The 110167-nt window shown below is 59.4% G+C and carries 116 protein-coding genes, 11 tRNA genes, 2 pseudogenes and 2 riboswitches (2 of these 131 only partly in view); of the genes and pseudogenes, 28 read left to right on the top strand and 101 right to left on the bottom strand.

What is annotated here, in order from left to right; all coding sequences use genetic code 11:
- The 3 genes from FOI68_RS15505 to groES form a co-directional block, all read right to left on the bottom strand.
- Positions 1 to 693, bottom strand: the 5' portion of a protein-coding gene (locus FOI68_RS15505) for an ABC transporter substrate-binding protein (protein WP_143863686.1). 612 nt of this gene lie to the left of the window's left edge; 693 of the gene's 1305 nt are visible here — the first part of the coding sequence; its start codon is at positions 691 to 693; its stop codon lies off the left edge, out of view.
- Between the two features lie 224 nt (positions 694 to 917).
- Positions 918 to 2540 carry a chaperonin GroEL gene (gene groL, locus FOI68_RS15500; RefSeq protein ID WP_029101026.1) on the bottom strand — a complete coding sequence of 541 codons (1623 nt, stop codon included), beginning with the start codon at positions 2538 to 2540 and terminating at the stop codon, positions 918 to 920.
- Between the two features lie 56 nt (positions 2541 to 2596).
- A complete protein-coding gene (gene groES / locus FOI68_RS15495) occupies positions 2597 to 2881 on the bottom strand; it encodes a co-chaperone GroES (protein WP_029101025.1) in 285 nt (94 codons plus the stop codon).
- A 272-nt stretch (positions 2882 to 3153) separates the two neighbouring features.
- On the opposite strand from groES, the gene FOI68_RS15490 reads away from it, so the two are divergent.
- A complete protein-coding gene (locus tag FOI68_RS15490; RefSeq protein ID WP_143863685.1) occupies positions 3154 to 4482 on the top strand; it encodes a CAP domain-containing protein in 1329 nt (442 codons plus the stop codon).
- A gap of 66 nt (positions 4483 to 4548) precedes the next feature.
- Here the strand turns inward: FOI68_RS15490 and FOI68_RS15485 are convergent, their stop codons facing one another.
- The 6 genes from FOI68_RS15485 to FOI68_RS15460 form a co-directional block, all read right to left on the bottom strand.
- Entirely contained in the window at positions 4549 to 4977 is a 429-nt protein-coding gene (locus FOI68_RS15485; protein WP_143863684.1) for a hypothetical protein, read from the bottom strand.
- A gap of 105 nt (positions 4978 to 5082) precedes the next feature.
- Positions 5083 to 5859 carry a twin-arginine translocase subunit TatC gene (gene tatC, locus FOI68_RS15480; RefSeq protein WP_143863683.1) on the bottom strand — a complete coding sequence of 259 codons (777 nt, stop codon included), beginning with the start codon at positions 5857 to 5859 and terminating at the stop codon, positions 5083 to 5085.
- Between the two features lie 18 nt (positions 5860 to 5877).
- Positions 5878 to 6219: a twin-arginine translocase TatA/TatE family subunit gene (gene tatA, locus FOI68_RS15475; RefSeq protein WP_029101021.1), complete on the bottom strand. Its 342-nt coding sequence runs from the start codon at positions 6217 to 6219 to the stop codon at positions 5878 to 5880.
- Between the two features lie 43 nt (positions 6220 to 6262).
- The gene (locus FOI68_RS15470) at positions 6263 to 7264 is read right to left on the bottom strand and encodes a molybdopterin-binding protein (protein WP_143863682.1); all 1002 of its coding nucleotides are present in this window, start codon (positions 7262 to 7264) and stop codon (positions 6263 to 6265) included.
- Positions 7258 to 7773: a MogA/MoaB family molybdenum cofactor biosynthesis protein gene (locus tag FOI68_RS15465; RefSeq protein ID WP_029101019.1), complete on the bottom strand. Its 516-nt coding sequence runs from the start codon at positions 7771 to 7773 to the stop codon at positions 7258 to 7260. The genes FOI68_RS15470 and FOI68_RS15465 overlap by 7 nt, the downstream gene beginning before the upstream one ends.
- A 117-nt stretch (positions 7774 to 7890) precedes the next feature.
- Entirely contained in the window at positions 7891 to 8487 is a 597-nt protein-coding gene (locus FOI68_RS15460; protein WP_143863681.1) for a 5-formyltetrahydrofolate cyclo-ligase, read from the bottom strand.
- A 174-nt stretch (positions 8488 to 8661) separates the two neighbouring features.
- On the opposite strand from FOI68_RS15460, the gene FOI68_RS15455 reads away from it, so the two are divergent.
- Entirely contained in the window at positions 8662 to 10596 is a 1935-nt protein-coding gene (locus FOI68_RS15455) for an ABC-F family ATP-binding cassette domain-containing protein (RefSeq protein ID WP_143863680.1), read from the top strand.
- Positions 10597 to 10715: 119 nt separating this feature from the next.
- Here the strand turns inward: FOI68_RS15455 and FOI68_RS15450 are convergent, their stop codons facing one another.
- The 7 genes from FOI68_RS15450 to FOI68_RS15420 all read right to left on the bottom strand — a co-directional run bounded on the left by FOI68_RS15450 (position 10716) and on the right by FOI68_RS15420 (position 17816).
- A complete protein-coding gene (locus FOI68_RS15450; protein ID WP_143863679.1) occupies positions 10716 to 13022 on the bottom strand; it encodes a hypothetical protein in 2307 nt (768 codons plus the stop codon).
- Between the two features lie 457 nt (positions 13023 to 13479).
- Entirely contained in the window at positions 13480 to 14556 is a 1077-nt protein-coding gene (gene tsaD / locus FOI68_RS15445; protein WP_044899699.1) for a tRNA (adenosine(37)-N6)-threonylcarbamoyltransferase complex transferase subunit TsaD, read from the bottom strand.
- Positions 14553 to 15014: a ribosomal protein S18-alanine N-acetyltransferase gene (rimI, locus tag FOI68_RS15440; protein ID WP_143863678.1), complete on the bottom strand. Its 462-nt coding sequence runs from the start codon at positions 15012 to 15014 to the stop codon at positions 14553 to 14555. Before rimI ends, tsaD begins: the two co-directional genes overlap by 4 nt.
- Positions 15015 to 15018: 4 nt before the next feature.
- Positions 15019 to 15741, bottom strand: coding sequence for a tRNA (adenosine(37)-N6)-threonylcarbamoyltransferase complex dimerization subunit type 1 TsaB (gene tsaB, locus FOI68_RS15435; RefSeq protein WP_029101014.1), 723 nt, complete (start codon positions 15739 to 15741; stop codon positions 15019 to 15021).
- Complete coding sequence (tsaE, locus tag FOI68_RS15430; RefSeq protein WP_029101013.1) at positions 15722 to 16192, bottom strand: tRNA (adenosine(37)-N6)-threonylcarbamoyltransferase complex ATPase subunit type 1 TsaE; 471 nt, start codon at positions 16190 to 16192, stop codon at positions 15722 to 15724. Before tsaE ends, tsaB begins: the two co-directional genes overlap by 20 nt.
- Before the next feature lie 18 nt (positions 16193 to 16210).
- Positions 16211 to 17224, bottom strand: a complete 1014-nt coding sequence (thiL, locus tag FOI68_RS15425; RefSeq protein WP_029101012.1) for a thiamine-phosphate kinase — start codon at positions 17222 to 17224, stop codon at positions 16211 to 16213.
- 118 nt (positions 17225 to 17342) lie between these two features.
- The gene (locus tag FOI68_RS15420; RefSeq protein ID WP_029101011.1) at positions 17343 to 17816 is read right to left on the bottom strand and encodes a SprT family protein; all 474 of its coding nucleotides are present in this window, start codon (positions 17814 to 17816) and stop codon (positions 17343 to 17345) included.
- Between the two features lie 112 nt (positions 17817 to 17928).
- Between FOI68_RS15420 and FOI68_RS15415 the strand changes: the two genes are divergently transcribed.
- On the top strand, positions 17929 to 18264 hold the full coding sequence (locus FOI68_RS15415) for a hypothetical protein (RefSeq protein WP_035299237.1): 336 nt from the start codon (positions 17929 to 17931) through the stop codon (positions 18262 to 18264).
- Positions 18265 to 18343: 79 nt separating this feature from the next.
- Positions 18344 to 18466 (top strand): cortex morphogenetic protein CmpA, encoded by a 123-nt coding sequence (gene cmpA, locus FOI68_RS15410; RefSeq protein WP_141669808.1) that lies wholly within the window; start codon positions 18344 to 18346, stop codon positions 18464 to 18466.
- A gap of 64 nt (positions 18467 to 18530) precedes the next feature.
- Here cmpA and FOI68_RS15405 read toward each other — a convergent pair whose 3' ends face one another.
- The 17 genes from FOI68_RS15405 to FOI68_RS15325 form a co-directional block, all read right to left on the bottom strand.
- Positions 18531 to 20690 carry a Tex family protein gene (locus FOI68_RS15405; RefSeq protein WP_143863677.1) on the bottom strand — a complete coding sequence of 720 codons (2160 nt, stop codon included), beginning with the start codon at positions 20688 to 20690 and terminating at the stop codon, positions 18531 to 18533.
- Between the two features lie 108 nt (positions 20691 to 20798).
- Positions 20799 to 21587 carry an RNA polymerase sigma factor SigB gene (gene sigB / locus FOI68_RS15400; RefSeq protein WP_029101008.1) on the bottom strand — a complete coding sequence of 263 codons (789 nt, stop codon included), beginning with the start codon at positions 21585 to 21587 and terminating at the stop codon, positions 20799 to 20801.
- The gene (gene rsbW, locus FOI68_RS15395; protein WP_143863676.1) at positions 21556 to 22047 is read right to left on the bottom strand and encodes an anti-sigma B factor RsbW; all 492 of its coding nucleotides are present in this window, start codon (positions 22045 to 22047) and stop codon (positions 21556 to 21558) included. Before rsbW ends, sigB begins: the two co-directional genes overlap by 32 nt.
- Positions 22020 to 22373, bottom strand: coding sequence for an STAS domain-containing protein (locus tag FOI68_RS15390; protein WP_029101006.1), 354 nt, complete (start codon positions 22371 to 22373; stop codon positions 22020 to 22022). Before FOI68_RS15390 ends, rsbW begins: the two co-directional genes overlap by 28 nt.
- A gap of 26 nt (positions 22374 to 22399) precedes the next feature.
- Positions 22400 to 23401, bottom strand: coding sequence for a PP2C family protein-serine/threonine phosphatase (locus FOI68_RS15385; RefSeq protein WP_143863675.1), 1002 nt, complete (start codon positions 23399 to 23401; stop codon positions 22400 to 22402).
- Entirely contained in the window at positions 23398 to 23874 is a 477-nt protein-coding gene (locus FOI68_RS15380) for an anti-sigma regulatory factor (protein ID WP_082059668.1), read from the bottom strand. The genes FOI68_RS15385 and FOI68_RS15380 overlap by 4 nt, the downstream gene beginning before the upstream one ends.
- Before the next feature lie 126 nt (positions 23875 to 24000).
- Entirely contained in the window at positions 24001 to 24351 is a 351-nt protein-coding gene (locus FOI68_RS15375) for a type II toxin-antitoxin system PemK/MazF family toxin (protein WP_005830205.1), read from the bottom strand.
- Positions 24352 to 24354: 3 nt separating this feature from the next.
- Positions 24355 to 24654: a CopG family ribbon-helix-helix protein gene (locus FOI68_RS15370; protein ID WP_029101003.1), complete on the bottom strand. Its 300-nt coding sequence runs from the start codon at positions 24652 to 24654 to the stop codon at positions 24355 to 24357.
- Positions 24655 to 24824: 170 nt separating this feature from the next.
- Entirely contained in the window at positions 24825 to 26030 is a 1206-nt protein-coding gene (alr, locus tag FOI68_RS15365; RefSeq protein ID WP_035299232.1) for an alanine racemase, read from the bottom strand.
- A gap of 8 nt (positions 26031 to 26038) precedes the next feature.
- Positions 26039 to 26479, bottom strand: coding sequence for a hypothetical protein (locus FOI68_RS15360; RefSeq protein ID WP_143863674.1), 441 nt, complete (start codon positions 26477 to 26479; stop codon positions 26039 to 26041).
- A gap of 534 nt (positions 26480 to 27013) precedes the next feature.
- Positions 27014 to 27568, bottom strand: coding sequence for a hypothetical protein (locus tag FOI68_RS15355; protein WP_143863673.1), 555 nt, complete (start codon positions 27566 to 27568; stop codon positions 27014 to 27016).
- Between the two features lie 208 nt (positions 27569 to 27776).
- On the bottom strand, positions 27777 to 28826 hold the full coding sequence (locus FOI68_RS15350; protein WP_143863672.1) for an S-layer homology domain-containing protein: 1050 nt from the start codon (positions 28824 to 28826) through the stop codon (positions 27777 to 27779).
- Between the two features lie 240 nt (positions 28827 to 29066).
- Positions 29067 to 30689: a bacillithiol biosynthesis cysteine-adding enzyme BshC gene (bshC, locus tag FOI68_RS15345; RefSeq protein WP_029099938.1), complete on the bottom strand. Its 1623-nt coding sequence runs from the start codon at positions 30687 to 30689 to the stop codon at positions 29067 to 29069.
- Positions 30690 to 30801: 112 nt separating this feature from the next.
- Positions 30802 to 31359, bottom strand: coding sequence for a helix-turn-helix domain-containing protein (locus FOI68_RS15340; RefSeq protein ID WP_029099937.1), 558 nt, complete (start codon positions 31357 to 31359; stop codon positions 30802 to 30804).
- A gap of 51 nt (positions 31360 to 31410) precedes the next feature.
- Entirely contained in the window at positions 31411 to 31830 is a 420-nt protein-coding gene (locus FOI68_RS15335; RefSeq protein WP_035295258.1) for a DUF3397 domain-containing protein, read from the bottom strand.
- Positions 31814 to 32788, bottom strand: a complete 975-nt coding sequence (locus FOI68_RS15330; protein WP_143863671.1) for a ketopantoate reductase family protein — start codon at positions 32786 to 32788, stop codon at positions 31814 to 31816. The genes FOI68_RS15335 and FOI68_RS15330 overlap by 17 nt, the downstream gene beginning before the upstream one ends.
- Before the next feature lie 207 nt (positions 32789 to 32995).
- Positions 32996 to 33655: an MFS transporter gene (locus FOI68_RS15325; protein WP_255433571.1), complete on the bottom strand. Its 660-nt coding sequence runs from the start codon at positions 33653 to 33655 to the stop codon at positions 32996 to 32998.
- 80 nt (positions 33656 to 33735) lie between these two features.
- On the opposite strand from FOI68_RS15325, the pseudogene FOI68_RS15320 reads away from it, so the two are divergent.
- Positions 33736 to 34062 (top strand): annotated as a pseudogene (locus FOI68_RS15320) (LysR substrate-binding domain-containing protein); the annotation flags it as partial.
- Positions 34063 to 34178: 116 nt separating this feature from the next.
- Here FOI68_RS15320 and FOI68_RS15315 read toward each other — a convergent pair.
- From FOI68_RS15315 to FOI68_RS15295, 5 genes are read right to left on the bottom strand one after another with little or no spacing between them, the layout of a single operon-like run.
- Positions 34179 to 35717, bottom strand: coding sequence for an acyl-CoA carboxylase subunit beta (locus FOI68_RS15315; protein WP_044899535.1), 1539 nt, complete (start codon positions 35715 to 35717; stop codon positions 34179 to 34181).
- A 15-nt stretch (positions 35718 to 35732) separates the two neighbouring features.
- Complete coding sequence (locus FOI68_RS15310; protein WP_143863668.1) at positions 35733 to 36506, bottom strand: enoyl-CoA hydratase-related protein; 774 nt, start codon at positions 36504 to 36506, stop codon at positions 35733 to 35735.
- Positions 36503 to 37432 carry a hydroxymethylglutaryl-CoA lyase gene (locus tag FOI68_RS15305; RefSeq protein WP_044899533.1) on the bottom strand — a complete coding sequence of 310 codons (930 nt, stop codon included), beginning with the start codon at positions 37430 to 37432 and terminating at the stop codon, positions 36503 to 36505. The genes FOI68_RS15310 and FOI68_RS15305 overlap by 4 nt, the downstream gene beginning before the upstream one ends.
- 51 nt (positions 37433 to 37483) lie before the next feature.
- A complete protein-coding gene (locus tag FOI68_RS15300; protein WP_029099931.1) occupies positions 37484 to 37696 on the bottom strand; it encodes an acetyl-CoA carboxylase biotin carboxyl carrier protein subunit in 213 nt (70 codons plus the stop codon).
- A gap of 13 nt (positions 37697 to 37709) precedes the next feature.
- Complete coding sequence (locus tag FOI68_RS15295) at positions 37710 to 39053, bottom strand: acetyl-CoA carboxylase biotin carboxylase subunit (protein WP_143863667.1); 1344 nt, start codon at positions 39051 to 39053, stop codon at positions 37710 to 37712.
- A 273-nt stretch (positions 39054 to 39326) separates the two neighbouring features.
- Between FOI68_RS15295 and FOI68_RS15290 the strand changes: the two genes are divergently transcribed.
- On the top strand, positions 39327 to 39794 hold the full coding sequence (locus FOI68_RS15290; protein ID WP_029099929.1) for an N-acetyltransferase: 468 nt from the start codon (positions 39327 to 39329) through the stop codon (positions 39792 to 39794).
- 78 nt (positions 39795 to 39872) lie between these two features.
- On the opposite strand, the gene FOI68_RS15285 is transcribed toward FOI68_RS15290, so the two are convergent.
- The 3 genes from FOI68_RS15285 to FOI68_RS15275 all read right to left on the bottom strand — a co-directional run bounded on the left by FOI68_RS15285 (position 39873) and on the right by FOI68_RS15275 (position 41979).
- Positions 39873 to 40505, bottom strand: a complete 633-nt coding sequence (locus tag FOI68_RS15285) for an RsfA family transcriptional regulator (RefSeq protein ID WP_143863666.1) — start codon at positions 40503 to 40505, stop codon at positions 39873 to 39875.
- A gap of 147 nt (positions 40506 to 40652) precedes the next feature.
- Complete coding sequence (locus FOI68_RS15280; protein WP_029099927.1) at positions 40653 to 41411, bottom strand: enoyl-CoA hydratase/isomerase family protein; 759 nt, start codon at positions 41409 to 41411, stop codon at positions 40653 to 40655.
- Positions 41412 to 41601: 190 nt separating this feature from the next.
- On the bottom strand, positions 41602 to 41979 hold the full coding sequence (locus tag FOI68_RS15275; protein WP_035289925.1) for a Spx/MgsR family RNA polymerase-binding regulatory protein: 378 nt from the start codon (positions 41977 to 41979) through the stop codon (positions 41602 to 41604).
- A gap of 217 nt (positions 41980 to 42196) precedes the next feature.
- Here FOI68_RS15275 and FOI68_RS15270 point away from each other — a divergent pair, with 217 nt between their 5' ends.
- Together FOI68_RS15270 and FOI68_RS15265 are read left to right on the top strand one after the other, a co-directional pair.
- Entirely contained in the window at positions 42197 to 42901 is a 705-nt protein-coding gene (locus tag FOI68_RS15270) for a helix-turn-helix transcriptional regulator (protein WP_029099925.1), read from the top strand.
- Positions 42902 to 43109: 208 nt separating this feature from the next.
- On the top strand, positions 43110 to 43376 hold the full coding sequence (locus FOI68_RS15265) for a DUF2626 domain-containing protein (protein WP_143863665.1): 267 nt from the start codon (positions 43110 to 43112) through the stop codon (positions 43374 to 43376).
- A gap of 48 nt (positions 43377 to 43424) precedes the next feature.
- Here the strand turns inward: FOI68_RS15265 and FOI68_RS15260 are convergent, their stop codons facing one another.
- Positions 43425 to 44546 carry a class I SAM-dependent methyltransferase gene (locus FOI68_RS15260; RefSeq protein WP_143863664.1) on the bottom strand — a complete coding sequence of 374 codons (1122 nt, stop codon included), beginning with the start codon at positions 44544 to 44546 and terminating at the stop codon, positions 43425 to 43427.
- Positions 44547 to 44666: 120 nt separating this feature from the next.
- Here FOI68_RS15260 and FOI68_RS15255 point away from each other — a divergent pair, with 120 nt between their 5' ends.
- The gene (locus tag FOI68_RS15255) at positions 44667 to 45740 is read left to right on the top strand and encodes a coiled-coil domain-containing protein (RefSeq protein WP_143863663.1); all 1074 of its coding nucleotides are present in this window, start codon (positions 44667 to 44669) and stop codon (positions 45738 to 45740) included.
- Positions 45741 to 45900: 160 nt separating this feature from the next.
- Here FOI68_RS15255 and FOI68_RS15250 read toward each other — a convergent pair whose 3' ends face one another.
- On the bottom strand, positions 45901 to 46548 hold the full coding sequence (locus FOI68_RS15250) for an MBL fold metallo-hydrolase (protein ID WP_029099921.1): 648 nt from the start codon (positions 46546 to 46548) through the stop codon (positions 45901 to 45903).
- A 64-nt stretch (positions 46549 to 46612) separates the two neighbouring features.
- Between FOI68_RS15250 and FOI68_RS15245 the strand changes: the two genes are divergently transcribed.
- A complete protein-coding gene (locus tag FOI68_RS15245; RefSeq protein ID WP_143863662.1) occupies positions 46613 to 47110 on the top strand; it encodes a hypothetical protein in 498 nt (165 codons plus the stop codon).
- Positions 47111 to 47179: 69 nt separating this feature from the next.
- Here the strand turns inward: FOI68_RS15245 and FOI68_RS15240 are convergent, their stop codons facing one another.
- Complete coding sequence (locus FOI68_RS15240; RefSeq protein ID WP_029099919.1) at positions 47180 to 47626, bottom strand: hypothetical protein; 447 nt, start codon at positions 47624 to 47626, stop codon at positions 47180 to 47182.
- A 178-nt stretch (positions 47627 to 47804) separates the two neighbouring features.
- Between FOI68_RS15240 and FOI68_RS15235 the strand changes: the two genes are divergently transcribed.
- A complete protein-coding gene (locus tag FOI68_RS15235; RefSeq protein WP_143863661.1) occupies positions 47805 to 48284 on the top strand; it encodes a DinB family protein in 480 nt (159 codons plus the stop codon).
- A 353-nt stretch (positions 48285 to 48637) separates the two neighbouring features.
- Here FOI68_RS15235 and FOI68_RS15230 read toward each other — a convergent pair whose 3' ends face one another.
- On the bottom strand, positions 48638 to 49969 hold the full coding sequence (locus tag FOI68_RS15230) for a PhoH family protein (protein WP_029099917.1): 1332 nt from the start codon (positions 49967 to 49969) through the stop codon (positions 48638 to 48640).
- A gap of 196 nt (positions 49970 to 50165) precedes the next feature.
- Here FOI68_RS15230 and FOI68_RS15225 point away from each other — a divergent pair, with 196 nt between their 5' ends.
- Positions 50166 to 50774 carry a YhcN/YlaJ family sporulation lipoprotein gene (locus FOI68_RS15225; RefSeq protein ID WP_143863660.1) on the top strand — a complete coding sequence of 203 codons (609 nt, stop codon included), beginning with the start codon at positions 50166 to 50168 and terminating at the stop codon, positions 50772 to 50774.
- 34 nt (positions 50775 to 50808) lie between these two features.
- Here FOI68_RS15225 and FOI68_RS15220 read toward each other — a convergent pair whose 3' ends face one another.
- The 3 genes from FOI68_RS15220 to FOI68_RS15210 all read right to left on the bottom strand — a co-directional run bounded on the left by FOI68_RS15220 (position 50809) and on the right by FOI68_RS15210 (position 53934).
- Positions 50809 to 52011, bottom strand: a complete 1203-nt coding sequence (locus FOI68_RS15220) for a trans-sulfuration enzyme family protein (protein ID WP_143863659.1) — start codon at positions 52009 to 52011, stop codon at positions 50809 to 50811.
- The gene (locus FOI68_RS15215; protein WP_029099914.1) at positions 52008 to 53174 is read right to left on the bottom strand and encodes an aminotransferase class I/II-fold pyridoxal phosphate-dependent enzyme; all 1167 of its coding nucleotides are present in this window, start codon (positions 53172 to 53174) and stop codon (positions 52008 to 52010) included. Before FOI68_RS15215 ends, FOI68_RS15220 begins: the two co-directional genes overlap by 4 nt.
- A gap of 96 nt (positions 53175 to 53270) precedes the next feature.
- A riboswitch (SAM riboswitch) is annotated at positions 53271 to 53386 on the bottom strand.
- 89 nt (positions 53387 to 53475) lie between these two features.
- Positions 53476 to 53934 carry a pyridoxamine 5'-phosphate oxidase family protein gene (locus tag FOI68_RS15210; RefSeq protein ID WP_029099913.1) on the bottom strand — a complete coding sequence of 153 codons (459 nt, stop codon included), beginning with the start codon at positions 53932 to 53934 and terminating at the stop codon, positions 53476 to 53478.
- A gap of 150 nt (positions 53935 to 54084) precedes the next feature.
- Between FOI68_RS15210 and FOI68_RS15205 the strand changes: the two genes are divergently transcribed.
- Complete coding sequence (locus FOI68_RS15205; RefSeq protein WP_029099912.1) at positions 54085 to 54417, top strand: DUF5665 domain-containing protein; 333 nt, start codon at positions 54085 to 54087, stop codon at positions 54415 to 54417.
- A 3-nt stretch (positions 54418 to 54420) separates the two neighbouring features.
- On the opposite strand, the gene FOI68_RS15200 is transcribed toward FOI68_RS15205, so the two are convergent.
- From FOI68_RS15200 to FOI68_RS15185, 4 genes are all read right to left on the bottom strand, one after another.
- A complete protein-coding gene (locus tag FOI68_RS15200; RefSeq protein WP_143863658.1) occupies positions 54421 to 55797 on the bottom strand; it encodes a hypothetical protein in 1377 nt (458 codons plus the stop codon).
- Positions 55798 to 56005: 208 nt separating this feature from the next.
- Positions 56006 to 56278 carry a hypothetical protein gene (locus FOI68_RS15195; RefSeq protein WP_029099910.1) on the bottom strand — a complete coding sequence of 91 codons (273 nt, stop codon included), beginning with the start codon at positions 56276 to 56278 and terminating at the stop codon, positions 56006 to 56008.
- Positions 56279 to 56288: 10 nt separating this feature from the next.
- Positions 56289 to 56615, bottom strand: a complete 327-nt coding sequence (locus tag FOI68_RS15190) for a YlaH-like family protein (protein ID WP_029099909.1) — start codon at positions 56613 to 56615, stop codon at positions 56289 to 56291.
- A 3-nt stretch (positions 56616 to 56618) separates the two neighbouring features.
- The gene (locus FOI68_RS15185; protein ID WP_044899524.1) at positions 56619 to 57479 is read right to left on the bottom strand and encodes a deoxyribonuclease IV; all 861 of its coding nucleotides are present in this window, start codon (positions 57477 to 57479) and stop codon (positions 56619 to 56621) included.
- Between the two features lie 167 nt (positions 57480 to 57646).
- On the opposite strand from FOI68_RS15185, the gene FOI68_RS15180 reads away from it, so the two are divergent.
- A complete protein-coding gene (locus tag FOI68_RS15180) occupies positions 57647 to 57877 on the top strand; it encodes a hypothetical protein (RefSeq protein WP_029099908.1) in 231 nt (76 codons plus the stop codon).
- Between the two features lie 78 nt (positions 57878 to 57955).
- On the top strand, positions 57956 to 58435 hold the full coding sequence (locus FOI68_RS15175) for a glutathione peroxidase (protein ID WP_143863657.1): 480 nt from the start codon (positions 57956 to 57958) through the stop codon (positions 58433 to 58435).
- Positions 58436 to 58528: 93 nt separating this feature from the next.
- Here FOI68_RS15175 and typA read toward each other — a convergent pair whose 3' ends face one another.
- On the bottom strand, positions 58529 to 60370 hold the full coding sequence (typA, locus tag FOI68_RS15170; protein WP_143863656.1) for a translational GTPase TypA: 1842 nt from the start codon (positions 60368 to 60370) through the stop codon (positions 58529 to 58531).
- 134 nt (positions 60371 to 60504) lie between these two features.
- Here typA and FOI68_RS15165 point away from each other — a divergent pair, with 134 nt between their 5' ends.
- On the top strand, positions 60505 to 61089 hold the full coding sequence (locus FOI68_RS15165; RefSeq protein WP_143863655.1) for a YhcN/YlaJ family sporulation lipoprotein: 585 nt from the start codon (positions 60505 to 60507) through the stop codon (positions 61087 to 61089).
- 115 nt (positions 61090 to 61204) lie between these two features.
- Here FOI68_RS15165 and speD read toward each other — a convergent pair whose 3' ends face one another.
- The 5 genes and pseudogenes from speD to FOI68_RS15135 all read right to left on the bottom strand — a co-directional run.
- Entirely contained in the window at positions 61205 to 61609 is a 405-nt protein-coding gene (speD, locus tag FOI68_RS15160; protein WP_029099905.1) for an adenosylmethionine decarboxylase, read from the bottom strand.
- A gap of 236 nt (positions 61610 to 61845) precedes the next feature.
- Positions 61846 to 62442 carry a hypothetical protein gene (locus FOI68_RS15155; protein WP_143863654.1) on the bottom strand — a complete coding sequence of 199 codons (597 nt, stop codon included), beginning with the start codon at positions 62440 to 62442 and terminating at the stop codon, positions 61846 to 61848.
- A gap of 324 nt (positions 62443 to 62766) precedes the next feature.
- The gene (locus FOI68_RS15145; RefSeq protein ID WP_065066866.1) at positions 62767 to 63291 is read right to left on the bottom strand and encodes a DUF4446 family protein; all 525 of its coding nucleotides are present in this window, start codon (positions 63289 to 63291) and stop codon (positions 62767 to 62769) included.
- A 77-nt stretch (positions 63292 to 63368) separates the two neighbouring features.
- Positions 63369 to 64022 (bottom strand): endonuclease III domain-containing protein, encoded by a 654-nt coding sequence (locus tag FOI68_RS15140; protein ID WP_185973964.1) that lies wholly within the window; start codon positions 64020 to 64022, stop codon positions 63369 to 63371.
- Between the two features lie 204 nt (positions 64023 to 64226).
- Positions 64227 to 64508 (bottom strand): annotated as a pseudogene (locus tag FOI68_RS15135) (hypothetical protein); the annotation flags it as partial.
- Between the two features lie 405 nt (positions 64509 to 64913).
- Between FOI68_RS15135 and FOI68_RS15130 the strand changes: the two are divergent.
- Entirely contained in the window at positions 64914 to 65564 is a 651-nt protein-coding gene (locus FOI68_RS15130; RefSeq protein ID WP_029099900.1) for a YktB family protein, read from the top strand.
- Between the two features lie 118 nt (positions 65565 to 65682).
- On the opposite strand, the gene FOI68_RS15125 is transcribed toward FOI68_RS15130, so the two are convergent.
- Entirely contained in the window at positions 65683 to 66720 is a 1038-nt protein-coding gene (locus FOI68_RS15125) for an NAD(P)H-dependent flavin oxidoreductase (RefSeq protein WP_143863652.1), read from the bottom strand.
- Between the two features lie 111 nt (positions 66721 to 66831).
- On the opposite strand from FOI68_RS15125, the gene FOI68_RS15120 reads away from it, so the two are divergent.
- Complete coding sequence (locus tag FOI68_RS15120; protein ID WP_029099898.1) at positions 66832 to 68304, top strand: aminotransferase class I/II-fold pyridoxal phosphate-dependent enzyme; 1473 nt, start codon at positions 66832 to 66834, stop codon at positions 68302 to 68304.
- A 158-nt stretch (positions 68305 to 68462) separates the two neighbouring features.
- On the opposite strand, the gene FOI68_RS15115 is transcribed toward FOI68_RS15120, so the two are convergent.
- From FOI68_RS15115 to FOI68_RS15095, 5 genes are all read right to left on the bottom strand, one after another.
- Positions 68463 to 70571 carry a TolB-like translocation protein gene (locus FOI68_RS15115; protein WP_143863651.1) on the bottom strand — a complete coding sequence of 703 codons (2109 nt, stop codon included), beginning with the start codon at positions 70569 to 70571 and terminating at the stop codon, positions 68463 to 68465.
- A 116-nt stretch (positions 70572 to 70687) separates the two neighbouring features.
- Positions 70688 to 70813 carry a GapA-binding peptide SR1P gene (locus FOI68_RS15110; protein ID WP_081656563.1) on the bottom strand — a complete coding sequence of 42 codons (126 nt, stop codon included), beginning with the start codon at positions 70811 to 70813 and terminating at the stop codon, positions 70688 to 70690.
- 142 nt (positions 70814 to 70955) lie between these two features.
- Entirely contained in the window at positions 70956 to 71768 is an 813-nt protein-coding gene (locus tag FOI68_RS15105) for an alpha/beta hydrolase (RefSeq protein WP_143863650.1), read from the bottom strand.
- 52 nt (positions 71769 to 71820) lie between these two features.
- The gene (locus tag FOI68_RS15100; RefSeq protein ID WP_029099895.1) at positions 71821 to 72120 is read right to left on the bottom strand and encodes a DUF3055 domain-containing protein; all 300 of its coding nucleotides are present in this window, start codon (positions 72118 to 72120) and stop codon (positions 71821 to 71823) included.
- 183 nt (positions 72121 to 72303) lie between these two features.
- Positions 72304 to 72828: a MarR family winged helix-turn-helix transcriptional regulator gene (locus tag FOI68_RS15095; protein WP_029099894.1), complete on the bottom strand. Its 525-nt coding sequence runs from the start codon at positions 72826 to 72828 to the stop codon at positions 72304 to 72306.
- 182 nt (positions 72829 to 73010) lie between these two features.
- Here FOI68_RS15095 and FOI68_RS15090 point away from each other — a divergent pair, with 182 nt between their 5' ends.
- Positions 73011 to 73439: a DUF1885 family protein gene (locus FOI68_RS15090; protein WP_029099893.1), complete on the top strand. Its 429-nt coding sequence runs from the start codon at positions 73011 to 73013 to the stop codon at positions 73437 to 73439.
- 170 nt (positions 73440 to 73609) lie between these two features.
- Here FOI68_RS15090 and FOI68_RS15085 read toward each other — a convergent pair whose 3' ends face one another.
- The 7 genes from FOI68_RS15085 to dapD all read right to left on the bottom strand — a co-directional run bounded on the left by FOI68_RS15085 (position 73610) and on the right by dapD (position 82302).
- Entirely contained in the window at positions 73610 to 73972 is a 363-nt protein-coding gene (locus FOI68_RS15085; protein ID WP_029099892.1) for a DUF4912 domain-containing protein, read from the bottom strand.
- Between the two features lie 123 nt (positions 73973 to 74095).
- The gene (locus FOI68_RS15080) at positions 74096 to 74689 is read right to left on the bottom strand and encodes a hypothetical protein (protein WP_029099891.1); all 594 of its coding nucleotides are present in this window, start codon (positions 74687 to 74689) and stop codon (positions 74096 to 74098) included.
- A 175-nt stretch (positions 74690 to 74864) separates the two neighbouring features.
- Positions 74865 to 76871, bottom strand: coding sequence for a beta-propeller fold lactonase family protein (locus tag FOI68_RS15075; protein WP_143863649.1), 2007 nt, complete (start codon positions 76869 to 76871; stop codon positions 74865 to 74867).
- A 12-nt stretch (positions 76872 to 76883) separates the two neighbouring features.
- The gene (locus FOI68_RS15070) at positions 76884 to 78992 is read right to left on the bottom strand and encodes a hypothetical protein (RefSeq protein ID WP_143863648.1); all 2109 of its coding nucleotides are present in this window, start codon (positions 78990 to 78992) and stop codon (positions 76884 to 76886) included.
- A gap of 215 nt (positions 78993 to 79207) precedes the next feature.
- Positions 79208 to 80353 (bottom strand): N-acetyldiaminopimelate deacetylase, encoded by a 1146-nt coding sequence (locus tag FOI68_RS15065; protein ID WP_035295296.1) that lies wholly within the window; start codon positions 80351 to 80353, stop codon positions 79208 to 79210.
- A 4-nt stretch (positions 80354 to 80357) separates the two neighbouring features.
- Positions 80358 to 81575: an aspartate aminotransferase family protein gene (locus tag FOI68_RS15060; protein WP_143863647.1), complete on the bottom strand. Its 1218-nt coding sequence runs from the start codon at positions 81573 to 81575 to the stop codon at positions 80358 to 80360.
- Positions 81576 to 81591: 16 nt separating this feature from the next.
- Positions 81592 to 82302: a 2,3,4,5-tetrahydropyridine-2,6-dicarboxylate N-acetyltransferase gene (gene dapD, locus FOI68_RS15055; protein WP_029099887.1), complete on the bottom strand. Its 711-nt coding sequence runs from the start codon at positions 82300 to 82302 to the stop codon at positions 81592 to 81594.
- Positions 82303 to 82394: 92 nt separating this feature from the next.
- A riboswitch (Lysine riboswitch) is annotated at positions 82395 to 82580 on the bottom strand.
- 152 nt (positions 82581 to 82732) lie between these two features.
- Here dapD and FOI68_RS15050 point away from each other — a divergent pair.
- Both FOI68_RS15050 and FOI68_RS15045 read left to right on the top strand, forming a co-directional pair.
- Positions 82733 to 83176 (top strand): flavodoxin, encoded by a 444-nt coding sequence (locus FOI68_RS15050; protein WP_035295300.1) that lies wholly within the window; start codon positions 82733 to 82735, stop codon positions 83174 to 83176.
- A gap of 129 nt (positions 83177 to 83305) precedes the next feature.
- Positions 83306 to 83851 (top strand): GNAT family N-acetyltransferase, encoded by a 546-nt coding sequence (locus FOI68_RS15045; RefSeq protein ID WP_029099886.1) that lies wholly within the window; start codon positions 83306 to 83308, stop codon positions 83849 to 83851.
- 76 nt (positions 83852 to 83927) lie between these two features.
- Here the strand turns inward: FOI68_RS15045 and FOI68_RS15040 are convergent, their stop codons facing one another.
- From FOI68_RS15040 to FOI68_RS15030, 3 genes are read right to left on the bottom strand one after another with little or no spacing between them, the layout of a single operon-like run.
- Positions 83928 to 84737 (bottom strand): EcsC family protein, encoded by an 810-nt coding sequence (locus tag FOI68_RS15040; RefSeq protein WP_029099885.1) that lies wholly within the window; start codon positions 84735 to 84737, stop codon positions 83928 to 83930.
- An 11-nt stretch (positions 84738 to 84748) separates the two neighbouring features.
- Positions 84749 to 84979, bottom strand: a complete 231-nt coding sequence (locus FOI68_RS15035) for a hypothetical protein (protein ID WP_143863646.1) — start codon at positions 84977 to 84979, stop codon at positions 84749 to 84751.
- A gap of 20 nt (positions 84980 to 84999) precedes the next feature.
- The gene (locus tag FOI68_RS15030) at positions 85000 to 85455 is read right to left on the bottom strand and encodes a DUF1284 domain-containing protein (protein ID WP_044899510.1); all 456 of its coding nucleotides are present in this window, start codon (positions 85453 to 85455) and stop codon (positions 85000 to 85002) included.
- A gap of 151 nt (positions 85456 to 85606) precedes the next feature.
- On the opposite strand from FOI68_RS15030, the gene FOI68_RS23545 reads away from it, so the two are divergent.
- Both FOI68_RS23545 and FOI68_RS15025 read left to right on the top strand, forming a co-directional pair.
- Entirely contained in the window at positions 85607 to 85759 is a 153-nt protein-coding gene (locus tag FOI68_RS23545) for a hypothetical protein (RefSeq protein WP_162836744.1), read from the top strand.
- A gap of 95 nt (positions 85760 to 85854) precedes the next feature.
- Positions 85855 to 86640 carry a class I SAM-dependent methyltransferase gene (locus tag FOI68_RS15025; protein ID WP_143863645.1) on the top strand — a complete coding sequence of 262 codons (786 nt, stop codon included), beginning with the start codon at positions 85855 to 85857 and terminating at the stop codon, positions 86638 to 86640.
- A gap of 107 nt (positions 86641 to 86747) precedes the next feature.
- Here the strand turns inward: FOI68_RS15025 and FOI68_RS15020 are convergent, their stop codons facing one another.
- Genes FOI68_RS15020 through FOI68_RS15010 form a run of 3 tightly spaced genes read right to left on the bottom strand, consistent with a single transcriptional unit; the run spans position 86748 to position 90481 of the window.
- Positions 86748 to 88274, bottom strand: a complete 1527-nt coding sequence (locus FOI68_RS15020; RefSeq protein WP_143863644.1) for an efflux RND transporter periplasmic adaptor subunit — start codon at positions 88272 to 88274, stop codon at positions 86748 to 86750.
- A 20-nt stretch (positions 88275 to 88294) separates the two neighbouring features.
- Positions 88295 to 89755 (bottom strand): ABC transporter permease, encoded by a 1461-nt coding sequence (locus tag FOI68_RS15015; protein WP_029099882.1) that lies wholly within the window; start codon positions 89753 to 89755, stop codon positions 88295 to 88297.
- 24 nt (positions 89756 to 89779) lie between these two features.
- Complete coding sequence (locus tag FOI68_RS15010; protein WP_029099881.1) at positions 89780 to 90481, bottom strand: ABC transporter ATP-binding protein; 702 nt, start codon at positions 90479 to 90481, stop codon at positions 89780 to 89782.
- A gap of 216 nt (positions 90482 to 90697) precedes the next feature.
- Here FOI68_RS15010 and FOI68_RS23540 point away from each other — a divergent pair, with 216 nt between their 5' ends.
- A complete protein-coding gene (locus tag FOI68_RS23540; protein WP_185973963.1) occupies positions 90698 to 90868 on the top strand; it encodes a hypothetical protein in 171 nt (56 codons plus the stop codon).
- A 171-nt stretch (positions 90869 to 91039) separates the two neighbouring features.
- The gene (pdxK, locus tag FOI68_RS15005) at positions 91040 to 91855 is read left to right on the top strand and encodes a pyridoxine/pyridoxal/pyridoxamine kinase (RefSeq protein WP_044899507.1); all 816 of its coding nucleotides are present in this window, start codon (positions 91040 to 91042) and stop codon (positions 91853 to 91855) included.
- A gap of 54 nt (positions 91856 to 91909) precedes the next feature.
- Here pdxK and rarD read toward each other — a convergent pair whose 3' ends face one another.
- A complete protein-coding gene (rarD, locus tag FOI68_RS15000) occupies positions 91910 to 92818 on the bottom strand; it encodes an EamA family transporter RarD (protein WP_143863643.1) in 909 nt (302 codons plus the stop codon).
- Positions 92819 to 93083: 265 nt separating this feature from the next.
- Here rarD and FOI68_RS14995 point away from each other — a divergent pair, with 265 nt between their 5' ends.
- Positions 93084 to 93992, top strand: coding sequence for an EamA family transporter (locus FOI68_RS14995; protein WP_029099878.1), 909 nt, complete (start codon positions 93084 to 93086; stop codon positions 93990 to 93992).
- Between the two features lie 208 nt (positions 93993 to 94200).
- On the top strand, positions 94201 to 94659 hold the full coding sequence (locus FOI68_RS14990) for a DinB family protein (protein WP_029099877.1): 459 nt from the start codon (positions 94201 to 94203) through the stop codon (positions 94657 to 94659).
- An 81-nt stretch (positions 94660 to 94740) separates the two neighbouring features.
- Here FOI68_RS14990 and FOI68_RS14985 read toward each other — a convergent pair.
- The 13 genes from FOI68_RS14985 to FOI68_RS14925 form a co-directional block, all read right to left on the bottom strand.
- Positions 94741 to 94825 (bottom strand) — tRNA-Leu (locus tag FOI68_RS14985).
- 40 nt (positions 94826 to 94865) lie between these two features.
- A tRNA-His gene (locus FOI68_RS14980) sits at positions 94866 to 94941 on the bottom strand.
- A 10-nt stretch (positions 94942 to 94951) separates the two neighbouring features.
- Positions 94952 to 95028 (bottom strand) — tRNA-Met (locus FOI68_RS14975).
- A 9-nt stretch (positions 95029 to 95037) separates the two neighbouring features.
- A tRNA-Gly gene (locus FOI68_RS14970) sits at positions 95038 to 95111 on the bottom strand.
- Positions 95112 to 95180: 69 nt separating this feature from the next.
- A tRNA-Pro gene (locus FOI68_RS14965) sits at positions 95181 to 95257 on the bottom strand.
- Between the two features lie 47 nt (positions 95258 to 95304).
- Positions 95305 to 95381, bottom strand: a tRNA-Arg gene (locus FOI68_RS14960).
- Positions 95382 to 95403: 22 nt separating this feature from the next.
- Positions 95404 to 95479 (bottom strand) — tRNA-Gly (locus FOI68_RS14955).
- Positions 95480 to 95533: 54 nt separating this feature from the next.
- Positions 95534 to 95620 (bottom strand) — tRNA-Leu (locus FOI68_RS14950).
- Positions 95621 to 95642: 22 nt separating this feature from the next.
- Positions 95643 to 95718 (bottom strand) — tRNA-Val (locus FOI68_RS14945).
- Positions 95719 to 95808: 90 nt separating this feature from the next.
- A tRNA-Glu gene (locus tag FOI68_RS14940) sits at positions 95809 to 95885 on the bottom strand.
- A gap of 10 nt (positions 95886 to 95895) precedes the next feature.
- Positions 95896 to 95988: transfer RNA gene (locus FOI68_RS14935), tRNA-Ser, on the bottom strand.
- A gap of 244 nt (positions 95989 to 96232) precedes the next feature.
- A complete protein-coding gene (gene thiM / locus FOI68_RS14930) occupies positions 96233 to 97042 on the bottom strand; it encodes a hydroxyethylthiazole kinase (protein ID WP_143863642.1) in 810 nt (269 codons plus the stop codon).
- 208 nt (positions 97043 to 97250) lie between these two features.
- Complete coding sequence (locus FOI68_RS14925) at positions 97251 to 97913, bottom strand: YitT family protein (RefSeq protein WP_081904126.1); 663 nt, start codon at positions 97911 to 97913, stop codon at positions 97251 to 97253.
- 526 nt (positions 97914 to 98439) lie between these two features.
- Here FOI68_RS14925 and FOI68_RS14920 point away from each other — a divergent pair.
- A complete protein-coding gene (locus FOI68_RS14920; protein ID WP_143863641.1) occupies positions 98440 to 99579 on the top strand; it encodes an N-acetylmuramoyl-L-alanine amidase family protein in 1140 nt (379 codons plus the stop codon).
- Between the two features lie 728 nt (positions 99580 to 100307).
- Here FOI68_RS14920 and FOI68_RS14915 read toward each other — a convergent pair.
- The 10 genes from FOI68_RS14915 to FOI68_RS14870 all read right to left on the bottom strand — a co-directional run.
- Complete coding sequence (locus FOI68_RS14915; RefSeq protein WP_370512132.1) at positions 100308 to 101126, bottom strand: helix-turn-helix domain-containing protein; 819 nt, start codon at positions 101124 to 101126, stop codon at positions 100308 to 100310.
- A 338-nt stretch (positions 101127 to 101464) separates the two neighbouring features.
- The gene (pobA, locus tag FOI68_RS14910) at positions 101465 to 102649 is read right to left on the bottom strand and encodes a 4-hydroxybenzoate 3-monooxygenase (RefSeq protein ID WP_044897844.1); all 1185 of its coding nucleotides are present in this window, start codon (positions 102647 to 102649) and stop codon (positions 101465 to 101467) included.
- Positions 102650 to 102663: 14 nt separating this feature from the next.
- Positions 102664 to 103374, bottom strand: a complete 711-nt coding sequence (locus FOI68_RS14905) for an ABC transporter ATP-binding protein (RefSeq protein ID WP_029099873.1) — start codon at positions 103372 to 103374, stop codon at positions 102664 to 102666.
- The gene (locus FOI68_RS14900; RefSeq protein WP_143863640.1) at positions 103361 to 104122 is read right to left on the bottom strand and encodes an ABC transporter ATP-binding protein; all 762 of its coding nucleotides are present in this window, start codon (positions 104120 to 104122) and stop codon (positions 103361 to 103363) included. Before FOI68_RS14900 ends, FOI68_RS14905 begins: the two co-directional genes overlap by 14 nt.
- Positions 104103 to 105104, bottom strand: coding sequence for a branched-chain amino acid ABC transporter permease (locus FOI68_RS14895; RefSeq protein ID WP_044897846.1), 1002 nt, complete (start codon positions 105102 to 105104; stop codon positions 104103 to 104105). Before FOI68_RS14895 ends, FOI68_RS14900 begins: the two co-directional genes overlap by 20 nt.
- Entirely contained in the window at positions 105101 to 105970 is an 870-nt protein-coding gene (locus FOI68_RS14890) for a branched-chain amino acid ABC transporter permease (protein ID WP_143863639.1), read from the bottom strand. The genes FOI68_RS14895 and FOI68_RS14890 overlap by 4 nt, the downstream gene beginning before the upstream one ends.
- Positions 105971 to 106032: 62 nt before the next feature.
- Complete coding sequence (locus FOI68_RS14885) at positions 106033 to 107250, bottom strand: ABC transporter substrate-binding protein (protein ID WP_143863638.1); 1218 nt, start codon at positions 107248 to 107250, stop codon at positions 106033 to 106035.
- Between the two features lie 92 nt (positions 107251 to 107342).
- Entirely contained in the window at positions 107343 to 107855 is a 513-nt protein-coding gene (locus FOI68_RS14880; RefSeq protein ID WP_255433531.1) for a 3-phenylpropionate/cinnamic acid dioxygenase subunit beta, read from the bottom strand.
- Positions 107833 to 109200: an aromatic ring-hydroxylating oxygenase subunit alpha gene (locus FOI68_RS14875; protein ID WP_029099867.1), complete on the bottom strand. Its 1368-nt coding sequence runs from the start codon at positions 109198 to 109200 to the stop codon at positions 107833 to 107835. The genes FOI68_RS14880 and FOI68_RS14875 overlap by 23 nt, the downstream gene beginning before the upstream one ends.
- A gap of 41 nt (positions 109201 to 109241) precedes the next feature.
- A protein-coding gene (locus tag FOI68_RS14870) for an amidohydrolase family protein (RefSeq protein WP_143863636.1) crosses the window boundary here: on the bottom strand, positions 109242 to 110167 show its 3' portion. It continues 13 nt past the right edge of the window; the window shows 926 of its 939 coding nt (coding positions 14-939); the start codon falls outside the window, past its right edge; the stop codon is at positions 109242 to 109244.

Here is a 110167-nt window from a genome sequence, read left to right as displayed (position 1 = left end):
CTTCACCATCTTGTCCACGAAGTCGCCGCCGCCGTACGCGCTGATGCCAATGACGCTGTGCGTGATGGAGAGCAGATAGGCCGCTTTGCCGGACTGCGCGATCGGAATGATTCCCTTTTGCTGGAGTGCGCGACACACCTGGAGAAATTCGTCCCAGGTTTGCGGAGGCTGCAGGCCGTTGTCGGCAAACAGCTTTTTGTTGTAAAAGATGACAGCGGAGTTGATCGACAGCGGGACCCCGTACACCTTGTGGTCGCTGCCCCGGGCTGCGTCCAGGTACGGCTGCGGAATCTCCTGGATCCCTTTGAGGTCGTCCAGCGGCAGCAGATACCCGGCGTCGGCCATCGCGCGGGTGCCCGCATACGGACGAAGCTGCACGATGTCCGGTCCGGTTCCGGAGGTGAGGGAGTTGGTCAGGATGGTGTTGTACTCGGTCGATTTGAACGGTTTAAACTTCACCTTGATCCCAGGATGCCGCTTTTCAAACTCGGCAATGAACGCGGCGTACGCGTCCTTGTCTTCCGGCCGCCAACTGTACATGACCAGTTCCACCGTCTCCCCTTTTGCCGGTTCAGCTCCCGGCTGAGCGTTCCCGCTTGACTGATCGCCCGCAGTCGACGACGGACTGCCGCTGCAAGCAGCCAGGACGAACACCAGACATGCACAAAACAGCCAGACTCCTGCTCGTTTCATTGTGAATCGCCTCCTTGTCCATTTTTTCGCTTGTCTCTCTGTCAGCTTATTCCTGAAGTATTATTTTACATTTTATTTTGAAAATATGAAATATTTTTTCAGTAAAATATTTATACTATTCAGAAAAATAAACTGGTAAAACAACCAACCCAGGCATGCTTTCTCATAAAAAAAGAGAGACAGACCTACTGTCTGCCTCTCTTTCCGAATCGGTAATCCGATTCTTACATCATGCCCATGCCGCCCATGTCCGGCATGCCGTTGCCCGCTTTGGACTCTTCCGGTTTGTCAGCCACAACGGCTTCCGTAGTCAGGAACATAGCCGCTACGGATGCAGCGTTGGACAGAGCGGAACGGGTAACTTTCGCAGCGTCCACGATACCTGCTTCGATCATGTTTACCCATTCTTCGGTAGCAGCGTTGAAGCCGATGCCAACCGGTTCTTTTTTCAGGCGCTCCACGATGACGGAGCCTTCCAGACCTGCGTTCGCAGCGATTTGACGAACCGGCTCTTCCAGTGCGCGCAGCACGATTTGCACGCCCACTGCTTCTTCGCCCTCGGCAACCACTTTCTCAACCGCTTTGATCGCGTTGACGAGCGTGGTACCGCCGCCAGGAACGATACCCTCTTCCACTGCAGCGCGAGTGGAGTTGAGCGCGTCCTCGATGCGCAGTTTTTTCTCTTTCAGTTCGGTTTCGGTAGCCGCACCGACTTTGATCACTGCTACGCCGCCAGCCAGTTTTGCCAGGCGCTCTTGCAGTTTTTCACGGTCGAAGTCGGACGTGGTGTCTTCGATTTGTTGACGGATTTGAGCAACGCGGCTTTCGATTGCAGCCTTGTCGCCTGCACCTTCCACAATCGTGGTGGTTTCTTTGGTAACAACAACTTTACCAGCGCGGCCCAGTTGCTGCAGTTTGGTGGATTTCAGTTCCAGACCCAGTTCTTCGGTGATCACTTCACCGCCGGTCAGGATGGCGATGTCTTGCAGCATAGCTTTGCGGCGGTCGCCGAAGCCAGGTGCCTTAACGGCAACAGCAGTGAAGGTACCGCGCAGCTTGTTGACCACGAGGGTAGCCAGCGCTTCGCCTTCCACGTCTTCCGCGATGATCAGGAGCGGTTTGCCGCTTTGTACCACTTGCTCCAGCACCGGCAGGATCTCTTGGATGTTGGAGATCTTCTTGTCGGTGATCAGGATGTACGGCTCTTTCAGAACCGCTTCCATCTTGTCGGTGTCGGTGATCATGTACGGGGAAGCGTAGCCGCGGTCGAACTGCATACCTTCAACAACTTCCAGCTCGGTCGTGAAGCCTTTGGACTCTTCGACGGTGATAACGCCGTCTTTGCCCACTTTTTCCATTGCTTCAGCGATCAGTTCGCCCACTTCTTTGCTGTCAGCGGAAATGGACGCAACTTGCGCGATAGCCGCTTTGCTTTCCACCGGTTTCGCGATGGACTTGATTTCTTCCACGGCAGCGCGTACCGCTTTTTCCATACCGCGACGAACAACCATCGGGTTGGCGCCGGCGGTTACGTTTTTCAGACCTTCGCGGATCATCGCATAAGCCAGAACGGTAGCGGTGGTCGTACCGTCACCTGCGATGTCGTTGGTTTTGGTCGCAACTTCTTTTACGAGCTGCGCACCCATATTTTCATAAGCGTCTTCCAGCTCGATCTCCTTCGCGATGGTCACACCGTCGTTGGTGATCAGCGGAGAGCCGAATTTTTTCTCCAGAACCACGTTGCGGCCTTTCGGGCCGAGGGTTACTTTCACGGCGTTAGCCAGTGTTTCCACCCCGCGAAGCATCGCGCGGCGTGCGTCTTCAGAGAACTTGATTTGTTTTGCCATCTCAAACTCAACCTCCTGCGTTATGTGTTTTCCGTACGTTCCTTATGTGAAAAGCCTTAGCCGATGATCGCGAGGATATCGGATTCGCGGAGCACGAGGTATTCTTTGTTGTCCACTTTTACTTCGGTGCCGGCGTATTTGGAGAAGATCACCTTGTCGCCTTCCTTCACTTCCAGCGCGATGCGCTCGCCGTTGTCGGAAACACGACCGGAACCGACTGCGATAACGCGTCCTTCTTGCGGTTTCTCCTTCGCAGTGTCAGGGAGAACGATACCGCTTGCGGTCGTCTCTTCTTTGGAGATTGGTTCGATTACCACACGGTCACCCAATGGCTTCAGCACAAAAAACACCCTCCTTAAAATGTAGGTTCATGAAGATTTTTGTTGTTAGCACTCGATCGAGGGGAGTGCTAACACCCACTACCTATAATAATGAATCCCTATGTACTTTGCAAGTGGTTTCCCTCACTTTTTTCCAAATGGCCCGCTCTCTTTCCCCTCTCATTTTGGCGGTTTTTTTCTTCTGCGTTTGCTAGATTTTCGGTTCTACCAGACCGGCTTGTTCATATAGATAAACCATGGAATCAGACAAGCCATCCAAGGAGGGAACCTGCATGCGCAAATGGATCTGGATTGGCGTGTTCGCCCTCTCCGTCGCGGGCATCGGCCATTTTCTCACCGCGGGCGATTCGTCCGCCATCCGCGTCAACGTTCAGCCGACCACGCTATATTGGGACGGCAAGGCCATGACGGGCAGTGATCCGTCCGGGTATTTTTACGACGGCACCCGCCACCTTCCCGCCGCGCTGGAATACAAGGGAACCACCTATGTTCCCCTGTCCCTGATCGGCCGCCATCTGAACAAGCCAACAGGCAGGGACGAGGCTAGCCATTCCGCCTGGCTGGGACAAGAGCCTGGGGCGGCAACAAAACGCCCTTCGCCCCAGCAGGCGGGTCCTGCCGCGGTCCAACTTCCGCCCGCCCGGTCAGCGGCAGCGGCGGCGGCACCTGTTTCAGCCGCGACCGCACGTCCCGCTCCGAACGCTCCCTACAGCCTGTTCGGCATTTCCCTCGGCATGCCGGCCGAGCAGGTGATCCGTGTGCTCGGAAAGCCGGCGCGTCAGGAGCCAAGCGGTCTGGGGTACCAGTGGTGGATCTACAACCGCGATCCGGCCCGTTACCTCCAGGTGGGCATCAGCTACGGCAAGGTGGTGGACGTCTACTCCAACGCGCCCCAGGCCAAGACGGGCGATGCCGCCATCGGCACCAGCCTGCCGGCTCTGGTCCGCCACTACGACATCGGCCATACCGTCTCGTTTTCCTACATGAACGCCCAGGTGCAGATCACCAACCAAAAATACCAGCGGCCGCTGGCAATCGTCGACGGTATTCCCCACATCTTTTACCTGGACAAGCAGAACGGCGACAAAGTGACAGCCATCCGCCTGATTGACACGCTGATGCTGCTGCGCGGCGGCTTTTACGAAACCAAGTGGACGTATCAGGGCGAGGCCCCCGATTTCGATCCCCCTCCGTTGAGCGTAAAAGAGCGGGAGCAGGTGAACGCCGCGATGGAGCGTCAGGTGCTCGACCTGGTCAACGTCGTCCGCTACCGCTACAAGCTGCCCCCGCTTTCCTGGAGCGAACAGGCCGCCCGCGTCGCGCGGCAGCACAGCCTGGACATGGAGAGCCACGGCTTTTTCGACCACGTCTCCGCCACCACCGGCCTGAATCCGTTCGAGCGGCTGCAGCAGGCGGGGATCGCCTACAGCATGGCGGGAGAAAACATCGCCGCCGGGTACCCGGACGCCATCGAAGCCCACGAGAGCTGGATGAACAGCCCCGGCCACCGCAAAAACGTGCTGGAAAAAGGATTCGCCCAACTGGGTGTGGGCGTGGCGACCGACTACTACACCCAGACGTTTCTCACGCTCAAACAATAAGGGCGGGAACTGTCCCGTCCCGTTGGCCCCTTTCGCCTAGTCCTGGCCCGTGGGTAAGCCGCGCCTTCAGTCCCGCAGGCGGACCAGCCTTTTCAGCCCACCCACCTCGCCGCCAAACTCGACGACCAGGGTCTCGTACTCCTTGGTGTGCAAAATCATCCAGGGGCGGCGGCTGCCCGCCTTGGGCATGACGACAAAGATCTCGGCGATGGCCGCGTCGATCTTCGATGGCCGGTGAACCAACTGCCTCGGCGGCACCAGCGGGATTTTGACGATCATCGCGTGTTCCAGCGGCGGGTTCAGCTCCTGCACCCGCCCGCTTACACTGTTCAGGAGGGCCTGGGCTTCCGTCTGAAACGCCTCCGTGTTGTCAAAGGTGTCCACCACCCGCTCCTCGTCCGTGTCAAACAGCTCTACCTGCTCGGCCGCTTCCGCTTTGGCCGCTCCCGTTTGCAGCGGAGAGACCAGCAGGGCCAGACAGAGAATCAGCCACATGGATGTACGCACCTCCCGTTTTTTTCCCGTAGTAGTATGCCCGGCCGCATCCAAAAGTAGAAGAAAAAAGTCCCCCACCGCTTCCGGCAGGGGACTTCGCACGCATCAGCGAACCGCTTCGTCCGCTTCCCATCCGTATTCTTTTTCCCAGTCCTCGTCCTCTTTCAGTTGTTTGCGGTAGACGATCCGCGACAGCCAGATGCTCAGCTCGTAGAGGAGCAGGAGCGGGATCGTCACCAGGATGTCGCTGACAATCTCGGGCGGCGTCAGCGTAATCCCCACCACCGCCAGCCCGAAGTAGGCAAAGCGGCGAACCTTCGCCAGCCGCATCGGGTTGAGGATGCGCAGCCGGGTCAGGAACATGACGACAATGGGCAGTTGAAACAGCAGCCCGAACGGAATCACCATGTTCACCAGGAAACCGAAGTACTCGGCAATCCCGTAGTTCGGCTTGACGTCCATCCCCATCGAGATACCGCTGACGAACTGCATCACCATCGGAAACACCACATAGTAGCCAAACAGGATGCCGACGACGAACAGCACGCACGCGGCCGGGATGAACATCAGCGTCACGCGCCGCTCGTTGGCGCGAAGCCCCGGCGAGACGAACCGCCAGGTCTGATACAGCGCAAACGGCAGCGTCACCACCACTCCGACCAAAAAGGCGAACTGCATGTACACCCGCAGCGCGTCGGAAGGGTGCAGGGAGACGAGCGGGACTCCCTCGGTGATCGGCTTTTCCTTCAGATATTCGATAAGAGGGCCGGCGACAAAAAAACCGGCAATCAATGCAGCAACAAATACAACCAGCACCCAGATAATCCGCCTGCGCAGCTCGGTCAGGTGCTCCACCACGGTCATTTCGCGATCGTCCGACATGTCCACCACCTGACCCGGTTACGCCTTGGGCTGTCCGCTTTCGGCCTGCAGCCGCTCCTGCTCCAGCTTTTCCCGAATCTCCTTTTCCAGGCGTTCGCGCTCCAGCCGCTCGCGAATTTCCCGCTCCAGCTTCTCGCGGTCAAACGCGTCCTTTTCGGTAATCACGGCCTTGGCGGGCTGTTCCTTCAACTTGGCCTCGTCTTCGTCATCGTCGTCCTTGGTCAGGCCGCGGGTGGCGTTTTTAAACTCCTTCAGCGTGTGACCCACCGCGCGTCCCAGCTCCGGCAGCTTCTTGGGGCCAAACAGCACCAGGGCGAGAAGCAGAATCAAGATCAACCCAGGAATCCCAATCGAACTCATCCACGTTCACTCCTTTTCTCCTGTCATCCAACAGTGTTGCCAGCTAGCACTTGCGCAATCCTCCGTATCCCAACCGGGTCATGTCCGACTCGACGATCCGCTCGCCGGCCAGGATCCGGGGCAAAAACACGTCAAACGAGGTAAACGGCTCGTGCATCACCGCTCCGGGCAGGCCCAGAATCGGCACGTCGCCCTTGTAGGCCACCATCAGCATGGAGCCGGGCAGCATCGGCGTGCCGTAACGGACCACCTCCGCTCCAACGCCGGCAATCGCCCCCGGCGTGCGGTCGTCCGGGTCGACCGACATCCCGCCGGTCACCAGCACCAGATCGACGCCCTCCTCCAGAAAGCGGGTGATCTCCCGTTCGATCATTTCCTTGTCGTCGGGAGCAAAGCGCTGCTCCGTCACGCGGGAACCGAGCGCCTCCACCTTGGCCCGGATGACGGGTCCGAACTTGTCGGCAATCCGCCCGGAATACACTTCACCGCCAGTGGTGACCAATCCCACTTTCTTCTCGAGAAACGGCTTCACCTGCACGATCGGACCGCTGAAACCCTTCGCCAGCTCTTCCAGGCGGACGATTTGCGCCTCCTCCATGATTAGCGGAATGATCCGCGTGGCCGCCACCGTCTGCCCGGGCTGCACCACCTGGTCGCTGTAGATGGTGGACAGGGCGATGCCTTCCAGCGCGTTGATCGCGTGGACGGCTTCTTCGTTGATCTTCGCCAGACCCAGCCGGGTCGCCTTCATCGACACCTTGCCCTCGTAAGGCTCGGTCAGCGTCAGTCCGTCCCCGGACACCGCCCGGGCAATCCGCGTGCCCGCGTCGTCCTCGTGAATGTACCCCTCCGGCATCTCCAGCACGTAGATGTGCTCCTTGCCGATGGAGAGCAGCGGCTCGATGTCCGCTTCGGTGATGACATGCCCTTTTTTGAACAGGCGTCCTTTAAACTTTCCGGGCAAAATCTGCGTCATGTCGTGGGGAAGCATCATGCCTACCGCTTCCCGCACAGGCACTTCCTTCAGCTTCGGTTTCTCTACCAACCCAATCCTCCCCAATCTTCGCTGGCCTCTCCCGTTCCCTGCAAAATGTGCAAGGCGTCGGACAGCATGTCTCCGATTGCGTTGAAGCAGATTTCCACGCCTCTGGGATTGCCCGGGAGGTTGATGATCAAGGCGTTACCGCGCGTACCCGCGACAGCGCGGGTCAGCATCGCGCGGCGGGACTGCTGCAATCCGGCCCGACGCATTTCCTCGGCCAGACCCGGCACCGGCCTGTCCATCACCCACGCCGTCACTTCCGGGGTGACGTCGCGGGGACTCAACCCCGTGCCGCCGGTGACGATCAACAAATCGCACTTCTCCCGGTCCACCAGCTCGATCATGTGCTCTTTCAGCTCCTCCATGTCGTCCGAGACGGCGCGGTAAATTGCCACGTCCGCCTGCAGCCACTCACGGGTCAGCTTGCGGATGATCGGGATTCGATCGTCCACCCGGTCTCCTTTTGCGATGGAATCGCTTGCCGAAATGACGCCAATTTTCCAGTTGCTCACAGCCTATTCCTCCATTTGCCCTTGCTTTTGTATTGTACACTGTTTTGTTCCCGCTGTAGATAGCGCGGGAGGAAAAGACGCAATCCTGACACAAAACGGCCGCGGACCGGCGCCCACTCAGCGCAGACCGGCCGCTCCGGTCTCCAGCACGCCCGCTTCCGTCACGAGGTAATCGAGGCGGACGTCATGCGGCTCCACCGGCACGGACGGCACCACCTGAAAATGGTAGCCGCACCCGATCAGCATCGGCTTACGGTCCAGCGCGGCGAGAAACCGGTCGTAGAATCCGCCGCCGTAGCCCATCCGTCCCCCCTGCCGGTCAAATGCCACACCCGGCACCAGCACCGCGTCCAGCGCCGCCAGATCGGCCTCCTCCGCTTTCGCCGGATCCGGCTCCATAATCCCGTACGCCCCGGGCCGCAGCATGTCCGGTCCGGTATAGCGGTAGGGAATCAACCGGCGCTCCGCCACGAGGGTCAGGGGCAGCCATACCTCCTGTCCCCTTTGACGGGCGCTGTCCAGAAACGGTACGATGTCCAGCTCCTCTCGCATCGGATGGAAGGCCATCACGGTCCGGCACGCCGCCAGTTTGGCAAAGGACAGCAAATGACGGCACGCCTCCCGGGAGCGATCCGCCCGTTCTCCGGCAGGCAGCGCCGCCCGCTCGGCCAGCATCTGCCGGCGAAACGCCTGCTTCACCTTGACCTGTTCCATTCCCAACGATCCCCTCCCTTTTTTCGGCGCCTGCGCACGGGAGGCGCGAGGGTTGTCCCCGGCGCTCTCTCTACGCTACACTTGTCTGATAGGGCAGCTTGCGACGGCACCCGCGAACACGGGAAGCGCCGCCCGCCCGCTTGCGGTACAGGTATGTAAAAGAGGTGACATGCAATGATTTTGCTTCAAGCTGAACATATACACAAAACGTACGGGGTTGAGACTATTTTACAGGACATCTCCCTGCAAATACAAACCGGAGAACGGGTCGGACTGGTCGGCGTAAACGGCGCCGGCAAATCGACGCTGATGAAAATCCTCGCCGGTCAGCTCAGCTATGACAGCGGAACCGTCCGCATTCCCAAGGACGTCACCGTCGGCTACCTGGCTCAGGACAGCGGCCTGGAATCGGAGCGGACCATCTGGGACGAGATGCTCTCCGTATTCAGCGACCTGCAGGAGGAAGAGCGGGAACTGCGGAAGCTGGAGGCACTGATGGGCGACCCCGCCGTGCTGGCTGACGAGAAGCGCTATCAGCAGATTCTCGAGGATTACGCCCGCCGTTCCGAGGCGTTCAAGGAGCGGGGCGGCTACGCCTACGAAGCGGCCATTCGCGGCGTCCTGCACGGGCTGCGCTTTGCCGACATGGACAGCCAGACCCCGATCAAAACGCTGAGCGGCGGGCAGAAGACCCGCCTCGCCCTGGCCAAGCTGCTGCTTCAGGCCCCCAGCGTCCTGCTTCTGGACGAGCCGACCAACTACCTGGACATCGAGACGCTCACCTGGCTGGAAACCTACCTGCAAAACTACCAGGGGGCCATCCTCGTCGTCTCCCACGACCGCTACTTTCTGGACAAGCTGGTGACCGTCGTCTACGAGATCGAGCGCACCCGCGCCACCCGGTACGTGGGCAACTACAGCCGCTTCCTGGAACAAAAGGCGGCGCGGCTGGAGCAGGAAATGAAACGCTACGAGAAGCAGCAGGAGGAGATTGCCCGGCTGGAGGACTTCATCGCCCGCAACATCGCCCGGGCGACCACAACCAAACGGGCGCAGAGCCGGCGCAAGACGCTGGAAAAGATGGAGCGGCTGGAGAAGCCGGTCATGCAGAACAAATCGGTACATTTCTCGTTTGAGATCGCCAAGATGAGCGGCAACGTCGTGATGAAGGCAGCCGACCTGAGCATCGGCTATCCGAACGCCGCCCTCTCCCGCCACCTGACGTTTGAGATCGAGCGGGAAGAGCGTGTCGCCCTGGTCGGCCCCAACGGCATCGGCAAATCGACGCTGCTGAAGACGATCGTGCAAAAGCTCCCCGCCCTCTCCGGCAGCATCCAGTTCGGCAGCAACGTGACGATCGGCTACTACGACCAGGAGCACCGCGATCTCAACGAGCAGAACACCGTGTTGAACGAGATCTGGGACGAGTACCCGCAGATGCCGGAAAAGGACGTCCGCACCCTCTTGGGCAACTTTCTGTTCAGCGGTGACGACGTGCAGAAGCGCATCTGCGAGCTGTCCGGCGGCGAACGGGCGCGGGTCTCGCTGGCCAAGCTGATGCTGAAGCAGGCCAACTTCCTGATTTTCGACGAGCCGACCAACCACCTGGACATCTACAGCAAGGAAGTGCTGGAAAACGCGCTGTACGATTACCCGGGCACGATTCTGTTCGTCTCCCACGACCGCTACTTCCTGAACAAGATCGCCACCCGCGTGCTGGAGCTTTCCCCCGATGGGGTGACCAGCTATCTCGGCAACTACGACTACTATGTGGAGAAAAAACAGGAGTTGGCCGAACTGGCGGCCGAACAGCAGGCACCCTCCGGCAAAAAGCAGGGAACAGCGGCCGCCTCCCAGCCGGAAAAATCCTCGTACGAGCTGGACAAAGAGGCAAAACGGCGCGAGCGTCAGCGCCAGCGCCGTCTGGAGGAGATCGAGGCAACCATTCAGCAGCGGGAAGCGGATATCCGCAAATGGGAGGAAGAGCTGTGCCTGCCCGAGGTATACAGCGACCACGTGCAGGCCAAGGAGCGCAACGACCTGATCGAGCAGGCGAAGGCGGAGCTGGAGCGGCTCTACGAGGAATGGAGCGAACTCTCCGAGGCGTGAGTCCCCGCCGGCGTTTCCCTCCGGCGGCGAACAGGCGGCACCGGAGCAAGGCGGCAGCGAACAGGCTGCGGAACAGGCTGCGCCGGGGCCAACCGTCCGGCTGCGGCGACGTCAGCCGGTCACGACGTGGAGCAGCGCTGCTCCTCCGACTCTCCCAGCGCCGCGTACAAGGCCGGCACAACCAGAAAGACGATGCAGGTCGCAGCGGTGATGATCCCGGAATCGTTGAGCAAAAGGCCGGCCAGGGAGCCGGCGATCACCCCCGAAAACCCCTTGACCAGATACGGATAATCGCGGGCCAAATGGCGCAGGTAGCGATCGTTGCAGAGAGCCAGCAGGCCGAGGACGACCAGGGAGACGGCAAACACCTTGCTCCACACCGACACGCGGATGAGCCGCAGGTTCATCTCCAGTTTGCGCTGCACGATCCGGGCCACTTCCGTCCAATCCCCCGAGACGATCTGCTGCGCCGCCCGGCCAATGTGAGTGGGCGGCTGAACGGACAGCAAACTGGCCCCCGCCAACACGACCGCACCCGCCAGGACGCCTCCTGCCAACAGCAGGAGGCCTTTTTTTCCGAATCGCCACCCCTGCATCCGGACAAACGCCACGGAAAACCCGACCAGACCGGCCAGGAACCCGCCGGCGTCAGCCCCCAACCCGGGAGACGCCATGTAATACAGGACGAGGCTGAACAGGCCGCTCCCGACGGTCACGGACAGCGGATCGGCTCCTCCCTCCGCCGCCTCCCGCCTGTCCCGCCGCCACTGGCAGAGCGCGGCCGCAAACAGGATGGCGCTGCCGATCAGCACCCCCTCGTATTCGTTGCCCAACCCGTAAAAACGGGCGCCAATCACCGGATCGTACCCCAGATAGGAACGGCGCATCGCCGGATTGCCGAACATGCCGTCCGCCAGCAGCGCCAGCGCGGTCACCCCCGCCACAATAGCCAATCCGGCCGGCAGCGAGCGCCCCTGTTCCAGCAGCATGCCGCCCGCCATCGCAGCGGTGATGACCGCTCCCAGGACAACCGCTGGCGGCACCTTCCAGCCGACCAGCCCCTCCGCCAGAAACAGCAGGGGAAACCAGAGCATCGAAAGCAGCGCCAGCCGGACAATGCGGCGCGCCAGGTTCAGCCTCTCGCCGCCTGTTCGCCTTCCCCACAGCCACAAGAGCGAAGCCGCTCCCAGGATCACGATCTGCAGCATTACGTACGTGTACAGCACGGAAGAACGGTTGGCGTAAATATGGTGAATCCGATCCACTTCGCGCAGCAGATCGGAGAAGCGCTTTTCCGCCGACAGACGCAGCAGGTGGCCGGACAGCCCCTCCGGCGGCGGCACGCGCAGCCATGACAGGACAGTGGGCAGCACATCCAGACCGCTGACCACCCCCGCCTGTCTGGTCGTCGCCGAGGTGAGCACCCCCGCCGCTCCTCCCCGCCACAACAGGATCGGCGTCAGCAGCGCCTTCTCCTTTTGGGCCTGAACATTCGGTGCGGGCGACAGCAGCATCACCAACTGCTCCGGCCTGCGCTCCCGCAGCACCCGATCCAAAAAGGCGCCCAGGTCGGCCAGCACCTGTTCGTACTGGCGGGCGAACCGGTCCGGGTCCATGTCGTCCGCCATTTGATAGAGGCGGGCCAGGTCGGACAGCTGCACCGCAATCAGCCCGGAGGTGCGGTCCGCGCGAATCCGGGCGGCGAAGTAGTCGTAGCGGGTGCGCACGCCGTACGGGTAGCCGTCCTTTTGCTCCGAGACAGCGGCGGAGAGATCGCCCCGGGGGACGCGCCCCCGCTCATCCATGGCAAAGAGTACGGCGTGCCGCTGACGCACGTCGTCGTAATCGCCGCTGCCATAACTGGCAGCGGGAATGCCGCGGCGGGCGAGCGTTTCGCCCAGCAGGCCGATCCGGGCGGTGTACGGCTTGTCCCGGTTTTCCGCGTGCAGGCGATAAATGCCGGGAAACACGACCCGGAAGCGTGCCACGTCTGCCCCGTCCGGCGGACTGAGCTGCCGGGCGCGCTCGCCTGCCGTCTCCCCGGAAGAGAGTGGTTCCTCCGGGTGATACGCCGTTCCGCTGCGCTCCGTGTACACGGCCGGTCCGCCGCTGCCGAGCAGCAGGTAGCCATTGGCGGCCGTCCGCGCCCCCGGTGTACGGATGGAGAGCGCGCCCGCCTCCGCCTGCTCCAGCCACGTATCCACATGTGGATAGCCGCGCAGGCGGTCCAGCTCCCGAAACGACAGCCCCTCCACGAACAGCGCCACCACCTGCCTGCCCGCCGGATGGTCGGCTCCGGTTGTGCGCACCGGTTTTTCCGCCGTCACAGTGGAACCAACAGCGACTGCGGCGGCAGCCGCTTCCGGATTCGCGACAGACGCCAGCAGCAGGCATGCCGCGAGCACCTGCAACCCTTTTGTTCTCACCAGGCTCCCTCCTCTGTTGATAACACCGATACTTTTATCCACAAATTCCACAGGAAAATCCACAGGAAAATGTCGATTTTCCCGGCAATTCTTCGTGTTATCACCAGTATTCACAGGAGCCGGCGAACGCATCCAGCGGAAATTATCCAGAGTCTGTGGATAAAGGTGTGAAATGCGAGCGCGCTCTCTTCCACTCAGCCTCTGCCAGGCAAAAAGGCGGCGTTTTCAGCCTTTTGCGCAAAAAAAGAGACCCATACCTGGGTCACCATGAGGAGATGGAGAGAAGATGAGTGTTCATGTAATAAATTCTAACATGAAAATTCGTAAAGTCAACAATTTTTCGGAAAAATTCGCAAATGAATGTCAGGAAACATGACATATCGCTTGCCTCCCCACACCGAGATGGCGTCTCTCTGAAAAAAAGAGCCCGCGGAGTGACATCCGCAAGCCCTTTTCATCACGATAGGGGGAGGCCGGGCACGCCGTTCAGGTCAAGTCCGGCAAACTGGCCTTTTTGGTAGTGGATGTACCCGGCGGCGGCGATCATCGCGGCGTTGTCGGTACAGAGCGACAGCGGCGGGATGACCAGGGCAACGCCCTCCGCCTCGCAGCGCTGCTGCAGGCGTTCACGCAGCCCGCGGTTGGCGGCCACGCCGCCGGCCAGCAGCACCTGCCGGGCGCCGTATTCCCTGGCTGCCCGGATCGTTTTTTCCACCAGCACCTCGGTCACCGAATCCTGAAAACTGGCCGCCAGGTCGGCGGGATCGATCGTCTCGCCCCGCTGCGAAGCGTTGTGCAGCGTATTGAGCACCGCCGACTTCAGCCCGCTGAAGCTGAAATCATAGGAGTCCGGCTCCAGCCAGGCGCGCGGCAGCGGCACGCGCGGCTCTCCTTCGCGGGCCAGTCGGTCGATGTGCGGTCCGCCCGGATAGGGCAGCTTCAGCGCCCGCGCCACTTTGTCGTACGCTTCGCCGGCGGCGTCGTCCCGGGTTTCTCCCAGGATCTCGTACTCGCCGTGCGCTTTCATCAAGACCAGCTCGGTGTGGCCGCCTGAGACGACCAGCGCCACCAGTGGAAACCGCATCTCCTCCACCAGCCGGTTGGCGTAGATGTGGCCGGCGATGTGATGAACGCCGATCAGGGGGATGCCGCGGGCAAAGGATATGGCCTTGGCCGCCGCCACGCCCACCAGCAGCGCGCCTACCAGACCGGGGCCGTAGGTGACCGCGATGGCATGGATGTCGTCCAGCGTCCGGCCTGCCCGGGTCAAGGCCTCCTCGATCGTCAGCGTGATGTTTTCCACATGACGGCGGGAGGCTACCTCCGGGACCACGCCGCCGAAGCGCTTGTGTATGTCCGCCTGCGAGGCGATCACGTTGGAAAGCACGACGCGGCCGTCCTGCACCACGGCAGCCGACGTCTCGTCGCAGCTCGTCTCGATCCCCAAGATGTACGTTGGTTCTCCCGATTCGTTGTGCGCCCGGTATGCCTGCCGCACGCGTTCCTCGTAGCGGGAAGGTTCTCTTCTGTTCATTGCAGTGTCACCCACATTATGATCGCGTCTTCGTTATTGTCCGAATAGTACTGTTTGCGCAGCCCCCGCTCCTCGAAGCCCAGTTTGGCGTACAGGCGGCGGGCCACGGTGTTGGACGGGCGGACTTCCAGCGTCATGCTCTTCGCTCCATACGCCACGGCCACTTCCATCATTTTGCGCATCAGCCGCTCCCCGATCTTTTTCCCCCGCCAGTCGGGGTGCACGGCTACGTTGGTAATGTGCGCCTCGTCCAGCACCACCCACATCCCGCAGTAGGCGATCACCTTGTTCTCCCGGTTCACGACAACAACGTAGCGTGCGTTGGGGTTTCTCGTCAGCTCGTTGACAAACGCGTCAGGCGGCCAGGGCGTGGTAAACGACAGCCGCTCCAGTTCAGCGACCGCGTGTACGTCGGCCAGCGTCATAAAGCGAAATCCTACCGCTTCTTGTTGCTCCATGCCTCTACTCCTTTTGGGAACCCTCCTGATTTTGGGCCAGCCACTTTGCTTCCGCTTCCGCCAACTGCAGATACTCGGGCACCAGGTCGTGCGCCGATCCGGCGTTTTCGATCTCGCCCAGTGCCAGAAGGCCGATATGGGCCGCCCGCGGATGGTTGTGCGAAGCCGGAGCAAACCGGGCTTGATCTCCCAGCACCGCCGCAATCGTCTCCCGATGCAGGCGGACGTCTTCGCCCAGGAACAGGATCGGTTCCCCTGCGGCCTGTTCGCGCAGCAGCGGCAGCCAGTCGGAGAGCAGGATGATGCGTTCGGCCAACTGAACCGAGACTGCCTCCATTCCTGCCGTCCGGTACGCTCCGCTGTAAACTTGTCCCCGCCGCGCGTCAAACAAGGGAACGATCAGCCCCGGAAAGCCCAGCGCGTTCTGCGCCACCGCCTGCAGGCTGGAGACGCCGACCACGGGCAGGTTCAGTGCCCAGGCGATGCTTTTGGCCGTGGCGACGCCGATGCGGACACCCGTATACGATCCGGGCCCTTTTGCCACGCCGATGCCGGAAAGCTGTTCCGGCCGCGTGTCCGTCTCGTCCAGCAGCCGGGAGACGCAGTCCATCAGGCGGACGGAGTGGTTTTTTTGCTGGTTGGTGGTCACTTCCGCCAGCACCCGTCCCTCCTCCACCACGGCTACGCTCAACACCAGGTTGGACGTGTCAATCGCCAGTACGCGCATCACCATCAAACTCCTCGCACAAAGTCACATACCGCTCCCCCTGCGGCACAAGTTCGATACGGCGGGTGTCCGCCCCCTCGTTTCGCAGGATGACCGTCAGCCGCTCCTGCGGCAGCACATCCTCGATCAGGGAAGCCCACTCGACCACGCAGACTCCATCACCGAAAAAATACTCGTCCAGGCCGAGCGAATCCACATCGTCTCCCACCCGGTAGACATCCATGTGATAAAGCGGCAGCCGTCCCTGATACTCTTTTATGATGGTAAACGTCGGACTGTTCACCACCTGCCGCACGCCCAGACCGCGGGCCAGCCCCTGGGTAAATGTCGTCTTGCCCGCGCCCAGGTCGCCCTCCAGCGCCAGAAAGTCGCCCGGCCGCAGCCGTTCGGCCAGACGCTCGGCAAAGCGCTGGGTGTCCCCGACTCCGGACAGCGTCCACCTGTATGTCATCCCTGTCATCCTCTCTTGTCAGTCGGCTTGTGCAAAATGATTGTAGCCCGCTTTTGCCAGCGGACCGCATACGCCGTCGCGGCACAGCGTGACGGACGGTCCGCCCTCTTCCACGCGGCCGATGACGGTGAAGGAAATGCCCGATTGGGCACATCGCCGCGCAAGCGTCTCCGCGCCCGCCGGGTCCACCGTGCCCACCAACTGATAGTCTTCGCCTCCGTACAGCGCCCAGTCCAGCGGGTCCCTGCCCGCCTGTGCGGCGTACGCCCGGGTCGCTTCGTGCACCGGCACCTGCGCGGCGTCCACCACCAGTCTCACGCCGCTCGCTTCGGCGATCTCCCACAGCTCGGAGGCAAGCCCGTCGCTGATGTCGTTCAGCGCCCCCGCCGAACCGGACGCGAGCAGCAGGCGTCCCGCCTCAATCTGCGCCGCGGGCCGCTGGTGGCAGGCGACCAGCACGGACCACTCGGACGGCACCCGCGCCCCCGCGTCTCTGGTCTGCAGCAGCAGGTGAAGTCCTGCGGCCGACCCTCCCAGATGACCGGTCACAAACACGAGCTGCCCCGGCCGCGCACCCGAGCGGCGAAGCGCCCGCCCCTTTTCCACTTCCCCCAATACGGTCACGGAAAGGTGCAGGGCGTCGGGCGCCGCCACCGTGTCCCCGCCGATCACCCGGACACCGTACGCCGCGCACGCCTCGTAAATCCCGTCGTAGATCTCCCGGCATTCCGCCGCCGTCCAGCGCGGCGGTACGGCGATGCTGACCAGGGCAAAGCGGGCGATCCCGCCCATCGCCGCCACGTCGCTGATATTGCTGATGACCGCCTTGTAGCCGATATCGCTCGGCTTCATCGTCTCCCGCAGAAAATGGACGGTTTCCACCATGGCGTCACAGCAGGCGACCACCTCCATGCCCGGGGAGGGGGAAAAGACGGCGGCATCGTCGCCGATCCCCACTGAAAGCCCGTTTCCTTCCTGGCCGGCCGAGCGGCTCGTCCACTGGCGGATGAGCGAAAATTCGTCGTGCGCCACCGCGAACGCTCCTTTTTCCACATAGTGCATTCATTATACCGTTGCCGTACAAAGGCGCGCAAGGAAGCGGGCTTCCACTGACGAGCCCCGCTGTCTCCTGCGCTTCCCCCGCCGGCAGTCAGCCGCCGTCCGCCGGCGCCAGCTCCCTGAGCGACAGCTTTCCCCGGCAGCGGCCGCAGCGGTATCGGGCCGGGTTCATCTTTCGCTTGCGCTTGTAGCGCATGCCGCACGCCCGGCAGACCAGCTCGTACCGGTAGGGCAGCCGGGTCCGGCCGCCGCTTACCTCCCGGCAGTACCGGCTGCCGCCCACCTGTTTCAACAGCTCGCGAAACTCCCGGTCGGCGTGCCGATACCCCCGTTTTTCCAGGTGCAGGTGGTAGTGGCACAGCTCGTGTTTGATGATCCCGATCAGTTCCGCTTCCCCGTGCTCTTCCAGGTGGCGGGGGTTCAATTCGATATCGTGTGATTGGAGCAGGTACCGCCCGCCTGTCGTGCGCAGCCGCCGGTTAAAGCGGGCGCGGTGGCGGAACGGTTTGCCAAAAAACTCCTCCGATATGGCTTCCACCAGCGTCTGCAATTCCTGATCCGTCATGGTTTCCTCCCCGTCCTCCCGCCTGTCCCCCGACCTTTCCCGCACATATTGAAAAGTGGCGGATGAATAGGCTACACTTGTTGGGAAAGACACGTAGAATGGTGGAGGACTTATGCGTTATCTGATTTTGCAGGAACAAACCGGGCTGCGCTTTGTCGCCATGCCCGAATCCCATATGTACCAACTGGTCGCATTGCTCAAACGGCTGCACAAGGAGATCGGCAAGCTGACCATCGCAGACCGTCCGGAACTGCCCGTCATCGTCGCCGAGTGCACCGGGCTGGAACTGCTGAGCGACGCCTGCCCGGTCGAAGAGGGCCTCGCCTACGTCAGCCGCCTGGAGCGCCGTTTTGCCGCTCTTCAGGAGAGCGAGTATCCGCTCGTCTCCCTGCTCACGGAAATCCGCGCCCTGCAGGCGCAGCTTGAGTTTTTGAACGAAGAGGAATAAGCTTCGCAAAGAAACAGGTACCTCCGGCGCGTCTTCGGCATACATTGCCAATAGACGATTGACGCCAGGAGGTACTCTCATGCCACAGTGGATGCGCAGGCAGCTGCAGCGTGCCTTCTTCGGGAAGGACTTGCGGCAGATTCGCCTGTTGAACAGTTGCTGGTTTCTATATTGGGAAAAACACGGCGGCCGCCTGGAGTAAGAGGAGGCCGCTTTTTTTGTGGGCGGCCTCCCTTGGCCCGGACGGAGGAGTCCGGGCTCTTTTGTCACTCCTCGGGGGCAATCATCGTCAAGCCGACGCGCTGCCGCTTTTCATCGATCTCCACTACCCAGACGTCGACGATGTCGCCCACCGTCACCACGTCCAACGGGTGTTTGACAAAGCCTTTGCGCATCCGGGAGATGTGGACAAGTCCGTCGTTTTTCAGCCCGATGTCCACAAACGCTCCGAAGTCCACCACGTTGCGTACCGTGCCCTGCAGCTTCATCCCCACGGACAGGTCGGAGAGCTGGAGGACGTCGCTGCGCAGCAGGGGCTTGGGCAGTTCGTCCCGCGGGTCACGTCCGGGGCGCAGCAGGCTGTCGACGATATCCGCAAGCGTCGGTTCGCCGATCTCCAATTGCCGCGCCGTCTCGGCCAGATCCAGCGCCTGCAGCCGTTCGCGGCAGGTCTGGCTGCCGATCTCTTCGGGGGTGATTCCGATGATCGCCAGCAGCTTGTGCACCGCCGTGTAGGATTCGGGGTGGATCGGCGTTTTGTCCAGCGGATTGGCGCCGTCCATGATCCGCAAAAAGCCGATGCACTGTTCGTACGTCTTGGCCCCGAGACGAGGCACGTCTTTCAACTGCGAGCGGTCGGTGAACTTTCCGATTTCCTCCCGCTTCTTCACGATGTTGCCGGCCACCTGGCGGCTGATGCCGGAGACGTACTGCAGCAGGGAGGGGGAAGCGGTATTTACGTCCACCCCGACGTGGTTGACCGCCGACTCCACGACGAACTGCAGGCTCTCTGCCAGGCGGGACTGGGAGACGTCGTGCTGGTATTGGCCCACGCCGATTGATTTGGGATCGATCTTGACCAGTTCGGCCAGCGGGTCCTGCAGCCGGCGGGCGATCGAGACGGCGCTGCGCTCGGCCACGTCCAGCTCGGGGAATTCTTCCTTGGCCAGTTCCGAAGCGGAGTAGACGGAAGCGCCCGCCTCGTTGACGATGATGTAAAACACGCTCTGCTTCAGATCCTTCAGGACCCCGGCGATGAACTGCTCCGTCTCCCGCGAGGCGGTTCCGTTGCCGATGGCGACGACGTGCACGCCGTATTTCTCGATCAGCGCCTTTACCTTGGCCGCCGCTTCCGCCACCTTGTTGGCGGGCGGCGTCGGGTAGATGACGGCCACATCCAGCAGTTTGCCGGTCTCGTCCACCACGGCCAGCTTGCAGCCGGTCCGGTAGGCCGGGTCCACGCCCAGCACCACTTTGCCTTTCAGCGGCGGCTGCAGCAAGAGGTTGCGGAGGTTTTCCGCGAAAATGTGAATCGCCCTCTTTTCCGCCGTCTCCGTCAGCTCGGCCCGCACTTCCCGCTCGATCGACGGAGCGATCAGGCGCTTGTAGCTGTCTTCCACCGCCGCTTCCAACCAGGGGCGGGCCACCGTCTCCCGGGCGACGACGCGTTTTTTCAGATAGGCGAGGATTTCCTCCACCGGCGCCTCGACCGCGACCTTCAGGATGCCTTCGTTCTCGCCCCGGTTGATCGCCAGCACGCGGTGGGGGACCACCTTTTTCAGCGGCTCGCTGAAGGCGTAGTACATCTGGTAGACGTTTTTCCCGTCCGCTTCCTCCGCCTTTTGCTCCGTCACCAGCGTCCCTTTCTGGAACGTCCGCTGCCGGATCCACTGCCGAATCTCTGCGTCGTCCGAGATCTGTTCGGCCACGATGTCCACCGCTCCCTGCAGCGCCTGCTCCGCCGACTCCACTCCCTTTTCGGGGTCGACGTACGCTGCCGCCTCCGCTGCCGGATCACCCGCCGCAGGCAGGCTCAACAGGTACACGGCCAGCGGCTCCAGGCCCTTTTCCTTGGCCATCGTGGCCCGGGTCCGCCGCTTCTGCCGGTACGGCCGGTACAAATCCTCCACTTCCTGCAGCTTGACGGCGCGCTCGATGGCCGCCTTCAACTCGTCGGTCAGCTTGCCCTGCTCCTCGATCAGCCGGATTACCTCTTCCTTGCGCACGGACAGGTTGCGCAAATAACGAACGCGCTCGTCGATGGCGCGAATCTGGGTTTCGTCCAGCTCCCCGGTCATTTCCTTGCGGTACCGGGCGATAAACGGCACTGTATTGCCTTCGTCCAGCAAGGTGATCGTGCGCTCCACCTGATGCGGCTTGACGCCCGTCTCCTGCGCGATCGTCTGGATCATCAACGTTCGGTCCATTCCGTACCTCCTGCACTCGTCCTACGCGGTTATTGTAACACAACCGGCAAATGGCCCCCCAGCGCGAATCGCGCAAAAAACGGAGGTGGTGTCCACCTCCGCCGTCGGTTACGTTACGATGTCGGGTTGGTCAGCCTGCAGCGCCGCCCGCAGTTTGCCGAGAGCCCTGCGCTGCAGCCGTGAAACGTGCATCTGGGACATGCCCAGCAGATCCCCTGCCTGCTTTTGGCTCAAATTCCGATAAAACGTAAGATGAATGATGGCCTGTTCCCGTTTGTCCAACGCATGCAGGGCGCGGTCCAGCATCAACTGCCGGTCGATCCGGTCATACCCTTCCTCTTCCACCCCGACCACGTCCAGAAGCGAGACGGCGTTGCCGTCGCTGTCCGACTCCAGCTCGCTGTCGATCGACAGGGAATAGTAGCTCCGTCCCATCTCCAGCGTCTCCAGCACGTCTTCCTCGCTGATGCCGAGCGCGTCCGCGATTTCCGCAATCTGCGGGGAGCGCTGCAGGCGGGCGGTCAGTTCGTCCGCCGTACGCTTGATCTTCGGGCTCAGCTCCTTGATCCGCCGGGGGACGTGGACGCTCCAGGTCTTGTCGCGGATGTAGCGCTTGATCTCCCCGACAATGGTCGGAACGGCAAAACTCTCGAACGTGCGGCCCAGCGAGGGGTCAAACCGGCGAAAGGAGGCAAGCAGCCCGAGCATGCCCACCTGAAACACGTCCTCGTAGGAAATCTGGCCGCGCACGAATTTTTTCGCAAGCGTCTCCACGAGTGGGGTATAGGCGCGAACCAGTTCCTCCTGCAAACCGGGGTCCCCTGTCTCACGAAACGCGCCGACCAGCCGAATCAGCTCTTCGCGGCTAGGCTTCCGCTTCGGAATCTGCCCGGTCATCGCAAGCCACCCCATCCCCCCGCACGTACTTGGTCATGGAAACCGTCACTCCCTCGCCCACCTGAACGACCACTTCGTCCATCAGCGCATGGATCAGGAACAGACCCAGTCCTCCTTCGGCCACGTCGTCGAGGTCCGCATCGGGGTGGATCGGCCTCAAATCTGCCGGCTGTCCGTCAAACCAAAACCCTTTCCCCTGATCTGCCACTTCGATGACCAGGCGATCCGGAAACACGCGGCAGGTGACGCTCAGCTCCATCTCCTCGGCGGAGCGGTCGTAGGCGTGGTTCACCGCGTTGGTGCAGGCCTCGGCCACCGCCAGCTTGATGTCTTCGATCTCCTCGTAGGCAAATCCCATCCGGTTGGCAATGCCCGAAACAGTCAGGCGGACAACGCCCACATACCCCGCCCGGGCTGGCAGCGTCAGTCGGATCACATCGGCCTCAGGTCGTTGCGCCATTCGTCGCTCTCTCCTTTGCGGGGAACAATTCGTTCATACAATCCGGTGAGGCGAAATAGCCGCTCCACGCGCGGCGACAGACGTTCCACGACGAGCCGGCAGCCCGTCTGCCTGCACGCTTTCATCGCCGCGACAAAAATACCGATCCCCGTGCTGTCCATGTATTCAACGGCTGTCAGATCCACGGCGACGCTCCTCACGTCCGGCTGGTTGACCAGCGGCAGCAGGCGCTCCTTTAGCTGCGGCCCCGTAAAGGCGTCGATTTCCCCTGCGAGTACCAGCACGTGTTCACCGCCGTTGCTTGTGTGCGTAATCGTCAGGTCCATCCGCAACTCCCTCCCGTATGCTGTGCTCACGTACGTCGAAGTATGATCATGGTGTAATCATCCGGCAGTTCAAACTGGGAGAGGAGCAGCAGCCTGCGGTAGAGGCGGTTGGCCATCTCCTGGGCAGGTGCCCCCACTTCCCCCTGCAGATAGGAAACCAGCTCCTCCCTTTGGAAGTACGCTCTCCCCACCTTGCGTTCCGTCACGCCGTCCGTCAACAGGATCAGGCAATCTCCCGGTTCGAGCGCCACTTCCCGCTCCTCGTACGTGCTTCCCGGCGCAATTCCCAGGGCCGCGCCCCGGCCTTCGAGATCGTAAAAGCGGTCCTCGGCCCGCCGGTACAAAAACCCCGGCTCATGTCCCGCCGTCGCGTAGCAAAAGCGGTGAACAGCCGCGTCGTAACGGCCGTACACCATCGTGACAAACATGCTCGGATCGAGGTTCCGCTCCACGACATTGTTCAAATGACGCAGGATGTCCGCCGGCCCCAGCTCCATCTCGCCCAGGCCGTCGATGGCGTATTTGAGCATCGACATGCACATGGCCGCGGGAATCCCCTTGCCCGTTATGTCGGCGATCGCCAGGCTGAACCTGTGGCTGTCGTGGCAGACAAAATCGTAGTAGTCGCCGCTCATCTGCTTGGCCGGAACGCTGATCAGCCCCACGTCCACACCGGGGCAGGAGGGAAGCCTCTGCGGCAGCAGTGCCTGCTGCATCGCGGAGGCTACGGCGATTTCCGACTCCAACTGTTGATGCCGGCTCCGCCAACTGTGAATCGAGCGGTAAGTGTTACCATACTCGATCATGATTTCCGTCAAAATCTGAAACGACTCCCGGACGAACTCGGGAACCGGCCCCAAACGCTCCAGCGCCCGTCCGTGCAGGTCGGCGAGCTCTTCCGGGGAGACGTTGCGGGCCAAGAGCTGCTTTCCCAACTGCTGGGCTCCGTACAATTGGGCTTCTCCTTTGCCCTCCCGGTAATCCCGCAGCAGGCGCGCATACTGTTCTTCCAGGTCGTAATCCGTCAACCGGGGTCACCTCCCCCCGCTTCGTTCCGCCACTTGACGACGATGACACGCGTTCCTTTTCCGGGGACGCTCTCCAGAAAAAAATCGTCCATCATCCGCTTCACCCCCGGCAGTCCCGCTCCCAAACCGCCTGACGTGGAATACCCGTCCTCCATCGCCTTGCGAATGTCGGCGATGCCCGGACCGGTGTCGGCAGCCGTGATCCGCAGCCCGACACGGCTGTCCCGCACCACCTGTTCGATGAAAATCGTGCCGCTGTCCGCGTACAAGTAGATGTTACGCGCCAGTTCGGAGATGGTGGTGGCGATGCGGGACTGCATAATGGTGCCGAAGCCCAGTTGTCTCGCCATGTTGCGGCCGATCTGCCTGGCCGTGACAATGTCCGCCTCTGTTGCGATGTTGACTTGTTCTGAATAAGGCTCTGTCACAACCGGAAACTCCTTCCATCCGCGCTTGTCACCGATCCGATCCATTAGCAAAACGTGTCATTTTTTGTCTACGGAATCATTTCGCTGCCGCCGTTTCGAATCCCTGCCCCCACAGCAAAAAAACCACTTGTCGCACAAGTGGTTTTTGCTGTCTGAGCATCCGGCAAACGATTAAAAGTCAATGAGTCCCAGGCTGATCTGCAGGGATTCATTGACGCGATCCATCATCTCGTCGTCCAGATGCGTTATTTTATCGGTCAGCCGTTGTTTGTCAATGGTTCGAATCTGTTCCAGCAGAATCACGGAGTCACGGTCAAATCCGTACGTTTTTGCGTCAATCTCTACATGCGTCGGCAGTTTCGCCTTCTGAATCTGCGCCGTGATGGCGGCGACGATGACCGTTGGACTAAAGCGATTGCCAATATCGTTTTGAATGACTAAAACAGGCCGCACGCCTCCCTGTTCAGAGCCAACGACCGGTGACAGGTCAGCGAAAAACACATCGCCACGTTTGACAATCACAAGTCACACCCCGCTAACTAAGCGGATAAGAGTATGGTCAGCCTCTTCCTCTGCGCCAAATGCCTCCGATGCCATTTTCAGATTGATTTTCGCCATTTCCATGTAACCCTTTTGCATGGTTTCGCGAATGACACGCTTTTTGCGCTCTTTCAAGTAAAGGTGCATCGCCTGGCGAATAAACTCGCTGCGATTGGATTTTTCTTTTTGAATGACGCCATCCACTTCCTGAAGCAAGTGCTGTGGCAAGCTGATCATGATGCGTTTCGTGTTAGACTTAGACAAGACAAATCCACCTCCAACCATGACCGTAACATCCGCAGTGCTCGTTCCACCGCGATCCGGTAGGAACAATACCATTATGTCGAACCATTTTCAAAAATATACCTGTCCGATCGCTGTCAGGCAAAAAAAGCCCGTTTTGCGCTCTACTTGTATTCGCGTTCCATCCGCAAATTCCTGCCTGATGTCGACTGCTAGTTATTTACACTTTGTGACAGGTCGTGCTGTCTCGTCAGCGAATGGTACACGTCCACCACTTTGCCGCCGCGCAGGTAGACGCGCGGAATGCGGTGATCAAGCATGCACGCGACCTCGTAGTTAATCGTCCCCAACCAATCGGCCACTTCATCCAGCGAGATTTCGTCGTCCCCCTGTTTGCCGTACAGCACCACCTCGTCACCTACCCGTGCCGTTCCGTGATCGATCCTGACCATGATCTGGTCCATGCAGACCCTGCCGACCACCGGCGCCCGACAGCCCTCGACCAGAACCGATCCGCGATTGGACAGCAGCCGGGAAAACCCGTCGGCATAGCCGATCGGGAGCGTGGCGATCTGCTCGCCCGGCTGCGCGGTGTACGTCGCCCCGTAGCTGGTCGTGTAGGGCGCTTCGGTCATTCGCTTGACATGGGCAATCCGGGTCTTCAGGGAAAGCGCCGGAACCAGTTGCACGCGAGCCTGCTGCTTCATGTAGGCGGAAGGGTATAATCCGTATAAACCTATGCCCAAACGGATCGTATCATACCCCCATTCGGGAAAGGCGATGGCGGCAGCGGTATTGGAGCAGTGAACGCGCGGCAGCCGCCTGCCCGTCTCCCGCAAGGCGCGCAAACACGACTGGAACCGCTCGTGCTGCTCGCAGACCAGCGTGACATCCGGTTCGTCGGCGGTGGCAAAGTGCGTGAAAATGCCCGCCCAGCGGAGCATGGGGCTGTTTTCGAGCGCTTCCACCACGGCAAACAGCTCGTCTTTGGCGCGCACGCCGATTCTGCCCATGCCCGTATCCACCTTGATGTGAATGCCGACGGGCTTGGCCGACGCCTCCTGCAGCAAACGGTTCGCCTCCGTCATCCAGTCGGCGTGGTAGGCCGTCAGCTCCACCTCCCAGCGGCTGGCGGCCACCACCGAATCCGGGGGCGTGTAGCCGAGCACCAGGATGGGCGCGGTGATCCCCGCCTTTCTCAGCACAATCGCTTCGTCCAGCATCGCCACGGCGAGCGAATCGGCACCGCTGTCCAGCGCTTCCCTGCCGACGTGAAAGGCGCCGTGTCCGTAGCCGTCCGCCTTGACGACGGCCATGATGCCGGCGGAAGCCGGTATGTGGCGGCGGAACGCCTGCACATTGGCCCGAATCGCATCCAGATCCACTTCAACCCAGGTATCGCGGCAGTACGGTTTCATCTCGTTCGTTATCTCCTCTTTTGCAGCTTTTGATAGACAAACAGCCGTTCGTTGAGATGGTTGAGAAACTGCCGGGACACCATCAACGAATGCCGCTTGCCGCCCAGCTTGTACAAATGGCGGCCTTCAAAAATCGGCTCCACCTCCGACAGCGGATAGCTCGTCTCCCGGCCGCCCATGGAGACGATCAGATGCGTCCTGGTCAGCTTGTACGACGGCCGCAGCGTATACTTGTACACAAACGGCGCCAGGCCGACGACCGCGATCGCGATGGCAAAGGCGAGCACTTTGAAAGCCGTTGTCTGGGTGTTGAAAAATTGAGACAAAAGGAGCATCCCGACAACAAAGAAAAGCGTCTCCATGATGCGCATTTTCATGTTTTTGCGCAGCAGCAGGTCTTTGTAGCCGGACTCTTCCTGGTACAAAATCTCATCGGACGTTTTTTTCATGGATGCTGCTTCACCTCATCGCGTAGTTACTTCGACTTTATCGCTTTCTGCCGCTGTATGTCAATTCGCTTATACGCCGGCAGACCGTTCCTTTTCGTCCGCTGAACCCGCCGCCTGTTCCCCGGCATCGAGGTCGATGCGTCAGAGACGGCGCCACACACGACAAAAAAGGACGGCCAATGCCGTCCCGAGTGTGTAGACAAAGTGACTGCTGGGGGGAGAAGCACGTTTCCGGCTTCCGCTCCATGCTCGCCCAGCAGGGAAGCACAGGCTGCACGCTCCGCACCGATTTGCGGGGGATCGCCAAAGCCGTATCGCTCCGCAGACCATTCAAAGGTGGCGCTCCTTTTTCCCGCAAATCGCTGCTCCGCTCGGTAGGGCTTCACAAGTCGCTCTGCCTGGAAACATGCTTCTCCTTCGATACAATTGGTTTGTCTTCAGTCTGAGAGTAAGGCGTGCTTCGCCTTACTCTTTTTTCAAATCGGTAAGAAGAAAAGGGAGCGTTCTGAACGCCCCCGAATCACCTGTGCTTTTTCATTTATAGATGTAATCGATATAGGCGGAAAGCCATGTCACATCCGTATTTCTGGACCTGGCGTACTCGCTCCAACAGGACGCAAATGCGTCCATATCCAACGGCCAGCGGGGATAGAAACGCCTAAACGCCGCCATAAATTCGCTGGAGCCGCCCACGACGGCGTGATCTTCAGCGGACAGGATGACGCCCCATCGGCCGGAACGTGAATAGATGGCGTTTTCCAGCACGATCGTGGTATCCCGGTACGCTTGATACGGACATGCTGCGCTCGACTTCCAATGGGTAGCGCGTTCGGGATCGTATCGTCTGTCAAACCCATCCGGCATTTCGATTTCGGACACGTAAAATTCCGTATCGTCAGTGAACGCAGCAGCCTGCACCAGCGCGTGATACTGCTCTTCCGTCAGGTGCATTCCCTCAATGGGAAACACGATCAATTTCTCAGCGATATGGCACTGGTACATGGGTTCAGAAGGAGACGTGCCGAGAAAAATCCGTTCATAGCTGGCCTTGAGCTCCTGCCATTTGCTGACGTCTGTTACAGGCAGCACGCGGTTCCCCCCACGCTTCGAACGTTGCGCCGGATCCCGTCGCCGCCGAGGGACCGGCTTCTTCGGAATGGCTTCCCTTCTCCGTTTATTCGGCCGGGGCCGTTTCGCGTGCGGAACATCACCTGCGCAGCCTGCTCGCGTCTGTTGCGGCCGCCTCTTTGTCTGTCAGAAAAGCCCGTCGTTCCGCCGCCCGCAGCCCCGTGATTCTCTATTCGTCTTTGCCGATCAACTGAAAGGTTTTGCCGTCTTTGGATGAAAGGTAAAACGTCTTGTCCACGCTTCCGCCCAGATCCCCGGCGTAATACTGCACGGTCATCCGGTACTTGTCCGGGCCGATTTTGGCGTAGTAGATCAGCTCGTCAAACCGGGGGAAACGGATGAAATCGTACACCTCGTACCTCATGAACGAAAAGTGTTCCTGCAAAAACTTCTCCGTCACCGGCAGCTTGCGCTCGCGCACGTACCGGAGGAGATCGTCAAAACGGCGGATCTTTTGCTGATCCATCACGTCCTGCACAAACGTCCGCACCGCCTGCGTCATCGCCCGCTGCTCGTCCGGCGTCACCCGGCCCGGGTAGAGCTCGGCGATTTTCTGTTTGACCCGCCCCAGCAGCACGACCGCCTGCGCCCGGCTGACCGCTTCGCCGGGGCGAAACGCGCCGTCCGGGTAGCCGGTCATCACGCCCAGCTTGTAGACGGGGTAGACCGTCAGCACCCGGGATTCGTCAGCAGGGGAGATGTCGGTAAAAAATCGGGCCTTGGTCCCGCGGTATTTCTCTCCTTCCGACTGGTGCCCCAGCGCGGCCAAAAGCAGCCGTGCCGCCTCCAAGCGGTTCAGCGTGTCAAACGGCTTTCCCGTCGGAACGATGCCCGCCGCCAGCAGATGGACGTACGTGATTTCCGACCAGCGTCCGCGCACGGCGGACAGATCGTGTTCGCGCACGACCGCATCCGCCTCGTGGCCCTCGAACGGCGGCAGCACCCGTTCCACCAGCGCCATGAACTGCTCCTGGGTAACCGGCTCGTCGGGCCGAAACGTCCCGTCGGGAAATCCGCGCAGCAGGCCGGACTTGGCCGCCTCGGCGATCTCCCACGCGGCCCAATGGCTTCGCGTATCGGCAAACACGCCGTTCGGCGGCCCGCCTTCCGTCCGGGCCGCAGCCGTTGCCGCGCCGCCCGCCCATCCGGCCAGCACGGCCGAAACCACCAGCGCCAATCCGGCCAACAGCCGCATTCCTCGCCGCACACTGCGCTGCATGTCGCCACGACCACCTTTCGCAGGTTTTCCGCCTGTCACTTGTATGACGCAAGGGGGCAAAAAATGTTTCGACAACAGGGACTAACACCTTTTTCCATTCGACAGCAAGCGGGCTGCCTCACGCCCGCTGCGACACCGCCGGACGCGGACCGCCGCGTGATGCCGGCGGCGGTCCGGATGAACATGCCGAAGCTCGAAAAATGGCCAAGCCCCAAAGGCTTGGCACTGCAGTCCGTGCGTTTACAGATAGATGACCTGATGCGTGCCGTCGTGCACAAACGGCGCTTCCACCAGACGGTCGACCAGGTCGAGTCCGTGCTTGTTGGCAAAGGGAACAAACGACAGCTTCCGCTCCTGCCATGCTCCCTCGGGAAGGAGCGCCGCCTCCAGCCGCCGCACGCGCACCCTGCCCACGTCTTCCCGCTGGTCCAGCGAGCGGAGCAGCCGCTTCTCCAAAAAATCCACCTGGGCCATCAGCATGCCCACATTCTTTTCGGCCAACTGACGCATGCCCGGTTCCAGGCGGACGACCTCGTCCACGAGCGGACGGTAGAGGTCGAGCAGGGCTTCCCGCACCTCTTCGAAGCGTCCGGCCAAGGGGTGCGGTTCCCGCCGCGCCTCCCATTCCGCTTTCCACCCGGCAAAATCCTTCAGCATCCGTTCGACGGTCAAGCCGCACTCGCGCAGCAGCCGCTCCATCGCCCCTTCCACCAGGGTAACCGACAGGCGGGGCAGCACGATCGGCAGGCGAAGCCCAAAGTGTTCAAACACCTCTTTGAAATACGCCCAGTACGCCACTTCTCCCGGCCCCGCCACAAAGGCGAGCGTGGGAAACAGATGCTCCTGCATCAGCGCGCGGGTCACCACATTGGCGCTGAAGCGCTCCGGCTCCGTCTCCGCCAGCCGCATCAGTTCCTCCCGGGTGTAGCTGCGGCGCCGCGTCACGAAACGTTCGCCGCGGCGCTCCAGGAGCAAACGGTCCCCGTCCTCGTAGAGAAACAGGTTGGCCTGATGCGCCTCCACCTGAAGCTGCAGCGGGTATCCGGCCGCTCCAATCCGTTCGGCGGCGTCCAGCAGCAGGCTGGCCAGCCGTTCGTTTTGTTCGAGGATCGCGCGGAACATCGGCTGTTCCAGCTTGCGGACAAACGGCAGGCTGGACTCTACCAGCACCAGGCCGTGCTTGCCGAACAGGCGGGCCATCAGGCGGGCGAACCAGTCCGTCACCGTCTCGGAGGCGGCCAGCGATTCTTCCAGCAGATCCCGAATGACGGCGGTTTCCGCCGTTTCCGTCTGGTCGGCAAAAAACCCGGCCAGAAAGCGGCGGCACTCGTCCGGGTCGAGGGGCAGCATGCTGGCCGACGGACGCCCTTTGCGCGGCAGAGCCAGCCGCCCTTTGCGCAGAGCCGTCCCCCCCTCCGCCAGCCAGTAGAGGTGGTCAATTTCGTCAATATCGTGGTCTTCGCCGGCAATCCAGAACACCGGGACGACCTCCGTCTGCAGTTCCGCCGACAGCCGTTTCGCCGCCTGCACCAGGTGGACGGCTTTGTAGATCGTATACAGCGGCCCCGTCAGCACCCCGGCCTGCTGGCCGCCGACGACGACCAGCGTCTGCGTACATCGCAGCCTTTCAATCTGCGCCAGCGCCTCCGGGTGATTGCCGATCTGGCTGTTGTAGGCATACAATCCGTCCGCCAGTTCTTCCCGGTGCGGGATCGGCCGGGCCTTGAGCCACGCGATCCGCTCCCGGTACGAATCGGAACGGTAGGGATGGTACGCAAAAAATTGCAGCGCATCGGCTTTTCCCTGCTGGTACGCATCGGCCAGCGGGTTCGCCAATGGAAGCGCAACGCATTCAATTTTCATCGATGCTCACCTTTCTTACGCCATGTCACTGCAAATTATACCATGCCCCCTTCCCGTAAAAAACAAGACAACCCGTCCCATGGATTGTCAAAGTGCTGTCGGATGTGCTGTCTCAAAATTGCGGCGGTGTCACCGACCAGATCAGCACGGCCTCGCTGTCTCCGGTATTTTCGATGGTGTGGGCTTTGGAACTGTCAAACGAGATGCTGTCGCCCGCTTCCAGTTCATGCTCCTCGTCGTTGAAGCGCGCCGTCACGCGTCCCTGGATGACGACGAAACACTCTTCGCCTTCTGCCTGCACAAACTTGTCCGCCGCCATCTGCCCCGGCTTGAGCCGCACTTCCAGCATGCCCAATTTGCCGCTGCCGCCGGCGGAAAGCAGGCTGTAGGTGCCGGTCGATTCGGGGAAGATCATCTGTCTGCGCTTCTCTTTGCGGGTGACGTGTACCTGCTTCTGGTCGATGTCCTCGAAAAAGTGAATGATCGACGATTCGAGCGCTTTCGTGATCTTCCACAGCGAATCCAGCGAGGGCTGGGAAATGCCGCGCTCCACCTGGCTGAGCAAGCCCTTGCTCAGTCCTGTCTTGTTGGCCATGATTTCGAGCGTGAAGCCACGCTCTTTCCGAATCGTTCGAATCTTGTGCCCAATCGACTCGATGGGAAGCCGCATCATTGTCCTACCTTCTTTCTTTTCAGGATATGTATCGGTACCGCCGGTGATTCAGACGACGCTCATCGTCTTGACGATCCCCATCGCAAAGAGCACCACGTAAACCAGTCCAAACAGGGGAAACGACAACCGCCACGCGGAAAAACCGGCCTTCCGCAGGGAAAGTTTTCCCTTCCACTTCACCTGCAGCCAGCTCAGCAAGCCAACGGTCACGAGGAAAAACACGGTCACCCACCACCAGGCGGACAGCGCGTCCGGCCAGATCACGCCATAGGCGGCCACGACGGCGCGAATGAACAAAAAATTCGTGATATTTACCGCCCAGCGGCCCGCCAGCCGCCGGTCCCGTTTCCACGCGTGCACGATCAGATACGCCAGCGGAAACCCGAGAAAAGGAAAAACGGTAAGCAGGGCCCACACATGGGTCAGCGCTGCCCAGACGAACGACCAGAGATTACCCAGAACGGTCATGTGCCGCCTCTCCTTTCGCGGTTTCCATGCCTGATTTCAGGAGCACGGCGCGCAGCAGCGTTTCGTGCAGCGGAACGGGCGTTCCGGTCCGTTTCCCCTTTTCCACGAGGTACCCGTTGATCGCGTCCACTTCCGTCCGGTTGTGCCGTCTGATATCCTGCAGCATGGAGGAAAGATTCCGGGAAGTATTTCGGCAAATGGATACAATTTCCTGCCAGTCCGCTTCGTCAATTTTTTGACCGCAGCGGTTGGAAACGGCGGCGGCTTCGTCAAACAATTCCCGCATCAGCCTGAGCGTGTGCGGCGAATCGAGCAGCATGCCGTTGGGAATCTCGAACAACGCGGTCAAGGGGTTGATCAGCGCGTTGGCCAGCAGTTTGCGCCAGGCGTACGGCTCGACGGCGTCCACGTATTCGGCGCGGATGCCGCAGCGGTTGGCCCAGGCGACAAACGCGGCAATCAGCGGATCGCGTACAGGCTCAGCCGTCCAGGGTCCGACGCGCAGGAGGCCGGTGCCGGTGTGTTCCACGTCGGTCGGCGACAGGCGGCGCGCCCCCTCCGTATTGATGGCGTAAAAACGCTGCTCAGGCGCCAGCGCCTCCGCCAATCGCTCGTGATGGCCCATGCCGTTTTGCAGGGCCAGCACCCGCGCCGAGCGGGGCAGTTGGCGCAGCAGCGGCAGCAGCTCGGCGATGGCGGTCTGCTTGACGGCCAGCAGGTAAAGATCGCCGGCCGGCAATCCGTCCTCAATCGGAGAAGCGTTGACTGCGACCGTTTCCCGCCGGCCGTCCAGCGTGTAGAGGGACAGCCCGCGTTCGCCCAGCAGCGCGGCCTGCTCGCGGCTGCGGGTAACCAACTCGACCGACTGGCCGTTCAGCAAAAAACGGGCCGCGTACAGCAGTCCCACGGAACCGCCGCCGATTACCACCGGGTGGAAAGTTATCGCTTCCGACTGCATTTGTTCACCTACATTAATCAATACTTATCTCAAGAATAGCAGGTTTGCGGCGAATGTTCAATTGAATGTGCGCAAAAGGTCAAAATTATCGAACATTTTGCTTCCGGACGGTCACGTCAGAACAAGTGCTTACAGCAGCGGCCATTCGGAGTGAAAATAACGTCAAGCCAAAAATCCTCTCAGGTTGTGAATTTTCATTGTATGAAATTACTTACAGGATATCATGTTCTTTTGATCAACTACAGGAACCGATTTTGCCAGAAGTGATGCTAGCACCAGCGCTATCAACAAAAATCCAGTAATCATACCAACAACCCCGTCCCATCCAAAGGAAGACCAGAACACCCCGGCAGTTGTCCCGCCAATACTAGAACCTGCGTAATAAAAGAACAGGTAGAGTGAAGAAGCTTGAGCCTTATCGTGAATGGCACGCAGTCCTACCCAACCGCTTGCGAGAGAATGACTTCCAAAGAATCCGAACGTCATGATCGGCAACCCCACTATCTTTAGCCATAGGTCAGAATGTAACGTCAGACACACTCCGACCAACGTAATGAATAGAGAGATCATAAGAACTTTTTGTTTCCCATGGTTATTTGCCATCTTCGCCATCCAGACGGAACTAAACATTCCGACGAGATATACGATAAAGATCCAGCCCACCAGAGTTTGACTGAATGAGTATGGTGGAGCAGTTAGAACATACCCAATGTAATTGAACAGGGCAACATTACTGCCAAGGATGAGAAACCCGATGACATACAATGCAAGTAAGATAGGATCTTTCAGATGACTGACCAAAGATCCAAGCAGCTTACTGATTTCAGGTGAACGAGGATGAAAATTTTGAGACTTGGGTAAACTCACAAAAAATATCAGGCTGCCAGAATGCTGATGAAGCTAATGATTCCCAATGCGACGTGCCAGTTGAACAGGTCTGTAAATTGGACGAATCATTCATCTTTTTAAAGAAGGGATATGCTCTTCGAGATACTACCGACGGTTTGTTCCGACAATTAGGAATCACCCCCAAAATTACGTTTGAAGGAGAAGAAGTCGCTACCGCGGCAGGGCTAGTCGCCGCTGGACTGGGCGTGTCGCTCCTCCCCGATGTAGGATTGGACAAGAGTAAAATTGTTTATATTCCTATCCGGCAGCCAGCGTGCAAACGTGTGATAGGGATTGCGTTTAGTAAGGAACGATACTTGTCGCCAGCAGCCTCACAATTCAAGCAGTTTGTGATTGACCATTTTGGTAGGATGGAATCGATTTGAGGTTGAATAGTTGTTCTTGAGTATTCTGCCCGTTAGTTGAATAACTGCGACACAGCCCGTTTTTCACACAAAAAAAACAGACTGCCTCCTCGCCGAAGACAGTCTGTTTGGCGCGTCTACACCGGATATACCGGGTGCTTGCGCTCCGAGAAGATTTGCCGTTTGCTGCCGTAGACGCCGAAGCGGCGGATCAGCTCGCCGCGCAGTTCGCTCGGCGGCACGATGGCGTCCACGATCAGGTTGGAGGCGAGCAGGTAGATGTCGATATCCTGCTGGTACTCGCGCCGTTTTTCCATGATAAACGCCTGCCGCTCCTGCGGGTCTTCAATCGCCTGGATCTTGTTGCTGTAGACGGCGTTGACCGCCGCTTCCGGCCCCATCACGGCGATCTGCGCGCCGGGCAGCGCCAGGCAGGCGTCCGGTTCAAACGCCGAGCTGGCCATCGCGTACAGGCCGGCGCCGTACGCCTTGCGCACGATCACGGAGATCTTCGGCACGGTCGCCTCCGCCATGGCCGCGATCATTTTCGCCCCGTGCCGGATGATGCCGGCCCGCTCCACGGCCGTGCCGATCATGAAGCCCGGGACGTCGGCGAGAAACAGCAGCGGAATCTGAAAGGCGTCGCACAAGGTAATGAAGCGGGCCGCCTTGTCGGCCGAATCGACGAACAGCACGCCCCCCTTCACCCGCGGCTGGTTGGCGACGATGCCGACCGGTTTGCCCTCCAGCCGGGCAAAACCGGTGATCAGCTCCTGGGCGAACAGCTTCTTGATCTCGAAAAAGGACCCCTCGTCCACCAGCGCATCAATCAAGTCGTACATGTTGAAGGGCGTGTTCTGGTTTTCCGGCACGATCTCGTTGATGTCCCGCGCATCCGGCTTGGGTGGCCGGGCCGCTTCCACGGGCGGCTCTTTCGTGTAGTCGGCCGGGAAAAAGCCGAGGTAACGGCGGGCGGCCTGAATCGCTTCCTCTTCATTGGCCGCCAGAATGTCGCCGCAGCCGCTCACCGAGCAGTGCATGCGGGCGCCGCCCAGCTCCTCCAGCGTCACCTTTTCGCCGATCACCATTTCCGCCATGCGGGGAGACCCGAGGTACATGCTGGCGTTTTTGTCCACCATGATGACCACGTCGCAAAACGCCGGAATGTACGCCCCTCCTGCGGCGGAAGGGCCAAACAGGATGCAGACCTGGGGAATCTTGCCGGAGAGCTTCACCTGGTTGTAAAAGATCCGGCCCGCCCCCCGCCTGCCGGGGAACATCTCCAGTTGATCGGTAATGCGGGCGCCGGCGGAGTCGACCAGATAGATCAGCGGCACGCGCATTTTCTCCGCCGTCTCCTGGATGCGGATGATCTTTTCCACCGTCCGCGCTCCCCACGAACCGGCCTTGACCGTCGAATCGTTGGCCATCACGCAGACGGTCCGCCCGTTTACTTTGCCGATGGCGGTCACAACCCCGTCGGCCGGCAGGTCGCCCGCGGTGAAATTGGCAAACAAGCCGTCTTCCACCATGAACTCGCCGTCAAACAGCAGCTTCAACCTGTCGCGGACGAACAGCTTGTTCTGCTCCTTCAGCTTGGCGTGGTACTTTTCCTCGCCCCCCTGCTCCACCTGGGCGATCCGTTCTTTCAGCGTCTGTTCCAACTGCTTGCTCATCTGCCGTTCCTCCCGTCATTCTCCGCGATATACCGGTTTTCGCTTTTCCCTGAACGCTTCCAGCCCCTCCAGCCGGTCGCGGGTGGGGATCAGCACCTGGTAGGCGCTGCTCTCCATCGCCAGTCCCGTCGCCAGATCGGCCTCCATCCCGTAATCGATGGCGAACTTCGCCTGGGCGAGCGCAAGCGGCGCGTTGGCGGCCATCTCCTCGGCCAGCGCCAGCGCGGACGCCATCACCTGGTCCGGCGGAGCCGTGCGGTTGACCAGCCCGATCGCCAGCGCCTCCTCGGCGTGGACGCGGCGGGCGGTAAAAATCAGCTCCTTGGCCTTCCCCTTGCCGATCAGGCGCGGCAGCCGCTGCGTCCCGCCCGCTCCGGGGATGATGCCGAGCGACGTTTCCGTCAGCCCCATCTGGGCCGACTCGCTTATCACCCTGAGGTCGCAGGCCAGGGCCAGCTCCGTTCCGCCGCCCAGCGCCACGCCGTTGATTGCGGCGATGACCGGCTTGGGCAGACGCTCCAGCTCGCTGAACGTGTCCCGGATGGTGCGGATGTAGAGCTGCACCTGAAGGTCCGTCATCGTGCGCCGCTCCTTTAAGTCGGCGCCGGAGCAGAACGCCTTCTCCCCCGCGCCGGTCACAATGACGGCGCGAATCTCCCTGTCCGCATCGATCTCGGCAATCAGCCGTCGCAGCGTGAACAGCGTCTCCAGGTTCAGACAGTTGTACACCTCGGGCCGATTCAGCGTCAGCACGCCGACGGCTCCCTCTTTTCGCAGCAGCACGCTCATGCCGTATCCCCTTCCGCCTCTTTCTTTGCGCAGGTTTCCGCCTGCGCCAGGCTGGCCGCAAGCACCTTGGACGGCAGGGGGCGACCCAACTGCCGCTGAATGTAGCTGCCCGCCTCGATCAGCTTCTGCAGATCCACGCCGGTCTCATAGCCCATGCCGTGCAGCATGTAGACCAGATCTTCGCTGGAAATGTTGCCGGTCGCCCCCGGCGCGTACGGGCATCCCCCCAAGCCGCCGATCGAGCTGTCAAAGGTGCGGATTCCCTCAGCCAGAGCAGCCGCCACGTTGGCCAGGCCCGTTCCCCGGGTATCGTGAAAATGACCGGCCAAGCGCTCGCTCGTAACATCGTTCACAAGCACCGCGAACGTCTCCTGCACCTGACGGGGCGTGGCCACGCCGATCGTGTCGCCGATGGAGACTTCGTAGACGCCCATCGCGAGCAGTTCGTCCGTCACCCGCCGGCTGTTGTCCAGCGGAACGGCCCCTTCATACGGGCAGCCGAAGACGGTGGAGACGTATCCCCGCACGCGCATGCCCAGCGCCAGCGCTTCCCGCGCCACTTCCCTGAGGACGGGGAAGGTTTCGCTGATGCTCTTGTTGATGTTCTTGCGGTTGTGCGTCTCCGAGGCGGACATGAACACGGCCACCTCCGTCACCCCGCACTCCCTGGCCCGCTCCAGCCCGCGCAGATTGGGCACGAGCGCGCTGTACGTCACGGCGGGGCTGCGCGGCAGTTGGCGAAAGACGTCCGCCGTGTCGGCCAACTGGGGAATCCAGCGCGGATTGACGAACGAGCCGGCCTCGATCCGGCGCAGTCCCGCCTCGGCCAGCAGGCCGATCAGCCGGATTTTCGCCTCGGTCGGCACCGTTTGGGTTTCGTTTTGCAGGCCGTCACGCGGCCCTACTTCTACGATCTGCACCTGCATGCAGGCCACCTGCCTTTCCTAGCGGGCGCTCAGTTTGGAATCATTCCAAAACTACTCCAGGACGAGGATGACATCGCCGTCGTTGACGAAGTCCCCGACATGCACTTTCACTTCCGCCACTTTGCCGTCCGCTTCCGCCTGGATCGGCACCTCCATCTTCATCGACTCCAGCACGACCACGTCCTGGCCGGCGTTCACCTGGTCGCCTGCCTGCACCAGCACGTTGATGACGGTTCCTGCCATGGATGCTGTCACGTTTTTCATCGCTTTGCTCTCCTTACGTCGTTTTCTCTTTCCGTTCTTCCACAAAGCGCGTGGTGTACGCGCCCCGCCGGAATGCTTCGTCGCCCAAGACCTCCAGCAAAAACGGAATGTTGGTCTTGATGCCGGTGACCTCAAACTGCCGCATCGCTTCCTGCGCCCGCCGTATCGCTTCTTCGCGGTTTGTGCCGGAGACGATCACCTTGGCGATCATCGGGTCGTAGAACGGCGTCACCTGCGTGCCGGTTTCCACGCCGTCGTCCACCCGCACCCCGTCCATTTGCGGCGGCCGGTAGAACGTGATCGTGCCGGGAGACGGCAAAAAGGTGACGGGGTCCTCGGCGTACACCCGCAGCTCGATCGCATGGCGCAGCGCCTTTACCTCCGCCTGCGCGACGGGCAGCGGGTTGCCGCGGGCGATCTCCAACTGCAGCGCGACCAGGTCGAGGCCGGTCATCTCTTCGGTGACGGGATGCTCTACCTGCAGGCGGGTGTTCATTTCCAGGAAATAGAAATTCTTTTTCCCGTCCATGATAAACTCCACCGTGCCGACGCCGGTGTACCCGACCGCCCTGGCAGCCGTCACCGCTGCTTCGCAGAGCCGCTGTCTCGCGAGCTCGTCGAGGAACGGGGACGGGCTTTCCTCCAGCACCTTCTGGTGGCGGCGCTGGATGGAGCATTCCCGCTCCAGCAGGTGAATCACGGTGCCATGCGCGTCTCCCGCGATCTGCACCTCGATGTGGCGGGGGCTTTCCACATACGCTTCCACGTACATGGCGTCGCTGCCAAAGTACGCCTTGGCCCTGCCCCTGGCCGACTGGTACGCCTGGCGCAGTTCCGCTTCGTCGCGGCACACCTGCATGCCGATGCCGCCGCCGCCCGCGCTGGCCTTGAGCATGACCGGATAGCCGATCCCGGCCGCCACCCTTGCCGCTTCATCCGGCGTGTTCACCGGATCCTCGCAGCCGGGCACCACAGGCACGCCCGCTTCCCGCATCACGCGGCGGGCCGTCAGTTTGTCCCCCATCTGCGCGATCACCTCGGGCGACGGCCCGATGAAGACCAGCCCTTCGTCGCGGCAGCGCCGGGCAAACGCGGCGTTTTCCGACAGCAGGCCGTAGCCCGGATGGACGGCATCCGCGCCGGTCTCTCTGGCGGCGGCGATGATCGCCTCCACGTTGAGATAGCTGTGCGGCACAGGGGGCGGCCCGATGTGGACGGCCTCGTCCGCTTCCCGGACAAACGGCAGGTCTCTGTCCGCCTCCGAGAATACGGCTACCGTCGCCACTCCCTGGGCCCGGCAGGTGCGGATGATCCGCCGCGCGATTTCCCCGCGATTGGCAATCAGTACTTTGCGCATGGCAACGCTCCTTTCCGCGACCAATCGTCCGCTGCTCGAAACCGCTTTCAACGCATGCGGGGCGATTGTTCGAAATTGTTTTGCTACTCTCTATTTTGCCATGAGACCGGCCATAGTTCTAGCCGAAATTTAAATTTCTTCCATGAGAGCGAATCCATTTCCTGGAGCTCCCTCGAAATCAACGCGAGAAAATCGCTCGGGGAGGAGGTTTTTGGTGTATAATGAAGGTAGGCCATGGAGGTTAGGCAATGCGCGTGAGAGGAGTGGCAAACGATGTATGAAGTAAAACGTTTACGGATCAATTACAAGACCCTGGAGGAGTTTCAAAAATTCCGCGAATTTGGCCTGGAGGAGCTTTCCATGAAGGAAGACCTGGAGGCGAACATCGTGGAGAACGATTCGGAATCTCCTTTTTACGGGATCTACGACAACGATCTGCTGGTGGCGCGGATGAGCCTGTACAAGATCGACGGCAAGTACGACCGCTATTTCAAACCGGCTCAAGACTATTACGAATTGTGGAAACTGGAAGTGCTGCCCGATTACCGCGGCAAGGATTACGGCACGGCTCTGGTCAACCACGCCAAGAGCTTTGGTGCCCCCATCAAGACCAACTCCCGCTGTCGCGCCGACCAATTCTGGCTGAAAATGGGCTTCACGCCGGTCAAGTACAACCCGATCCGCGACCGCGGCGAGAACCCGTACGTCTGGCTGCCCGAAGGTGTCGGCCTGCAGGACTGAGGGCATTCGCGCCGTCCATCGCGTCGAAAACAAAAGAAGCGGTTTCGTCCGCTTCTTTTTTGTTGGCACGATTTGCACTCACTTTTCCACGCGCTCCAGGTTGCCGTTTTCATCCATCTTGAAAATCGCCTTGGGCGCCTCCTCTTCCTGCAGGAAAGCGAGCTTGCGGGCGCGGTCCATGATCTGCACGAGCGCCTTGTAGTCCTCGTTGACCCCCCGCACCTGCTCCAGCTCTTGTTTCATCCGGTCGTTGGCCTCTTTCAATTCTTTTATCTCCGCACTCTTTCCTTCCAATTCTTTTTCCAACTGCTTCAATCGGCGCACAATGTCCTTCTGGTTGGCCAAGAGCCGGATGACGGCCTCGATGTGCTGCTCGTCGTCCGTCTCCGCCGCGCCCTCTCCCTGCGGGATGTGGCTCCCCCGCTTGGTCGCGTACGCGGCTGAGTCGAGACCGGTGTTTTGCGCGTTCAGCCGGCCCATTTTTTTCAACTGCTGCCGCTGGTTCTTGGCGATCGCGATCGCCGCGTCGTACCGCTTGCGCACGCAGCTGTTCCAGCGAAACCCGCAGGCGGCGGCGGTGCGGCCCAGCCGCTGCCCCACTTCTTCAAATGCGGCGAGCTGTGTCCCGCCCTCGCGAATATGGCGTAAGGTGACTTCCGCCAGCACCAGATCGTCGTCTTCCGTCCATGCATCTTGTCTGGAAGCTACCATAGATGATGTCCCTCCCGTTACCTTTAAAGGATGATGATGTAATTCATCCTATGCTTTTCCCTACTCTGGTAGAATCGCTTTCTACTAGAAAAAGTATGTCCAGACACGAAAGGGTTTAAACGGGAGGGCCCCCCAGAGGTCACGCCGCTAGTTTTTCCGCAGAAACCGCTGCACCGCGCGAACGTGATCGTCGCTGCCCCACAATCCGGCGCACTGGCTGACCTCGCTGCGGATGCGCTCGTCCAGGCTCAATCCGTCCCGCTTCCAGCGCAAAAGCTGCAGGTACGCCCGGATGCCGGCGAGCGGCTGAGCGGCGATCTCGGCGGCGAAGCGTTCCGTCTCCTCGCGCAGGCGATCCGGGGGATACACCGCGTCCACCAGCCCGCAGCGCTCCGCTTCCCGCGCGCTGATCCGCTTTCCCGTCAGCAGGAGCGCCAGCGCCTTGGACTCCGGCAGCTTGTCCAGCAAGCGCGACCCTCCGCCCCATCCGGTCGTGATGGAGAGGCCGATCTGGACAAAGCCGAGCATGGCCGTCTCGGCGGCGAAGCGAAAGTGACAGGAGACGGCAAACTCGCAGCCGCCCCCGATGGCGTGTCCGTTGATCATCGCAATGGTCGGCTTGCTGCAGCCGTCAATCGCGCCGAGCAGCCCGGCCACGCGGTCGAGAATCGGCTGCGCCTGTTCCCTCCCCCGGGCCTGCATGAACTGCCGCAGGTCACCGCCGGAGACGAAACTGTCGCCCATGCCGGTAAAGACCAGGACCTTGACCGCGTCGTCCTCCTCGCACTCGCTCACCGCCTGGCGCAGTTCATCCGCCATCTCCAGGCTGATCGCGTTGCGGACGTGGGGCCTGTTCAACGTGATGAAGGCCACCCCCGCCCGTTTTTCCAACAAGATCGTTTCCATCCTTCCCCATCCCTTTCGCCGTTTTTCCAGAGCGGAGCAGCACCCGAAGCGAACGCCCCGTCCCGGCAGGCCAAACGTTTTTGCCAACGAAGAAGCCCGCTTCTTCGAGCAGACTTCGCGAACCGCTTTCCTTCATTGTAATCCCGCCCGCCCAACGAAAAAAGAGGAGGGGTTTTCCCTCCTCGTTCGCTTAGGCCAGTAGTTTTTGCATGGCCGACTGGTTATACCCGATGATGATGTTTTCCCCGTCGGTCAGAATCGGCCGCTTCAGGAGCTGCGGCTCTTCACTCAGCATCTCCAAAAGCTCGCTGACCGTCATTTCGTTGATGTCCACTTCCAGGTTTTTGAATCGCTGGCTGCGCGTGGACAGGATTTCGTCCAGCCCGTTGGTGGTCTTTTTGATGATCTCCATCAGTTCTTCGGGCGTCGGCGGATTTTTAAACAAGTGCCGCTCCTCGTATTTTACCCCGTGTTCCGCCAGCCACGCCTTGGCCTTGCGACAGGATGTACAGCTCGGGTAGGTGAAAAACGTCAATTTTTGTGTACGAGTACGTTCAGCAACCGCCATTGTGTTCCCCTCCATCTCGCTCTATGTTCATTATACTATATAAAAGTTAGCTAATAAAAAAACCTTTTCTACTTCGGATTATAAATGCGGTGTTAACACTATGTCAATAGTATTAAATTTAAAAAATACGACGAACGCACGGCACACTCCAACCTTAACAACCGCGCGAAAATCGGCTAAACTAATGGTGATTTGTACTGTGAAAGGGGGGACCAGCGTGGATTGCGACGCTCAAAAGTTAACAAGCGCCTTGGCTGATTCCACCCGTTTTTCCATTTACCAGTTTGTTTCCAACAGCAAAGAGCCTGTCACCGTACAGGCCGTGGCCGAGCAGTTTTCCATCCATCCGAACGTGGCTCGGCTGCATCTGACCAAGCTGGAAGACGTCCATCTGCTTACCTCCTACTCCGACAAAAGCGGCAAGGGAGGGCGTCCCAGCCGTTTGTACGCGCTTTCCGATCAGGTGGTCAGCCTGCAATTTCCTCCTCGCGATTACCGGCTCCTGGCCGACATCGCCATCGAAAGCCTGCTTTCCCTGGGAGAGGCGGGGGAAGTCGCCCTCGTAAAAATGGGACACCGCATGGGAACGGAAATGGCCAAACGGGCGATGGCGGAAGTGCCGATCGACATGGAAAACGCTACGCTGGAAGAGAAGTTGTCCCACATCCACCGGCTCGTGGTGGCGCAGGGACTCAAACCGGAAATCGAACCGCTGCCGGACGGAAGTCTGCGCTTCCGGGTGTACAACTGCACGTTTTCCGAGACGGCCAAGCGTTTCCCCAGCTCCGTCTGCAAGATGCACAACGCCCTGTTGGCGGGGATATTTGAAACCTATTTTGGACACATTGAATTACAGGAAGACGAGTCCATGCTCAAAGGCTGCAGGTCCTGCACCTATACCGTGGTCCGTTTCCCCCGATGACGTCGACGAATCGCCCCAACACGGCTCGGTCGGCATCGGTTCAGCCCGCATCCGGCGGGTCAGGTATGCCGGACGCGGGCCGGATGCATGGGAACGGCTGCGTCAAAAAACCGTCATACCTTCCCGTTTACAGGCCTCTTCCTGTCCTTTATAATGGGGAAGGAATCTTGTAAATCTTGCCGAATCGCTGGAAAAAGGAGGGAAACAGATGGATCGCATGTATCGCGTACTCGGCTTCTGGACGCTGGCGATCGCGCTGATGGCGTTCTGGGGGCACCTGTACCCGATGGCTCTCTTGTTTTTCGGAATGACCGCCTTCTTCGTATCACTCAGCTACATGAATCTGACAGAACGGGTGTACTTGAACATTTTCTTCTGTTTTATGTTTGTCTCTTTCGTGGGCTTCACCTATTACACGTTCTTCGTCATGCCGGTGGGTCCGCAAGAGCACTCCATGCTGAACATGATCATGTAAAAAAAGATGCTCACCGTGAGCATCTTTTTTTTGTTTCCCCGTGGTATGCTAGGGCAAAAAGCGGAGCGGCACACCGTCCGGCATCCCTTTCGCCTGGACCAGCACGCGAAAGAGACCGCCCAGGCCGCCCGGGTAAATCAACTGTTGAATCGCCCGGTTCCGCTTCATCGCTTGACTCGTAAACGGATCCGTGTCCGCATGGGCGACCGCCTTTTCCAACAGGCCGCTTTTGATCAAAAAGCGGTCCTGCCGCATGTAGGCGAGCGTCTTCAGCCCCGCCCGCTCGCCTGCGCGCATCCATGCGGAAAAATTGACGTGGGCGGTGATGTCCTGCTCCCCCACGTGCACGTAGGGATTGTCGTGCGCCTGATGGCGGCGGTAGCACATCAGCGTACCCCGCTTCCGGGCGGGATGGTACAGCTCCTCCTGCACATCCCCGTAGTCCATGGTCAGCACGTACCCCTGCCTCAGCAGACGGGACACGTCGGCGGCCGTCTGCTCCATCGCCGAATTGACCTCGATCCGCATTCCCCGCGGCAGCGACTTGTCCACATCGCGCAGACACGCAGCCAGGGCGGGAGTCACTTCGCCGAGGACCTCGGCAAATCCGCCGTCTGCCTCCGTCACCCACACTTCCCGCCAGCCGTCAGCCGTCTTCTCCGCCACATGTACGGGAAAGGCGTCGAGCCACTCATTGGAGAGGATCACCCCTTCGACGCCTTCCGCTGCCGCCGCCTCCCGCAGACTGGAATACCAGCGCTTCTCCACCTCTGCCCCGCGCAGCGCCTCCTCCTGAAGCTGCCGGTGATACGGGCTCGTCTCGATCAGCACGAGGCGCATGTCCCGATACAGCTCGGGCACCGTCTCGCGCAGACGGCGAAGCATGTGGCCAGAGAGCGCGCCCGTTCCTCCGCCGATCTCCACCAGCGCCGGGGAGGTCCAGCCACCCGTCCGCCACATCTCGGCCACCACGTCGGCCAACGTCTCGGCAAAGACGGGATGAACCGTCGCGCTGGTAAAAAAATCACCGTCCCTGCCCACCTTGGGGCGCGTCGACGTGTAATACCCGCCTTCCGGATGGTAGAGTGCCAGCTCCATGAACCGCGCAAACGGAATCGCCCGCCGCGGATGATTGCGTATTTCGTCCCGAATGATGGATGTAATCGTCATCTCTGTTCTCCCGCTATCCAAATTCAACCGTATAAGGCTATAATACGAAAAGAAGTCATAGAATGTGGAGAGAAAATGTTTTGTCCGTTTCTCCACCTCACGAAAACAAAAGGTGAAGCCATGCGTACAATCATGCTTTGCTTGCTGCTGCTGGCGCTGCCGTTGACCGCGACAGCCCGGGCGGAAGAGCCATTGCCCCTGGAACAGTTGATCTTGCAGCAGCATTTTACCCAAAAAGAACTGGAGCGCACACTGACGCTGATCAAACAGGAGGAAAGCCGGTTGAACGGGGAGATCGCCCAACTGGATCTGGATCTGCAGCGAAAAAAACTGGTGATGGAAGCGATGCGCCGACACGCCGGGGACGTCGCCAGAGCGTACTACACGGGAGAGCGGGCCAACCTGCTGACGCTGCTGTTTGATACGGAAAATTTCAATGATTTCCTGTTGTTGTTCGATTTCCTGCAAATCCTCTACGAACGGGACCTGGCGAAGCTGGAATCGTTTCAGAAGGAACGGGCCGCGATGGCGTCGATGCAGGCGGAGCGGCAAAACCGGCTGACGCTGCTCCAGAATCTGCGGCGGCAGTACGAGAAGCAGTTGGCGGACATGCTCGCGATCCAGGCGGAAAAGGAGAAAAACGTGCAGATGCTGAGCGACCCGACCAGCGTCCAGGCGCTGATGGACCACCTCGTCGCCGATTGGCGGGAGCGGGGACTGCCCGCCTTTCAAACGTTTTTCAACGAGCTGTCCGGCGTGATGTTCCAGATTTCCGAGCTGGCGACGCCGGAGCGCATCCAGTCCGACGGGCTGTTCACGCACACGCTGACGATCCGGCAGGATGAGTTTAACCGCTTCCTGGTGTCCAAAGACGAACTGTTCAAAAACGCGCACTTTTCCTTTGACAACAACCAGTTGATCGTGGAAGGCACGTACGACCAGGTACACATGCGGCTGGTCGGCACGTACGAGCTGATTTCGCCGAAAGCCTTGAAATTTCACATCAACGAGCTGTACTATGACGGGTTCGCCCTGCCCGCCTCGACGATTGAAGAAATGGAGAAATCGTACGACCTCGGATTTTACCCGGAGCTGATCTCCTCCAACATCCAGGTGCAGGGGATCACGATGGCCAACCAGGAGTTGAAGCTGCAGTTGAAGATCAACCTGCCGTTTGGTTTCGGGAAACAGTGATCGCCGCCGGGCCGCCCGTTCCAAACACGCTCCCGCCCTTCCATCCCCGGTCAGCGAATGAAAAAAGCCAGCTTCTTGAGCTGGCTTTTTCCTTATTCTGCCGCGACATGAGGTGTGCGCCTGTCTTCCGCGGAAGCGGCAGAGAGACGGCGAAGCACGGTTACCGCAGCATGCCGGTCACATACGGGTTGTACAGCTTTTCCGCTTCGATCGTGGTCTTCGGGCCATGTCCCGGGTAGACGATCGTGTCGTCATCCAGTTCAAACAATTTGTCCTGGATGCTGATCATCAGCGTCTCGAAACTTCCCCCCGGCAGGTCCGTCCGTCCGATGCTTTGGGCAAACAGGACGTCGCCGCCGAAGCAATGCGGTCCCACCACAAACGAGCAGCTCCCCGGCGAGTGTCCGGGCGTGTGCAGGACCCGGATGGACAATCCGGCCAGCTCCAGCGTCTGCCCGTCGGCCAGTTCGTGCTCGGCCGGCTCGCAGACGATGGGTTCCGACAAGTTCCAGCGGGTCGAGCCGTTCAGATCGGGATCGGTCAGCCAGCTCTGCTCCAGCGGATGGATGTAGACCGGTGCGCCGGTCAGGGCCCGCACCTGATTCAGCCCGCCGATGTGGTCCAGATGGGCATGGGTCAGCAGGACGGCGACGACGTTTTTTCCCTCCAGGGCGCGAAGGAGCGCTGCCGGTTCCATCCCCGGGTCGATGACGATGGACTCCCCGCTTGCCGGGTTGGTCAGAATGTAGGCGTTGGTTTGAAACGGCCCCAGTACGTACTTCTCGATGGTCAATTGCGGCTCGTTCATGGGTGAACCTCCTTTTTTTATGATACGATAGGGGTAAAACCCAGCGTGAAACGGAGTGAGACTCATGAAGCGCATGTACGGTGTGGACATGCAGGTACCGGCCGGCAAACGGCCCGGCTTCTATGCTCAAGTCATACATAAAATCGGGGATCATGTCAATGTGTTTGACCGCGACGGCCGACTGTTCATCGTGGAAAGCCCGCAAGAACGCGACACCTTGCGGGACCTCTTGCAAAAAGCGGGGATGCTGGGCGAAGAATTTACGCTCTGGCTGCTCCCCGAGGGAGCGGAAATCGCCCACCTGGACGACGTCGGATTCGTCAGTCAAAACGAACACGCGTATCTCTACGCCGACCGCGTCGCCGCGTTTTCGCTCGACTCTTCTGCCGGCGAGGAACGTGACCGCTGGGCCGCTCTGGAGCAGTGCCGGGAACACGTGATCGGAACGCTCCCGCCATCGTCGTCCCGCCCCGCCCTGTATCTCGTGGACGCCGGCCAGACCGACCTGATCGACGGAATTGCCCGCGCCTACCGGACGGCCGTCACGTGGTGGAACGAGTGAGACAAGCCCCTTGCAGGCAAAAAACCATGCGGCTTCCCGCTCGGAGCGAAAGCCGCATCAAACGCCTCGTCAGTGCTTCGGTCCCCTGACCTTTTGCCTGGGCTTGTGCGGAAAGTTGTCGCCGTTTACGTTTTGTTTCCACCCTTCCAGAATCTTCAGGAACGAGGCAAACAGCGGCGATCCGAAGACGGCGACAATCCCCCAGATCCAGGTGCCCACCTGCCACGGATCGTCGACAAAGGCGGATGGCGCACCGACGAGAATCAGCGCGGGATCAAGGCCGAGCAGACCGAAAATGACGCCGGCGGACACGACGGAGATCGTCAGATTGCAAAACTTTTTGTAGTGTGTCAGCCGGGCGGCGTGGTTGTGGTCTTCCAACCGGTCCTGTTCGGCCTCGTAGTCGGTGGCGAGGAACGGAACCACCGACTTGACGGCTTCCGTCACGCCGGCGGCCGCGCTGGACACCGCCGTGATGTAAATCATAAAGGAAATGGATGAATCCAGACTGACCATGTCTACTCCCCCCTCATTCATGTGTATGGGGGATAAGCCCGACGCATGACCGGCTTTCGCGCGGACCGCCTCAATGCCCGCGTGTATGTGGAAGGAGCGTCATCGGCAGGTGTTTATCTGCAGAAAAGCGAATACAATGACACCGATGGCCAATTTTGGGGAAAGGTGGTATTCGCGCATGCACGACTACGCGTTTGTATGGAAGCAGTACGATCTGGTTCGCGGCATTACCCTGGCGGTCTTGAAGAAGGTCCCCGCGGAGCAGGCGGACATCGTACCGGAGGGATTCGCCAACAACATCCGCTGGAATCTGGGACATATTCTGACCGTTCAGGAAAGCTGTATGTACGGTCTCGATTTTACACACCTGCCCGCCTCGTACAAAACGCTGTTCGGACCGGGCACGAAACCGGCGGACTGGCAGGGAGAGGTACCATCCCTGTCCGCATTGGCCGAACAGTTGGAAGAGCAGAAGGAGCGGATCAAGCGAACCTTCGGCGATCGGCTCCACCGGGAATTGGCGGAGCCGTTCGTCTTGCGAAGCGGCGCGCAGATGTCCACGCTGGGCGAGATGTTCGTCTTTTCGCTCTTTCACGAGGGGATGCACATCGGCACGATCAACGCGCTGAAAAAGGCGCTGGCCGTAACGCAACCATAAGGGAAGCGGTCCCCCTTTTTGCCCGGCGCTGCGTCCGGGCTTTTTTCCTTTTCCCGAATCGTCCGCCCCGTCCAGCCGTCCGCTGAAAAACGAAAAACCGCTCCCAACAAGGGAGCGGCCGTGTCGAGCCCGTCTGCTCTGGGGTACTACCGGTTATTCTCTTTGGCACTTCAGCCTCCACGTTAGAGTCCGTTACCTAAAGAGCTCGGGTTCCGCCATTCCGACCAATGTCGACTGCATGATCATGAGCATCCACGGTTCTTCGCCTCCTGACAAGGCTTTTCGCCGTTGATCCATCAATCATCGGGCTCGACATTCTACAGTGTGCGCCGTTTTTTGTTTTCTATGCATCCCTACAGCAAATCGGCCGCCAACTGGGCCAGCACGCTGCGTTCCCCTTTTTCCAGCTTGATATGGCCGGCCAGCTTTTGGGCCTTGAACATCTCCACCACGTAGGTCAGGCCGTTGTTGCTTTCGTCCAGATAGGGGTGGTCGATCTGCTCCGGGTCTCCCATCAGCACGATTTTTGACCCTTCGCCAACCCGGGTCAGGATCGTCTTCACCTCGTGTTTGGTCAGGTTCTGCGCCTCGTCGATAATGATGAACTGACCGGGAATGGAGCGTCCGCGGATGTAGGTCAGCGCCTCGACCTGGATGCTTCCCATGCCGGCCAGGATCTTGTCCAGATCGCCCGGATGCTTGGTGTTGAACAAATATTCCAAATTATCGTAAATCGGCTGCATCCACGGCCGCAGTTTCTCTTCCTTTTCGCCGGGGAGGAAGCCGATGTCTTTCCCCAGGGGAACAATGGGTCTGGCCACCAACAGCTTCTTGTACGTCTGCAGGTCCTCGATCTGCAGCAGCCCCGCCGCCAGCGCCAGAAGCGTTTTGCCGGTTCCGGCCTTGCCCGTCATGGTGACGAGCGGAATCTCCTCCCGCAGCAGCAGTTCCATCGCCATGCGCTGCTGCACGTTGCGGGCGCGAATTCCCCAGACGGGATCGTCGTTCGTCACCAGCATCTCCAGCGTCCTGCCTTCCGCGTCCACCTTGCCGATTGCGGAGATCGAGGGATTGATTTCGTCTTTTAAAATCAGAAACTGGTGCGGATAAAACCGGGTGCGGGGAAAACAGGCCGACAGGTTCAGCTTGCGGGAGGCGTAGTAGGTTTGGATGATGTGGGAGGCCACCGTCAGCTTCTGGCACCCGGCGTAAATGCTGGAGTGCTCGACGACGCGGTCGGACAGGAAGTCTTCCGCTTTCAGGCCAAGCGCATCCGCCTTGACCCGCATTAGGGCATCTTTGCTGACGAGAATGACGGGACGGGGGGTTGGGGCCAGGTTTTCCTCTTCCTGCAGATTTAGCGCTACGGCCAGAATCCGGTTGTCGTTGGTAAATTCCGTAAACTGCTTCTGCAGCTTGTGAAGCGAGGAGTGATTCAACTCTACGCGAAACAGACCGCCTGTCTCCAGCGTAATGCCCTGATGCAGATGGCCCAGTTCGCGGAAACTGTCCAACAGCCTCGACACGTAACGGGCGTTGCGGCCAATTTCATCCATGTAGCGCTTTTTGGAATCAATTTCTTCCAACACCACGGCGGGCAGGACGATCTCGTTGTCCGCAAAGGAAAACATCGCCCGCGGATCTTGCAGGAGTACGTTGGTGTCCAGTACGTAGATTTTCTTCAAATTCTCGCCTCCTATTACCCATCTTCTCTATCGTATGCAGTTGGGGACCGGATGCTCTGCTGCCCGAACGCGATGTACTACAGTGTATGACGGGGGGTGGACGGATAGACGAGAGGCGGGGGAATGAAAACGGGGCGGGCAGAACACAATACGACTAACCATGCAGCCGTACTGCAGCAAACCAGGGAAAGGAAGTATGACCGTGAAACGGACAGCTATCTGTATGCTCAGCGTCAGCCTGCTCCTCTCCGCCTGCATGTCGAGCAACAAGCCTCCGGCCAACCAGGCGGCGCCGCAGCCCGGCCGCGCTGTGCCGGAAACGCAGCGCGTCCAGCAAACCGCCCCGTCCCCGGCCTACAACCAGTCGCCGCAGGCAACCGCCAACCGGCTGGTGCAGTTGGCCACGCGGGTGAAAAACGTCAATGACGCGACGGCGGTGGTCCTGGGCAAGTGGGCCGTCGTCGGCATTGACGTCAACGCCCATCTCGACCGGCCGGAAGTGGGCGTGATCAAATACTCGGTGGCGGAGGCGCTGAAAGAGGATCCCCAAGGGGCGAACGCCATCGTCACCGCCGACCCCGACATCGTGCAGCGGCTGCGGGAAATGGCCGCCGACATCCAGCGCGGCCATCCCGTGGCCGGTTTTGCCGAAGAACTGGCGGACATCGTCGGACGGCTCATGCCGCAGTTCCCGCGCGACGTGAGAAAACGGGAAGAGACGCCGACCAGGGAAAACGAGCAGCGGATCAACAAGAGCAGCAACGCCAAACCGCAGGGTAACGAAAAAATCCCGGTGAACCGCTGACCTCTGCCCCAAACAAAACAGGCATTTTCCGGGCTTACGCCCAGGAAAATGCCTGTTTATCGTCTGCCGCGTCACGGTCTGCCGCCTGCTCTACGGGTCCGAGCGCGTCCAACGCCTGCCCCAGGTCCTGAAGCAGGTCGCCGGCGTCCTCCAGCCCCGCGGAGAGGCGGATCAGTCCGTCCGTGATTCCCCGCCGTGCCCGCTCCGCAGGCGGCATGGCGGCATGGGACATCATCGCCGGATAGGAAAGAATCGTCTCTACCGCGCCCAGACTGACGGCGACGATCGGCAGCCTGACGCGGTCAAACAGCGCTTTGGCCCGCTCGCGGCTGCCCACGTCAAAGGAGAGGACGGCCCCGTGTCCGCTCGCCTGCCGGTTTTGCAGGTCATGTCCGTCGTGTTCCGGCAATCCGGTGTAGTAGACGCGGCTGACCGCCGGGTGTGTGGAAAGCCAACGGGCCAGCTTTTCCGCCGTCTGCGTGCTGACGTCCAGGCGCGCTTTCAAGGACTTCAACCCGCGCAGCACCAGCCAGGAATCCTGCACGCCGAGGATCGCTCCCATGCCGTTTTGGATCATGTAGAGCTGCTCGCCCAACGCCGCCTCCCTGGTCACGGCCAACCCCGCCACGACGTCGCTGTGGCCGCCGATGAACTTGGTCGCGCTGTGGATCACCACGTCCGCGCCCAACTCCAGCGGCCGCTGATAGTACGGCGTCATGAACGTATTGTCTACGATCACGAGCAGTCCCCGCTGTTTCGCCAGCGCGCAGACAGCGGCGATGTCCGTCACTTTCAGCGTCGGGTTGGACGGGGTTTCCAGGTAGATGCCCTTGGTCTCGGGACGGATGGCCGCTTCCACCTGCTCCAGCGAGGTGGTATCGACAAAGCTGACGGTGATCCCCATGCGGGAAAGAACCTTGGTCAAGAAGCGGTAGGTGCCGCCGTACACGTCCTCCGCCACCACGACGTGATCCCCGGCGGAGAACAGCATGAACACGCTGGAGATGGCCGCCATACCGGAAGCAAAGGCGAATCCGCGCTCTCCTCCCTCCAGAACGGCGATCGCCTCTTCCAGGGCATGCCGGGTGGGATTGCCCGAACGAGCGTAATCGTAGACTCCGGGCCGGTCCAGATCGGCCTGATGAAAGGTGGACGCCTGATAAATGGGCACCGAGGCCGCCCCTGTCACCGGGTCAATACAACTGGTGCCGTGCAGCAGTTTGGTGGCAAAGTTCATCGTACACTCCCTCCCGCCACTGCGAGACTGGCATCCAGCGCCTGACACACATCGGCGATCAGGTCGTCGGGATGTTCGATCCCGACCGACAGCCGCAGCAGCCGGTCGCACACGCCCACGTACTCGCGGATCTCCTGCGGGATGTCGGCATGGGTCTGCGTCGCCGGATAGGTGCACAGCGACTCCACGCCGCCCAGGCTTTCCGCAAACGAGACGATCCGCAGCCGCTCCAGAAACGGCGCCACCTGATCAGCCGAGCGGAGGCGGAACGAGACCATCCCGCTGAACCCGCTGGCCTGCCTGCGCTGCACCTCGTAACCGGGGTGCTCCGCCAAGCCGGGATAAAAGACGTCCGTCACGGCAGGGTGTTCCCGCAGTTTCTGCGCAATCGCATAGGCGTTTGCCTGATGGCGTTCCATCCGCAGGGCCAGGGTCTTCATCCCCCGCAGCAGCAGCCAACAGTCCTGGGGACCCAGCACCGCTCCGATGGAATTGTGCAAAAACCGGATCTTTTCGGACAACTCCTCGCCCTTTGTGACGATCAGTCCGGCGAGGACGTCGTTGTGTCCGCCGAGGTATTTGGTCGCGCTGTGTAGCACCAGGTCGGCCCCCAACCCCAGCGGCCGCTGACAGTAGGGCGTCATGAACGTGTTGTCCACAATGGTCAACAGCCCGTTCCGCTTGGCCACCTCCGCCACCGCCGCGATGTCGGTGATCTGCATCAGGGGATTGGTCGGCGTTTCCACAAAGACAGCCCGCGTCTCTGGGCGAATCGCTTCTTCCAAGTTCTTCACGTCGCGCAGGTCGACGTAGCTGAAGCGAAGCCCGTAGCGTGAGAGCACCTGCTCGAACAACCGGTACGTCCCGCCGTACAGATCGAGCGATACGACCAGGTGATCTCCCTGGGAGAACAGCCCCATGACCGTGTGAACCGCCGCCATGCCCGAAGCGCAGGCAAACCCGGCGTCTCCCCCTTCCGCTTCGGCAATCGCCTGCTCCAGCACCGTCCGGGTCGGGTTGGCCGTGCGCGTGTAATCGTATCCCGTGCTCTGACCGAGGGCGGGATGGCGATACGCGGTGGCGTAGTAGACGGGAAAGCTGACCGCTCCGGTCCGTTCGTCTTTGGCGACGCCCGCCTGTACCAATTTTGTCTCCAGATGCATGTGGATCTCTCCCTCCAACGAATTGGCCGAGGGCAATGAAAAAAGCCCTCTTTTCTCTGAAAAGAAGGCTTTGTTTACGCTCACGTAAGCAAATCCTTCTCATCTTTCAGAGCGTTTACACTCTGCAGGAATTAGCACCAGTATCCCCCTGTACACAGGTGATTGGTTGCCGGGCATCATCGGGCCAGTCCCTCCGCCTCTCTGGATAAGAAGTTTGCTATGCAATTTGCTTTTGGTTGACCTTATACTACCGGAATCGGAAGTACCTGTCAACCCGTTTTTCCATCTCGTTGGTACCCGATCACTGTGCGTTCCTTAATGCGGTCATCACCTGGTTGTCCAGCTTGGCCGCCGCATTTTTGTCGTACGTCTTTTCATATTGGGGCTCGACCGAGATGCGGGAGCCGTAGAACATCACGTCGCGAACCGCCTCGATGGCCACTTCCACCATGGCCAGCTTCAGCGGAACATTCTCCATCCGCTCCGTTTTGATCGTCGCCCTGCCGTTGATGGCATAGGAGGAACCAGCCCCGATCAAATGCAACACCACCTGCGGTTCCTTGGCAATGTTGGCCAAAATGCGGGAGCGGTTGTCTACCGCGAAACGGATCAACTGCGGCGTCGGCGCAAACGTCCAGGAAAGGGAACTGAGCGACGGAGCGCCGGTCTCGTGGTCGATGGTCCCGAGTGTGAGAAAACGCTCCTGCTGCAAAAGCGCGAACAGTTCCTCCGAAAGCGTTTGGGAAACGGTTTCAGCCATTCCGATGCCTCCTTGAAAAGGGAATGTACGTCTATTGTACCCACCCGCCTGGCGATAGGCAAACCTTTCCGTCCGGCGCCTTGATTCTCCACCGTTTTTTTCCTACACTGATACGTAATGGGAACGATCGCGAGACAGGAGGAGAGCCGCATGCCCCCATCCCCCACCGACCGCTTGCTGGCCAAGATCGACGAACTGCTGGCAGAGCTTCAGGAAGTGCGCAAACTGAACGAACGGATGGACAAAATCGCCCTCTTTCTGGAGGATATCCGTCTGGCCGACGTGATTCAAAACTATACGGCCCCGAGCAAGCTGCTGTGGATCAACTTCCTCGCAGGTCTTGCCCGGGGCCTGGGATTGACGATCGGCACGGCCATTGTCCTGGCGTTGCTCGGCTCCTTCCTCAGCCAGTTCCTGTCCGTCCCGATCATCGGCGATTACATCCGCCAGTTGATCGATTACGTGCAAGCCTATCGGCCGTAAGCCTTACTCGTCATCGTCCTCGTCGCGGTCGTCGCCGTCTTTATGGTTGTTCTTGCCGCCATGGTTGTCCTCGTCGTCATGGCCGTGCTTTTTCCAATAGCCGTAGGCGTTGCCTTTCGGATGCTTATCCTTGTCCTTGCCTTCCCCCTTGCCTTCCTCGTCGTCATCGCCGTTGACCGGCGTTTTGTGCGGAATGTCGGCTTGGGCCACGAGCTTGCCGTCCAGGTACAGCTCGAGGTGTACCGCTTTCGCGTTGTAGGAGCGGTTTTTGTAGCTCAGTTTCACCTCAAACTCGTCGTCATCCACCTTTACCTCGTGCTTTTTGCCGTCCGGCGCCACGACGTACAGCTTCACCTTGCCCTTGCCGCCCTCATCGTCGAGGCCGTCAATGCTTCCTTTCACGCGAATCTGTTTCTCTTTTGCATTAATCGAAGCGGTTCCCTCGATGCGGTAGCTGTGCGGCTTGTCGCTGTCAGCGGCGTTGATTACCTTCAGCTCCACCGATTCGGAATCGATTTTCTTTCCGGCCTTGTAGGCTTCGACCAGCGCCTTGCCTTTGCCGGCCTGTACGCCCTTCAGGGTGACGGAGTAAGAGCCGACGCCTTTCCACAGCTTTTTCACGTCCGCCTCTTTGGTTTTGCCGTCGTACTTCACGACCACCTTGTCCGCTTCCTGGCTGATGATGCCGTTTACTTTCAGTTCCTGTTTGTTCCCATCCAACAGCGCCAAGGCGTGAATCAGCACGTCGGTCTCCACGGCGGTTCCCGTGTTTACCTGCAGCTTGCGGGTTTCCACCAGCTTGTCGCCCACGTACGCCTTGACCGTCGCGTACTGCGGCGTGGCGCTTACGATAGCGGAAAAGCTGACGGTGAACGTATCCTCCGCGGTGGGAACGACTTCGATCGTGCCGCCGTTCGGCTTGTCGACGACCACTTTGGTCACATTGTCGGACACTTTCCCTTTGATGTACGTGGTTTGGTTGTGGGTCTCGGGCTTCACGCTGACGAAGCCTTGATTGTTGACGTCAAAGCGGACTTCCAGGTAAATGTCGGCGTAGTGTTCGCGGTAGACGCGCTCCCACTCTTCCGGATGCTCCTCGATGTACGTCTGCATTTTGGCGTCCAGACCGATCTCTTTTACGACCAGATACAGGTGGTCGGCCTGCGTTTTCAGCAGCATGTTCAAGGTCGCCGGATCGTTTGCCGCCAGCTCTTTCAGATTGTATCGGGTGACTTGTTTGCTTTCATCGTTCATGACAACTTTGGTGCCGCTTGTTTCGGTTCCGAGGGTGCTCGCGTCGGCCAGGAGCGGTGTCACTCCCCCGATGAGCGCCGCGGCAGTCACGACTGCCAATACGGGCTTGGTTCCCATTTTCTTCATGATGCCTTCTCCTTTCTACGTATTGCTTGCCTTGGACACCCTAACAGACGGGGGGTTCCTTGCAAAGGTTGCAAAAACGGCCAAAAACGGGGACGCTTTCGCCATATTGGGACGAAAGACACAAAAACCCCGCCTCTGTCGAAGAGACGGGGATAATGGTCACGCGGCCCCGCCCGTTCATCCGGCTCGGCGGAGCCCCGTGCATATTCTACTCGTTATACCTGGGTTCGTTTTCGATCGCAGCCAGCAGCGATTCCGCTTCTTCTGCGGGATAGCGGCGTTCCCACACTTCGTGGGCGAAGACGCAGCGGACCACGTACCAGTCCCCTTCGCGGCGATACTCCCATTCCTGCGCCTGGTGGTCGTCCCTCAGGATGTCCGCGAAAAACGCGGCCGTATCCAGAGCGGATCGGTCGTCCGGCCGCGCGTCGGCGACGATTTGAATCTGCAGCCAGTTGTAGAGCGCGTCCTCCCGCTTCACGGCTGCTCCCTCACTTACTCTCGCGTTCCCCCGGCTTGATCCGCACCTTGACGATCACCAGAATGGCGATGGCGACCAGGAGTGCGCTTTTCACCGGGAGCTGCACGTCCAGAATGGCGAAAATCAGCGCGCCCATAAAGAGCAGCACATACAGCAGGAGCGTTTTCAGAATGGGCATGCGCCAGCGGGTGGCAAACCCGAGATAGTAAACGATGATCAACTGGACAAAGATGATCCAGGTGCGGTTGTGGTCCGCCCACAAGCGAAAGCTGTCGTACGCCGACAACTGGTCCGGTGCGGCAGGCGCATAGGTGGAAGCAAGCTCAAGCCACTCCATGCGTCACCCCTCCTGCCCCGCAGCGGCCAGGCCCTCGCGGCGCAGTTCGTGCAGGTACACCATCTCGTCTGCGTACTCCCGCTCGTCTTCCACGGGGGTTTCCAGAACAACAGGCAGGTGCTGGAGCTTGTCGCTCACCAGGAATTTGGCCAGCGCTTCGCTGCCAATCTCCCCTTTGCCGATTTTTTCGTGGCGGTCCTTCCGGCTGGCGAAAGGCGCCTTGCTGTCGTTGAAGTGGATCGCCACCAGGTGCTCCAGATAGCCTGTCCGCTCCATCTCTTCCAGCAGTTCGTCAAACGTCTCCCCTCTCCACTGCCCGGCGGCAAAGGCGTGGCAGGTGTCGAAGCAGAACCCGATTTTCTCGGGGAAACGGGTGGCGGCGCGAATCTCCATCAGATCCCGGATCGTCAGTCCCAGTTCGGAGCCTTGGCCTGCCGTGTTTTCCAGCAGGAGCTTGACCGGGCCGTCGTACTGCTCGAGAATCAGGTCCAACGTCTCCACCATCCGTTTTGTCCCGTATTCCTCCCCCTCGCCGACGTGCTTGCCGCAGTGCACCACGGCGCCGACCGACCCGTAGGCTTCGGCAATATGCAAATCTTCCAAAATCGAACGAATCGTCACTTCCTGCAGGTCCGGCTTGGGCGTGGACAGGTTGGTGATGTACGGGGTGTGGCAGACCAGGGTGAGATCGTGCTTTTGCAGCAGGTCCACCCCTTTGGTCGCGTCCTGGTAGTCAATTTTTTTCGGGCGCAGACCGCGCGGGTTTTTCGTAAACACCTGCAGCGATTCCGCCCCCAGCTCAATGGCGCGCAGGACCGCTTGTTCCAGTCCCCTGCCGACGCTGATATGGCATCCGATTTTCAATCTGGTTTCACTCCCACGATAAAATCTGTCCATTTAACTTTATCAGTTGGCCCGTGCCCTGTCAAAACGGATAAACCCCCGCCCGCAGCGGCAAATCGTATCATAAAGCACGATCAGTCCGCTTACCTATTAAGTAGTGACCATTCAGCAGAGCGGGAGGGAAACGGGTGAAGCATACGCAAGCGATGGCCAGCGTGCAATTCCTGCAGGAACGGTTCGCCTACAGCACCATGTACGACTCGGTGCGAAAGAGCGGTCTGGGCGAAGTGCGAACGATTGTCGTGCAAAATCAGGACGGCGTGGTCCGCGTCCTGCAAAGCACCGTGCGAAACGGAACGGAATCGCTGCAGCAGATTATCCTCGCCGAGGAAGAACTGACGATTCTGAAACAACTGTAGCGAAATGGCTGGAAACCTTTTTCTGCCAATGGTATAGTGGACACAGGAACAAGACGAGCCAATCGAGGTGGGATTCCCATGAGCATCTACGATTTTTCGGTGACGACCGTCACGGGCGAGGAGAAAACGCTCGCCGAATACAAAGGCAAGGTCATGCTGATTGTCAACACCGCCAGCCAATGCGGGCTGACTCCGCAGTACAAAGGGCTGCAGGCATTGTACGAGCGCTACCGCGACCGCGGTCTGGTCGTGCTGGCCTTTCCCTGCAACCAGTTTGCCGGCCAGGAACCGGGCACAGCCGAAGAGATTGCCGCCTTCTGCGACCGGACGTACGGCGTCACCTTCCCCGTTTTCTTCAAAATTGACGTCAACGGCCCCCACGCCCATCCGCTCTACCAGTACCTGAAGGCAAACGCCCCCAACGGCGAAGGCCAGGACATCGAGTGGAACTTCGCCAAGTTCCTCGTCGACCGTGCCGGAAACGTCGTCAAACGCTTCGAGCCGCGCGTGCAGCCGGAGGAACTGGCGGATGAGGTCGAACGGTATCTGAACGATTGATCCAAACGATCGGCATGGTCAAACCGCATGATGAAAAAAAAACGAAAAGCCGTACTTGCCTTTTTCGGGCAGTACGGCTTTTTTCCATTGTCATTACGCCTGCGTCTGCGCTTCCCAGCGTTTTTGCTTTTCGTAGCGCTCCCGCTCCGACTTGGTCAGGTACTTCTTGCGCAGGCGGACAGACTGCGGCGTCACTTCGCACAGTTCGTCGTCGTTCAGATACTCCAGCGCTTCTTCCAGGGTGAGCAGACGGGGGGTTTTCATCTTCACCGTCTCTTCCTTCGTCGCCGAGCGGACGTTGGTGGCGTGCTTTTCCTTGCAGACGTTGACGGTCAGGTCGTTGTCCCGGTTGTGCTCGCCGACGATCATGCCCTCGTACACCTCTGTCCCCGGCTGGATAAACATCACGCCGCGGTCTTCGACGGACATCAGACCGTAAGTGGTGGCCGTTCCCGTCTCGTTGGAGATCAGCACGCCGGCACGGCGGCCGCCCACGCTGCCCGGTACATACGGACGATAGCTGTCAAACGAATGGTTCATGATGCCGTATCCGCGGGTAATGGTCAAAAACTCGGTGCGGTAGCCGATCAGCCCGCGGGACGGGATGATGAACTCCATTCGCACCTGGCCGAAGCCGTTGTTGATCATGTTGACCATCTCCGCCTTGCGCTGGCCCAGTGTCTCCATGACGGCACCGGTGTACTCCTCCGGCACATCGATAATCAGACGCTCTGCCGGTTCCATTTTTTGGCCGTCGATTTCCCGCACGATCACTTCCGGTTTGGAGACGGCAAGCTCAAACCCTTCCCGGCGCATGTTTTCCACCAGGATGGAGAGATGGAGCTCGCCCCGGCCGGAAACAATAAACGCATCGGGCGAATCGGTCTCCTCCACGCGCAGCGACACGTCCGTCTCCAGCTCCGCCATCAGCCGGTCGCGCAGCTTGCGGGAGGTGACGTGTTTGCCTTCCCGTCCGGCAAACGGACTGTTGTTGACGAGGAAGGTCATCTGCAGGGTCGGCTCGTCAATTTTCAGCAGCGGCAGCGGGTCGGGATGATCGACGTGGCAGACGGTCTCGCCGACGTTGATGTCCTCCAGTCCGGCGATCGCCACGATGTCCCCCGCTCTGGCCGTCTTTTGCTCCACGCGCTGCAAACCGGAAAAGCCGAACAGCTTCTGCACGCGCATTCGCTTGACGGAGCCGTCTCGCTTGACGACGGCCACCATGTCGTTGACGTTGATCGTCCCGCGGTAAATCCGGCCGATGCCGATGCGGCCCAGGAAGTCGTTGTAATCCAGCATCGTGACCTGCATCTGCAGCGGCGACTCTTCATCCGCTTCCGGCGCCGGAATGTGCGCGATGATCGTCTCAAACAGCGGACGCAGGTCGCCTTCCAATTGATCCGGCGCCATGCCCGCAATTCCCTGCAGGCCGGACGCGTACACGATGGGAAACTCCAGCTGCTCTTCGGTCGCGTCCAGGTCGATGAACAGATCGTACACTTCGTTGATCACTTCCTGCGGACGGGCGTTTTCCCGGTCCACCTTGTTCACGACCACGATCGGCGTCACCTTTGCTTCCAGCGCTTTCTTCAGCACGAAGCGGGTCTGCGGCATACAGCCTTCAAAGGCGTCGACGATGAGCAGAACGCCGTCCACCATGCTCATGATCCGCTCCACCTCGCCGCCGAAGTCGGCGTGGCCCGGCGTGTCCAGGATGTTGATGGTATACTCCTTGTATTTGACGGACGTCGTTTTCGCCAGAATGGTGATGCCGCGCTCCCGCTCCAGATCGTTGGAGTCCATCATCCGCTCCTCCACCTGCTGGTTGCTGCGGAACGTCCCCGATTGAATCAGCAATTTGTCGACCAGCGTCGTTTTCCCGTGGTCGACGTGGGCAATAATCGCAATGTTGCGTATGTCAAGACGCTTCATGTGTACCTCCTCTGGTATGCATACCTTTCATAATATCAGGTCGTGAAACACGGCACAACGGGCAGTTTTACGTCCAATCCCTACCTGAGTATCGGCATGTTTCCCGGACATACTAAGCGCAGGAGGTGGCTACCATGAACAAATGGATGTGCGCTGTCGCCGGACTGGTTGTTGCAGCCTCCGTGTCCGGGTGTGCCAACTACGGCGCGGCTCCCCCGACCAAACCGCGGACGCAGGGAACGCCTAATACGGCGCCGGCACCCGTTCCGAACACGCAGCGATACGATGTTAACCATTACCGCAACGGCTTCACCGCGCAAGGGTTTAACCACCAATTGGCGGAGCGGATCGCGAAGGCCGCGGACAGCGTTCCCGGCGTAGAAGCGGCCACCGCCGCCATATACGGGACAGATGCTGTCGTCGGCATTCGCACGCGTGCCAACGTGGCCAATGTGCAGCAGCGAAAGGTGATTGAACGGCAGGTTCACGCTGCCGTGCGGAAGGAAGCGCCGAACCTGAACATTCGCGTCACCTCTGACAGCGGCATGTTCACCCGCATCCGCACCATTAACAACACCGTGCGTGATGGCCTGCGCGGCGCGGCCAACACGCTTACGACCGGACCAAACACCGTGGCCGGCAACCTGACCAACGCCGCCAACGACTTCGGCATGCTGATCCGCGATTTGGGCCGGACGGTGACGGCACCTTTCCGCTGAGTCTTTGTTCCGTCTCCCGGGGATGGCTGTGGAGAAGCCCCTCCGCCCATCCGGGGCAGTGCTGACGTAAAAGAGGTGCGGATGATTCCGCACCTCTTGGCTTTCCTTGCGATTGTTACTTGCTTGCTACTTCGAACGGCTTGATTTCCGGTTCGGCCACTTGCAGTTCGCCGGTGCCGCGCACCAGTTTCTTCGCGTACACTTTTTCCGGCTTCAGCACGGAAATCAGATAGTCGATCGCCACTTGCGGATCGACGGTTTCGCCGCAGGTGTAGCAGTCCAGCGCGGCAAATCCGCGCTCGGGATAGGTGTGAATGGACAGGTGGCTTTCCGAGAGGAGAACCAGAACGGTAGCCCCTTGAGGAGAAAACTGCTTGGCTTGCACACCCAACACGGTGGCGCCACACGCTTCAGCAGCTTCGATCATTTCTTTCTTTAAAAATTCGGCGTCGTTCAACAAATCAAACTGAACTCCCCATGTGTCAACGGCAACGTGTCTTCCGAAAGTCGAGTATTCCATCTTTCGGTTTCCCCCTTCCTAGCAAGTGTAATGTTAAACATCGCTAGGACCTGCGTCATTCACTAACGGGGGCGGTTTCCCTCATGTCATCCACCCTTTAAAGTGAATCCTGGTTCCTAATCCTGTTTCCAACGAAAACAAACATACCATGCTTCTGCCCAATTGACAATACTTTTTTTGGAGAAAAACCAGGAAAACAAAAAATGGGTGCGTATGCGCCCATTTTTTGCGTATTCTTACGCTTCCAATTGAAACAATCGTCGTGACAACGCGGCTAGTCGAAGGTCAATCGCATTGACCTTTTCCGGGGCCGTTCTCTTTGCCCAATTACGCAAATCCAGCCATCGATCCGTCTCTTGGCGAATCGATTCAATCTCCTGTTCGCTGCCCATCTGCCGGAACAGAGACTCCAATTCCCGCGCAACGTTTGCATTGGTGTTTTCGAAGATGGACACCTCTTCGTCGCCGGAAACTTCCTGAATGCTCACGACGGAGCCTTCGTCGTAATGGTAGACGACCGTGAATCCGTCGTAGATTCGGTGCACGATTCCGTGGCCTCGAAACGTTTTCATGGCTTTTCGCATGGCGTTGGCCAACTGCAAGTCTCGGATGAGGTAGGAACTTTCACACGAATAACGGTTGCCAGTCCGGTGGAAGGTCAGTTGGATCTCCCCGTTCTGATCCGTCAGCAAAACGTCACGATCGCCGTTGTCGCATACTTTGACATCGACTGAAATGTGTTCATTGGCGAAGAGCGCGACAAATCGGTTCAGCTCTTCTTCGTTCATCGTGAAATAGGCCTTGGCGTAATTGGTTGCTAAACGCTGTGCCATACTATCTCCTCAATTCTTTTGAATTCCTGGCTCGTTCAGACGATAACGACTGCCAATTGAGGAGATACGCTACGTGTCAACAAAGGAACGTTGTAGAACCTGGCCTTGCCCCGTGAATCGAAAATCGATTTGGGTAATGAAGGCGGATCACCTACTTTTTGTAATTAAACCGTCCTTGACACTTTTATTATACACGATGCGCAGGCAAAAGTCTTGATCCAAAAGCGGATGAATTTTCGCAAAAAGACCAAATATCCGCAGGAAATGGCGAGGAGGGAACAAGAACTCCCTGATTCTGCGCAATGCTTGCCAATCCTGTAGGATTTACCGGCTTTTTTCGTCCAGTCGGCCAGCGCTGTTGTTCATCGCCTTGCGAATGGCCGTTCGTTCTTCCTCGGAGAGATGATAAGGGGATTCGCCGCGCTCCACCGGTTTGGCATACATGCGCGATTCATCCCGTCCGTAAATGCTGGTGACGACCACGCCGTTCTGCGCGTCGTCCACGATGGCAAGCGAAAAGCTCAGGTCGCTGCCGAGATCGCCGAACGCGTTGTAGCGGACGAGCGCCACGTTGGCGCACTGGCCGGCGACGCGCTGCGACAGGCGGTTCAGCGTAAACTGCTGGTCATCCTGCCGCTTTTTCACCTCGTCCACTTCGTCCATCAGCCGGTACATGCCCTCTTCCAGGTTGGCGCCGCCCGTCCCCGCCAGCAGCCGGTTGAGCGATTTGCGCAGCCGTTTGATCCGCACGGACTGCATGATGCAGAGCACGAGCAGGAGGACGTTGAACGCGAGCACGGCCAACAGCAAGAGCGGTGTGCCGGCCGTCAATGATAGGAGTGGTTCCATGTGACGTTTTCTTCCTTTCTGGTGGTGCGTAAATTGCCAAAATCCTCTACTATTGTACCTCCGTCCGGTCAGGCAATTCAAATGGAATCATGAAAATCTCGGCAATCGTCAGCAAACGGACAGGCCGAACAGCGGGGAGAACGCTTCAGGCAAAACGCCTTGCCGTGCTCCACGATCAGGCCGTGCAGCCGGCGCAGGTCTTCCGCCTCCGTCAGCTCCGCCAGAATGGCCCGCCGCACCTGTTCGTAGGAGAGCACTTCCCCGGTCAGCCGCTGCCACAATCGACGGGAATAGGCGTCCCCGGATATTGCCGGCCGATTCAGCGCGTAGGCCAGGATCGTGTCCGCCGTCTCCTGCCCGATCCCTTTCAAGAGCAGAAGCTGCCGGCGCAGCTCGTCCGTGCCGTCTGCCGAGCGGCGCAGCCTGTCCACTCCGCCCTGCTTCAGGACCCACCCGGCCAGTCCCAGAAGCGCGGCGCTTTTCGCCCGCTGAAACCCGGCCGGACGAATCACCTCCGCCAGGCGTTCGGCCGTCTCGCCAGCCAATGCCGCCGGCTCCAGCAACCCTGCCTCTCTCAGCCTGTCAAGCGCTTTTTCCGCATTGGTCCAGGTCGTATTCTGCACCAGCACGCTCCCCGCCATGCGGGCGAACGGATCGGTCACCCCCCACCACTCATCCACTGCAAACGACGGGAATGTCCGCTCCAACGTGTCGTATATGCGCTTCCACATGCGCTCGTCCCTCCCGCAGACGCTTTTCCCTTTCATTGTAGCAGGACAGGGCGAGCGGATGTGACGAAACGCTTCTATAAATGAAGCCCGTCTTTCATTCCGGGACCAAAAAAAGCGACACCCTCCATGACGAGATGTCGCTTTTTTTCATTCCCTATGAACATGAACGAGACTCATCTTCCTGTGCGTTCCTCCAGTCGTTTGTTACGCTTCCAGCAGCAGCATCTCCCGGCGGAGCTGCTTCAAGCGTTCGGTTGATCTGCGAATCTGCACCTTGTCTTTCTCCTGCAGCGCATCGTACAGCGTGGCCAGTTCGTAGTCCAGTTCCAGGCGCAGGACGGGTATGCGTTCTTCGGCGTCGCGTCGTTTCAGAGCGGCAATCACCTGATCCATGGTTACATTGCAAGCCTTTTCGTAGATCATTGTTTTCTCAGCTCCTTTTGTTTCCACTGTTCTGACGGCCTCTTCCCGCCGAATGCGCTTCACCGGCGAGGTGCCGGTACGTTCATTCGGACATGCCGTCGGGGGTGTTCACGCGGAAAAGAAACTGCCCGAAGGACTCCCTTCACGAGACGCTGCTCCCGCTTCCGAGAGCGTGCCGCATCGCGTGCCGGTGGTCCGGCCAAACCAACCTGCCAGCTCCCCAAACTCCAGTTCCCTGTCGTGGTTCATCCACCCCCATTCACAGAATACTCAGACAATGCTGCTGCATACGGGAGCGAGTGGTATATCATATTATTCTGCGGCTTGGTTTGCTATTCATTTCCCGGCGTGTATTTTTTTCCGGTGTGTTATGTTATCATATGGGGGATTACAAGCTCCCTTGACGGGGACGCCTGCCCGTTTCTCGCGGGCAGCGCGCGAGACCGTCCGAATCGAGGTGTCTGTTGCGTGACGACGTTTGCAGGATTTCACCAGGAAGACTTTGACGTATTCGCCATTGACGGCCTGGATAACCGGATGGAGGCGATTAAAACCGTCATCCGCCCGAAACTGGAAGCGCTCGGCCGGCATTTCGCCCCGACGCTCTCCCTGGCGTGCGGCAGCGAAATGTTTTACCATGTGGCCAAACACGCCCGCCGGACCGTCAATCCGCCAAACGATACGTGGGTGGCCTGGGCTCACGACAAGCGCGGGTATAAAAAGCACCCGCATTTTCAGGTGGGGCTGTGGGGCACGCACCTGTTTGTCTGGTACGCCGTCATCTACGAATCGCCCGTGAAAGAAGAGATCAGCCAGTCGATGAAGCGGCATCTGCACGAGATCCTTCAGATCGTCCCCGACGATTTCCGCTGGTCCCCCGACCACACCCAGCCGGACAGCACCCCGCAGGCCGAACTGGGACGTGAGGGCGTCCTCAAGCTGGTGGACAGGCTTGCGACCGTGAAAAAAGCGGAAATTCTCTGCGGCATCACCATCGACCGGCACGATCCGGTGCTGGCCGACGGCGGCAAGCTGCTGCAGCGTTTGGACGAAACGTTCACCGTGCTGACCAGGCTGTACAACCTGTGCAGGCCCGGTTCGCTGGCCGCCTCCCGATAAGGGTAGTGAAGATATATGCAAAAGAACAGGTCCGCTTTCTATCGCAAAAAGCGAGTGCCTGTTCTTTTTTTTCGTTTCTCGCATACCGGACGAGAGCCGGGAACACTAGCGGTACCGGCTATTCCCGCTCGGCGCTGGCGCGCAGCGCGGCCAGTCTTACCTCCACTTCCCGGAACATCCGCTGGAAGAGTTCCTGCACAGTCGGCACATCGTGGATCAAGCCGATCACCTGCCCGGCCCAGCCAAAGCCTTCCTCCGCGTCCCCCTCGTAGATGAAGGTACGGTTGCGCTCGCCGCTGATGTAGGGCTTCAAGCGTTCGTAGTCAGCGCCTTCCTGCTCCAACTGCAGGATCCGGTCGGCGCCAGGGGTCCGCACGACGCGGGCGGGCGTGCCAAGCGTGCGCTTGATGACGGCCGTATCGTGCTCCGTGCCTTTCAGCAGCGCTTCCTTGTAGGCCGGATGGGCGTGCACGCATTCCTGCGTGGCGATGAACCGGGTGCCCATCTCCACGCCGTCCGCCCCCAAGGCCAGCGCCGCGAGAAGACCGCGGCCGTCGCCGATGCCGCCGCTGGCCAGGACGGGAATGTTCACCGAGTCCACGACGCGGGGAATGAGCACAAACGTCCCGATGTCGTCCCGCCCCAAGTGGCCGCCACCCTCCTGGCCCACAGCCATGACCGCATCGGCGCCGATCGCTTCCGCCTTTTGCGCCTGCCGCACGGACGCGACGAGCACCAGCTTTTTCACGTCATGGCCGTCGGTTCGCCGAATCAGCGGTTCCGGGTTGCCGCCTGTAACCGATATGACCTGGACGCCCTCCTCCAGCGCGACGTCCAGCATGTGTTCGTACGGACGGCCGTGCTGGCCGATGGCAAAATTGACGCCGAACGGCTTGTCTGTCAACGCTCTTACCTTGCGAATCTGTTCGCGCAGGGCCTCCGGTGACGGCAGGGACATCGCCGTGATCTGCCCCAGGCCGCCGGCATTGGAGACGGCCGCGGCCAGCTCGGCGTAGGCCAGGTACGCCAATCCCCCCTGGACGACGGGATAGCGGATGCGGAGCAGTTCAGTCACTCTCGTTTTCATCGTCATCACCTCGCTCCCCACACAACTTCTCGGTGCAGGGACGAATCTCCTGCCTGTAACCGCATTCATGAATAAAAATCCGCTTGCTTTCCCGTTTCTTTTTGCTATACTCAACTTTGTTTGTTTTGTTGAATTCATCTTTTGAGCACTTTCATCTTTCTGGAAAAGCGAGGCGATCGTATGAGTCAAATGAAAACTCCTCTGTTCAGCGGGTTGGTGGAGCACGCCCGAAAGAATCCCATCCAGTTTCACATTCCGGGTCACAAGAAGGGCATGGGCATGCACCCGGCATTCCGCGAGTTTATCGGGGAGAATGCGCTCTCGATTGACCTCATCAACATCGCTCCACTGGACGATCTCCATCATCCCAAGGCGATGATCAAAGAGGCTCAGGAATTGGCCGCCGAAGCGTTCGGCGCTGATCATACATTCTTTTCCGTTCAAGGGACAAGCGGTGCGATCATGGCGATGATCATGGCCACCTGCAAACCCGGTGACAAGATCATCGTGCCGCGCAACGTGCATAAATCGGTCATGGCGGCGATTGTTTTTGCGGGAGCCGTCCCGGTGTTCATTCACCCCGCCATGGACGAACGCCTAGGGATTTCCCACGGCATTACGGTCAAGGCCGTGCAAAAAGCGCTGCAGACCCATCCGGACGCGGCCGCTCTGCTGGTGATCAATCCCACCTATTTCGGCATCGCCGGCGATCTGCGGGAAATCGTGCGCACCGCCCACAAATACGGAATTCCCGTGCTGGTGGACGAGGCGCACGGCGTGCACATCCATTTTCACGAAGACCTGCCCATTTCCGCGATGCAGGCGGGGGCGGACATGGCGGCCACCAGCGTGCACAAGCTGGGCGGCTCGCTCACCCAGACCTCGATTCTGAACGTGCGGGAAGGACTGGTGGACGTCGACAGGGTGAAGACGGTGATGAGCATGCTGACCACCACCTCCACGTCGTACATTTTGCTGGCGTCGCTGGACATGGCCCGGCAGCATCTGGCCCTGAACGGACGGGCGATGATGGACGAGGCGATTCGGCTCGCCGACAAGGCGCGGAAGATGATCAACGAGATTCCCCGCATCTACTGCGTCGGCCGGGAAATTCTCGGCAAACCGGCGACGTTTGCGATGGACCCGACGAAGCTCCTGATCCACGTGCGGGATCTCGGCATCACCGGCTGGGAAGTGGAAAACTGGCTGCGGGACAAGTACAACATCGAAGTGGAATTGAGCGACCTGTACAACGTGCTCTGCCTCGTCACCCCCGGCGACACGGAAGAGTCGATTCAGACGCTCGTCAACGCGCTGCGCGAGCTGGCGGTGGAATTTGCCCACGTGCAGGCGGAGGAAAAGCCGGCGATTGTCCTGCCGAAGATTCCCGTGCTGTCCATGACGCCGCGCGACGCGTTTTACGCGGAGACGGAGGCGATCCCGCTGGCGGAAGCGGAGGGCCGCGTCATCACCGAATTCATCATGGTCTACCCGCCGGGCATTCCGATTTTTCTCCCCGGTGAAGTGATTACGGCCGACAACATCGCCTACATTCAGGAAAACATTCGCGCCGGCCTCCCGGTACAGGGGCCGGAAGACGAGACGCTCCGGACCGTCAAGGTGGTCAAACAGCAGGCCGCCATCTCCGGCTGACGACAGCGACAGCCGCTGCCTCATCGCGAGGGCAGCGGCTTTTTTGCTGCCCGCTGTCCGTTTCCCGCCGGCACGCACCGATTCCGTACCGGCGCCGCGCAAAAAGGCAGGCCGGGAGGGAACCACGCCCTCGCAGCCTGCCTGTTTCGTTTGGGGGATTAGTTGTACACGCGGATGACAATGTCGTCCAGATCGGATTGATACAACAGGTCTAAAAACCGATCCGAGTCATTCAAAGCATCCACGAAATTGAGCGACACTTCGTTCTTCGTGCCGGCAAAGAAGACAAAATACACGTCTTCAAAGTCGTTGTCGCCAATAATATCGAGGAGCGAGTCGTCCTCCAGCACCTTGGCGAAATTGTACTCACGGTAATCGCCCGGCTGTTCACCGCCGTTGTCGTCGTCATCGTCGTCCCGCGGATCGGTGACCGCGATCGTGTACACGGCCGGATTGCCGTCGCGGGTATCGATCCACACCACGCGGTTGCCGCTCAGGCGAACTTCATCCATTTCCGCATCATCGGACCAGTAGTACTTGCTGAACGATTCGTCTTCGATGTCGTACAATTCGTAGGTGAACTGCTCTTTGTTTCGCGAACCGCGATTTTCCTTGAACAGGACCAGGTCGCGGGACGCTTGCGGTTCGATCTGATCCCCGTCCGTCCAGCGCAGGAGCACATCGGTCCGGTCCCGGTCAATGTCGTAATAGTACAAATCGTACGTTTTGGTTTTGGATGAATACTCGCTCCACACCACAACGTTGTCGCCAAGGCTGGCCCCTGTTATGTCAGCATCGGCGCGCACTTCCGTCTCGTCCTCTTCGTCCAGGTCGTACAGGTAAATGGTGTCTTTTCCGGAGCGTTCCGTCACCCACATGACGAAGTTGTCGTAGATGTCAACCGCCTTGGGATCGCGTACCCTCGCGATATCCTCGGTTTTTTCCGTGGACAAATCGGTCACGTACAGATCCCGATCATCGTCGATCCACGCCAGCTTGCTGCCGTCCAGTTCGTACAGCGTGTCGGAAGGAACGGCCTTGGTGCTCGTCACCCTCTTCTGGGTACCGCGGCGGATGTCGTACGCGATCAACGCTTCGTCCTCTCCGTCATACCAGACGACATAACGGTTGCTGACCAGAGGACGGCGCGGCTCCGAACCGGATTTGCTGATGACGGAACTGGTCTGCGTATGCAGATCGTGCAGGATCACATTGGACGTTTTCTTGTTTTCGCTGATGTAGACCACATAGCGGTCATCGCCGTCCGGCTGGCTCGGATCTCCGGACAAGCCGCCGATTGGCACCAATTCTTCATCGTCCAGGTCGTACAGATAGAGATGCACGTTCTTGTCGCCGTCTTGTTTCGCAAAGATCACGTAATCGCCGTAAATGCGCGGAGGTAGTTTGTCGTAGACCTCTTCGTCCAACTCCTCCGCATCGTCGTAGTCAACGTCGCCGATCAGCAGCGCACCGTCTTCCACAAACACGTATGTATCTTCGTACAGATGCGGGTATGCCTGCTTGTTGGAGTCTTCCGTCAGGCGCTTGTTTCTGTCGCGGCCGATCACGTAGACGTAAAGGTCGTCGTACCTCTCGTCCTGGTAAACGATCTGGTCATCATAGATCGAAGGATTCGTCTGATGGCCGAGCGCGGTTACCGCCGCGCGTTCCCGCCCGCTCTTGATGTCGTAATAGTAAATGTCGACGTTGCCGTTCCGGCGGTCTTCCCACGCGACATAAGAGGTGCTTACCGTCGGTTTGCCGGCCTCGCCGCTGGTGGAGACACGGACTTCTTCCCCGGTATTGATATTGTAGAGGTAGATGTCGGATTTGCCGCCATGCTTACCGCTCCAGGCCACGTAGTTTCCGGATAGTTCCAGTTCCGCGGCTTCTGTCGTGCCGTCCGTAAGGCGCCTTTCCTTTTTCGTTCCGATGTCGTACAGGTAGACGTCCGAACCGCCGTGACGGGAATCGATCCAGGCCACGTATTTGCCGTCCACTCGCAGGTTGGTTTTGGCGGATTGCTTGTCCCCGATTTGGCTTTCTTTATGCTCATCGAGATCATACAGGGTGATGACTTCTTCCCCCTCTGCGATCCAGACGGCGTAATCCTTGGAAATGTCAAAACCGGCTTTGGAAATGACCGGATTGCTGGAGTCGATGCGGACTTCTTCACCAACGTAGTACGCAAATGCCGGAGTCCCGCTCCACAGGGTCGTGGCCAGCAGCGCTGCAGCCAACAAACCTCGGATGGGGGTTCTCTTCATGTAACGATTCCTCCTTTTGTGACGATTCTCATTCTTCATCAATTATCCGTCATATGGCAAAGGATGTCAAAAAAAATCAGGCGCTTTTGACAAGCGCCTGACGGACTATTTGCAGGTTACTCCTGTTCCTGTTTTTCACTGGGGCGGCAGTCGCAGCTGCAGACCCCGTAAAGCGTTTTCACCTGGTTGCTTTCAAAATGCTCGATAATCGTCCCACAGCTCTGACAAACAATCGTACCCATGTTCGCAATCCCTCCGCGTTCGTACTGCCAAAGCGCAGATCAGCCAAAAGTGACATCAAAATGTGATGGTACCTTTATATTAATATGACATACTAATGGGAGTCAATACGAAAAACACACACAAAATCACCCAATTAGTATGTCACATTAACGAACGCCCACCGTGTCCCTTCAGCCACTCCACCATCTGCCGCAGCACGTCCTCCCGCTCGGGTTCGTTCAGCACTTCGTGACGCAGTCCGGGAAAACGGACAAAGGTGACCTCCGCCGGCAAGCCGGCCGCAAACCGTTCCACTCCGTCCGGATCGACCAGTTGGTCATCCCCCGCCTGCAGCACCAGGACGGAAAGGTCAAGCCGCTCCCGCTCTTCCCAGGCGGCCCGCATGGCCCGGTGCAGCTCTTGGAACCAGCGGACACTCACTTTCGGGTAGTTGTACGGATCGCTCACGTATTCCGCCTGTACCTGCGGATCGCGGGAGACCATTTCCGCCGTGATCCCGTTTGCCATCACCAGCCTCGGCATGGCGCGATCCAGCCATTGCGCCAGCCTGGCTTTCCACGCCGGCACGTCCACCTTCAACTGCAGGCAGGGAGAACTGAGCATCAACCCGGCCAGCCGGCGCCGCTTCTCATACCGCTGGACGAACCGCACCGCCACCAGGCCGCCCAGGCTGTGCCCCAGGAGGAAGACCGGCCGCTCGTCTCCTGCTGCCTGCAGCGCCCGCTCCGTCCAGGTTTCCACGGCTTCCAGATACTGCCCGAACGAATCGATGTGCCCCTTTTTTCCCGGCGAGCGTCCCCACCCGGGCAGATCTCCGCTGAACACATCCACGCCGTGCGCATTCAAAAAGGCGGCCACATGCCTGTAGCGGCCGTGATGCTCGCCGGTCCCGTGCACCAGCACGACCGTCGCGGCCGGATCGGCGACCGTCCATGCATGGAAATAGCAGTCCATGCTCCTCCCTCCCCATTACAAAAACGGGCAGAAGGAATCCTTCTGCCCGGTGTCAGTACTGGTTATCATCCAACGGCATCGATGGCAAACACTCCTGGAAAAACTGGGAAAGCGTTTCCGCTTCATTCGCGCAGTCAATCCGGAAAATCTTTTTCAGGTACTCCGGATTGACCGCATCCTCCGAACTGAGAAGAGTGGATTGCCCCGTCTGCATACAGATGACCAGCGGCTTACCGTCAAACTTGTTGGTGAAGACGATCCCGAAGTCGTGTCGGGCACGTTCCGTGGCAAAACCGAAGAACCGTACCTGGGCAGTCTCCGCAACGTCGTACAAGTGGTCGAACCGTTCCATCAGCAATCCCTCCTCATGGCAATTGGTGTCCGAAAGCAAAATTGAGTAAATTTTCGGATTGTTTACCAGTATAACAAAAACAGCGGCAGATTTCCACCCCTGCCCTTTTGGCCGCCTTGTGGCCGCACAAAAGCGCGCATGGGCAATCTGCCGCCTTTGCTGCTCACCAATCCTGCAGCGATCCTAGCTGATCAGGTGGCGAAGGTTGGGCACGCGGTCCTCCCCTTCCTGAATCCAGCGAACTTTTTCCGCTCCGTGCAGCGATTGGGCGACAAACGACAAGCATTCAAAGAAAAGTTCCACGACGGCCGTACTGTACCGCTCCTCCAGCTTTTCCAGCGCATAGGTGAGCCGAAAAATCGCCGGTACGCTCCGCCTGCTCGCTTCGATCACTTCCCGTCCCTTCTGCGTCGGGTAGACGTGCACCACGCGCCCGTCCAGCTCCGACTTTTCGATCGAGACCATCCCTTTTTCCACCAGCTTTTTGATATGAATGACGATGGAAGACGGATGCCAAAAGGTCCATTCGGCAATCTGCGTCACGCGGACGCCTTCATAGCAGTAAATGATCCAGAGAATATTCAATTGCACGGACGAATCCAGCTCCGCCTCTTTGGCCGCCCGTTCCCAGTCTTCCTTGTTGACGACGTCAATGGCGCGCATGGTGTTTAACGCTTCGTAAACGTTTCGAATCGAAACCTCCTGCATCGGGTCCATTCCTCCACGATCCTTTATCATTGTTTCTCTTTCTTTATGAATGTGATATATATTTTACACTTTTCAGAAAAGACGTGCAATTATTTTCCTTTTGACTTGTCGCATTGCCAAAGAGTGGCAGGGAATGCTACACTAGTCGCAGGAGATTCCCGGGACTAGGAGTGACGGCAATCGTGAACCTGAAATCGGCCTACATCTATTTCGTGGAAGGCTCCACAGCCACGAAAGCGGACATCGACGACGTCAAAGCAAAGCTCGAGCGATACATCGACATGACGAGAAAAACGGGGGAACAACTGGGGTGGTCCTACGCGGACGCCGCCTTTCCGTACGTGATCGAGGAGCGGCCGGAAGGGGCGGGTTCCTGGATTCTGCTGAAGGGCAAGGATCCCACCCTCTACAAGGCCATCATCGTGGGTGTGGGCTCCCGGGAGGAGAACGGCCAGGAGCGGTTTTACATTCAGGTCTCCCTGCCGGAGTCGGCCACTCACGGCGACGTGAACAAGGCAAACGAATACTGCCGGTATTTGGCCCGCGAGTACAAGGCGGAGCTGCACCTGTTCAACAAGCGCATCCAGTACTTCCAGCCGCGCAAACCGTGAGCGTCTGGAAAACGGCAGCCGGTACGCACCGGCTGTTTTCTTTTTTCCAGGCTGTGCTTCTTATCTCTGAGGAAAAGAAGCTTTTTGTCCCTGTTCGTCCCTCCGCCTGCCCGCCCGGAAGACAAAAAAAGGCTCTCCACTCGGGAGAGCCGTTTTTGCGCGTACGTTGATCAAATCGGTTGAGATCGGGACAGCGAATAAAATCTGCCATCAACCATTCGTATCCCCAGATCCACACAGTAGTGCAATCCCTGTGTGACGCCGTAGAGGATCCACTCCGATGAGCGGTGGTTAATGTCAAAGTCGGTGTAGAGGTCGGTGCCGTCGTTGCGGATCTCGTTGCGGTCTGTCACATCAAAGAGGCGGAGGACAAATGGCAGTTCGGCAAACGGGATGGCAAATTTCCGCTCCACCTCCCGTTCAAACTCCTTTGTCATGTGCCATTGGGCCAGGATCGATTGCTCGTCTTTCCAGGCAATCCGTATACTCGGGCCTTCTATGTCTGTGGATGACCGCGCGGGATTTGTCTCCATTCGCTCCCATCGTTCCTTTCTCTCATGTACTTGCATCAGGGTGACGCAAATCGTCATTTGCTACTCATTATACCATGACAACAAGCCATGTGGAAACGCGACCAAGCCAATTTTCTCATCCGGCTATCGTCCGACGGTAAAGCTGTTTTCGCCGACGGTGACGAACTCGTTGGACTTCTCCGGCTTCATCTGCAGCTGCACCTTGTACGTCCCGTACATTTCCAGCTTGGTGGAGACGAACGGTTCGGAGAAGTAGAAGCTGTTGGCGTTCAGCGTCGAGTACTTCCACTCCTTGCCGCGGTCCACCTCTTTGCCGTCCGGGCCGACCAGCACCAGGCGCAGTCTCAGGTCTCTTGTCACCGGCGCGTCATCCACCTCGACAAACACGTTAAACGTCCGCGGCACGTCCTTGTCGCTGTACCCTTTGATCGGGTTGCTGAAAATGATGTTCTTGTTGCGGGACTGCTGGATGCCCTCCAGCACCAGAATATTGACGTTCGGCTTGACGATCTCCAGTTTTCCGGAGCGTTGATCGTACTCGGCAAAGCCTCCCATCCGCTTGACCAGTTTCTGCATCGAAGCGGTCGTCGAAGCGGGCAAGCTGTCGACGATTCGCTCGCCGCCCAGATAGACCCGCATCGCGCCTTCGCCCAAGGCCGTGCTCCCTACGCCGGCGACCGTCAGCAACAACAGGGCAGACAACCATGCTTTCTTCATGTCGCAATCCTCCAGTATGTTTTGCGCGGCAGCGCTTGATTTCCCTTTTTTTCTTGCCATTAACTTATACGCCCAAGCCGGCAAATAGTTGTGGTCGCCCCGCAAACTTTTTTCACAATATCCACAATATCCACAGGCGCATCTCAAACTGGAGGAAGGACTTATCAACAGCCATTTACTCCAGCGACAAGACGTACTCCACCAGCGCTTTCCGTTCCTGTTCGGTCAGCAAATGGGCGTTGCCGTGCTTGTGCTGCGGATTGCGCGTGGTCAGCACTTCTTCGATGGTGGCGGCGCTGCCGTCGTGCAGGTACGGCGCGGTCGCCCAGACACCTCGCAGCGTCGGGGTATCAAACTCGCCCGGCTTGCGCGGATTTTGGAAATGGGCCCGGCCGTCGCCCTCTACCGCCCCTTTATCAGCCGGCGTGGCCGTGCCGACGTCGTGCAGAAAACGGCGGTTTTGCACGCTCAGCCTGCCGGCGGCGTCCACCGCCTGCGCGCTGTCGGTATAGTTCGGCAGGGCGTGACAGGTAATGCAGCCCGCCTTTCCCTTGAACAGCGCCTCTCCCTGTTGAGCCAGCGGCGTCAGCGATCCGTCCGGCTGCCGGTACGGACTTTTCGGCACCGGCAGCGAATCGGCGTAGTCCAGGTAGGCAAACATCTGGTCAAACATCTTTTGCACCTCGGGCGGCAGCGGTTTCGTCGGATCCAACCGGGTCATCCCGCCCATCTCGTTCTGCACCGTCAGCAGGTAGTCGGCAAAATCGTCACGGCTGCCATCCCAGGTCATCAGGCCCGTCTTGGTGGCGAGCACGTTGCTCGGCAGGTTGCGCGGCCCTTTGGGGGTCAGGAAGGTAAGCCCGTTGATCTCGCCGTCAAAGTGACAGGAGGCGCAGCTCATCCAGTTCTTGCCGGTGATCGGCGCGGCGAATCGGTCGCTGTTGGCGGAAAAGAACATCACTTTGCCGGCGCGAACGTCGGGGGGCAGCGGATCCTTGGCGATCAGGGGGAGCGGTTTTCCCGAGACGGCCGCTTTTTTGTACGAATCGGAGCCGCCGGTCTCGACGAAGACGAGGTCGTGGCTCATCGCGTTGTGGATGTACAGCTCGCTGCCGTCCGGGGAGATCACCATGCCGCGCGGGTTGGCCCCCGGCACGCGGCGCAGAAGCTGCGTCACCCGTCCGCCGCGCCGGAGGTCGAAGGTCATCAGGTCCTCGCTTCCGCCCATGACCACAAACGCTTTGCTGCCGTCCGGCAGAAAGGCCACGTCGGCGGGGTTGGAGACGATCTCCGTCTCGTTTTTCACGTTGACGATGTTCATCTGCTTGAACAGGTGCTTCCGCTCCTCCACCCGCTCCTTCCGCGCCGTCGTGTCGATCACCGACACCGTCGGAAAGATGGTGGACTCAAACTGGATCGGCGTGTCTGTGTTGGTCAGGATATGGGGCAGCCACAGCTCTTTTCCGTCCGGGGAAAACGTCATGTTTTCCACCATGCCGGGCACCCCCTGGCTCACCTTTTGGTCGTGATTGGGCGGTTCCGGCGTCTCGGCCAGCGCCACCGTGCCTTTCACCTTCCAGGCGGCGGTGTCGATCACGCTCACATGGCCGTTGAGGTAGTGGCTGACGTACAGCTCCGAACCGTCCGCGTTCAGCGCCAGGCCGCGCGGTTCCCGCTCTACCGGAAGCTCGCGGACCACCCGGTTGGTGGACGTGTCGATCACGCTGATGACCCCTCCGCGGTAGGAGCTGACGTAGACCCGCTTGCCGTCGGGACTGGTGACGACGGCAAACGGCTGATGGGCCACCGGGACGGAGGCGATCACCTGTCGTTTTTCCAGATCGACCACGTCCACCCGATCGTCGTGCATCGCCGCCACGTAGGCGCGCCGGTCGTCAGGCGAGAGGGCGACGCTGCGCGGCTCCCGCCCGACCGGGATCTCCGCGGTCACGGCCCGTTTTTTCACGTCCACCAGCGTGATCGTCGGCACGTCGATGTTGGCCGTGACCACCGCTGTGCCGTCGCGGGTGATGGCGATCGGCCGGCTTTCCGCAGGCGTTTTTCTCGATTCGCTGTCAGGTCCCCCGACCGCTTCGTCAGTCGTGCTGCAAGCGGAAAGGGCAAGGGCCGCAATCAGCCCCCACCCTATCCATGTGAACCGCTTTTTCTGTTTGTTTTCCACGACTGACCCCTCCTACGGCTTCTTCACCGTAACCGGCAGAAGTACGGGGGCGATGCCGTACGGGCCGTGTTTGCCCACGACCGCCTGAATCTGCGGCACGGTGTCCTTGTCCGTATTGTCCGGCGAGTCGGACGTTTCCTTGTAGTAGTCGCCCGTATCCCAGAATTCGCTCGCCTGCATCCCGTCCTCCAGCGTCGGGCCGTTGACCACTGTCTTGAAAAAGCGGGTGTACATGTCGGTCAGCTTGCCCAGTTCGAGCGAGGGGTATTTTTCCTTGTCCGCGTCCGTGTTGACCAGGTTGAGCATGCCGAGGCGCAGCCCGGCGGAGACGGCGCCTGCCAGGTACGGATCGTAGGCGTAGTCGTTCTCCTTGCCGACTGCGTCGCGAAAAGCGGACGCCCCGTCGTCCCAGAACGTTTTCACCGTCTGGTCGAACAGCTTGCGGGCGGCATCCCGGTACTTCTCCTCCTTGGTCGCCAGAAACGCCGCCGTCAAACCGCGGATGGCCCCCAGTTGGGCCTTCAGCGTCTTGGCGTCGCCATCCCGGCCCGAGCCGATGCGGTAGCCGTTTGCCACCAGGCCGTCCTGTTCGTCCAAGAGCTTGGTGAGGATAAAGTCGGCCTGCGCCTTGATCATGCCCAGCGCCTTTTTCCCCTCCGGCGTACCCAAGCCTTGCGCCGCTTCACCGCTCGCGTATCCCAGCGGCATGCCGTCGACCGCCCGCTGGAACAGGCGCAGCGCCTCCAGGGCGTATCCGATTTGGAAGGTGTCGGCGTGATCGCCCTGCCCGTTCGCCTCCCCGGAGTGTTCGTCCACCAGCGTCTGCTCCCTGGCGTTCCAGTGCATCGCCTCCAGGTTGGCAAACAGGGTGTACAAAATGTCCCGGTTGAGCGAATACGGATCGTCCGCCTTCACGTCGTTTGCGATTTGATTGTCCAGGTTGGCCGCCGGCGCTTTCGGGAACGGGTCGCCGTCAAACACGGCGCGAAACGCCGGGTTTTGATTTTGGTTGGCGGGCCGCTGATCGGACGTGCCGAAAAATTCGGAAGCGGCCCACATCATCAGCCATTGGTCCTGCAGCAGGCTGCGTTTGTCGGTGACCTTCAGCTCCTTGACGCCGGGGAATTCCGTGCTGCCGTCTTCCGTCACCTGGATGGCGTGGGGAAGGTAGACAAGCCCCTTGGCCGGATCGTATTTCGTTCCCGGCGTGGCCCCCAGCTTGCCGCTGGCCGCTTCCAGAAACAGTCGGTCACGCATGAAGGCGAGCTTGTTCCAGACGCCCTCCGCGAGCAGCACCCCCTGCAAGCCGTCCGCCGTGCTGACGCCGAGGCGGATATTGGGGTCCTTGTCCTGGTCGGGCGAGGCGGCCTCCAGTTCTTCGTCCTTGTCCACCGTGTGGAATCCGCCCAAAAAGTCACCCAGCCAAAGCGCCTGCTTCAGATAGGTCCCGCCGAGCGCGGACGGGGTCAGCACCCGCTCCATCCGGCCGCGGTCCCAGCGCAGCGTGGCGAAGTCCACCTGGTATTTGGGAATGTAGCGTCCGTCTTCCCCGTCGGCGAACTTGCTGGTGTCCACCTTGGTCACGTAGTGCGGATCGCCGGACGCGTATTCGACAAACGTGGGGAACATGTTTTGAAACAGCTCCTCCGGCGTGTAGCCGACCGCTTTGGCCAGCGCGAAATAGCGCTCCGCCAGCGCCTTGCGCGGGTCGTTGGCTCCGGCCCGCTTGACGTTGACGGGACCGTTGACGAGATGCAGGCCCAAGCCGGACTTTTCCACCACTTCGTACATCGCCTCTTCGGAATACTCGTAGGACTCGATTCCGGCCGTGTAGTCAAACGGGGTGGGGCTGTCCGGCTTGCCCGCATCCAGCAGGTCCAGGTCAAGCCCCAGCGACTCCGCGAGCGGTTCGCCTGACAGTTCAAACTCGGAATAGGCAAACATGTTGGCCGCCGTGTCAAAGCGGTAATCGGTCTTTTCCACGCGCAGACCCTGTGCTTTGGTGCCGGCCGCCTGGCCCGCGGGCTGCGGTGCGGACTGGTTGGTGCCTGACGGCGCCTCCGGGGTGCACCCTGCCAGCAAGGCGGTTGCCAGCAATACGGAAAGCGGTTTTCTTGCCAAGGAAACTCCTCCTCCTGCCGTTGACGCATATAAGCGGATGATAATGAGAGTTATTATCAATGAAGATGATTCTCATTATACGCCCGGCAGTCATGCTTGTAAATGAGCAAAATGAAAAGCGACTCGATTGGAGTCGCTTATCGATGAACGGATTTTCGCGCGCGTGTTATCGCAGCCAGGCCGAAACGATCACGGCAAGGACCAGCTGGTCCTGCTCAGATCGGCCATTCCTCCTGCCCGGACAGCCAGGTCAGATAGTCCGTCACCAGACTGATGGCGATGTCGATCGCCCGCTCGTCCGGTTCAATTTTCGCATGGTGCAGGCCGTAGGGCGTATTCACCCCGAGCCAGAACAAAAAGCCGGGGATTTCCGACAGGAAAAAGCCGAAGTCTTCCCCCGTCATCGCTTCGCTGCAGCGGATCGGCGTGATGTCCGGGCGCTGGGTGCCCACCCATTCCATGAACCGCTCGGTCAGCGCCTCATGGTTGTACACCTGGCAGTACCCGCAGCCGTAATCGATGGTGGCCGTGCACTCGAATCCCGCTTCGACGCCTTTGACCAGCGCCTCGATGCGGCTTTTCACCCGGGCCATCGACTCCAGCGACAGCGTCCGGATCGTCCCCTCCAGCCGCGCCGTTTCCGCGATGATGTTCTGCTTGGTGCCCCCTTCGATTTTGCCCACCGTCACGACGGCCGCATCGAGCGGGTCGATGTTGCGGGCCACGATCGACTGAAGCTGCGTCACCAGATGGCTGGCCGCCACCACCATGTCGTTTGCCTTGTGGGGAAAGGCCGCGTGCCCCCCTTTGCCGGTCAGCTCGATCATCAGCTCCGAGGTGTTGGCAAACAGGATGCCCGGCTTGGTGGCGATGTGCCCCACCGGGTACTCCGGCGCGATGTGCAGGGCAAAGATGCAGTCGGGCCGCCACTCGGCAAACGCCTCGCTCTCCATCATCGGCTTGGCGCCGCCCGGTCCTTCTTCGGCCGGCTGGAACACGAAGAGCAGATCGTCATCGACGGGATGGTGAACAAAATGGGTCAGAATGCCCAGCCCGATCGCCATGTGCATGTCGTGGCCGCAGGCGTGCATGTACCCCTCGTGCGTGGAGCGGAACGGATAGGTCGTCTCCTCCCGAATCGGCAGACCGTCCATGTCCGCCCGCCAGGCAATCGTCCGCTTGGGATGAAGCCCGTTAACCCTGACGAGGATGCCGGTGCGCCAGGTCTTGATCTGCAGGCGCTCTTGCGGCAGCCGCTCCAGATAGTCCAGCAGATAGCGCTGCGTTTTGTACTCCGCAAAACCGGGTTCGGGAATTTGATGCAGGTCGCGGCGAATCCGCACAAACGGGGAATCGGTCATCCCTCTACACTTCCTTTCCGGTGCCGAGCGCCGTCAGTTGGCGGGCAAACACATCCACAAACCGGTCCACATCCGCCCGCGTCAAGGTGAGCGGAGGCAGCAGGCGGACGATCGTCTTTTGCGTCACGTCGACGAGGATGCCCTCGGCCAGCAGGTTTTGCTGCAGCCGGGCCGCTTCTTCGGGCGTCGCGTGCAGCGGAATGCCCACCATCATGCCTTTGCCGCGCAGCGCCTGAAGCTGCTCCGGCAGGCGCTGTCTCAGCTCTTCCAGACGTCCCCACAGGTAGCCGATCACGTCGCTCACATGGGCGCGGAAGGCCGGGTCGAGCAATTCGTCCAGCACCGCGTTGCCCAGCGCGGCGGAGAGCGGCGAGGGCGCAAAGGTCGTGCCGTGATCCCCCGGCTTGAACAGATTCATCAGCCGTTGGCCGGCGATCACCCCACCGAGCGGCAGGCCGCCGCCCACTCCTTTGGCAAACAGGATCAAATCGGGCGTCACCCCTGCGTGCTGATAGGCAAACAGACGGCCCGTACGGCCCATGCCGGTCTGGATTTCATCCATGGCAAACAGCACGCCCTCTTCCCGGCAGATCGCCTCCGCTTCCCGCAAATACGCTTCGGAGAGCGGCACCACGCCGCCGGAGCCGAGCACCGGCTCCATCAGGAGGGCCGCCGGCTTCTCGTTCCGGCAGACCGCGCGAAGCTGTTCCGCGTCTTCCGCATCCAGCTCGTAGACGGGAAAGTCGGGCTGGGGAAAATCCTGATAGACGTGGGGCTGCCGCGTCAGCCGCACCGCCCCCAGCGTGCGCCCATGGAAGCTGTTGCGCAGGACGGCGATCCCCGTCCGGCCGGCCCCCTCCGCTTTCGTCCATTTGTGGATCAGCTTGATCGCCGCTTCCGTCGCCTCCGCCCCGGAGTTGGAGAAAAAGACCTTGCCGGGGATGGTGTTGTCGATCAGCCGCTGCGCCAGCCGGATCGCCGGCGGGTTGAGAAAGACGTTGGAGATGTGCAGAAACCGCTCGCCCTGCTCCCGGAGCGCCTGGACAATCCGCGGATGGGAGTGGCCCAGCACGTTGACGGCCAATCCGGTAAACAGGTCCAGATACACCCGGCCGTCGGTGTCGTACAGGTAATTGCCCTCTCCTTTGGCAATTGCGATCGGCAGCCGTTTGTACGTCGAGACAATGTACTGTTCGTCGAGCGAACGCCAGTCCGTAGCCATCTTCTCACTCACGCTCCTACAGCTGCCGCAGCTCCTGCTTGATCTCCGTCTTGGAGCGTGTTTTTTCGTCAATCTGTTTAATGATGCGCGCCGGAGTGCCGGCCACGACCACGTTCGGCGGAACGTCCTCGATGACGACCGCGCCGGCGGCCACGACGGAACCTTTGCCGACGCGAACGCCTTCCAGAATCACCGCATTGGCGCCGACCACCACGTCGTCTTCAATCACGACAGGCTGCGCGGACGGCGGTTCGATTACGCCCGCGATCACCGCACCGGCGCCGATGTGGCAGTTTTTCCCGATGGTGCCGCGTCCGCCGACGACCACGTTCATGTCGATCATCGTGCCTTCGCCGATGACGGCGCCGATGTTGATCACCGCCCCCATCATGATCACGGCGTTGTTGCCGATGCTCACCTGGTCGCGGATGATCGCGCCCGGCTCGATGCGCGCCTGGATGCCTTTCGTGTCCAGAAGCGGGATGGCGGAGTTGCGGCGGTCGCTTTCCACCACGTAATCGGCGATTTTGTCCTTATGCTGCTCCAGCACCGGCTCGATCTCCTTCCATTCGCCGAAGACCACGCCTGTGCCGTTGCTGATAAACGTTTTGGCGTTTGCGCCGAAATCGATGCCGTCCAGGTCTCCTTTCAGGTATACCTTCACCGGCGTTTTCTTTTCGCTTTTTTGGATAAACGAGATAATTTCATGCGCATCCATCATGTTCACTGTGAATCTCCTCCATGACACTGTATGTGGAAATGTAGAAAAAGCAATGAGTGCAGACGCTATCCTCATTGCTTTTTGATACCTGAAAGCAAACCGTAAATAGCGCTCCACGAAAGGCCGTGCCTTTCATGACAGGGCGACCGTTGTTCACGGGAACCCCAGCCCTCGCCGTCCGAGGGGTACGGCCAGAACTTCGGCGCCTTGGCCTTTCCGTCTTCCCACGCCCCCCGCGTTTTTCGGCAAGACGTACTCTTCCGCAGCGCACCTCTATTTGTAGATACGTTATGGAATTTCCTTTTACTCTATCAAAATCCTCCCCGGGTGGCAACCTCTGAATGGAAAAGAGGGGAAACAGATAATTGTTGACAACGATAATCATTTTCATTATCTTGTAGTTGAAAATGATAACCATTATCTGTTTGGAGGGCTTATGAAAACGATCATACTGGTCTATGCAAGCATGACAGGAAACACCCGGGAGATGGCCGATGCGATCGTCGAAGGCATTCGGTCGGCGGGAATCGAACCGGAGGTCAAGGAAGTGGTGGACTGCTCCGCTTCCGAATTGGCCGACTATGACGGCATCGTGCTGGGCGCCTACACGTGGGGAGACGGGGAGCTGCCGGACGAGTTTCTGGATTTTTACGAAGAGATGGAAGGGCTTGACCTGCGGGGCAAAAAAGCGGCTGTATTCGGCTCTTGCGACTCCGGCTACGAAAAAGTGGGAGCCGCTGTCGACATTCTGCTGGAAAAAGTGACCTCGCTGGGCGCGGACGTCCCGTTGAACGGGTTGAAGGTGGAACTGTCCCCGTCCGTCCAGGAGAAGGAAACCTGCCGGGAATTCGGCCGTTCGTTCGCGCAGTCGCTGGCGTAGCGGAGCAGCGGTGCGCGCCCGCATCCATACGGTCCTGGCGCAATCTGCCGGGACCGTCTTTTCAGGCGGCCGCAAACGTGGTACACTGACGGTCCCCAGATTCCGTCCGGAGAAAAGGAGGACCGCTCCATGTCTTCGCTGGCACAAAGCGTGTACATCCGCCCCCTGACGGCGGAAGACGCGCCGGCCATGTTGGCGCTGCGCGTCCGCAATCAGGCGTTTTTTCAACCGTTTGAACCGATCCGCCCCGCGTCGTTTCTCACCCTGGAGGGACAGCGGGAGCAGTTGGCGGCCGCCGAGCGCGACTTCGCGGCGGGAACCGCCTACGCCTTTGGCGTTTTTCTGCGGGAGAACGACGAGCTGATCGGCCGCGTCAACCTTTCCAACGTCGTCCGGGGCGCCTGGCAAAACGCCACCATGGGCTATTATCTCGACCAGTCCCTTAGCGGCCGCGGCTGCATGACGCAGGCCGTCCGGCAGGCGCTGCGATTCGCGTTCGCGGAAGCCGGGCTGCACCGCGTACAGGCGGCGGTCATGCCCCGCAACGGGGCCTCCATCCGCGTGCTGGAAAAGACCGGTTTCCGCCGGGAAGGGCTGTCGCTTCGGTATCTGCAGATCAACGGCGTTTGGGAAGACCACCTGATCTTCGCGATCACGCGCGAGGAGTGGACTTAAATAGCCGAAATCACGCGGCCTGTCCTGTGCTGCTCAGGCAGCGGGGAAAGCCGGAGTGCGCGGGACATCCTGCCCGTCAGGCTCCGGCTTCCTCCTGCCGCAGCCGCTCCAGAATCCGCCGCTTGCGGTACAGCATCCGGCCCGTTTCCGCCACATCCTGCACGGTGGAGCGGTTCAGGTAAGCGCCAAACAGCATGCCCGCCACCGGCACCATCTGAAACAGCTTTTTCCAGCCGAAGTTTTCCGTGTACGTCACCACCACTTCCCGCCAGCCCTGCAGTTGGGCGATGACATCCCGCTGTCTTTCGGGCTCGTCAAAGCGGGAAAGCTCCTCCAGGATCGCCCGCTTGCCGACGATGTCGGAAGAGGCAAACTGCAGGCATTTGACGATGAACAGCCGCTCCCGCTTCTCCTCGGGGCGGTATCCGTAACAGAGCGCCATCTCCTGCAGCACCTTGAGCGAGGTGCCCAACAGCAGCGGGACGTCGATCGCCAGGGTGAACAGCCCGCCAAACCCCGTTGTCGCTCCCTGCACCGTGGCAAACGCGGCGCGGGATGCCACCATTTCCGCTGCCACCTTGTCCATGGTGACCAGCGGCAATCTCTTGACGTCCTCCTGCTTGGGCCGTCCCGTTCCCGGCTGGGCCTCCTGGAACCGCGCATACACTGACTCGTCGCTTACCAGATAGGTACCCCCCTGCTCCAGAAAGGCGGCCATTTCATCGACAGCCGTCCCCAGCTTCTCCCTGACGACGGCGGGCGTAACGCGGTCCAAAAGCACAAACGGCAGCCGGCCCAGCTTTTCCCAGAACCACAGGTCCTTCTGGTCCCGTTCCCACGCTTCCACTTCGTCCAACGCCCGCAAGAGCAACTCTCTCGTCTCCATTCCGACTCAACTCATCTCCTTTTGTCACGCGTCTGCCTCTCGCCGCCTGGCTGTGCGGCCGTTTTGCGCAGCCGACAGCGGGTGCGCAGCATCGCCTTTGCAAAGGCCTCCAGCTCCGCGAGGGAAGCAAATCCCTCAAAGACCTCACATCGTTCTACGATCCCCAGCTTGAGATGTTTCACCGCGCCGTCCTCCAACCGGAACCCCAGCTTTTCCAATACGCCGCGCTCTTCGTCCGTCACGATTCCTCTCTCCTTTCCCGCTATGGGGCGGATTTCCGCTCCTGCCTGCTGGCGGCCTGCGTCTGGCGCAAGCGGGCGATGCCCTCGCGGCACACGCCGTATTCGTACCAGGAGCATCCGGCGCACAGGAAGGCCAGATCGTCCGGTTCCACCAGGCGGCGGGTGCGCTCCACCAGTTCCGATTTGAGGTAGACCTCTCCCGCCGTCAATCCCAGATGGGCCAGAACGTTGCGGTCCAGCGTCTGCACGTGCTCTTCCGAATCGGGAGAAGCTTCGCACCGTTCCGCTCCCTTGTTGGGACACGCCTGGCACGTGTCGTCGAATCCCCGCACCACCCGAATGGGAAAATCCTGCCGGGGATCGCGGATCCGCTCGACGATTTCCCCCATTTTGGCGACAAACGCGGGGCTGTACCCCATCCCCTGAAACCCGTGAACGCACAGCAGATGATGGCCGCGCAGCACAATCGGTTCCATACGTTCCTCCTCCCTGCCGACACCCGGCATCTTTCCTTGGTTTTATCGTACTGCTTTCGCCATCCCTCCACAAGGCGGCCGCCGGGACAGGCATAATGCCCCCGCTGCTGGCAAACGCTAGGGACAGCCCAAGCGAAAGGAGGCAGGATCGATGGACAAGCGGACGGACGAGCGCAATCCGAAGCACGAACCGACCATCGCGCCCGGGATGGAGATGGACGAGCTGGAAGAAGAGGCGACGGAGGAAGAAATCGAAAACGGCGACTCCACCTCTGTAACCACGCTGTATCTTGACCGGATATAGCAGCATAAATAGGAAATAACTATAGACTTTATACTTTTTATAGATTTGACGAATAAACCCTCCACTGGTACAACCATACCAAGGAGGGATTTTCCATGCATGTAGAGAACCGCTGGAACGCACGGCTGTACGACGGCAAGATGGACTTTGTCTCCCGGTTTGGCAAAGGCGTGCTGGAATGGCTTCAGCCGCAGCCGGGGGAAACGATTCTCGACCTGGGCTGCGGAACGGGCGATCTCTGCGCCGAGATGGCCAAGGCCGGGGCTGTGCCGACGGGAATGGACCTGTCCGCCGACATGATTGACACGGCGCGGAGCAAATACCCCGCGCTGCGGTTTTTCGTCGCCAACGCCGAGACGTTCGTGACGGAGGAACCGTTTGACGCCGTCTTTTCCAACGCCGCCCTGCACTGGATGAAGCGGCCGGAAGCCGTCATCCGCCAGGTGTGGCTGGCGCTCAAGCCGGGCGGACGGTTCGTGGCCGAGTTTGGCGGAGCGGGCAACGTGGAACGGGTCGTCCAGGCCATCCGCGCCGTCCTGGCAGACAAGGGGCGCGATGCGGACAGCCGCAACCCCTGGTACTTCCCCGGCATCGGCGCCTACACCTCGCTTCTGGAACGGCAGGGCTTTGTCGTCAAACTGGCGCAGCACTTCGAACGGCCCACACCGCTTCCGGACGGGGAACAGGGGCTGCGCCACTGGCTGGATGCGTTCTGCGGCCCGTTTTTTGCCGACATGCCGCCGCAGGAAAAGGACGAGACCTGCACGATGATCGCCGATCGGCTGCGGCCCACCTTGTTCCGCGACGGCTCCTGGGTCTTGGACTACAGCCGGATCAGGGTCGCCGCCCTCAAGCCGCACGAGCAAAGGCCGCTGCCGTAAAGCGGATCGGCTGCGTACGGCTGCCAATCAAACAACCCGCCTGCTCTGCCGCAATGGCACAAGCAGGCGGGTTCCTTTTGAGCCGGGGACGTGCGGATACGGCCGTGCTACATGCCTTCGCCGCCGTTCATCATCAGCACTTCCTCGCCTTCCGCGATGCCGCTCTTGATTTCGATGAATTCCGACCCTTCGATGCCGATCTCCACTTCTTTCGGCGTCGGCTCCCCGGTTTTCGGATCCTTCACCATGACGGTTCCCTTGCCGTCCTCCAGCACGTCGACCGCCTGCAGCGGCAGCCGGAGCACGTTTTCCTTCTTCTCCACGTAAATGTCGCAGTCGCCGGTCATTCCGTGCTTCATCTCGGCGGCGTCGGTCAGCTCGATTTTCACCGCGAAGCGGACCGACTTGTCCTCTTTCGTCCCCTCTTTGGGCACGTCCACCACCGTGCCGGTAAACGGCTTGTTGCCAAACGCCGTCACGTACACCTCGGCCGTCTGCCCCACCCGGATGGACGGAATGTCGATTTCATCCACAGCCGCCACAAAATACACGGCGCTGCTGTCCATGATGACCGCGGCCGGCTTGCCGGAGTCCGGCGTCTCGCCCGGTTTGACCTCCAGCTTGGTAATCACCCCGCTGATCGGCGCCGTCACCCGCTTTTTCGCGATCTCCCGCTTCTTCTGCTCCAGGGTCAAGAGCAACTCCTTCAAGGCCAGTTCCTTCTCCTTCAGGTCCAGTTCGGAGGCGGACATGTCCATTTTCGCCAGCAGTTGGCCTGCCTTGACCTCGTCGCCGTTTTCCACTTCCACCTTGCCGACCTTGCCGTGGGTGCCGGCCACGACCTCCACGACGTCCGGGTCTTCAAACGGCGTCGCCATCTGGCTGGCGAACAGAACGCCGTTCGGGTCGACGTACTGCACTTCTCCCAGGTCTCCCACGTACAGCGCTCCGGGCTTTTTCACCAGCACCTCCACGTCGTGGACCCCGCCGACGCCTTTTTCCTTCTTCCCGATCAGGTCGACCTTGGTAACCGTACCGTCGAGAAAGATCATCGACGCCGAGATAAACACTTTCACCTTTTGTCCCACCTTGAAGTGCTCCGCTTCAAAGGCGGAAAACTTTCCGGTAATCTTCAGGTGATCGGTGTCGACCAGTTTGGCGACCACGGTCTCCGGTGTCACCGTATCCCCTTCCTTGACCAGCACTTCCTTCACCTTGCCGCCCATGGAAAAGGCAATCCTGTCCTTCCGTTTTTTCAAATCGTTCAGTTCCCTCTGGGCGCGGACAATGCTCAGCTCCTGCTTTTGCAGCTCCAGGGCGGCGTCCGTGCTGTCGATGGAGAACAGCGGATCCCCTTTGTTCACGCGCTGCCCCTCTTTCACAAAGACCTGCTCCACCTTGCCGGCCAGTTCCGGTTTTACCTCTTCGCGTGCCTTCGCTTCCACGGTCCCGGAGGCAAAGATGGTCTTTTTCACGTCCCCCCTGTCCACGACTGCGGTGGGAAAGGAGGGCGGCCCCTCCTGCGGCTGTTCGGCGGCGGCGTCTTTGGATCCGAGATAGTGATAGCCGGCGTATCCTCCTCCGCCCAACAGGACAACGACTGCCGAAAGAATGATCCACGTTTTCTTGTTCATACTCCCTATCCCCACATTCTTTATTCAGATCGAATGGCTTGCAGCGCGCTTAACCGGGAGGCGCGGATGGCCGGGAAAATGCCCGCCAGCAAACCGATGACAAACGAAAACCCGATGGCGAACAGCGACAGCCACGACGGGATGACGGCAAGGCGCAGCTTCTCCTCTCCCTCCGGTCCGCCGAAGCCGATGTTGAGGCTGCTCATGATTCCACCCGCTTCCCCGAAGTAGTTGACCAGTTCCACCGCTCCCCAGGCGATGCCGAGGCCGGCCAGTCCGCCAATCAATCCGATGAAGCCCGATTCCATCAGGAACAGCCAGCGGATGTTGTACACGGTGGCGCCGATGACCTTCATGATGCCGATTTCCTTGGTCCGCTCCAGAATGGACATGATCATCGTGTTGACGATGCCGATCGTGGCGACCAGCAGCGAGACAGCGGCAATCCCGCCCAGCACGATCTGGATGACGAAGAAGAACTTGTTGATCTGCTCCAGTTCGCGGGCGGGCGACCAGACTTCAAACCCGCGTTCCTGCAGCGCCTTTACGACGCTCTCCACCTTCTCGCGCGACTCCACCTTCACCGTCATCTCGTCAAACTCAAAGCTGTCCTGCTGCGCAGTCTCGCGGGTGCGCCGGGTGCTGCCGCCGCCATCGCCGAATTCGTCCCCCCGGCTGCGGTTGAGCCAGTCGTTCATCTCTTTCACCAGGCCGAGCGGCGCATAGACGGCGTTTCCGTAGCGGCGGTTTTCCGACTGCCGCAGTTGGCCGACGACTCTCACGCGGACTTCCTTCTTTTCGAAGTGCGGCTCGTCATCGATCCGGTACTCGCGCGTCAGCACGATCGTAGCCGTCTTGTCGACGAGATTGAACGATTGGGGGGCCTCCTCGCCCCTCCCGAAGCGAGGCGGCATCATCTCCGCTCCCCCGCCCCGGTTGGCGTCCGCGCTTCTCCGCCGCGCTTCCCGCCGTTCCTTTTCCACGTCCCGCAAATTGCCGGCAACGTGATAGGCCACGACGATTTCCTGCGGCGATCCGCTCAGGTAGCTGCCTTTTTCCACGTCATTCTTGCGGTAGGCGGCCGATTCGAGCGCGTCCACCCCGATCACCTCGATAAACCCTTCCCGCCTGCCCACTTTCAGCTTGGCTTCCCCTTGTATCCGCTTGATCGGCATGACCGCCGCCACCCCGGATATGCCCTTGATCTCCCGCACCGCGTCCATGTTCAGCTTTTTCCGCTGATCGTCCGGGATGGGCTCGTCCTTTTCGTAATCGAAAAAGGCCGGCTGCACGTCCAGCTCCGTCAGGTTGCCGAAGTTCTCCAGGCTCTTGACGGCGTTTTCCTTCAGTCCCAGACTGAGGGCGATCATCGCCACAATGGCGGCCGTCCCGATCATGACGCCCACGGAGGTGAGCGCCGTGCGCAGCTTCATGCGCCACAAGTTTCGCCAGACGATGCGAAACGAATCCAGTAGTTTCACAGTAGGTTCACCTCATACCCTCTCTCATGCCGGTTTCGTCCGTTTTTGCACGACCCGTCCGTCCTGCAGATAGATGACGCGGTCGGACTGTTCCGCCACTTCCTGTTCGTGGGTGACGATGATAAACGTCGTGCCGTTTTCGCGGTTCATCCGCCTCATCAGCTCCAGGATTTCCTGCTCGGTTTTGCTGTCCAGATTCCCGGTCGGTTCGTCGGCAAGCACAATGCTGGGCTGGTTGACCAGGGCGCGGGCGATGCTCACCCGCTGCTGCTGGCCGCCGCTCAATTCGTTCGGCTTGTGGTCCATCCGTCCTTCCAACCCGACCCGCTCCAACATCTCCTTTGCTTTGGCCCGTCTGCTTTTTCGGCTTTCGCCGGCAAAAATCAGCGGCAGTTCCACGTTTTCCAGCGCGGTCAGGTTGGGCAGCAGGTTGTACGATTGAAAAATAAAGCCCATGCATCGCCGGCGAAACAGACACAGTTCGTTCTCGCTGAAGCGGGAGATTTCTTCCCCGTTGACGAAAATGCTCCCCTCGTCCGGTTTGGTCAAACCGGCCAGCAGGTTCAACAGCGTCGACTTGCCCGATCCTGACGATCCGCACAGGGCGACAAACTCCCCTTTGTCGACGTGCAGATTGATGTCGAACAGCACGGGAACCTTGATCTTGCCCGTCCCGTAGCTGTGATTGACGCCCGTCACCGTCAATTCGCCTGTTCCGTTGGCCATCTCGTTTTCCACCTCGTTTGTCGTTCCGTGTAAAATTGGCATCCTTTATCTATAGACGCAAAAACAGGAAAAACGTAACGAAGCGCTGGAAAAACTTTTCTTGTTCACGCAACAGCAACACTTTCTTCAAGAAAATGTAACACCCCGGTAACCTAATGCTTCCAGCGCGTTGATACAATAAAGGTGTGAACAAAAACGAGAGAGGGCAGATTGACGATGAGAATCTATCGGTTTTTGTTTGAGACGGCGTCACGTCAATGGATTGAAATCATCAAGGCACCCAGCATGTTTGAGGCAGCCAAAGAGGCCAAGCGCCTCGCCTCGCAGCGCGCCAAGGCCATGTCCACCCCGATCACCTTCTCGTTCCATCACATTGCATCTGTCTAATAGAGAAAACCTACATAGAAAACCGCCCAGGATCACGGAACGCTTCTCCCCGCCGGAGAGGCGTTTTTTCATCGGGCGAACGTATTGACACCGCTCTTGTTTTCCTCTTCAATTTAGGTAGAACAGAACGAACCGCACCACCAGTTGCGGCTGCAAAGGGAGACATCTGCCATGACGATTCGCAAAGCGTTAACCATCGCGGGATCTGACACCAGCGGCGGCGCCGGCATCCAGGCCGACCTGAAGACGTTTCAGGAGCTGGGCGTCTACGGAATGACCGCCCTGACCGTGATTGTTGCCCAAGATCCGCACAATTCCTGGTTTCACGAGGTGTTTCCAATCGACCTCGGCACCCTGGAGAAGCAGTTGGAAACGGTCCTCTCCGGCATCGGCGTCGACGCCGTGAAAACCGGCATGCTGGGCACGACGGAGCTGATCGAGCTGGCGGCCAGGAAAATCGATCAATACCAATTGAAGAACGTCGTCGTCGACCCGGTGCTTGTCTGCAAGGGGGCGGACGAAGTGCTTCACCCGGAAGTGGCGGCCAGCCTGCGCGACGTCCTCGTTCCCCGGGCCACTGTCGTTACCCCCAACCTGTTTGAGGCCGGTCAGTTGAGCCAAATGGGGGCGCTGAAAACCGTCGACGACATGAAAGAAGCCGCCAAGCGCATTCACGACAAAGGGGCGGCCTACGTGCTGGTGAAAGGCGGCGGCAAGCTCGCGCACGAAAAAGCGATTGACGTCCTGTACGACGGCCACACGTTTGACATTCTGGAAGGCGAGCGGATCAACACCACCTACACGCACGGCGCCGGCTGCACCTACTCCGCCGCCATCTGTGCGGAGCTGGCCAAAGGCAAATCGGTACGCGAGGCGGTAGCGGTAGCCAAGGCGTTCATCACCGAAGCGATCCGCCACTCCTTCCCGCTCAACCAATACGTCGGACCGACGCATCACGGCGCATACCGCAGCCTGCAAAAAGCCTGACAGCAAAAAACTCCAATCCGTCCGCCAATCGGGACAGATTGGAGTTTTTTTGTTTTACGCTTCCTTTTTGATCGCCAGCTCCACCGGCCGCTGTGCGGGAACCGGCTTTTTCCGCATCGTGCTGACCGTGAACACGATCAGCGCGCTCCAGATCAGGCCGAAGCTGACCAGGTGGATGTTGGTAAACTTCTCGCCGAACAGGAAGACCGCCATGGACAGCGAGATTGACGGGGCCAGGTACTGGATAAATCCAACCGTGGACAGCGGCAGCAGCTTGGCGGCTTGGGCGAACCAGTAGAGCGGCAGGGCCGTCGCCACGCCGGACAGGGTCAACAGCGCAATCTGCCAGCCCGCCACGTGGGAAAGCGTATCCGTCCCGCTGACGTGCAGCGTCACCAGATACCCCAGCGCAAGCGGTGCCACCACCAGCGTTTCCCAGGCCAGACTGACGATCGCTTCCAGTTTGATCATCTTTTTGACCAGTCCGTAGCAGGCGAACGTCAACGCGAGGGAAATGGCGACCCACGGCACCCTGCCGTAATGCACCGTCATCACGGAGACGCCGGCCGCGGCCAGCGCGATGGCTGTCCACTGCCCCTTTCCCAGCCGCTCTTTGAGGAACAAGACGCCAAAGAGCACGTTCAGCAGCGGGTTGATGTAGTACCCGAGGCTGGTTTCCATCACGTTGCCGTTGTTGACCGCCCAGATGAAAATCAACCAGTTGGCGCTGACAAACAGCGAACACAGGAAGAGCGCGCCCCTTTCCTTCGCCGTGGAAACGGCCTCCTTCATCTGCCGCCAGCGCTTCGTCACAAACAGCAGCAGGGCGACAAAAAAGACGGACCAGACGATCCGGTGGGCGAGAATTTCCCACGCGGCCATTTCCTGAAACACCTTCCAATAGAGCGGCAGCAATCCCCAGGCCAAATAGGCGGCCACCGCGTAGAAGACACCCTTCCTCATCTCTCCTGCCTCCATCATTCTCTCTTGTCATCTCTAGTGTAGCCGAAGCAGGCCGGAACAGCTATCTATTCACAAGCAGCATACCGGTCCCGGGCGTCACGGCCGGCACATGTTCGCGCGCTGCCAAGGCAGTTGTTTAGCATGGTAACGAATTATCACGGCAGCCAGATGAAGCGATACATAAACTTTTATTGTATCATTTCCGAATCTATTGTACAATAGGCTCACACTCTTATGTTTTGTCACAGGAAAGGAACGTTCGCTCATGACATACTGGCGATCCGTGCTGCTCGTCCTGGCCGGAGCGTGCAGCTACGGCGTGCTCTCCGTCATCATGAAATTCGCCTTTCACGCCGGTTTTACCCCATACGAATTAAGCGGCGGGCAGCTCGTGTTCGGCGCGCTGATCATGTCCGTCGTCGCGCTGTTCTTGTCCAGGGAGCGGTTTCGACTGCTCCACCTGCTGATCCTGCTGCCGTCCAGCCTGATGATGGCGGGCACCAGCCTGTTTTATCACCGGGCGGTCAGCGACATCCCGGCCTCGCTCGCCATCGTGCTGCTCTTCCAGTTTACCTGGATCGGCGTGCTGATCGAGTCGATCGCCGACCGCAAATGGCCCGGACCGGAAAAATGGGTCTCGCTGGTCCTCCTCGGCATCGGCACCGTGCTCGCCAGCGGCCTGGCGGAAACCGGCCTGAAGGACGTCAGCTTCACCGGCCTGATCTATGGCCTGCTGTCCGGCTTTACGTTTGCCATGGTGATCTTTCTCAGCGGACGGCTGGCGCCGGACATGAATCCGTACCTGCGCAGCGCCGTCTCCATCGGCCTGGCCGCGCTGATCCTGTCGCTGGCCTACCCGCCGACCTTCCTCATCAACGGCAGACTGTGGGACGGGCTCCTGCCGTACGCCCTGCTGGTGGCCTGCTTCGGCTCGGCCATCCCGATTCTCTGTCTGTCGATCGGCGTTCCGCGCATCGGCAACGGACTGGCGACCATTCTCAGCGCCGCCGAACTGCCGACGGTCGTGCTGCTCTCCAGTCTGGTGCTGCGCGAACAGGTCAGCCTCAGCCAGTGGGGCGGCGTCCTGATGATTCTGGCCGCCATCGCCGTGCCGCAGATCAAGTGGAACCGGCTGTTCGCCCCCGCCCGGCAGCCGCACCGGCACGGGATGTAACGGAAGCCGCCGGGTACGGGTAGGCGCTGCACGGTTCAGCGCTTCTGCATCCTACGCCATGCGGGCGTGCCGACCGGATACAGGGTTAGCACGCCCGCTTTCTTTGCGTTCTCCGCTCCCAATCCGTTTTGCCGCCCCGACAGGAAATGGCGAAACCGCCGCGAATTGAATCATCACAAAATTTCGAAAGTGAAGGGGACGCCTGACCATGGAAAAGCGGCATAACGTTTTGTTCACTCAACTGCTCGATTACCGGCAAGCGACACTCGATTCCGTCTTACACCTCACGGAGGAACAGGCGGATGTCATTCCCGCCGGTTTTTCCAACAACATTCGCTGGCATCTGGGCCATATCTACCTTGACCAGTATCTGTGGATCATCCATTTGACCAAGGAAGAGATCCCTCTGCCCGAGGGCTTTCGCGAGTGGTTCAACTACGGCACGAAACCGGCGGACTGGCGTGCGACTCCGCCTTCGCTGGATACGCTGCGGCAGCTTCTGCAGGAACAGCCGCGCTTCATCCGGGAGACGTACGGCCACCGGCTGGAAGAAGAGTTTCCCGCCACGGAGTCGGGCATGCACACGATCGCCCAGGTTTTGGTGCGAACCATTTTTCACGAGGGGCTGCATCTCGCGGCGATCAACGACATCAAGCGCTTTATCTAGTACAGCAGCCGACTCAAACCAAAAAGCCCGGCGCCTGCAGCGATTTGCTGCACTCACCGGGCTGTGCTTGCTGATAATAGATGGTGCGGTCGGCGAGACTCGAACTCGCACGGGTCGCCCCGCCACCCCCTCAAGATGGTGTGTCTGCCAATTCCACCACGACCGCATGTGTCTGGGTTGGGGACTTCCCTTGGTGAACATGAAAATGGGGCGATCGATGGGAATCGAACCCACGAATGCCGGAGCCACAATCCGGTGCGTTAACCACTTCGCCACGATCGCCATGAACATATGGTAGCGGTGGAGGGGCTTGAACCCCCGACCTTTCGGGTATGAACCGAACGCTCTAGCCAGCTGAGCTACACCGCCAGAAATATATGGAGCGGGTGATGGGAATCGAACCCACGCGACCAGCTTGGAAGGCTGGGGTTCTACCATTGAACTACACCCGCACGCGATAATCGGTCAGCGCAGAAGATCGGATGCCGCTCTGCGCCGCCCGTTGCTGATGAGAAAAAGAATGGTCGGGAAGACAGGATTTGAACCTGCGACCTCTTGGTCCCGAACCAAGCGCTCTACCAAGCTGAGCCACTTCCCGACGTGGAGGTGAGACGCGGGCTGCGCCAACTTCCCACCTCTTGCGTATGGCGTGCCCTGAGAGATTCGAACTCCCGACCTTTTGATTCGTAGTCAAACGCTCTATCCAGCTGAGCTAAGGGCACAAAACATGTAAGGGTGTTGAACTGGAGCGGACGACGGGGCTCGAACCCGCGGCCTTCGCCTTGGCAAGGCGACGCTCTACCAGCTGAGCTACGTCCGCACGTGACGGAACCGCTCGAAAAAAGCGCATTTCCTGAAGCTTGGACATTGGGTATGGTGCGGTCGAGAGGACTTGAACCTCCACGGTGTTGCCACCACTAGAACCTGAATCTAGCGCGTCTGCCAATTCCGCCACGACCGCATATGCCGTTGTCCCATAAAGGTGGTGGAGGCTGACGGGATCGAACCGCCGACCCTCTGCTTGTAAGGCAGATGCTCTCCCAGCTGAGCTAAGCCTCCGCTCCGTCCCGCAAAGTGAAACGGAGGCTTCTCAGCAGATCCGAGTGCTTTGCGGGGGGTCCCCCGGACAGGGGCCAGGGGCTTTTCCTATGGTGACCCGTAGGGGATTCGAACCCCTGAATGACAGCGTGAAAGGCTGCTGTGTTAAACCACTTCACCAACGGGCCAGGTGTTTGATGGCGGATGGAGTGGGATTTGAACCCACGAGACGAGTTATCCCCGTCTACACGATTTCCAATCGTGCTCCTTCGGCCTCTCGGACATCCATCCAGATCGTTTTTGCCGTTCTCTCATCGGCAAGAATTAATCTATCACATCTCCAAAGCTTTTTCAAGTGGTATTTTAAAATTTTTTTCTGGTTAAAAGAGAAGATGTTGGCCGTGCGCTTGTTTCATTGTACCGGTTCCGCTTTCGGAAGGCAACGAAAAGGCCCCTTGTTCACAAGGGGCCCTTTTCGCGCAGCAGCGGGACGGCAGTCAGGCCGCCGCTCGGTCGATTCTCCTTTCGCCCCGGTTTACACGCGGTCGATCGCTCCGTACCTGTGGACATCGTCCGCAGAAATCCGCGCCAGTTGATTCAAAAACTCGATTTGAAAACGTCCCGGCCCCTCCGCTCCTCTGCCGGCAGCAGCCAGCTCCGCCGCCACGCCATAGCTGACGAGAGCGGACGCCCCCGCCAGCAGCACGTCTTTCTCCACCGCAGCAAACGCGCCCAGAACGGACGTGAGCAGACAACCCGTTCCCGTTACTTTGGTCAGGATGGGATGGCCGTTGCGGATGAGGTAGGTGGTGCGGCCGTCCGTGATGACATCCTCTTTCCCCGTGATTACGACGGTCGTGCCCAACAGCTTCGCCGCCGAATGCGCGAGCGAGACGGCATCGCCGCTCCCTTCGCCCGCATCGACACCTTTGATCGCCCAGTTCTCGCCGATCACATGAGCGATTTCCGCAGCGTTGCCGCGAATGACGGACACCCGGACCTCCCGCATGATCGTTTGGGCCGTTTTCGTCCGATAGGCGGTCGCTCCCGCTCCCACCGGGTCGAAAATGACCGGCACGCCGTGCTGATTGGCCGACCGGCCCGCGATCAGCATGGCCTCCACCTCCGCCTCATTCAGCGTGCCGATGTTCAGCACCAGCGCGCCGGCGATCCTGGCCATGTCCGCCACCTCTTCCTTGGCGTACGCCATGACAGGCGAAGCGCCCAGGGCCAACAGGCCGTTGGCGGTAAAGTTGGTGACGACGACGTTGGTGATGTTGTGGACAAGGGGATTGGCCTCACGCACCTTCTCCAGCGTGTTCCCGATGTCTTGAAGCAATGTCATGAAAAGCGCCTCCTGATCCTTTGGTGGTTTGTCCCCTCATTATCTCACAAGATCGAGGCTGGAGACAGACAAGTACGTACACAAGCGGCCCTTTTGCCGCAAAAAAACCCCTCCCGGCAAACAGCCGTACGCGCTGTTTTTCCGGGAGGGGTTCGCGTTGGATGGACCGGCCGGCGATTCACTCATCCGGTCTGAAGCCGGTCCGGCATCAATGGTGCGGCAGGGTGAGCGAGCGCGGAATGCTTTCCGTTTCGGCTTCGGCGCGATCGTGTGCCCGCCCGCCTGCGGCTGCGGTCCAGTTGATCACCCGGCTGGCAATCGCCACCGCCAGGATCGTGTAAAGCGTTTCGCGGAGCGGCAGGTACAACAGCGACAGGCTGAGGACCAGCGCGTCCAGCAGGAGAAAGACCGTCCCGATCGACAGACCGGTGTGACGGCTGAGCAGCACGGCCAGGATGTCGTCCCCGCCGGTGGCGCCGCCGTATCGCAGCACGATCCCCGCCCCCCATCCGGTCAGCAGGCCGGACAGCAGGGCGGCCAGCGGCATGAAGCCGCTCAGATCAATGTGCAGCGGCGAGAACCGCTCAAACAAATCGTAAAAGCCGGAAAAGGCGAAAGAAGCGATCATCGTGTTGGCCAGAAACTGGCGTCCCTTCACGTGAAAGGCGACGAGAAACAGCGGAATGTCGAGCGCCAGCGTCATGATCGCCGGCGACAGGTCAAACGCGTACTTGGCCAGCAGGGCCAACCCGACAAACCCGCCCTCCGACAAGTGGTTCTGAGCATTGATGTGGTAATACGCAAAAGCCAAAACAAACGCGCCGAACACAATCCAACACAATTGTCGAACGTACGCAACTGCTCTCCTCATCTGGTATTCCTCGCATCGTACACCGTTTTGGCGCGGGCGCCCTTCCGGCTACGGAGGAACTCCGGACGATTCGATCTCGTTTCATATCCACAATCTCGCTTTCGTAGCAGGTTGGGTCGCCCGAGAGACGATCAACGGCTACGTCGCTAGATGTAGGAGAGGTCATAACGTTTCCAGACGGTCTTGTACGGACCCATCGGTATCAAGATCCTTTCCTGTTTCATGGCTCTATTTTACCATATACAGGGTGTGCTGGCGAACGTGCGTACGGCGCAAAAGCCGGCGCCTCCCGGAAAAATCGCGCCTTTCCCGCGTTTGGGCCTGCCTGCTTCACTGATCCCGGCTCCTAGCTCCCTGTATCTTGCGTTTTCGCCGGTCTGTACGCACCTGTTTTCATGGCGGCTCCCCGCAGACGGTTTTTACGGCCAGGGGCGCAAATCAGGAAAAAATGCCCTACTGCAATCGGCAAATGCCTCCTATAATGGTGTCCAACAACGATTGATACCGACATCCAGAGGAGACACGAATGAAACCACGACAGATCAAGACAATCATCACATTAGCCCTGCTGCTCGGCGCCGCCTCCCTCCCTGCGGAGCCGGCGCAGGCGGGCGGCATCCAAAGCGCAAAGGTAGCGGCCACCTCGCTGAACGTCCGCAGCGAGCCGAGCATGGACGCACCGATTGTCGGCTCCCTGCCCTACGGCACCCTCGTATCCATTTCCCAGGAATCCTACGGGTGGGCCAAAATCAGCACCGGCCGGACCAGCGGCTGGGTGGCCGGCTATTATCTGAAAAAAGGGGACGAGCCCGGGACGAAGGGAACAGCCGGCAGCGTTCGTCCCGCCCAGCCGGCTTCCGTTTCCAAACGCGGCACGGTCCTGGCCGACGCCCTGCGCCTGCGCAAGGGACCGGGGGTGGAACACCCGATTCTGCAGGTGCTGCCCCAGGGAACCGCGCTGGAGATTACCGGCCAGCAGCAGGACTGGCTGCGCGTCCGGACACCGGCCGGGGCAACCGGTTGGGTGTTGGGGAGCTATGTCGGGACGGGGACCAACGCCCCCCGAACGGAACAGAACAGCAGCGCGCAGGCAATCGGCGCAAACGTGAACCGGACGCCGGGTTTGAAAGGTAAGGTCATCGTCATCGACCCCGGGCACGGCGGCATCGACGCCGGCGCCCTCGGGACAAAATACGGCACCCAGGAAAAGACGGTCAATCTCCAAACCGCCCGTTACGTGGCGGACAAGCTGCGCCAGCTCGGGGCCCGCGTGACCATGACCCGCACCGGGGACGGGGACAGCCCCGCTCTGTTCCAACGGGTGGCTCTGAGCGAAACCCTGGGAGCCGACGCGTTTATCAGCATCCACTACAATTCGTCGCCCAAACCGGCAAGCGGGACGTTGACGTTTTTCTACCAGGAAAAGAAAGATTTGCCCCTGGCTCAGGCGATTGAAGCCCGCCTCCGGGATCTGTACGGCATGAAGAGCAACGGCCTTTCCTTTGGGGATTATCACGTCCTGCGGGAAAACGACCGGCCGGCCGTTCTGGTGGAACTGGGGTTTCTGACCAATCCGAGGGACGAGGCGATGATCCGGACGGCGGATTATCAGCGGCGGGCGGCGGAGGCGATCGTCGCGGGGTTGAAGGATTATTTTGGCGGATAAGGAGAAAGACACTTTTCGTACAGCTTGGGAGCGGTGAGGACCGCTCCCTTGATCGAAAGCGTTGTCTCCGGGGTACGGCAGCAGTCTCTCTTGGAATAGACACTGGCCCCCCTGATGGAAAGGTAGGGGGGCGTTTTTCCGGCTATGAAATGGGATTTTTTCAATGCCCGGGGTCATACACATTCATTACCACTTGCTTGGAATCAGACGTATCCATTGTTTTATCGGGAATATTTACAGCGAAAACCATAACGAAGGACATGATCATCATCCATATTGTTTTTTTCATTGGATTACACCTCACAATTGTTTTTGTATGTCATAACTTCATCATATACCTCTTTTATCCGTTGAATCGATTTCAAATCGATCCCTTTCTTATGCAGAGTGAAATATGAGAGCAGATCACTCATGGATGCGGTAATTTCTTCATAGGCCCTGATTTTACCATAAGAGCGGATGCTATTGAGATAGCTTGTCAACCCCTCGTCAAACTTGCCTGCTCTAAATTGATACGTCCCTTTATATTTATAGTACTCCCCTAGTGACGCATGTTTATATGGAGTGTTCACATGAAAAGGTAGAAATTGATCCTCTGCCTCAATAAGTTCAGTAATTGACGTGAAGTCGTCCATTTTTAAATAAATTTCTAACAATTCATTTATAACATGGATTCGCGCAGGTTGCTTATTTCCTCCAGGCATTTTTTTAACATGGGAATCGCTTGATCATATTCGCCTTTTTTTTGCTTTCACAATGGCACGAGTAAATTTGGCTGATTCCTCCACAAAATCATAACCAAACGATTCATAGTCGGGTAAGAGACTTTCTATGGGATCATAGTTGCCTGTCAACAGATACGAGTTTATCATTGCAAGAAATGCTCTAGCCGTTAGTTCGGTTTCAGCCGTTTCCAACGCAAGGCCCGCTTTACAGAACTCAATACATTGCTTGTATCGTTTGGTGTTATGGGCATGGAGCGCCATTCTAAAATAAAAGACAATCTGTTCTTCACGTGACAGAAAACCTGCATAATGAATAATCTCCTCACCAATTCTGAATGATTCTTCCAGGCGCTTCAAGTCAAGCCTTTCAATCAGATATTGTTGCAGCAACCCTTTTGCAATGTATGGAGGTACCCCTCGTTCTCTCGCGTATGTAACGATGAGGTTGTACAGAGACAGCCTGGCTTCGGTATTCGTTACAGCTCCTGTGAAGGTATACAGTCGTTCTAACGAGGTATAGGTATCCTCGCGCGGCGATTCGAGAAACTTTAACGCGACTTTTGAAGCCAATGGTATGTCAGAAAACTCAATCGCTTCCGAGATCAGCTCAAGCAGTACGTCCGGCCGCTGCTCCACATCCATGTAGCATTCCAAGAGTTGTTCGTAAGGAATGTCCAGGATACTGGCTATGGCTTTGATCGTCTTCCATTCCGGGCGTTTTGTATCTCCGTTTTCAATCTTGGAGATAACTGCTTTATGAATGCCTGCCAGGTTTGCCAACTGTGTGATGGTTAGGTTCGCTTGCTCTCTGTATTTCCGTATGAGTTCACCGATGGTTGTGTACAGTAGTACGTTTCCACTTCCCCCCCCATAACAACTACCTCCCTGTAGATTCCTTTATTTACTTCTTTTTCCTTTTATCAACTATAGCACACTACTTTATTTTTGTTAATATTTTTTAATTTTATGCTATATTCATTACGGTGAACTTATCTCAATGGTCTGCCAGGAGAAACTCCATTTCATTCGCAAAAGAAAAAGGCAGCCGTCCCCATCGAAAGGGGTTGTTGGCTGCCCTTCTACTCTTGCATCACAATATATTCTATAACTGGCCACGATGCCACCAAGAGAAGCACGGCGGCGCTCACTCGCCCCGCTTCCTACCACTCCATCGGCAATCCCACATAGTTCTCGGCCAGACTGGTCGCGGCGGCGCGCGAGGACGTCACATATTCCAGTTCGGCCAGTTGAAGCTGGCGTTCGAGCGGTGAGTGGTCATGGTGGCGATGCAGCATCGATGTCATGTACCAGGAGAAGCGCTCTGCCTTCCAGACCCGGCGCAGACATGTCTCCGAATACCTCTCCAGCCATTCGGTTTTGCCGGACTTGTAGAAGGCATCCAGAGCGCGGGCCAGAACCTGGACATCGGCAACGGCCAGATTCAGCCCCTTGGCGCCGGTCGGCGGGACGATGTGAGCAGCGTCGCCGGCGAGGAAAAGCCTGCCGTACTGCATCGGCTCGCAGACAAAACTGCGCATGGCGACAATGTTCTTCTGGATAATCGGCCCCTCGATCAGTGTCCAGCCATCCCGGGTGGAAAGCCGTTCGTGAAGTTCAAACCAGATCCTGTCATCGGACCAGTTGGCGATATCATCCTGCGGATCGACCTGAAGGTACATGCGCTGAATTTCCGGGGATCGCGTGCTGACCAGCGCAAAGCCGCGCTCGTGATTGGCGTAGATCAGCTCCGGGGATGACGGCGGCGCTTCGATCAGGATGCCGAGCCAGCCGAACGGATACCGTTTTTGGTATTCCTTGCGAACGCGGCCCGGGATTGAAGGGCGGCTGGGCCCATGGAACCCGTCGCAGCCGGCGATAAAATCGCAGCGCAATTCCTGACATTCTCCATTCTTGTTTGTGCGAAAACGGATCTTCGGTGACGAGGTATCGAGATCGTGCAGGCTTACCTCCCCCACGTGAAACACGATCTCACCGCCCGCTTTCAGCCGGGCCTCGATCAAATCCTTGATCACCTCATGCTGGGCATAGACCGTGACACGTTTTCCCTCGGTAAGCTCGTGGACGTCGATCCGGTGACCCCTGCCGTTGAAGCGCAGTTCGATCCCGTGGTGGAAATGCCCTTCCCGCATCATCCGCCCGCCGACCCCCGTCTCGTTCATCAGGTCCACGGTCCCTTGTTCCAGTACGCCCGCCCGGATCGTTCCCTCGATCTCTTCACGCGTCCGGCTCTCGATGATGATTGACTCAATGCCCCGCAGATGCAGAAGGTGCGAGAGCATCAGTCCCGCCGGACCGGCTCCGATGATTCCCACTTGTGTGCGCATCGTTACATCCTCCCCTACACGCCCAGATACTGATGCTGGATGTCCTGGTTGGCGAGCAGCTCTTGCGGCGAGCCCTGCCACACCACTTGCCCTTTGTTCATCACCAGCACCTCGTCAGCCACGCTGCATGCCAAATAAAGGTTTTGTTCCACCAACAGGATGGAAAGCCCGGTTTTCTTCAATCTGTCGATGATCTCCCCCACCTGCTCGATGATGACCGGCGCCAAGCCTTCCGACGGTTCGTCCATGAGGAGAAACCGGGGATTCGTCATTAACGCCCGGCCGATCGCCAGCATCTGCTGCTGGCCGCCCGACAGTTGGGTGCCCCTATTGTGTTCCCGTTCCTTGAGGATTGGAAACAAGTCGTACACCGCCTCCAAGTCCCAGCGCTTCCGTCCCGCCTCCGTGTCGCCGCTGTCTCTGGCGGACACCGTCAGGTTTTCCCGTATGGTGAGCGACGGGAAGATACGTCTGCCCTGCGGAACCAACCCGATGCCGAGGCGGGCGATGTGATGAGGCGGCAAGCCGGAAATCGATTTGTCCCTGTACGCAATCGTCCCCTGCCTGGGAGGCGTCAACCCGGCGATGGAATGAATCGTCGTCGTTTTTCCGGCTCCGTTTCTGCCGAGCAGGGCGACGCACGTTCCTGTGGGCACTTCAAAGGAGAGCCCCTGCAGAATATGGCTGTTTCCGTAGTAGGTATGAACCCGGTCAAGCTTCAGCATACAGCGGCGCACCTCCCCCGAAGTAGATCTCTTTCACCCGCTCGTCTCCGCGGATCTCCTCCGGGGCGCCGCTCAGGAATACTTCACCGTGGTGCAGCACCGTGATCCGGTCCGCGATGGAAAAGACCACATCCATGTCGTGTTCAATCACCAAGAGGGTAATGGAACGCGGCATGCTTTGCATCAGCCTGGTGGTTTGAGCGGTTTCCGCCGGCGACATGCCCGACGTCGGTTCGTCCAGAAGCAGCAGGCGCGGTTTGGAGGCGAGGGCGAGCAGCAGTTCCAGGAGCCGCTGTTCCCCGTACGAAAGCTGGTTCACGACGCAGGCCCGCCGTTCCCACAGGTCCCACTGCTTCAGCAGTTGTTCCGCTTCTTCCAGCAAGTCCGTATATTTATAGAAGGGTTTAAAAAAATGGAAACGGTACGGCTTGCATGCGGCAATTGCCAGATGCAGGTTTTCTTCGACGGTCAAGTTGTCGAACAGATTGTTTTTCTGAAACGTTCTCGCCATCCCGACGCGTACGGCCGTATAGGGAGGAAGGCCGCTGATTTGCCTGCCGTTTACCGTGACAACCCCTTCATCGATTGGCAGCGTGCCCGTCATGCAGTGAAACAGCGTCGTTTTCCCGGCGCCATTGGGCCCGATCAGCACATGCCGCTCCCCGGCCTGTACGTCCAGCGAAACATTCTTCAATACCTGCAAGCCGTTAAACGATTTGTGCACGCGTTCAACCTTTAAGAGACTCAAAGCCGCTTCCCTCCTTCGGCAGCACATTCTTTTCCCGGCCGGTACGCCGCTTCGATTGGAGATGGCTCCACACAAGCGATGCGAGGTGAATCACCCCGCCTCGCCCGTACAGGACCAGGCAGACAAACAGCAGCCCCATGATGATCGGCCAGCGTTCCGTGTACGAGCTGATGTAGTTTTGCAGGATGACAAAAAAGCCGGCGCCGATGGCCGGTCCGAGTAACGTACCGACGCCGCCGACGATCACCATGATCAGGGCCTGACCGGAGAACATCCAATGCAGAAGGTCGGGCGAAATGTACTGGTTGAAGTAGGCGTAAAGAGCTCCCGCAAATCCGGCTATCATGCCGGACAGCGAATAGACGGTCAGCTTGTACAGGTGCGTGTTGTATCCGAGCGCCGTCATCCGCGATTCGTTTTCCTTTATCCCTCTCACGCCCTTCCCCAGCGGGGACGACAGAAACACGCGAAGCATATAGTAACACGCCAAAAAGGCAGCGGCGGCTACATAATAAAATGCCAACCGGCTCTCGATGGCCCCGAAGCCCAGGTTAAAGCTCTCGGATACCGCCTTGCCGTCCGCTCCCCCGGTTACGCCCTCCATTTTGTAGGCGATCGCGTACAGCATTTGTCCGAACGCCAACGTGATCATTAAGAAATAGGCGCCTGACGAGCGGATAAACATGAGACCGGACAGAAACGCGACGATTCCCGCTGTCACCACCGCCGCGATGAGCAGCAGCCAGGTATTGTCCACATGCTCGCCGATCAACGCCACGGTATAGGCGCCGATTCCAAAAAAAGCCGCGTGACCGAGGGACACAAGCCCCGCAAAGCCGATGATCAGCCCCAGACTCATCACAAACATGGCGATAATCAGCACTTCGCTTGTCAATTTCAACCCATACGAGGTGAGGATCAGGGGCAGAAGCATCGTAGCAGCGACAAAGGCGACGTGTAACGCAACCGTCTCTTTTTTCAAGCTGCCGCCCCCCTTCCAAACAGACCGTTCGGCTTCATCAGCAGCACCGCGATCATGATCAGGAACACCATCGCCATCGTGAACGACGGGAACCAGACGCGCCCCAGCGTATCGACCACACCGATGACGATCGCTCCGATGAAGGCCCCTTTCCACGTCCCGAGTCCGCCAACCACAACGATGACGAGGGAGGAGACCAGTATTTCCGCGTCAATGCCCACATACATCCCCATGATCGGCCCGCCCAACACACCGCTTAATCCGGCCAGCGCCGCCCCCACGGCAAACATGCACGTAAACACGACGTTGATGTTGATGCCCAGCGCGGAAAGCATCTCCCGGTCGTCAACGCCGGCCCGTATAATCGCGCCGATACGCGTTTTGCTTTCGATATACCACAGCAGCACGGCAAGCAGACAGCCGACCAGAATGACAAAGATCCGGTAGGCGGGGAACATCATCCCGCCGACATTCAGCGAAACGTCCAGCGCTTCTGGAACCGGCAGTGTCAAAGGGCTTGACCCCCAGATCCACTCCACCAGATCGGCAAAGATAAAGGACAGCCCGAACGTCAGCAGCACCTGCTCCAGCTCCCTGCCGTACACCCGTTCCAGGAGCCATTTTTCCACCAGAACGCCCAGGATGGCGACGACCGCTACGGACACAAGCAAGGACGGCCAAAATCCCATGTGACGCACAACCAGCGAATACGCGATGTACACCCCCGCCAGGTAAAAGGCGCCATGCGCCAGGTTCACAACATTCATCAGGCCGAATATGATCGACAACCCCGCCGCGATCATAAACAGCAGCATCCCGTAGGCCAACCCATTCAAGATATGCATAACCAGTGATGATGTCACCATCGTCCCCTCCTTTCCCCTCTCCGGCACATGGGGGCATGCGCTCCCCCGTTTGCGCATGCCGCTTACTTCGATGCAGCCGGAGGAGTTTCCGGAATTTTCAGTCCTTTAGCCGCTATTCCCATGATTTCCTGTTCGATCTTCCCGTCTTTCCACACGTTTTTCGCCACATACATATCCAGCGCCAAATTGTGCGTGTTCGGATCCATCGCCAGCTCGCCGCGCGGACTGCTGAAGGTGATGGTTTTCAACACCTTGATCAATTCCTCCGACTTCGTACTGCCTGCCGTTTCGATCGCCTTGGCGATCACCTGCGCGGCATCATAGCCTTGAACGTTGAAGTAGTTGGGGGTATCCTTGTATTTCTTCGTAAATTCCTCGACAAACGCTTTGTTGGTCGGATTGTCCAGCGAGGCGGTATACATCGTGGCCCCAATGATTCCTTCCGCCGCTTTTCCCGCCGGATCGGTAACCAGCGGGTCCAAAAACTCCTGCGTGCCGGTCAGCGGAATCCTGCCGTTCAGTCCAAACTGCTCGTACTGCTGGACGAAGCGGATGGCGTCCGTACCGGACAAGAACGAAAAGACAAGATCCGGTTTCGTCTCCAGAATTTCCGTCAGGTACGTGGCGTAATCGTTGGTCCCCAGCTTGGGCCACGCTTCCTTGATTACCTGGCCGCCCGCCTTCGTGAACGCCTCTTTGAACGCTTGGATCGTTTCGTGGCCGGCCGGGTAGTCAGGCGCCAGAACGTATGCCCGTTTCCCGACATGCTGGGCGATGTATGCAGCGCCAGGCGTGCCGTCCTGCCAGTTGGAAATCGAGACGCGGTAAATATAATCGCTTTTCTTGTCCCACGAGATGTCGTTTGCCGCTGCGTTCGCGTCGATCAGCACGATTTTGTCCTTTTCGATCACGTCGCGCAGCGCGTACACGACGGAAGAGGAAATCGGGCCGACCAGCAGATCAACCTTCTCGCTGTCGACAAGCTGCCGGTATTTGCGCAGGGCGACCTGGGGATTGGCCTCGTCATCCTCATACTTGATCGTCACAGGCCGATTTCCGATTTGATTGCCATGCAGTTCGAAATACAGTTCCATCCCTTCCTTGATGCTTTCCGACAGCGGCGCAAAATTCCCCGAGAAGGAAAGAATTGCGCCGATTTTGACAGGTTCTCCCTCACCGCCTGATGCGGTTTGGCTGCCGCACGCGCTCAGAAGCAGCAGCAGCGTCAGCAAGGCGGAGATCCATGCACCGCTCTTTCGTGTGTTCCCTTTTCCCATCATCGAATGGCCCCCTTTTTCTCTCGATTTCGTTCGGATGCGGCGATACCCTTGTAAACGCTGTCAACTCTTTCGATACGCTTCCCTGCCCGTGCTCACAAAAACATGCTGAGATTCTTTACCCCCAATACGGCTTGGTCGGGATAAATCGTCCGCGCGGCGATTTTCCATTGACCATGTACGTTTCGCAGCACGTCCACCCGCTCACCGAAGATCTCTTCCGCCTCGATCTCGCCGGCTCTGCTCCGTTTGCATAAAAAACAGCTTCTGACCGTCAGCGCATCGTTGGGAAAACACGATTCCACCAGGATGTTGGAAACAAAATGACGGGTCCGCGGAGGAGGGTCTTCCGCCCACGCCGATGTGGTTCCCAGCCTGTTTACCCGGGTAGTCAAGGAGGTTTTGCTCTCTTCAAAAAACGTCATGTCCTCCACAATCGTGGAACCGTCTTTCCGTTCACGGGTAGCCCGCAGGGGCATTCGATACACGATGTCATCCGCCAGCAAATCCAGCCATTCGGCAAATCGCCTGCTGTCCAACAAGAACGCCTCATAATGGAGAAAGTTGGTGATGTGAAACTGCAGTTCAGGATTCACAGCCGTTTTCACCTGCGCTTTCCTCCTCTTTGGACATGAGTTCCAGCCAGTACTCATGGGTCGCTCGATGAATCGCGTCCAGATAACACGTGGGATAGGCAACGCCCGGGCCGGGGAATGTTTCATCAGGCAGTACCCGTTCCAGGCCCATCAGATAATTGAGCAGATTGTTGTAGCTCAAATCCTTGCTGCGGGCCATATGCCCTTTGCTTGCGTGGACGATCCTGGCCCATATTTCCGTGTCATCCTGCTCCAGTGTGCCGGACGGGCCAAACGATCCCACATACCCTTTGTACGCGGCCTCCTTGTACGCTTCGGAAGCGGCTTTGTCGATCAAAAACCAGGACCAGATTTCGATTTTTTCCGGTCCCAGCGGACGCCACAGCCGAACGTTCAGGTAATTGTGCAGATGTCCTTCGCTTCCGTGCACGGGACTGTTAAACGATAGATTGGGATAGATGGAGCCGACGAACACGGTCGTTTTCGCGAATACTTTCAATTGATCCGCGTTTAGATTTCGTTCAAACATCGGCCACATCTCCTGCGGCAAGCCCTGATAAGGAGGCCGCTGCGGTTTGCCGGGAGCGGTAGCGGTAATCACGTTAATCCCGTGCCCGTTTTGCAGCACAACCTGATGTCCGTACCCGGCATACAGCGGGTCTTGCGGACTGATCCCCAGCTCCACCGTCGATCTGTGCGTCGTTTGCACGTGATAGGGGTCACCGGCGAAGTTTTCCAGGCCTACCTTCCAGTTGGCGTGCACCACCCAGCGCTGCGGAAGTCCTCTCACTTCCATGCCGCCATCGCTTCGTCCCAGGATGATGTCCATGTACCATTTCATATCGCCCAGATAATCGTCCAGCGGCATGGCGGCGGGGTCCAGGTTTCCAAAAATCATGCCCTGATACCTCTCCACTCGCGGAATGGGCCGAAGCCCCCACTCGTCCTTTTTCATTTCCTCGCCGTACACCTTGTCGCCGGCCACCACGCCGATCAGGTCGCCGTCCAGGTTGAACGTCCAGCCGTGATACGGACACGTAAACGCTTTCTTTTTTCCGAAATCGGCGGTACACAACTGCGTCCCCCGATGCGGGCAGGAATTCAGGAACGCCTTTATCTCCCCGCTGTTTGTTCTGACCAGCAATACAGGGTCATCCACCATCCATCGGGTCACATAGCTTCCGGGTTCGGGCAATTCCGATTCATGCGCCAAAAACTGCCACGTGCGGGCGAATATCCTCTCCAATTCCAGTTCATAGATGTGCGGATCGGTAAAGATCCATTGAGGCAGCAATCCCTGCTCCATCTTTTCCCGAAGCCCCTGAAAGATGCGGTTGTCAACAGAATGTTTCAGCATGATCCACGCCTCCTTTCCATACTGCTCCCCATTTCCAATTGTCACTCCGCCATCAGTGTTTGAAACCCGGTGGCGCCTGAGGAATCGGGCGGCCACGCACACAGATCGAACGGATAGTCGGAACCGGGAACGACCCGGTCGCCTCCGACCAGATCGATCAGGCAGCGGATTCCCGCGGGATTCCACAACACCGTGTCATACCAGAACCGTTTGAGATAGTCGCGCGGAGAGGCCTGCAGATGGGCGTTCACCGCTTTCCATTTGGCATATCCTGTCTCGAGTCGTCCGATCTGATAGGGAAGATACCCGCCCCCGTGCGCCAACAGGATCTTCACGTTGGGGTATTTGTCCATGAGACCGCTCAGCATGAGATCGACGGCGCATACGGTTGTCTCCCACGGAACTCCGATCAGATTTGCCATCATCCGCTGCCCCAGCCTCGCGTCTACGCTCAGCAGCGGGTGCAGGAAGAGGATCGCCTTTTGATGATCGGCTTCCTCCCAAAACGGTGCAAACTTCTCATGCGACAGCAGGTTTCCGGACCATGAGGTGGCGATGATCGCTCCTTTCAATCCCAGTCCCATCGCGTCGCGCAATTCGTTTGCCGCACGGGCGGGCTCCTGCAGCGTCACGGTGGCCAGAGCGGACAATCGCTGATGGTGCGCCCCTGCCCAGGCGGCAAGAGAGCGGTTGTAAACCGACGCCAGCTCCGCTGTGACTGCTGCCGGACAGTCATAGAGAAACAACTGGGGAATCGGCGAAACGAGGGAGTGCGTCACCCCCGCCTGTTCCTGCTCCTCGAGATACAGCGCGGGGTTGATGAACGCTTCCTTCAGCTCAAACTCCCAGGTTCCGTTTACGCGGAGGAAATCCGCCTTTGCCGGATCACGCTTGATCCACGCGGCATTCACGTCATGCGCGTGACTCTTCAGCCACTGGATCACATCGGGTGGAATGACGTGCGTAT

The organism is Brevibacillus sp. LEMMJ03 (genome assembly GCF_007197875.1).
GTDB classification, from domain to species: domain Bacteria; phylum Bacillota; class Bacilli; order Brevibacillales; family Brevibacillaceae; genus Brevibacillus; species Brevibacillus thermoruber.
This window is presented reverse-complemented; position numbering and strand designations above follow the sequence as displayed.

Excerpts from the sequence above, each read along its gene's own strand:
- FOI68_RS15245 (WP_143863662.1), top strand. The coding sequence starts at position 46,613 with ATGAAGCGCATGTACGGTGTGGACATGCAGGTACCGGCCGGCAAACGG.
- FOI68_RS15380 (WP_082059668.1), bottom strand. The coding sequence starts at position 23,874 with ATGGATCGGATCGGTGACAAGCGCGGATGGAAGGAGTTTCCGGTTGTG.
- tsaB (WP_029101014.1), bottom strand. The coding sequence starts at position 15,741 with ATGCGCGTACTGGCGATTGACACGTCCAACCTGGTGTTGAGCGTAGCC.
- FOI68_RS15330 (WP_143863671.1), bottom strand. The coding sequence starts at position 32,788 with ATGCAGTCGGAAGCGATAACTTTCCACCCGGTGGTAATCGGCGGCGGT.
- FOI68_RS15360 (WP_143863674.1), bottom strand. The coding sequence starts at position 26,479 with ATGAAAAAAACGTCCGATGAGATTTTGTACCAGGAAGAGTCCGGCTAC.
- rimI (WP_143863678.1), bottom strand. The coding sequence starts at position 15,014 with ATGGAGCAACAAGAAGCGGTAGGATTTCGCTTTATGACGCTGGCCGAC.
- FOI68_RS15025 (WP_143863645.1), top strand. The coding sequence starts at position 85,855 with ATGCATGTAGAGAACCGCTGGAACGCACGGCTGTACGACGGCAAGATG.
- FOI68_RS15085 (WP_029099892.1), bottom strand. The coding sequence starts at position 73,972 with ATGGAGACAAATCCCGCGCGGTCATCCACAGACATAGAAGGCCCGAGT.
- FOI68_RS15045 (WP_029099886.1), top strand. The coding sequence starts at position 83,306 with ATGTCTTCGCTGGCACAAAGCGTGTACATCCGCCCCCTGACGGCGGAA.
- FOI68_RS14995 (WP_029099878.1), top strand. The coding sequence starts at position 93,084 with ATGACATACTGGCGATCCGTGCTGCTCGTCCTGGCCGGAGCGTGCAGC.
- FOI68_RS15100 (WP_029099895.1), bottom strand. The coding sequence starts at position 72,120 with ATGGAACGGTTCGACCACTTGTACGACGTTGCGGAGACTGCCCAGGTA.
- thiM (WP_143863642.1), bottom strand. The coding sequence starts at position 97,042 with ATGACATTGCTTCAAGACATCGGGAACACGCTGGAGAAGGTGCGTGAG.
- FOI68_RS15225 (WP_143863660.1), top strand. The coding sequence starts at position 50,166 with ATGACCGTGAAACGGACAGCTATCTGTATGCTCAGCGTCAGCCTGCTC.
- FOI68_RS15030 (WP_044899510.1), bottom strand. The coding sequence starts at position 85,455 with ATGGAACCGATTGTGCTGCGCGGCCATCATCTGCTGTGCGTTCACGGG.
- FOI68_RS15115 (WP_143863651.1), bottom strand. The coding sequence starts at position 70,571 with ATGAAGAGAACCCCCATCCGAGGTTTGTTGGCTGCAGCGCTGCTGGCC.
- FOI68_RS15060 (WP_143863647.1), bottom strand. The coding sequence starts at position 81,575 with ATGGCTACGGACTGGCGTTCGCTCGACGAACAGTACATTGTCTCGACG.
- FOI68_RS15120 (WP_029099898.1), top strand. The coding sequence starts at position 66,832 with ATGAGTCAAATGAAAACTCCTCTGTTCAGCGGGTTGGTGGAGCACGCC.
- FOI68_RS15155 (WP_143863654.1), bottom strand. The coding sequence starts at position 62,442 with ATGGCACAGCGTTTAGCAACCAATTACGCCAAGGCCTATTTCACGATG.
- rsbW (WP_143863676.1), bottom strand. The coding sequence starts at position 22,047 with ATGGCGCAACGACCTGAGGCCGATGTGATCCGACTGACGCTGCCAGCC.
- FOI68_RS15300 (WP_029099931.1), bottom strand. The coding sequence starts at position 37,696 with ATGAAAAACGTGACAGCATCCATGGCAGGAACCGTCATCAACGTGCTG.
- FOI68_RS15145 (WP_065066866.1), bottom strand. The coding sequence starts at position 63,291 with ATGGAACCACTCCTATCATTGACGGCCGGCACACCGCTCTTGCTGTTG.
- FOI68_RS15485 (WP_143863684.1), bottom strand. The coding sequence starts at position 4,977 with ATGTGGCTGATTCTCTGTCTGGCCCTGCTGGTCTCTCCGCTGCAAACG.
- FOI68_RS15350 (WP_143863672.1), bottom strand. The coding sequence starts at position 28,826 with ATGCAGCGCAGTGTGCGGCGAGGAATGCGGCTGTTGGCCGGATTGGCG.
- FOI68_RS15390 (WP_029101006.1), bottom strand. The coding sequence starts at position 22,373 with ATGGACCTGACGATTACGCACACAAGCAACGGCGGTGAACACGTGCTG.
- FOI68_RS15340 (WP_029099937.1), bottom strand. The coding sequence starts at position 31,359 with ATGCGGCTTCCCATCGAGTCGATTGGGCACAAGATTCGAACGATTCGG.
- FOI68_RS15490 (WP_143863685.1), top strand. The coding sequence starts at position 3,154 with ATGCGCAAATGGATCTGGATTGGCGTGTTCGCCCTCTCCGTCGCGGGC.
- FOI68_RS15315 (WP_044899535.1), bottom strand. The coding sequence starts at position 35,717 with ATGAGCAAGCAGTTGGAACAGACGCTGAAAGAACGGATCGCCCAGGTG.
- FOI68_RS15020 (WP_143863644.1), bottom strand. The coding sequence starts at position 88,274 with ATGAACAAGAAAACGTGGATCATTCTTTCGGCAGTCGTTGTCCTGTTG.
- FOI68_RS14990 (WP_029099877.1), top strand. The coding sequence starts at position 94,201 with ATGGAAAAGCGGCATAACGTTTTGTTCACTCAACTGCTCGATTACCGG.
- pobA (WP_044897844.1), bottom strand. The coding sequence starts at position 102,649 with ATGCGCACACAAGTGGGAATCATCGGAGCCGGTCCGGCGGGACTGATG.
- FOI68_RS15175 (WP_143863657.1), top strand. The coding sequence starts at position 57,956 with ATGAGCATCTACGATTTTTCGGTGACGACCGTCACGGGCGAGGAGAAA.
- cmpA (WP_141669808.1), top strand. The coding sequence starts at position 18,344 with ATGCCACAGTGGATGCGCAGGCAGCTGCAGCGTGCCTTCTTCGGGAAG.
- pdxK (WP_044899507.1), top strand. The coding sequence starts at position 91,040 with ATGACGATTCGCAAAGCGTTAACCATCGCGGGATCTGACACCAGCGGC.
- FOI68_RS15140 (WP_185973964.1), bottom strand. The coding sequence starts at position 64,022 with ATGTGGAAGCGCATATACGACACGTTGGAGCGGACATTCCCGTCGTTT.
- FOI68_RS15250 (WP_029099921.1), bottom strand. The coding sequence starts at position 46,548 with ATGAACGAGCCGCAATTGACCATCGAGAAGTACGTACTGGGGCCGTTT.
- FOI68_RS15235 (WP_143863661.1), top strand. The coding sequence starts at position 47,805 with ATGCACGACTACGCGTTTGTATGGAAGCAGTACGATCTGGTTCGCGGC.
- FOI68_RS15105 (WP_143863650.1), bottom strand. The coding sequence starts at position 71,768 with ATGGACTGCTATTTCCATGCATGGACGGTCGCCGATCCGGCCGCGACG.
- rarD (WP_143863643.1), bottom strand. The coding sequence starts at position 92,818 with ATGAGGAAGGGTGTCTTCTACGCGGTGGCCGCCTATTTGGCCTGGGGA.
- FOI68_RS15275 (WP_035289925.1), bottom strand. The coding sequence starts at position 41,979 with ATGGCGGTTGCTGAACGTACTCGTACACAAAAATTGACGTTTTTCACC.
- FOI68_RS15165 (WP_143863655.1), top strand. The coding sequence starts at position 60,505 with ATGAACAAATGGATGTGCGCTGTCGCCGGACTGGTTGTTGCAGCCTCC.
- FOI68_RS15415 (WP_035299237.1), top strand. The coding sequence starts at position 17,929 with ATGCGTTATCTGATTTTGCAGGAACAAACCGGGCTGCGCTTTGTCGCC.
- FOI68_RS15190 (WP_029099909.1), bottom strand. The coding sequence starts at position 56,615 with ATGGAGTGGCTTGAGCTTGCTTCCACCTATGCGCCTGCCGCACCGGAC.
- FOI68_RS15050 (WP_035295300.1), top strand. The coding sequence starts at position 82,733 with ATGAAAACGATCATACTGGTCTATGCAAGCATGACAGGAAACACCCGG.
- FOI68_RS14890 (WP_143863639.1), bottom strand. The coding sequence starts at position 105,970 with ATGGTGACATCATCACTGGTTATGCATATCTTGAATGGGTTGGCCTAC.
- FOI68_RS14885 (WP_143863638.1), bottom strand. The coding sequence starts at position 107,250 with ATGATGGGAAAAGGGAACACACGAAAGAGCGGTGCATGGATCTCCGCC.
- FOI68_RS15040 (WP_029099885.1), bottom strand. The coding sequence starts at position 84,737 with ATGGAGACGAGAGAGTTGCTCTTGCGGGCGTTGGACGAAGTGGAAGCG.
- sigB (WP_029101008.1), bottom strand. The coding sequence starts at position 21,587 with ATGACCGGGCAGATTCCGAAGCGGAAGCCTAGCCGCGAAGAGCTGATT.
- FOI68_RS15285 (WP_143863666.1), bottom strand. The coding sequence starts at position 40,505 with ATGGTAGCTTCCAGACAAGATGCATGGACGGAAGACGACGATCTGGTG.
- FOI68_RS15240 (WP_029099919.1), bottom strand. The coding sequence starts at position 47,626 with ATGGTCAGTCTGGATTCATCCATTTCCTTTATGATTTACATCACGGCG.
- FOI68_RS15215 (WP_029099914.1), bottom strand. The coding sequence starts at position 53,174 with ATGCATCTGGAGACAAAATTGGTACAGGCGGGCGTCGCCAAAGACGAA.
- tatA (WP_029101021.1), bottom strand. The coding sequence starts at position 6,219 with ATGAGTTCGATTGGGATTCCTGGGTTGATCTTGATTCTGCTTCTCGCC.
- FOI68_RS15295 (WP_143863667.1), bottom strand. The coding sequence starts at position 39,053 with ATGCGCAAAGTACTGATTGCCAATCGCGGGGAAATCGCGCGGCGGATC.
- speD (WP_029099905.1), bottom strand. The coding sequence starts at position 61,609 with ATGGAATACTCGACTTTCGGAAGACACGTTGCCGTTGACACATGGGGA.
- FOI68_RS15255 (WP_143863663.1), top strand. The coding sequence starts at position 44,667 with ATGCGTACAATCATGCTTTGCTTGCTGCTGCTGGCGCTGCCGTTGACC.
- alr (WP_035299232.1), bottom strand. The coding sequence starts at position 26,030 with ATGAAACCGTACTGCCGCGATACCTGGGTTGAAGTGGATCTGGATGCG.
- FOI68_RS15280 (WP_029099927.1), bottom strand. The coding sequence starts at position 41,411 with ATGGAAACGATCTTGTTGGAAAAACGGGCGGGGGTGGCCTTCATCACG.
- FOI68_RS14875 (WP_029099867.1), bottom strand. The coding sequence starts at position 109,200 with ATGCTGAAACATTCTGTTGACAACCGCATCTTTCAGGGGCTTCGGGAA.
- FOI68_RS14920 (WP_143863641.1), top strand. The coding sequence starts at position 98,440 with ATGAAACCACGACAGATCAAGACAATCATCACATTAGCCCTGCTGCTC.
- FOI68_RS15205 (WP_029099912.1), top strand. The coding sequence starts at position 54,085 with ATGCCCCCATCCCCCACCGACCGCTTGCTGGCCAAGATCGACGAACTG.
- FOI68_RS15305 (WP_044899533.1), bottom strand. The coding sequence starts at position 37,432 with ATGCAGGTGCAGATCGTAGAAGTAGGGCCGCGTGACGGCCTGCAAAAC.
- FOI68_RS15095 (WP_029099894.1), bottom strand. The coding sequence starts at position 72,828 with ATGCAGGAGGTTTCGATTCGAAACGTTTACGAAGCGTTAAACACCATG.
- FOI68_RS15335 (WP_035295258.1), bottom strand. The coding sequence starts at position 31,830 with ATGACCGTTCTGGGTAATCTCTGGTCGTTCGTCTGGGCAGCGCTGACC.
- FOI68_RS15080 (WP_029099891.1), bottom strand. The coding sequence starts at position 74,689 with ATGAAGAAAGCATGGTTGTCTGCCCTGTTGTTGCTGACGGTCGCCGGC.
- tsaD (WP_044899699.1), bottom strand. The coding sequence starts at position 14,556 with ATGAACAGAAGAGAACCTTCCCGCTACGAGGAACGCGTGCGGCAGGCA.
- FOI68_RS14925 (WP_081904126.1), bottom strand. The coding sequence starts at position 97,913 with ATGAGGAGAGCAGTTGCGTACGTTCGACAATTGTGTTGGATTGTGTTC.
- FOI68_RS15455 (WP_143863680.1), top strand. The coding sequence starts at position 8,662 with ATGATTTTGCTTCAAGCTGAACATATACACAAAACGTACGGGGTTGAG.
- FOI68_RS15370 (WP_029101003.1), bottom strand. The coding sequence starts at position 24,654 with ATGGTTGGAGGTGGATTTGTCTTGTCTAAGTCTAACACGAAACGCATC.
- FOI68_RS15405 (WP_143863677.1), bottom strand. The coding sequence starts at position 20,690 with ATGGACCGAACGTTGATGATCCAGACGATCGCGCAGGAGACGGGCGTC.
- FOI68_RS15065 (WP_035295296.1), bottom strand. The coding sequence starts at position 80,353 with ATGACCGATTCCCCGTTTGTGCGGATTCGCCGCGACCTGCATCAAATT.
- FOI68_RS15290 (WP_029099929.1), top strand. The coding sequence starts at position 39,327 with ATGTATGAAGTAAAACGTTTACGGATCAATTACAAGACCCTGGAGGAG.
- FOI68_RS23540 (WP_185973963.1), top strand. The coding sequence starts at position 90,698 with ATGAGAATCTATCGGTTTTTGTTTGAGACGGCGTCACGTCAATGGATT.
- FOI68_RS14905 (WP_029099873.1), bottom strand. The coding sequence starts at position 103,374 with ATGCTGAAGCTTGACCGGGTTCATACCTACTACGGAAACAGCCATATT.
- FOI68_RS15310 (WP_143863668.1), bottom strand. The coding sequence starts at position 36,506 with ATGAGCGTGCTGCTGCGAAAAGAGGGAGCCGTCGGCGTGCTGACGCTG.
- FOI68_RS15260 (WP_143863664.1), bottom strand. The coding sequence starts at position 44,546 with ATGACGATTACATCCATCATTCGGGACGAAATACGCAATCATCCGCGG.
- FOI68_RS15210 (WP_029099913.1), bottom strand. The coding sequence starts at position 53,934 with ATGGCTGAAACCGTTTCCCAAACGCTTTCGGAGGAACTGTTCGCGCTT.
- FOI68_RS15220 (WP_143863659.1), bottom strand. The coding sequence starts at position 52,011 with ATGAACTTTGCCACCAAACTGCTGCACGGCACCAGTTGTATTGACCCG.
- FOI68_RS15265 (WP_143863665.1), top strand. The coding sequence starts at position 43,110 with ATGGATCGCATGTATCGCGTACTCGGCTTCTGGACGCTGGCGATCGCG.
- FOI68_RS15200 (WP_143863658.1), bottom strand. The coding sequence starts at position 55,797 with ATGAAGAAAATGGGAACCAAGCCCGTATTGGCAGTCGTGACTGCCGCG.
- groL (WP_029101026.1), bottom strand. The coding sequence starts at position 2,540 with ATGGCAAAACAAATCAAGTTCTCTGAAGACGCACGCCGCGCGATGCTT.
- bshC (WP_029099938.1), bottom strand. The coding sequence starts at position 30,689 with ATGAAAATTGAATGCGTTGCGCTTCCATTGGCGAACCCGCTGGCCGAT.
- FOI68_RS15125 (WP_143863652.1), bottom strand. The coding sequence starts at position 66,720 with ATGAATGCGGTTACAGGCAGGAGATTCGTCCCTGCACCGAGAAGTTGT.
- tatC (WP_143863683.1), bottom strand. The coding sequence starts at position 5,859 with ATGTCGGACGATCGCGAAATGACCGTGGTGGAGCACCTGACCGAGCTG.
- FOI68_RS23545 (WP_162836744.1), top strand. The coding sequence starts at position 85,607 with ATGGACAAGCGGACGGACGAGCGCAATCCGAAGCACGAACCGACCATC.
- FOI68_RS15110 (WP_081656563.1), bottom strand. The coding sequence starts at position 70,813 with ATGGGTACGATTGTTTGTCAGAGCTGTGGGACGATTATCGAGCATTTT.
- FOI68_RS15010 (WP_029099881.1), bottom strand. The coding sequence starts at position 90,481 with ATGGCCAACGGAACAGGCGAATTGACGGTGACGGGCGTCAATCACAGC.
- typA (WP_143863656.1), bottom strand. The coding sequence starts at position 60,370 with ATGAAGCGTCTTGACATACGCAACATTGCGATTATTGCCCACGTCGAC.
- FOI68_RS15460 (WP_143863681.1), bottom strand. The coding sequence starts at position 8,487 with ATGGAACAGGTCAAGGTGAAGCAGGCGTTTCGCCGGCAGATGCTGGCC.
- FOI68_RS15420 (WP_029101011.1), bottom strand. The coding sequence starts at position 17,816 with ATGACGGATCAGGAATTGCAGACGCTGGTGGAAGCCATATCGGAGGAG.
- tsaE (WP_029101013.1), bottom strand. The coding sequence starts at position 16,192 with ATGACATACAGGTGGACGCTGTCCGGAGTCGGGGACACCCAGCGCTTT.